Annotated in this window: 100 protein-coding genes and 1 pseudogene (2 of these 101 running past the window's edge); 40 read left to right on the top strand and 61 right to left on the bottom strand. The window is 62.6% G+C overall.

What is annotated here, in order from left to right:
• On the top strand, positions 1 to 3886 hold the 3' portion of the coding sequence (locus EKH80_RS10545) for a glycosyltransferase family 92 protein (RefSeq protein ID WP_126684702.1). It extends 1103 nt beyond the left edge of the window; 3886 of the gene's 4989 nt are visible here — the last part of the coding sequence; its start codon lies off the left edge, out of view; its stop codon occupies positions 3884 to 3886.
• A 63-nt stretch (positions 3887 to 3949) separates the two neighbouring features.
• On the opposite strand, the gene yiaA is transcribed toward EKH80_RS10545, so the two are convergent.
• Entirely contained in the window at positions 3950 to 4345 is a 396-nt protein-coding gene (yiaA, locus tag EKH80_RS10540; protein WP_126684701.1) for an inner membrane protein YiaA, read from the bottom strand.
• A 313-nt stretch (positions 4346 to 4658) separates the two neighbouring features.
• Here yiaA and EKH80_RS10535 point away from each other — a divergent pair, with 313 nt between their 5' ends.
• Positions 4659 to 5825, top strand: coding sequence for an AAA family ATPase (locus tag EKH80_RS10535; RefSeq protein WP_126684700.1), 1167 nt, complete (start codon positions 4659 to 4661; stop codon positions 5823 to 5825).
• A gap of 80 nt (positions 5826 to 5905) precedes the next feature.
• Here EKH80_RS10535 and EKH80_RS10530 read toward each other — a convergent pair whose 3' ends face one another.
• Entirely contained in the window at positions 5906 to 6208 is a 303-nt protein-coding gene (locus EKH80_RS10530) for a YciI family protein (RefSeq protein WP_126684699.1), read from the bottom strand.
• Between the two features lie 30 nt (positions 6209 to 6238).
• The gene (locus tag EKH80_RS10525; RefSeq protein ID WP_126684698.1) at positions 6239 to 7222 is read right to left on the bottom strand and encodes a zinc-binding dehydrogenase; all 984 of its coding nucleotides are present in this window, start codon (positions 7220 to 7222) and stop codon (positions 6239 to 6241) included.
• 96 nt (positions 7223 to 7318) lie between these two features.
• Between EKH80_RS10525 and EKH80_RS10520 the strand changes: the two genes are divergently transcribed.
• A complete protein-coding gene (locus EKH80_RS10520) occupies positions 7319 to 8197 on the top strand; it encodes a LysR family transcriptional regulator (RefSeq protein ID WP_126684697.1) in 879 nt (292 codons plus the stop codon).
• A 47-nt stretch (positions 8198 to 8244) separates the two neighbouring features.
• Here the strand turns inward: EKH80_RS10520 and EKH80_RS10515 are convergent, their stop codons facing one another.
• The 15 genes from EKH80_RS10515 to EKH80_RS10445 all read right to left on the bottom strand — a co-directional run bounded on the left by EKH80_RS10515 (position 8245) and on the right by EKH80_RS10445 (position 23503).
• Positions 8245 to 9936 (bottom strand): multicopper oxidase family protein, encoded by a 1692-nt coding sequence (locus EKH80_RS10515; protein WP_126684696.1) that lies wholly within the window; start codon positions 9934 to 9936, stop codon positions 8245 to 8247.
• A 311-nt stretch (positions 9937 to 10247) separates the two neighbouring features.
• Complete coding sequence (locus EKH80_RS24135; RefSeq protein ID WP_230473602.1) at positions 10248 to 10967, bottom strand: class I SAM-dependent methyltransferase; 720 nt, start codon at positions 10965 to 10967, stop codon at positions 10248 to 10250.
• A gap of 46 nt (positions 10968 to 11013) precedes the next feature.
• Positions 11014 to 11682 (bottom strand): class I SAM-dependent methyltransferase, encoded by a 669-nt coding sequence (locus tag EKH80_RS10505; RefSeq protein WP_126684695.1) that lies wholly within the window; start codon positions 11680 to 11682, stop codon positions 11014 to 11016.
• A gap of 40 nt (positions 11683 to 11722) precedes the next feature.
• Positions 11723 to 12961, bottom strand: coding sequence for a flagellar hook-associated protein FlgL (gene flgL / locus EKH80_RS10500; RefSeq protein WP_126684694.1), 1239 nt, complete (start codon positions 12959 to 12961; stop codon positions 11723 to 11725).
• Positions 12962 to 12975: 14 nt separating this feature from the next.
• On the bottom strand, positions 12976 to 14871 hold the full coding sequence (flgK, locus tag EKH80_RS10495; RefSeq protein WP_126684693.1) for a flagellar hook-associated protein FlgK: 1896 nt from the start codon (positions 14869 to 14871) through the stop codon (positions 12976 to 12978).
• Between the two features lie 208 nt (positions 14872 to 15079).
• Complete coding sequence (gene flgJ / locus EKH80_RS10490) at positions 15080 to 16039, bottom strand: flagellar assembly peptidoglycan hydrolase FlgJ (RefSeq protein ID WP_126684692.1); 960 nt, start codon at positions 16037 to 16039, stop codon at positions 15080 to 15082.
• Complete coding sequence (locus EKH80_RS10485; protein ID WP_230473600.1) at positions 16040 to 17104, bottom strand: flagellar basal body P-ring protein FlgI; 1065 nt, start codon at positions 17102 to 17104, stop codon at positions 16040 to 16042.
• A gap of 221 nt (positions 17105 to 17325) precedes the next feature.
• Positions 17326 to 18012 carry a flagellar basal body L-ring protein FlgH gene (flgH, locus tag EKH80_RS10480; RefSeq protein ID WP_425481139.1) on the bottom strand — a complete coding sequence of 229 codons (687 nt, stop codon included), beginning with the start codon at positions 18010 to 18012 and terminating at the stop codon, positions 17326 to 17328.
• 15 nt (positions 18013 to 18027) lie between these two features.
• Positions 18028 to 18813 carry a flagellar basal-body rod protein FlgG gene (gene flgG / locus EKH80_RS10475; RefSeq protein ID WP_126684690.1) on the bottom strand — a complete coding sequence of 262 codons (786 nt, stop codon included), beginning with the start codon at positions 18811 to 18813 and terminating at the stop codon, positions 18028 to 18030.
• A gap of 20 nt (positions 18814 to 18833) precedes the next feature.
• The gene (flgF, locus tag EKH80_RS10470) at positions 18834 to 19574 is read right to left on the bottom strand and encodes a flagellar basal-body rod protein FlgF (protein ID WP_126684689.1); all 741 of its coding nucleotides are present in this window, start codon (positions 19572 to 19574) and stop codon (positions 18834 to 18836) included.
• A gap of 15 nt (positions 19575 to 19589) precedes the next feature.
• Positions 19590 to 20816 carry a flagellar hook protein FlgE gene (locus tag EKH80_RS10465; RefSeq protein ID WP_126684688.1) on the bottom strand — a complete coding sequence of 409 codons (1227 nt, stop codon included), beginning with the start codon at positions 20814 to 20816 and terminating at the stop codon, positions 19590 to 19592.
• Positions 20817 to 20865: 49 nt separating this feature from the next.
• A complete protein-coding gene (locus EKH80_RS10460) occupies positions 20866 to 21543 on the bottom strand; it encodes a flagellar hook assembly protein FlgD (RefSeq protein ID WP_126684687.1) in 678 nt (225 codons plus the stop codon).
• Positions 21544 to 21545: 2 nt separating this feature from the next.
• Positions 21546 to 21974, bottom strand: coding sequence for a flagellar basal body rod protein FlgC (gene flgC / locus EKH80_RS10455; protein ID WP_126684686.1), 429 nt, complete (start codon positions 21972 to 21974; stop codon positions 21546 to 21548).
• Entirely contained in the window at positions 21974 to 22387 is a 414-nt protein-coding gene (gene flgB / locus EKH80_RS10450; RefSeq protein ID WP_126684685.1) for a flagellar basal body rod protein FlgB, read from the bottom strand. The genes flgC and flgB overlap by 1 nt, the downstream gene beginning before the upstream one ends.
• Before the next feature lie 192 nt (positions 22388 to 22579).
• Positions 22580 to 23503: a chemotaxis protein gene (locus EKH80_RS10445; protein WP_126684684.1), complete on the bottom strand. Its 924-nt coding sequence runs from the start codon at positions 23501 to 23503 to the stop codon at positions 22580 to 22582.
• Between the two features lie 161 nt (positions 23504 to 23664).
• Between EKH80_RS10445 and EKH80_RS10440 the strand changes: the two genes are divergently transcribed.
• The 5 genes from EKH80_RS10440 to EKH80_RS10420 all read left to right on the top strand — a co-directional run bounded on the left by EKH80_RS10440 (position 23665) and on the right by EKH80_RS10420 (position 28001).
• A complete protein-coding gene (locus EKH80_RS10440) occupies positions 23665 to 24975 on the top strand; it encodes a methyl-accepting chemotaxis protein (RefSeq protein ID WP_126684683.1) in 1311 nt (436 codons plus the stop codon).
• The gene (flgA, locus tag EKH80_RS10435) at positions 24972 to 25754 is read left to right on the top strand and encodes a flagellar basal body P-ring formation chaperone FlgA (RefSeq protein WP_126684682.1); all 783 of its coding nucleotides are present in this window, start codon (positions 24972 to 24974) and stop codon (positions 25752 to 25754) included. Before EKH80_RS10440 ends, flgA begins: the two co-directional genes overlap by 4 nt.
• 111 nt (positions 25755 to 25865) lie before the next feature.
• A complete protein-coding gene (gene flgM, locus EKH80_RS10430; RefSeq protein WP_126684681.1) occupies positions 25866 to 26177 on the top strand; it encodes a flagellar biosynthesis anti-sigma factor FlgM in 312 nt (103 codons plus the stop codon).
• Between the two features lie 12 nt (positions 26178 to 26189).
• Positions 26190 to 26636: a flagella synthesis protein FlgN gene (locus tag EKH80_RS10425; protein ID WP_126684680.1), complete on the top strand. Its 447-nt coding sequence runs from the start codon at positions 26190 to 26192 to the stop codon at positions 26634 to 26636.
• A 78-nt stretch (positions 26637 to 26714) separates the two neighbouring features.
• Positions 26715 to 28001 (top strand): EAL and HDOD domain-containing protein, encoded by a 1287-nt coding sequence (locus EKH80_RS10420; protein WP_230473598.1) that lies wholly within the window; start codon positions 26715 to 26717, stop codon positions 27999 to 28001.
• Positions 28002 to 28125: 124 nt separating this feature from the next.
• On the opposite strand, the gene EKH80_RS10415 is transcribed toward EKH80_RS10420, so the two are convergent.
• Together EKH80_RS10415 and EKH80_RS10410 are read right to left on the bottom strand one after the other, a co-directional pair.
• Complete coding sequence (locus EKH80_RS10415) at positions 28126 to 28653, bottom strand: energy transducer TonB family protein (RefSeq protein WP_126684679.1); 528 nt, start codon at positions 28651 to 28653, stop codon at positions 28126 to 28128.
• 6 nt (positions 28654 to 28659) lie between these two features.
• A complete protein-coding gene (locus EKH80_RS10410) occupies positions 28660 to 29946 on the bottom strand; it encodes an acetyl-CoA C-acetyltransferase (protein WP_126684678.1) in 1287 nt (428 codons plus the stop codon).
• A 247-nt stretch (positions 29947 to 30193) separates the two neighbouring features.
• Between EKH80_RS10410 and EKH80_RS10405 the strand changes: the two genes are divergently transcribed.
• Both EKH80_RS10405 and EKH80_RS10400 read left to right on the top strand, forming a co-directional pair.
• The gene (locus EKH80_RS10405) at positions 30194 to 31321 is read left to right on the top strand and encodes a hypothetical protein (protein WP_126684677.1); all 1128 of its coding nucleotides are present in this window, start codon (positions 30194 to 30196) and stop codon (positions 31319 to 31321) included.
• Between the two features lie 148 nt (positions 31322 to 31469).
• On the top strand, positions 31470 to 33944 hold the full coding sequence (locus EKH80_RS10400) for a sensor domain-containing protein (protein WP_126684676.1): 2475 nt from the start codon (positions 31470 to 31472) through the stop codon (positions 33942 to 33944).
• 12 nt (positions 33945 to 33956) lie between these two features.
• On the opposite strand, the gene EKH80_RS10395 is transcribed toward EKH80_RS10400, so the two are convergent.
• From EKH80_RS10395 to EKH80_RS10380, 4 genes are all read right to left on the bottom strand, one after another.
• On the bottom strand, positions 33957 to 34982 hold the full coding sequence (locus EKH80_RS10395; protein ID WP_230473596.1) for an HDOD domain-containing protein: 1026 nt from the start codon (positions 34980 to 34982) through the stop codon (positions 33957 to 33959).
• Positions 34983 to 35141: 159 nt separating this feature from the next.
• A complete protein-coding gene (locus EKH80_RS10390) occupies positions 35142 to 37079 on the bottom strand; it encodes a M61 family metallopeptidase (RefSeq protein WP_329955478.1) in 1938 nt (645 codons plus the stop codon).
• A 268-nt stretch (positions 37080 to 37347) separates the two neighbouring features.
• Positions 37348 to 38889 (bottom strand): amino acid permease, encoded by a 1542-nt coding sequence (locus EKH80_RS10385; RefSeq protein ID WP_126684674.1) that lies wholly within the window; start codon positions 38887 to 38889, stop codon positions 37348 to 37350.
• A gap of 127 nt (positions 38890 to 39016) precedes the next feature.
• Entirely contained in the window at positions 39017 to 39433 is a 417-nt protein-coding gene (locus tag EKH80_RS10380; RefSeq protein WP_126684673.1) for a DoxX family protein, read from the bottom strand.
• A 323-nt stretch (positions 39434 to 39756) separates the two neighbouring features.
• On the opposite strand from EKH80_RS10380, the gene EKH80_RS10375 reads away from it, so the two are divergent.
• On the top strand, positions 39757 to 42273 hold the full coding sequence (locus tag EKH80_RS10375; RefSeq protein WP_126684672.1) for a TonB-dependent receptor: 2517 nt from the start codon (positions 39757 to 39759) through the stop codon (positions 42271 to 42273).
• Between the two features lie 111 nt (positions 42274 to 42384).
• Here EKH80_RS10375 and EKH80_RS10370 read toward each other — a convergent pair whose 3' ends face one another.
• The 3 genes from EKH80_RS10370 to EKH80_RS10360 form a co-directional block, all read right to left on the bottom strand.
• A complete protein-coding gene (locus EKH80_RS10370; protein ID WP_126684671.1) occupies positions 42385 to 43653 on the bottom strand; it encodes a sterol desaturase family protein in 1269 nt (422 codons plus the stop codon).
• Positions 43650 to 44381, bottom strand: a complete 732-nt coding sequence (locus EKH80_RS10365) for a lysoplasmalogenase (protein WP_230473594.1) — start codon at positions 44379 to 44381, stop codon at positions 43650 to 43652. The genes EKH80_RS10370 and EKH80_RS10365 overlap by 4 nt, the downstream gene beginning before the upstream one ends.
• Before the next feature lie 92 nt (positions 44382 to 44473).
• Positions 44474 to 46786 carry a TonB-dependent receptor gene (locus EKH80_RS10360; protein WP_126684670.1) on the bottom strand — a complete coding sequence of 771 codons (2313 nt, stop codon included), beginning with the start codon at positions 46784 to 46786 and terminating at the stop codon, positions 44474 to 44476.
• Between the two features lie 629 nt (positions 46787 to 47415).
• Between EKH80_RS10360 and EKH80_RS10355 the strand changes: the two genes are divergently transcribed.
• Positions 47416 to 48144 carry a type 1 periplasmic-binding domain-containing protein gene (locus tag EKH80_RS10355; protein WP_126684669.1) on the top strand — a complete coding sequence of 243 codons (729 nt, stop codon included), beginning with the start codon at positions 47416 to 47418 and terminating at the stop codon, positions 48142 to 48144.
• 11 nt (positions 48145 to 48155) lie between these two features.
• Positions 48156 to 48740 carry a C39 family peptidase gene (locus EKH80_RS10350; protein ID WP_126684668.1) on the top strand — a complete coding sequence of 195 codons (585 nt, stop codon included), beginning with the start codon at positions 48156 to 48158 and terminating at the stop codon, positions 48738 to 48740.
• 113 nt (positions 48741 to 48853) lie between these two features.
• Here EKH80_RS10350 and EKH80_RS10345 read toward each other — a convergent pair whose 3' ends face one another.
• A complete protein-coding gene (locus EKH80_RS10345) occupies positions 48854 to 49930 on the bottom strand; it encodes a hypothetical protein (RefSeq protein ID WP_196240367.1) in 1077 nt (358 codons plus the stop codon).
• Between the two features lie 364 nt (positions 49931 to 50294).
• On the bottom strand, positions 50295 to 51371 hold the full coding sequence (locus tag EKH80_RS10340; RefSeq protein WP_126684667.1) for a hypothetical protein: 1077 nt from the start codon (positions 51369 to 51371) through the stop codon (positions 50295 to 50297).
• A gap of 421 nt (positions 51372 to 51792) precedes the next feature.
• Here EKH80_RS10340 and EKH80_RS10335 point away from each other — a divergent pair, with 421 nt between their 5' ends.
• Positions 51793 to 52728: a GNAT family N-acetyltransferase gene (locus EKH80_RS10335; protein ID WP_126684666.1), complete on the top strand. Its 936-nt coding sequence runs from the start codon at positions 51793 to 51795 to the stop codon at positions 52726 to 52728.
• Positions 52729 to 52879: 151 nt separating this feature from the next.
• Here the strand turns inward: EKH80_RS10335 and EKH80_RS10330 are convergent, their stop codons facing one another.
• From EKH80_RS10330 to EKH80_RS10320, 3 genes are all read right to left on the bottom strand, one after another.
• The gene (locus EKH80_RS10330) at positions 52880 to 55171 is read right to left on the bottom strand and encodes a beta-N-acetylhexosaminidase (RefSeq protein ID WP_126684665.1); all 2292 of its coding nucleotides are present in this window, start codon (positions 55169 to 55171) and stop codon (positions 52880 to 52882) included.
• Positions 55172 to 55428: 257 nt separating this feature from the next.
• Positions 55429 to 58158 carry a TonB-dependent receptor gene (locus EKH80_RS10325; RefSeq protein WP_126684664.1) on the bottom strand — a complete coding sequence of 910 codons (2730 nt, stop codon included), beginning with the start codon at positions 58156 to 58158 and terminating at the stop codon, positions 55429 to 55431.
• A 136-nt stretch (positions 58159 to 58294) separates the two neighbouring features.
• Complete coding sequence (locus EKH80_RS10320) at positions 58295 to 59326, bottom strand: glucokinase (protein ID WP_126684663.1); 1032 nt, start codon at positions 59324 to 59326, stop codon at positions 58295 to 58297.
• Positions 59327 to 59737: 411 nt separating this feature from the next.
• Between EKH80_RS10320 and EKH80_RS10315 the strand changes: the two genes are divergently transcribed.
• The 4 genes from EKH80_RS10315 (at position 59738) to nagA (ending at position 64496) form a co-directional block, all read left to right on the top strand.
• The gene (locus EKH80_RS10315; RefSeq protein ID WP_126684662.1) at positions 59738 to 61021 is read left to right on the top strand and encodes a sugar MFS transporter; all 1284 of its coding nucleotides are present in this window, start codon (positions 59738 to 59740) and stop codon (positions 61019 to 61021) included.
• Positions 61022 to 61128: 107 nt separating this feature from the next.
• A complete protein-coding gene (locus EKH80_RS10310; RefSeq protein ID WP_126684661.1) occupies positions 61129 to 62154 on the top strand; it encodes a LacI family DNA-binding transcriptional regulator in 1026 nt (341 codons plus the stop codon).
• Positions 62155 to 62268: 114 nt separating this feature from the next.
• Positions 62269 to 63333, top strand: a complete 1065-nt coding sequence (locus tag EKH80_RS10305) for an SIS domain-containing protein (protein WP_126684660.1) — start codon at positions 62269 to 62271, stop codon at positions 63331 to 63333.
• Entirely contained in the window at positions 63333 to 64496 is a 1164-nt protein-coding gene (nagA, locus tag EKH80_RS10300) for an N-acetylglucosamine-6-phosphate deacetylase (RefSeq protein WP_126684659.1), read from the top strand. Before EKH80_RS10305 ends, nagA begins: the two co-directional genes overlap by 1 nt.
• Before the next feature lie 93 nt (positions 64497 to 64589).
• Here the strand turns inward: nagA and EKH80_RS10295 are convergent, their stop codons facing one another.
• A complete protein-coding gene (locus EKH80_RS10295) occupies positions 64590 to 65594 on the bottom strand; it encodes a cupin-like domain-containing protein (RefSeq protein ID WP_126684658.1) in 1005 nt (334 codons plus the stop codon).
• Positions 65595 to 65647: 53 nt separating this feature from the next.
• On the bottom strand, positions 65648 to 67360 hold the full coding sequence (locus EKH80_RS10290; RefSeq protein WP_126684657.1) for an LTA synthase family protein: 1713 nt from the start codon (positions 67358 to 67360) through the stop codon (positions 65648 to 65650).
• Positions 67361 to 67525: 165 nt separating this feature from the next.
• On the opposite strand from EKH80_RS10290, the gene EKH80_RS10285 reads away from it, so the two are divergent.
• Positions 67526 to 69553 (top strand): bifunctional 2',3'-cyclic-nucleotide 2'-phosphodiesterase/3'-nucleotidase, encoded by a 2028-nt coding sequence (locus EKH80_RS10285; RefSeq protein WP_126684656.1) that lies wholly within the window; start codon positions 67526 to 67528, stop codon positions 69551 to 69553.
• Between the two features lie 191 nt (positions 69554 to 69744).
• Here the strand turns inward: EKH80_RS10285 and EKH80_RS10280 are convergent, their stop codons facing one another.
• The 3 genes and pseudogenes from EKH80_RS10280 to EKH80_RS10270 all read right to left on the bottom strand — a co-directional run.
• Positions 69745 to 70653, bottom strand: a complete 909-nt coding sequence (locus EKH80_RS10280) for a hypothetical protein (protein WP_126684655.1) — start codon at positions 70651 to 70653, stop codon at positions 69745 to 69747.
• Between the two features lie 67 nt (positions 70654 to 70720).
• Complete coding sequence (locus tag EKH80_RS10275; protein ID WP_126684654.1) at positions 70721 to 71623, bottom strand: hypothetical protein; 903 nt, start codon at positions 71621 to 71623, stop codon at positions 70721 to 70723.
• A gap of 140 nt (positions 71624 to 71763) precedes the next feature.
• A pseudogene (locus EKH80_RS10270) lies at positions 71764 to 71913 on the bottom strand (IS1595 family transposase); the annotation flags it as partial.
• Between the two features lie 244 nt (positions 71914 to 72157).
• On the opposite strand from EKH80_RS10270, the gene EKH80_RS10265 reads away from it, so the two are divergent.
• The 6 genes from EKH80_RS10265 to thrC all read left to right on the top strand — a co-directional run bounded on the left by EKH80_RS10265 (position 72158) and on the right by thrC (position 77022).
• The gene (locus EKH80_RS10265; protein WP_158628809.1) at positions 72158 to 73054 is read left to right on the top strand and encodes an alpha/beta fold hydrolase; all 897 of its coding nucleotides are present in this window, start codon (positions 72158 to 72160) and stop codon (positions 73052 to 73054) included.
• Positions 73035 to 73241, top strand: a complete 207-nt coding sequence (locus EKH80_RS10260; RefSeq protein ID WP_126684652.1) for a hypothetical protein — start codon at positions 73035 to 73037, stop codon at positions 73239 to 73241. Before EKH80_RS10265 ends, EKH80_RS10260 begins: the two co-directional genes overlap by 20 nt.
• Positions 73242 to 73315: 74 nt before the next feature.
• Positions 73316 to 73471, top strand: a complete 156-nt coding sequence (locus tag EKH80_RS23820; protein WP_158628808.1) for a hypothetical protein — start codon at positions 73316 to 73318, stop codon at positions 73469 to 73471.
• An 88-nt stretch (positions 73472 to 73559) separates the two neighbouring features.
• Complete coding sequence (locus tag EKH80_RS10255; protein WP_126684651.1) at positions 73560 to 74702, top strand: homoserine dehydrogenase family protein; 1143 nt, start codon at positions 73560 to 73562, stop codon at positions 74700 to 74702.
• Positions 74699 to 75688 (top strand): homoserine kinase, encoded by a 990-nt coding sequence (locus tag EKH80_RS10250; protein ID WP_126684650.1) that lies wholly within the window; start codon positions 74699 to 74701, stop codon positions 75686 to 75688. The genes EKH80_RS10255 and EKH80_RS10250 overlap by 4 nt, the downstream gene beginning before the upstream one ends.
• Positions 75685 to 77022 carry a threonine synthase gene (gene thrC, locus EKH80_RS10245; RefSeq protein WP_196240366.1) on the top strand — a complete coding sequence of 446 codons (1338 nt, stop codon included), beginning with the start codon at positions 75685 to 75687 and terminating at the stop codon, positions 77020 to 77022. Before EKH80_RS10250 ends, thrC begins: the two co-directional genes overlap by 4 nt.
• Before the next feature lie 91 nt (positions 77023 to 77113).
• Here thrC and EKH80_RS10240 read toward each other — a convergent pair whose 3' ends face one another.
• From EKH80_RS10240 to phnG, 9 genes are all read right to left on the bottom strand, one after another.
• Positions 77114 to 79117 carry a tetratricopeptide repeat-containing sulfotransferase family protein gene (locus EKH80_RS10240; protein ID WP_126684649.1) on the bottom strand — a complete coding sequence of 668 codons (2004 nt, stop codon included), beginning with the start codon at positions 79115 to 79117 and terminating at the stop codon, positions 77114 to 77116.
• A 73-nt stretch (positions 79118 to 79190) separates the two neighbouring features.
• A complete protein-coding gene (locus EKH80_RS10235) occupies positions 79191 to 81854 on the bottom strand; it encodes a TonB-dependent receptor (RefSeq protein WP_126684648.1) in 2664 nt (887 codons plus the stop codon).
• A 285-nt stretch (positions 81855 to 82139) separates the two neighbouring features.
• Positions 82140 to 83282 (bottom strand): alpha-D-ribose 1-methylphosphonate 5-triphosphate diphosphatase, encoded by a 1143-nt coding sequence (locus EKH80_RS10230; protein WP_126684647.1) that lies wholly within the window; start codon positions 83280 to 83282, stop codon positions 82140 to 82142.
• A 51-nt stretch (positions 83283 to 83333) separates the two neighbouring features.
• Positions 83334 to 84035, bottom strand: a complete 702-nt coding sequence (gene phnL / locus EKH80_RS10225) for a phosphonate C-P lyase system protein PhnL (RefSeq protein ID WP_126684646.1) — start codon at positions 84033 to 84035, stop codon at positions 83334 to 83336.
• Positions 84032 to 84802, bottom strand: coding sequence for a phosphonate C-P lyase system protein PhnK (gene phnK / locus EKH80_RS10220; RefSeq protein WP_126684645.1), 771 nt, complete (start codon positions 84800 to 84802; stop codon positions 84032 to 84034). The genes phnL and phnK overlap by 4 nt, the downstream gene beginning before the upstream one ends.
• Positions 84799 to 85638 carry an alpha-D-ribose 1-methylphosphonate 5-phosphate C-P-lyase PhnJ gene (locus EKH80_RS10215; RefSeq protein WP_126684644.1) on the bottom strand — a complete coding sequence of 280 codons (840 nt, stop codon included), beginning with the start codon at positions 85636 to 85638 and terminating at the stop codon, positions 84799 to 84801. Before EKH80_RS10215 ends, phnK begins: the two co-directional genes overlap by 4 nt.
• Complete coding sequence (locus EKH80_RS10210) at positions 85635 to 86738, bottom strand: carbon-phosphorus lyase complex subunit (protein ID WP_126684643.1); 1104 nt, start codon at positions 86736 to 86738, stop codon at positions 85635 to 85637. Before EKH80_RS10210 ends, EKH80_RS10215 begins: the two co-directional genes overlap by 4 nt.
• Positions 86739 to 87317 carry a phosphonate C-P lyase system protein PhnH gene (gene phnH, locus EKH80_RS10205; protein WP_126684642.1) on the bottom strand — a complete coding sequence of 193 codons (579 nt, stop codon included), beginning with the start codon at positions 87315 to 87317 and terminating at the stop codon, positions 86739 to 86741.
• Positions 87314 to 87760 carry a phosphonate C-P lyase system protein PhnG gene (gene phnG / locus EKH80_RS10200; RefSeq protein WP_126684641.1) on the bottom strand — a complete coding sequence of 149 codons (447 nt, stop codon included), beginning with the start codon at positions 87758 to 87760 and terminating at the stop codon, positions 87314 to 87316. Before phnG ends, phnH begins: the two co-directional genes overlap by 4 nt.
• A 134-nt stretch (positions 87761 to 87894) precedes the next feature.
• On the opposite strand from phnG, the gene phnF reads away from it, so the two are divergent.
• The 3 genes from phnF to phnN are packed head-to-tail and all read left to right on the top strand — an operon-like array spanning position 87895 to position 89824.
• Positions 87895 to 88626, top strand: coding sequence for a phosphonate metabolism transcriptional regulator PhnF (gene phnF / locus EKH80_RS10195; RefSeq protein ID WP_126684640.1), 732 nt, complete (start codon positions 87895 to 87897; stop codon positions 88624 to 88626).
• Positions 88626 to 89282, top strand: coding sequence for a DUF1045 domain-containing protein (locus EKH80_RS10190; protein ID WP_126684639.1), 657 nt, complete (start codon positions 88626 to 88628; stop codon positions 89280 to 89282). The genes phnF and EKH80_RS10190 overlap by 1 nt, the downstream gene beginning before the upstream one ends.
• Positions 89279 to 89824, top strand: coding sequence for a phosphonate metabolism protein/1,5-bisphosphokinase (PRPP-forming) PhnN (phnN, locus tag EKH80_RS10185; protein WP_126684638.1), 546 nt, complete (start codon positions 89279 to 89281; stop codon positions 89822 to 89824). Before EKH80_RS10190 ends, phnN begins: the two co-directional genes overlap by 4 nt.
• 128 nt (positions 89825 to 89952) lie before the next feature.
• On the opposite strand, the gene EKH80_RS10180 is transcribed toward phnN, so the two are convergent.
• The 5 genes from EKH80_RS10180 to EKH80_RS10160 form a co-directional block, all read right to left on the bottom strand.
• Positions 89953 to 91242 carry a DUF5690 family protein gene (locus tag EKH80_RS10180; protein ID WP_230473592.1) on the bottom strand — a complete coding sequence of 430 codons (1290 nt, stop codon included), beginning with the start codon at positions 91240 to 91242 and terminating at the stop codon, positions 89953 to 89955.
• A 223-nt stretch (positions 91243 to 91465) separates the two neighbouring features.
• A complete protein-coding gene (locus tag EKH80_RS10175) occupies positions 91466 to 92530 on the bottom strand; it encodes a LacI family DNA-binding transcriptional regulator (RefSeq protein ID WP_126684637.1) in 1065 nt (354 codons plus the stop codon).
• A 291-nt stretch (positions 92531 to 92821) separates the two neighbouring features.
• Positions 92822 to 93154: an Hpt domain-containing protein gene (locus EKH80_RS23815; RefSeq protein WP_158628807.1), complete on the bottom strand. Its 333-nt coding sequence runs from the start codon at positions 93152 to 93154 to the stop codon at positions 92822 to 92824.
• A gap of 195 nt (positions 93155 to 93349) precedes the next feature.
• Entirely contained in the window at positions 93350 to 94570 is a 1221-nt protein-coding gene (locus EKH80_RS10165; RefSeq protein WP_158628806.1) for a response regulator, read from the bottom strand.
• Positions 94571 to 94699: 129 nt separating this feature from the next.
• The gene (locus tag EKH80_RS10160) at positions 94700 to 95365 is read right to left on the bottom strand and encodes a response regulator (RefSeq protein ID WP_126684634.1); all 666 of its coding nucleotides are present in this window, start codon (positions 95363 to 95365) and stop codon (positions 94700 to 94702) included.
• 215 nt (positions 95366 to 95580) lie between these two features.
• Between EKH80_RS10160 and EKH80_RS23810 the strand changes: the two genes are divergently transcribed.
• Positions 95581 to 95871, top strand: coding sequence for a response regulator (locus EKH80_RS23810; RefSeq protein ID WP_126684633.1), 291 nt, complete (start codon positions 95581 to 95583; stop codon positions 95869 to 95871).
• A gap of 172 nt (positions 95872 to 96043) precedes the next feature.
• Here EKH80_RS23810 and EKH80_RS10150 read toward each other — a convergent pair whose 3' ends face one another.
• Positions 96044 to 96478 (bottom strand): DUF4156 domain-containing protein, encoded by a 435-nt coding sequence (locus EKH80_RS10150; RefSeq protein ID WP_126684632.1) that lies wholly within the window; start codon positions 96476 to 96478, stop codon positions 96044 to 96046.
• 273 nt (positions 96479 to 96751) lie between these two features.
• On the opposite strand from EKH80_RS10150, the gene EKH80_RS10145 reads away from it, so the two are divergent.
• The 9 genes from EKH80_RS10145 to EKH80_RS10110 all read left to right on the top strand — a co-directional run bounded on the left by EKH80_RS10145 (position 96752) and on the right by EKH80_RS10110 (position 102580).
• Positions 96752 to 96958, top strand: coding sequence for a hypothetical protein (locus EKH80_RS10145; RefSeq protein ID WP_126684631.1), 207 nt, complete (start codon positions 96752 to 96754; stop codon positions 96956 to 96958).
• 31 nt (positions 96959 to 96989) lie between these two features.
• Positions 96990 to 97166, top strand: coding sequence for a hypothetical protein (locus EKH80_RS23805; RefSeq protein ID WP_158628804.1), 177 nt, complete (start codon positions 96990 to 96992; stop codon positions 97164 to 97166).
• 38 nt (positions 97167 to 97204) lie between these two features.
• Entirely contained in the window at positions 97205 to 97675 is a 471-nt protein-coding gene (locus tag EKH80_RS10140) for a tRNA (cytidine(34)-2'-O)-methyltransferase (RefSeq protein ID WP_126684630.1), read from the top strand.
• Positions 97676 to 97768: 93 nt separating this feature from the next.
• Positions 97769 to 98419: a ubiquinone biosynthesis accessory factor UbiJ gene (locus tag EKH80_RS10135; protein ID WP_126684759.1), complete on the top strand. Its 651-nt coding sequence runs from the start codon at positions 97769 to 97771 to the stop codon at positions 98417 to 98419.
• Entirely contained in the window at positions 98416 to 100062 is a 1647-nt protein-coding gene (gene ubiB, locus EKH80_RS10130) for a ubiquinone biosynthesis regulatory protein kinase UbiB (protein ID WP_126684629.1), read from the top strand. Before EKH80_RS10135 ends, ubiB begins: the two co-directional genes overlap by 4 nt.
• A gap of 112 nt (positions 100063 to 100174) precedes the next feature.
• On the top strand, positions 100175 to 100903 hold the full coding sequence (locus tag EKH80_RS10125; RefSeq protein WP_126684628.1) for a pseudouridine synthase: 729 nt from the start codon (positions 100175 to 100177) through the stop codon (positions 100901 to 100903).
• Between the two features lie 9 nt (positions 100904 to 100912).
• A complete protein-coding gene (gene arfB, locus EKH80_RS10120) occupies positions 100913 to 101335 on the top strand; it encodes an alternative ribosome rescue aminoacyl-tRNA hydrolase ArfB (protein WP_126684627.1) in 423 nt (140 codons plus the stop codon).
• The gene (locus EKH80_RS10115) at positions 101332 to 101931 is read left to right on the top strand and encodes a 1-acyl-sn-glycerol-3-phosphate acyltransferase (RefSeq protein ID WP_126684626.1); all 600 of its coding nucleotides are present in this window, start codon (positions 101332 to 101334) and stop codon (positions 101929 to 101931) included. Before arfB ends, EKH80_RS10115 begins: the two co-directional genes overlap by 4 nt.
• A gap of 13 nt (positions 101932 to 101944) precedes the next feature.
• Positions 101945 to 102580, top strand: coding sequence for a LysE family translocator (locus tag EKH80_RS10110; protein WP_126684625.1), 636 nt, complete (start codon positions 101945 to 101947; stop codon positions 102578 to 102580).
• Positions 102581 to 102647: 67 nt separating this feature from the next.
• Here the strand turns inward: EKH80_RS10110 and EKH80_RS10105 are convergent, their stop codons facing one another.
• The 3 genes from EKH80_RS10105 to EKH80_RS10095 all read right to left on the bottom strand — a co-directional run bounded on the left by EKH80_RS10105 (position 102648) and on the right by EKH80_RS10095 (position 104802).
• Positions 102648 to 103214 (bottom strand): hypothetical protein, encoded by a 567-nt coding sequence (locus EKH80_RS10105; RefSeq protein WP_126684624.1) that lies wholly within the window; start codon positions 103212 to 103214, stop codon positions 102648 to 102650.
• A 153-nt stretch (positions 103215 to 103367) separates the two neighbouring features.
• Entirely contained in the window at positions 103368 to 103814 is a 447-nt protein-coding gene (locus EKH80_RS10100; RefSeq protein WP_126684623.1) for a nuclear transport factor 2-like protein, read from the bottom strand.
• Between the two features lie 79 nt (positions 103815 to 103893).
• Positions 103894 to 104802 (bottom strand): LysR family transcriptional regulator, encoded by a 909-nt coding sequence (locus tag EKH80_RS10095; RefSeq protein ID WP_230473615.1) that lies wholly within the window; start codon positions 104800 to 104802, stop codon positions 103894 to 103896.
• Positions 104803 to 105076: 274 nt separating this feature from the next.
• Here EKH80_RS10095 and aceB point away from each other — a divergent pair, with 274 nt between their 5' ends.
• Together aceB and aceA are read left to right on the top strand one after the other, a co-directional pair.
• Positions 105077 to 106672 (top strand): malate synthase A, encoded by a 1596-nt coding sequence (aceB, locus tag EKH80_RS10090; RefSeq protein ID WP_126684621.1) that lies wholly within the window; start codon positions 105077 to 105079, stop codon positions 106670 to 106672.
• Positions 106673 to 106702: 30 nt separating this feature from the next.
• A complete protein-coding gene (aceA, locus tag EKH80_RS10085; protein WP_126684620.1) occupies positions 106703 to 107998 on the top strand; it encodes an isocitrate lyase in 1296 nt (431 codons plus the stop codon).
• Between the two features lie 148 nt (positions 107999 to 108146).
• Here the strand turns inward: aceA and EKH80_RS10080 are convergent, their stop codons facing one another.
• The 6 genes from EKH80_RS10080 to EKH80_RS10055 form a co-directional block, all read right to left on the bottom strand.
• A complete protein-coding gene (locus tag EKH80_RS10080) occupies positions 108147 to 110555 on the bottom strand; it encodes a CocE/NonD family hydrolase (protein ID WP_126684619.1) in 2409 nt (802 codons plus the stop codon).
• A 137-nt stretch (positions 110556 to 110692) separates the two neighbouring features.
• Positions 110693 to 111595 carry a LytR/AlgR family response regulator transcription factor gene (locus EKH80_RS24130; RefSeq protein WP_230473590.1) on the bottom strand — a complete coding sequence of 301 codons (903 nt, stop codon included), beginning with the start codon at positions 111593 to 111595 and terminating at the stop codon, positions 110693 to 110695.
• Between the two features lie 304 nt (positions 111596 to 111899).
• A complete protein-coding gene (locus tag EKH80_RS10070; protein ID WP_158628803.1) occupies positions 111900 to 112895 on the bottom strand; it encodes an alpha/beta fold hydrolase in 996 nt (331 codons plus the stop codon).
• A 186-nt stretch (positions 112896 to 113081) separates the two neighbouring features.
• The gene (locus tag EKH80_RS10065) at positions 113082 to 113870 is read right to left on the bottom strand and encodes a LytR/AlgR family response regulator transcription factor (RefSeq protein WP_126684617.1); all 789 of its coding nucleotides are present in this window, start codon (positions 113868 to 113870) and stop codon (positions 113082 to 113084) included.
• On the bottom strand, positions 113867 to 114973 hold the full coding sequence (locus tag EKH80_RS10060; RefSeq protein WP_126684616.1) for a sensor histidine kinase: 1107 nt from the start codon (positions 114971 to 114973) through the stop codon (positions 113867 to 113869). The genes EKH80_RS10065 and EKH80_RS10060 overlap by 4 nt, the downstream gene beginning before the upstream one ends.
• 106 nt (positions 114974 to 115079) lie before the next feature.
• A protein-coding gene (locus EKH80_RS10055; protein WP_126684615.1) for a YifB family Mg chelatase-like AAA ATPase crosses the window boundary here: on the bottom strand, positions 115080 to 115343 show its final stretch. 1254 nt of this gene lie beyond the right edge of the window; 264 of the gene's 1518 nt are visible here — the last part of the coding sequence; the start codon falls outside the window, past its right edge — the gene reads right to left on this strand; its stop codon occupies positions 115080 to 115082.

Genomic DNA, 115343 nt, shown 5'->3' with positions numbered 1-115343 from the left:
CACCCTGGCGTGGGCCGAGCGCGGCTGCAGCGTGGATGCCGTCGAATTTGCGCCGCACTGGGCGAGGGTGGCGGCGGCGCGACTGCGCGACTGTCCGCAAGTGCGCGTGTTTCAGGCCAGCTTGCGCGAGCTGTCGCTGCAACCGGACTACGACATCGTTTCGTTGACACTAGCGGACGACTACGCCGAGGCTTGGCCGCACGGCACCCCCTTGAGCGAAGCACTTGCCATGGCGGCGAGCGCGCTGAAACCGGAGGGCACGCTGATCCTGGCCACGCCCAATCGCCAGGCTTTTCCCGCTCAACACTATCTGCCCACGCGCGTGCAGGTCGATGCCATGCTGCGCGCTACGGGGCTTGCACAGATCGACATCAAGCTCGCGTTTCCCGATGCGCTGCTGCCGGAAGTGTTGATCTCGGCCCACGCGTCACAAGCGACCCCAGCATGGCGCCCAGACGATCTGATCGCACAGCGCCCGCTGCTGCGCGAAGCCGGCAAGGAGGCAACGCAGTGGGAGCTTCACGCTCAAGCGGGCACGCTGGGCGAACATGCGCCGGGATGGCTATGGATCGCCAGTCGCGACGGCGCGCCTTCGCTGCTGCGCACCGATGTCCTCGCGCACAGCTTCACCGACAATCGGGTGCCGGCACTCAACACGATCACCGAATATGTGCGGCGCGGAGGAGCCATCCAGGCCGTGCCGCGCCCCATGCAGCCCGGACTGAGCTGGTACGGGTCCGCATTCGATCCCGTGCACGAACCCTACTTGCTCCCGGCGGGGCGCTCACTGCTGGTATTGCTGCGCAGGGCCATCCACGAGCAGCGCATCGACCTGCTGGCAGGCCTGCTGCGCAAATGGAGCGCGCTGATCTACGCGCAAGCCGACGGCGAGGACAAGATTCCCGGCGAATGGCTGGACGCGCTGCCTGCCCACATCTATCTGCAAGCCGATGGCGAGACCCTCGCCTTCCGAGGCGGCGAATGGCGCGCGCGGCAACCCGTGGAGAAGCAGATTCCAGTCTACATGGGTCTGTGGCAGATCGCCTATGAAGCCGGGCTGGAAGACCTGCTCGGCCTGGCCTCGCCGGCCGAACGCGTTACCTGGTTGTGCAAGCGCTTGCAGATCGATGCCTCGGCGGAATGGATCGGACATGGCCGCAACCTTAATGAAGCCTTTGCGCGCGAAACCCATGAAGACGGTTGCTGGAACCGCACCGACCGCCATCTGAAGATCCTGCCGGAATGGCTGATATCGTTGCCGCCTTCGGATCTCTACAAGCAATGGCAGGAGCAGTTGCAGCTCAGCAATATGGCCGTGGCGCAGGCCATGCACCGTATCGAGAAGCATGGCGCACCACGCATGCAGGTGATCGTGATCGACCACGGCAATGACGTGGAAGCCGTGCAGGCGACCCAGGCCAGCCTGGAAGCCCAGCATTACCCGCATTACCAACTGAGCGTGATCAGCGGCGACGATCCCATGCAACGCCTGCCTGGAGAAATTACTGCCGGCGACGCAGACTGGATCCAGCTGCTGCATGCAGGCGACTTGTTGCATCCTGCCGCCTTGCTGCTGCTGGCCGAGCGCGCGGTGGCGGATCCCTATCTACGCGCCGTCTATTTCGATGAAGACGCCCATAGCCGTGGCACGTTCGAGCACCCGATCTTCAAGCCTGATTTCAATCTCGACCTGCTGCGCAGCTATCCGTATGCCGGCCGCGCGCTTGCCTTCCAGCGCCGGTGCTGCATAGAACTGGGCAATCTCCAGGCGCGCTATGGCGACATGGCACCCTACGACCTTCTGTTCCGCCTGATCGAAACGGACGGACTGCAGTCCATCGGCCATATCGCCGAAGTCATGCACCGTGCCGCACTGCCTTACGGCCAATGGTTGGCGTCGGAGACGGTCAAGGCGCACAGCGCCGAGATCGTCTCCCAACACTTGACGCGCATTCGCGTGCCGCACCGCATGGAAGCCGGCGCCCTGCCCGGTTTCAACCGTGTGGTGTACCAGCACGCGCAGCAGCCGCTGGTGTCGATCATCGTGCCGACCAAGGACCAGTTGCCCCTGCTCAACGGCCTGATCGACAGCCTGCTGTCCAGGACCAGCTACCTCAACTACGAGCTCCTGATCGTCGACAACAACACCTCGGAGCCGGCAGCCTGCGCGTATCTCGACGGGATCGAACGGCTCAACAGTGCGCAGTTGCGCGTACTGCGCTATCCGCATCCGTTCAATTATTCCGCCATCAACAATTTCGCGGCAGCGCAGGCGCGGGGGGAATACCTGATCCTGCTCAACAACGACACCGCCGTACTGCATGCCGAATGGATCGATGCCTTGCTCAATCATGCGCAGCGTCCGGAGGTCGGTATCGTAGGCGCCAAGCTGCATTTTCCCGATGGGCGCATTCAGCACGGTGGTGTGGTGCTGGGCTTGCGCGGCCCTGCTGACCATCCTTTCATCGGCCTGGCGATGGAGGCGGACGGCTACATGCATCGTCTGCGCGTGGATCAGAACTACACCGCGGTGACAGCCGCGTGCCTGATGATCCGCAAGTCCGTCTACGACGAGGTTGGCGGGTTGGACGAGCTGGATTTCAAGGTTTCCTACAACGACGTCGATCTATGCCTGAAAGTGCAACAAGCCGGCTACCTGACCGTGTGGACGCCGTATGCGCGCCTGATGCACGTGGGCAGCGTCAGCCAGACCAAGGTCGACACGACCGCCCAGGAGGCCAAGCAGAAACGCTTCGAGGGCGAACAAGGCGCGATGTACCGAAAGTGGCTGAAGCTGCTTGCGCGCGACCCCGCCTATAGCACCAACCTCAGCGTCGACGGCTCGGGCTTCGAACTGGACCCCATGCGCAGCAAGGCGTGGCAACCCTTCGCCAGCCCGCTCCGGCCGCGCCTGTTCTGTGTCGCCGCCGACGAGCACGGCTGCGGCCACTACCGCATTCGCCAGCCGTTCGCCTCCATGCAGCGCGAAGGCATGATCGAGGGCCTCATCGCCGGCGTCCATCTGACCCCGGTGGCGATGGAACGCTTCCAGCCCACCTCACTGGTGATGCAGCGGCAGATCCACGAACACCAGATCAAGCTACTGGAAAGCTATCGTGACTACTCCAAGGCTTTCAAGGTGTTCGAGCTGGACGACCTGATCCAGCAGATCCCGGTGAAGAGCGCCTTCCACGGCATCATGCCCAAGGATGTGGTCAAGTCGCTGCGACGCGCGCTATCGGCCATGGACCGCTTCGTCGTCTCCACCCCTTCACTCGCGGAAGAATTCAAAGGCTTCCACTCCGACATCCGCGTGGTGCTGAACCACCTGCCGGTGGACTGGTGGGGTGGCCTGCAGGCACAGCGGCGCGTCGGCCGCAAACCGCGCGTCGGCTGGGGCGGCGGCTCCAGCCATCGCGGCGACCTGGAACTGATCGCCGACGTCGTGCGCGACCTGGCCGGCGAAGTGGAATGGGTGTTCTTCGGCATGTGCCCCGACAAGCTGCGCCCTTACGTGCACGAATTCCACACCGGCGTGCCGATCGAGGAATACCCGCGCAAGCTGGCCTCGCTGAACCTGGACCTCGCCCTGGCACCGCTCGAAGAGAACGCGTTCAACGAATGCAAGAGCAACCTGCGCCTGCTCGAATACGGCGCCTGCGGCTTCCCGGTGATCTGCACCGACATCGTCCCCTATCAAGGCGATCTGCCGGTGACACGCGTGAAGAACCGCTACAAGGACTGGGTCAACGCGATCCGCATGCACCTGGACGACCTGGATGCCACGGCGAGGACGGGCGATGCGTTGCACGAGGCAGTGCGCAAGGACTGGATGCTGGAGGGCGAAAAGCTGGTGGCTTGGCGGGATGCATGGTTGCCGAACTGACCGCGCACTTTCGTGCGCGGGGAGCACTTCGTCGGCTGGGATGCCAATCCCAGCCGACGGCATTCATGCGAACTGGCTGTCGCGAGTGTTCTTCTGCACGGCAATGGCAGCAAACAGGCTCAATGCGTAAGCCATGCCATAGAAGCCCTTCTCGCTGGCGGACAGAGTGGCGTTGTAGAGTCCTATCACTAGCAAAGCGATGGCGATCAGCGTCGAGACCCAGGCCAGGCCGTAGTAGATCGCGGTGACGGGAATGCCCTCAAGGCGGTCGCGCACACTCTTTTGCACGGAAATGGCTGCGAACAGCCCGTACATCAGCACCGCAAAGTAGTAGCCCTTTTCATTCAGCTGCATGTCGGCATGCCAAAGCCCGACAAGAAAGGCCACGACCCCGGCCAACAGGGCCACCCAGGACGCGGCAACAAAGGCGAAGGACGGCTTCTGTACGGAACCCTGCATGATTCATCTCCATTGAGTAAAAAGTCGCGGCTGCTCCTGCCGGAATAAAGGGCACGCTGGCTCGCAAGACATCCGATGGCTTGCGCCGTGCGCCCCCGCTTCGCGTTCGCATCGGCCGCGTCATCATAGCGATGTAAGTGCAGAGGGAACAATGCGTAGACTGGGATGATAATCGTAGGCCGGGTTGCCAATCCCAGCATTGGCATACGTGCAAGCCGCGATGCTGGGATTGTCACCCCAGCCTACGCTTGCCCTGACAACCTGCTTCATGTACTCATTCGCGTTCCGGCTGCCTTGCTTGGACGAAAAGCGCATGCTGACAACACTGGCGATAGCCAACTACCGTTCCCTGCGATCGCTCACCCTCCCGCTGGGTCCATTGAACCTGATCACAGGCGCCAACGGCAGCGGCAAGTCGAATCTCTACCGCGCCTTGCGCTTGCTTGCCGAAACTGCACATGGCGGTGTCGTGAACGCGCTGGCGCGAGAGGGCGGATTGTCCTCAACGCTGTGGGCCGGCCCCGAACGCATCTCGCGCCGGATGTTGCAAGGCGAAGTGCCGGTGCAGGGCGGGCCGCGCCAGGAACCGATTGCGCTCAGGCTTGGCTTTGCCGGCGACGACTACGGCTATGCCATCGACCTCGGTCTCCCCGCACCTTCCAATGCGCCTACGGCATTCAGCCTCGACCCGGAAATCAAGCGCGAGGCGATCTGGGCAGGACCTTTCCTGCGTTCATCGAACGCGCTGGTCGACCGGCATGGCGCCCTGGCCAAGGTCAAGGAAGGGCGTGGCTGGCGCGTCGTGGCCAAGCATCTCAACCCGTTCGAAAGCATGTTTACACAACTGGCCGATCCCGAACGCGCACCGGAAGTGCTTTCGATGCGCGAGGCGATACGCGGCTGGCGTTTCTACGACCATTTCCGCTCGGACCGGGACGCACCGGCACGCTTGGCGCAACTGGGCACACGCACCCCAGTACTAAGTCATGATGGCGGAGACCTCGCGGCAGCCTGGCAGACCATCCGCGAGATCGGCGATCGGGAAGCGCTGAACGAGGCCGTCGAAGACGCCTTCCCCGGCGCATCGGTTGAAGTAGAAGTGCGCGACGGCCGCTTCGGCCTGAGCTTCGGTCAGCATGGCTTGTTGCGTCCACTTTCCGCCAGCGAGCTGTCGGATGGAACACTGCGCTACCTACTGTGGATCGCCGCGCTGCACACTCCGCGACCACCGTCCCTGATGGTGCTGAACGAGCCGGAAACCAGCCTGCATCCCGATCTTCTGCCAGCGCTGGCCCGCCTGATCGGGCAGGCTGCTGCGAAGAGCCAGGTGTGGGTGATATCGCATGCTTCACGGCTTATCGCTGCACTCGAAGACCTTCCTTCCTGCAATAGCATCTCGCTCGAAAAGGAGCTGAGCCAGACTCGCATCATTGGGCAACGAGAACTGGATGAACCGGCTTGGTATTGGCCCGAGCGATAAGCGTCCATCGGGCGATGTAGGCTGGGATGACAATCCCAGCTCTCATTACGGGCGACTGATGCTGGGATTGTCATCCCAGCCTACGCAACGTTGAACCATTGCTGCAGGACGGGTTGGCACTGCGCCGCATCGAATTCGACGATGCGGCTGAAGTGCATCTTGTTCGCCTGGACGAAGGGCTCATCCGCCAGCAAGGCGTCCAGTTCCTCGCGTGATGCGGCTCGCGCCACCAGGAAACCGCCGTGCGCCGGCACCTGCGGACCGGAAAACAGGAAATACCCTTGGTCATAGCCCTTCTGCAGAAACGCATGATGAGCGGGCACCAGCTCGGCGAGCTCCTCGAACGGTACGAGATGCCTGCCTTCCAAAAGAAAGTGTTTCATGAGCGAGTTCTCCGTAGGGAATGCAACGTTTCAGCGAACGCGGACGATCATCTTTCCGCCCGCCGTTCCTTCATCCAGCACCCGATGCGCTTGCTGGATTTCTTCCAGGTCGAACGATCGCGCCGGCTTCGCGCGCAACGTGCCCGCCTCGACCAGATCGACGATCCGTTGGAAGGGAATGTCGGTCAGCGGGTATTCCGGCGTGCCATACACAAAAGCGCTGCCGAAGAAGCTGAGATGCCGGCCACTGGGCAAATGCAACAAAGGGTCGAAGGCAGCGATCGGTTCATGGCCGCCCAGAAAGCCTGCCACGCACACTCGTCCACCCCGTTTGGTCAGGCGCAAGGATTCCAGCAGGGTGGCCGTGCCGATCAGATCAAGCACGGCATCGACGCCATGCGGGGCGATGTGCTTCAGCCCATTCTCCAGCTCGCTGCCATCAACCAGCACTTCATCGGCACCGTGATTTCGTGCAGCCGGTGCGCCCTCGGCCGTGCGTACAGTGGCGACAACCTTGGCTTGTGCGTAGCGAGCGAGATCGAGTGCAGCCAATCCCAGCGCGGAGGTGGCGCCACGAATCAGTATCACGTCGCCACGCGTCAGCGACAGGTTATCGAACAGGCAGCTCCATGCTGTTGCGTAGGACTCAGGTATGGCCGCCAGTTGGGCCCAATCGAGCGTGCTGCGAATGGGCACCACATTGGGGGCGGGAACGGCAACGAGCTCGGCGTAACTACCGTTGCGCGTTCGCCCCATGCCTCCCATCAAGGCAAATACACGCTGCGCGGCAAGCAAACCACCATTGGGGTCATGCACCACTTCACCAACGCATTCGATGCCCGAAATGGGCGCAACTTCACCCCATAAGCCGCGCCGGAGATACTGTTCCGCGCGGTTGATACCGAACGCTCTGACGCGAACCAGCACCTCACCCGAACCCGCTACCGGGTCAGGCACCTCTTCGAGCAAAAGCTGCTCCGGTCCGCCGTATTGCTGCCGCACGATCGCCTTCATGCCATGCCTCCTTCTGCTTGGAAGGTTTTAGGCTAGGCTTGGCAGCCTCCGTAAGAAATTTAATATTCAAGCCAATCACTGTAAGGAGATCGGACAATGGTTTTCTCCCTGCACGAGCTGGCCTGCCTCGATGCCGTCATCGCCGAAGGCAGTTTCCAGGCTGCTGCCGAGAAGCTTCATCGCACCCATCCTGCCGTCCATGCCGCGGTGAAGAATCTGGAGCAGCGGCTTGGCGTGGCCCTGCTCGACCGCAGCCAATACCGGGTCGGTCTCACGCCGGCCGGAGAAGCTTTTCGCCGCCAGGCGGCCACAGTGCTGCGAGAGGCTGCTGCGCTGGAAACCCTGGGGCTGCAGCTGAGCCAGGGCGAGGAAACCGACTTGCGCGTGGTAGTTGGCGACCTCACGCCGACGGAAGAAGTACTGCGCAGACTGAAACGCTTCTTCAAGGCTCACCCAAAAACCCGCTTGCACTTGCATTTCGAGGTGATCGGCGGCCCTTGGGAACGTCTGTTGGCGGAGGAAGCCGACCTGATCATTCATCACATCGACAAGAGCGACGCGCGCTTCGAATGGGTCGACCTCGGCACGGTGACCCTGCTGCCGGTGACCGCGCCCGGCTTCCTTGCCGAAGCTGTCACTCGTGATCTGACGCCCGGGCAGATGCGTGCCTACGTGCAGGTGATCATTCGCGACACGGCGCGACAGCCCGGACGCGACTACTTCGTGATCAAGGACGCACCCAGTTGGACAGTAGCCGACCAACACACCAAGCAGGCATTGATCGTGCAGGGCATGGGTTGGGGACACATGCCCTTGCATCTGGTGGAAAAGGAATTGCGTACAGGGAAGCTGATTTCGCTCGAAGGGCGCCATTTCAAGCGCTCGAAACTCGACCTCGTCGCAGCAAGGCTGCGCGGGCGCCCCGTCGGCCCGGTCGCCCGGGCCTTATGGAGCTATCTAGCCGAGGCCAAGTGACTCTCTGTAAACCCGGCAGCAGCACATTCCGAGCCATCTGCCGCCGGCTAGCGCCCCTCGCCAGGCGAACCGCGCGGCACCACACGAATGATATTCATCATGCCCAAATCCTCGTGCTGGAGGATGTGGCAATGAAAGACGAAATCACCCACGTCCGGCCCACGGAAATCCATACGCACTTTGACACTGGGATACGGATGTTGCGGATTGCCGTCCCAGTACGGCACTTGCACCATATCCAGGTATTGGCCGGCGATGCCGGGAGGCTGGGGGGAGCCGTTGATTTCGAAGTTGTCCTGCGATTCGATCAGGAAATGGATCTGGTGAATATGGAACTCGTGGTTTTCCATAGTGCGGTTCTGAATCACCCATTGCTCCACCGTGCCCTGCCTGGCCACGATGTCCGGCGGCAGGCTGGGGTCGAAGACGTGCTTGGGCCGCCCCTCCACCGCCATGAAGAAGGCCGTGGGCTGTATTTCATCGAAATAGACGGTCCGCACCTTCGCCAACGGGGCTTGTGCCAAGCCGGCAAATCGCTGCTGACCGGTGCTCGCCCCGCTAAATGCCGGCAGGCGATCCGCAGCGTCGGCCTCAGCTTGCAATGCGAACGCATCCCCCGTTCGTATCGTTGCCAAGGGACGCGTGGGGTCGTTGTCACCCAAAGGCCCCGTGTCGATATTCTGCGTAACCAGTTGCGCCAACTTCACGCCTTGCGGCGGTGCCTCGACGATGAATTCGGCCCGCGCCGCCGGGGGCAGCAAGATGTGCCCGAGCCCGATCGACTCGCCCGTACGCTTGCCATCCTGCGAATCGATCGGCACGCCGTCTCGCGCCACCAGCTGCATGGTCTGCGCTTTTCCATCCCATAAGTAGCGCAGGTCCAGGATGGTGTCCGCCGAGGCATTGGCAACGCGCCAGAACTGTTTCTCCCCCCCCTGCATCAACAGTACGGCTGGCACGAAGTGCGGCGATTCGGCAGAGGGCGAGGTAATCGGTACGTAATTGAGCGATACGTCCCAGGAAGGGATATCTCCGCCCGGACTGGGCGCGCCTGGCACGAGTTGATCGCGCACCACCAGAACACGCTGGCGCAGTCCAGCCACGACGGGCTGCACGTTTTCGATGCCCTCCACCACGATGGCCCCCGCCGCTCCACCCTGGAGCATGGATTCCGACAAGCCATGGATATGGGTGTGGTACCAGTACAGTCCCGGAGGCTCGTTGGCGGGGATCTTCATGTCGTACCGAAACGTTTGCCCCGAATTGACCATCGTCTTGATCACTTCGTCCTGGTGGCAGGTGGGCGAGATGTTGCCGCCATGGAAGTGAATATTGACCGAGCTGCTGTCCATGATGGCCGCACCGCAGATCGGCCCGCTGATCGCCATGGCACCCGAACCTGCCGGCAGATTGTTGGTCAAGGTGATTAGCAGGTGATCGCCTGGGCGCAGATGCAACGTCGGATTCTGCTTGCCGTCCGGCGTCATGAAGCAATACAGAACGCGCCCCGCTTCGTCCCTTCGGCTCTGATAGGAAAAGCGAACGCGCAATTCGCCGCTGCGGGCGTAAAGCGCCGACTCTCTTTCGACTACGCTGCCTGCCGCGGGACGCGGGCACGGATTTTCCACCGGCGCAACAGGGGCTGGATGATCCAAGGATTGGGCGCTGATGCGACCAACCATCACCAGCACTGAAAGCATGGAGAGCAAACAGCAGCACAACCAACTAAGCGAGCGCATAGCACGACTCCCAATCGTTGGATTTTGGTGTTCTACCCCATGAGAAAAAAACGGAAAGCAGGTAGTTAATATCGCTTATCAGAGCGATCGCATCGCGATGCGCATGCTCCACAAGCGAGCACAATGAGCATGAAACCAGCCCCGCGCAAACGGTTCCCATATGATGAAAGGTGACATTGGCCGCACAGATCCATGCGCTGCCTGCACTACCTAGGAAGCCCCTAGCCATCTAGGCTGCGCTTGAATTCTCCCTGAGTCAATACGCCTTTTTGCCCCCTACGGCAAGGCGTAATTTCAGCATCTGCCTGCCATCAAGTCAGCTTGAACAGTTTCCCCGGCACGTTCTGAAAGCCAGTCGCACTGGCCAGCATCGTGCCGCGCTGGTAGGAGAAATTCTTGTCCGTGGTCGGCTGGAAGAATTCGACGAAGTCGAGGCTGCGCTTGCCGAGCACGAAGCCGCCGATCAGCGGCGGATTGACCGCATACATCATCGGGATCAACGCCATCATGGAGCTGGCCGGCACACCGATCAAATGTTCTTCCAGGTCACCGCTCTGTTGGCTGTGCTGGGGGTAGAACCACAGCGGCGTGCTGATGAAGAGAAAGGAATCGTTGCCCATGCCAGTAAGCAGAGTGCGCAGCAGCCACTTCGCGGTTTCCGCGTTGAGGTGCTCGATCACGTCGAGCAGGCAGATGATGTTGTACTGGGCCAGGCGGTCGGAAGGGATGCTTTGCGCCAGGCCGTGCCAGGCGTTGCGGTAGATCCTGCGTTCGAACAGGGCCTGGTTGGCGAAGGCGCCCTCGAAACCGTCCACGCCGTCGACGGACCAGTGCCGGGTGGCCGGATGGCTTTTGATCAATTCGCCCAAGCCCCCCTTGCCGAAGCCGATGTCGAGCACTTCGACGTCCGCGGCGTTGTCCTGCATGATGTGGAAGATCAGCTCCTTCGGGGACGCCGAATCACCTGCGGGCAGCAGCTGCGTGTGGATGGAATCGATCTGTTGATAGTCTTTGAGAACTTGCCGCAGCATGCCGGGCCTGCCAGGGATAGGGGTCGATGAATGGATGGAAGTCGAATCAGACCGGGATGGCCTTCACTACAAACTGGAACACGTTCGCATCCTGTACGGCCTGCTCCGGATCCCCACCGGCCGCCTGCGCCATGGCGCGGATGTAAGGGGCGAACTGCGCGCCATGGGAATTGTTGAGCATGCGCGTGATGCCGGTGACAATGCCGAAACCCGTTTGCTGGAACATCTCCAGCAGGGTGACGCGGGTAAACCAGCGCAGGTGGGTGCGGTCCAGCAAGCCGGCTGGTTCGTAGCGGAAATCTCCGCAGCTCAAGCGTGCCTGGATGCTCCAGTGCTGCACGTTCGGGACGCAGGCCAGCAGGCAGCCGTCAGCAGGCATGATCTCGCGCAGCTTGGCCAGCAGCTGCCACGGATCACGCAGATGCTCCAGCACATCGGCAAAAACCCAGCAGTCGGCATGAAAGCGATCGCGGAGAAAGTCCTTGTCTTTCGATTCAATGTCGAATGAAAGCACCTCGTCGCAATGGGCGGCCGCCATCTGGGTGTATTCGGGCACGATATCCACGCCCACGTAGTGCGCGTGCGGATTGCGCTTCTTGTACTCGCGGGCGAGCACGCCGGAGCTGCATCCGATCTCTACGACGCGCCGCCGGTCCAGCGGCATCAGATTGAGCACATCCTGGTTGTGAATTTGATTGACAGGTGTCTGTTGCATGATGAGAGAAACTCCGGATGCGTTCGGCCACGCACGAGCGTCAGCGTAGGTAATCGAACAGGCTGGTGCCCTGGATCTTGGCAAACACCTGTTGTGACGCCTGCAGTGCGGTGGATTGCAGCGAAAGATTGCTGATGGCGGTGGCCATGTCGACGTCCTGCACGTCCGACAGCGCGCTCTTATAGGTCAGGTTGAGATCGGAATAGCTGGTGCTTTGATGCTGCAGGGTATCGATGCGGCTGCCCACGGAGACCTGCGCAGTGGAAACGGCGTTCATCGCCTGGTTGAGTGATTCGAGCTGACGGTTCAGCGTGTTGGTGATGGAGGTCGAGCTGCCACCGCTCTGCAAAGCGGTGATCATGTTGTTGAGCGTGGTGAAGACGTCCTGATTGTTGGACGTGTTGTCGGATTGCAGCTTGACCGTGTCGCCAGCCTTCGGCGTGCCGCTCATGTTGATGGCGACGCCGTTGAAGCTGATGCTGCCGCCGTCGGTGTACGTCCCCGCAATGGGATTGCCGCTGCTGTCGGTCACGGGGTTGCCAGCAGCGTCGGTCACGCTGTAACTGCCGTTGGCGCCGAAAGTGATGGTGTCATTTACCGGTCCAGACGCGGTGGCGGCGCTCCATGCAGCAGTATTGGTGACGCTGTTCGAACCCACCACCAGCGTGCCGGTGTTGCTGCTGCTGGCACTTGCAACAAAAGAGCCGTTGCCTGCGGCCAGGTTCATGAAAATATCGCTGCCGGCGTCGCTGCTGGCCACCTGCAATCCGGTGCCGATCGAGGTGAAGGACTGCTGCTCGTTGCCGACATAAGTGACCGCACCACTGCTGCTGTTTGTTACGAACGGCACGGTGGTGGTACTGGTGCCGGCAAACAGCGCCTGGCCGTTCCCGTCGGTGGTGTTGGCAAGCTGCACGAGCTGGTTGCGATACTGCGTGAGCTGCGTGGCCATGTTGCTGAGGTCGGTGGACGACATGGCCCCGTTAATGGCGCCCAGGCCGATGTCATTCACGCTGCTCAGCAAATTGCTGACAGTGGTGAGCGTCGAGGATTCGGTGGACAAGCGCGTATTGGCGGCGTTGATGTTGCTGGCGTATTGCGTGTTCTGGGCAAGAATGTGATTCAGCCCCACGACCTGCGCGGCACCGGTGGGATTGTCCGAAGCCACGTTGATGGCGAGGCCGGTGCTCACCTCGTTTTGGGTCTGCGCCAGCGTGGCCTGCTGGTTCAGCATCGTGCTGAGCTGCTGTTGATACGTCCAGACGGTGGAGATGCGCATCGTGGGTCCTGCCCTTAACGGGACTGAATAGCGGTGATCAGGCTGCTGAAGATCTGTTCGGCGGTGCTGATCACCTGCGCCGAAGCCTGGTAGGCCTGCTGGAATTGCACGAGGTTGGCCGCTTCCTGGTTCAGGTTCACGCCGGCATAGCTTTGCTGCGCGCCCATCGCCTGGTTGTGGATATTGGTCTGCGTGGCGAGATTGGAACTTGCCAGGCTGCCCGCGCTGCCGATCTGCGCCGTAAGATCGGCGTAGCTGGCCACGACGGAAGTCTTGCCGCCGTTGATCACGCCGGTGTTTGCCAGTGCAGCCAGCGACAACGCATTGCTGTTGTCGTTGAGGCCATTGGTATTGGCCGCCACGGTGAACTTGTCGCCACTGGCCGGCGCACCGCTCAGGCTCAGGCTCCAGCCGTCCGCCGTGATCGGCTGGCCGGAGGTGTACGTGCCAGTCGTGGTATTGCCTGCGCCATCCGTGATCGCGTAGTTGCCGCCCGCGCCAAACGTGACAGTGGCGCCGGAAAGCAGGTTGGCATTGGCCGAATTGGTCACGCTCACCGGGCCCGCCTTGCCGGTGCCGGTGTTGCTCGTGCCTGCCGAGGCAGTGAGTGCAGCAGCGGCGGCGATGCCGTTCGGATCGGTCAAGCTCACCGCAAGCGAGGTGGAGGCATTGCGCGTAGGCTGGATTGCATAGCTGTCGCCAATCTGCGCGCTGCCTGCCACGCTCAAAGTAAGCCCATCCGCGGACAGCGTGCCGTTGGCGTTCGCAGTGAGTGCAACGCCCTGGCCACTGCTGGTCGATAGCGTCCAGCCGTTGGTACCCGTGCCTGTACCGGTGTAGCGCAACACGTAGTCCGACGTCGTTATGTGCGAGACGTTGCTCACGGATGCTGTCACCGTGGCACCGCCGCTGGCATTCTTGCTTGACGGCAACACCGCAGGCGCACCGACACTGAAAATCGGCTGGCCCTGTTGGCCATTGAGATTCAGGCCTGCGGCCTGCTGTGCGTTGACACTGGAAGCCAGGGCGATCGCCGACTGACCCAAGGTGTTCTGCGCGGGCTGCAACACATTGTCGCGATAGCTGATCAGCGCACCCAGGTTGCCGCCGCTCAGCTGCGAGGTGACATTGTTGCCGGCGCTGTCGAACGCGTCAGTACTGCCGGGATCGTACTGATTGGCCGCGCTGGACAGCGCATACGACTGCGCGCCGCTCACCAGCGTTCCGCCGGCGGAGGTGTAAACGCTGATCGAACCATCGTTGTTGGTCGAGGCGGAAATACCGGTCAGCCCCGCCAGCTGCTGCACCAGGCCGTCGCGCTGATCGAGCAGGGCGTTCGGATTGCCGGTGGTGCCTGCCTGCAGGATCTGGTTGTTGAGCTTGGCGATCTGCGCAGCCAGACCGTTGATGTTGCCGACCGTGCTGCCAATCTGCTGGTTGACCTGGGTCGATTGCTGGCTGAGCTGCTGGCCGAGCGTGTTGAACACGCTGGTGAGCGAAGACGCGCTACCCAGCGCTGCTTGCCGCACCGAGGAGGAAGTTGGCGAGTTCGCGACGCTGCTGAAGCCGTTGTAGAGGTTGTCCAGCGCGGTCTGCAGATTGCCGCTGCTGCTCAGGAAACCGTTGAGCGAGGTGGTGAGGCCGTTGCTGGTGGTGGCGCCCTGCAGGCTGCTGTTGCTGCTCCACAGCGCCTGGGTCAGGTACTGGCTGTAGGCGCGCTGCACCGCCACCACGTTCACGCCCGAACCCACGGTGTATTGGCTGTTGCCGCCCGAGACGACCTCGGACTGCAGCACGCTTTGCTCGCTGTAGCCGCTGGTGCTGGCATTGGCGATGTTGTTGCTGACCGTGCTCAACGCTACCTGGGCGGCGTTGAGGCCGGAAATGCCGATGTTTAGGATGCCGGACATGGGAGCATTTCCTTAAGTGTAAAAGCCGAATCCCGATGAGTCTTACGCCCCTCCCCCTGCTTGCAGAGCCTGCCCCGGACTTGATCCGGGGGGGAGGTTGGGAGGGGGTTGCACACACTTGCCTCGGCGCAAGCTTGACCAACCCCACCCCAACCCTCCCCTGCAAGCAGGGGAGGGAGTCGATATTGGGAGCAACGGGAAATCTCGTTCATAAATTCGGCACGCCCACTGATTTCTTGAGCGCATCCAGGGCCTGCCGCATGGCGCTGCTGTTGGCGATCGCCGCTACCTTGCCCGCGTATTCCGGATCGGTGGCATAGCCACCGGCGACCAGCGCCCGGGCATAGCCCAGCACGTCGTCGCCGCGGCCGAGCGCGCCGGCATAGCGCGGATCCTTGCCGACCAGCTCGGCGTAATCGGCCAAGGAATCTGCCGTGGACGGGTAGGAGCGGAATTGCGCCTGCTTGCGCACCGCGATGCCGCCTTCGTATTCCACCGTAGGCACGTTCACGCGTGCGCCATCCCAGCCGCCGCCGGCCTTGATGCCGAACAGGTTGAAGCTGCTGCTGCCGTCGGAGTGGGTGGGCATGTGTTGGCCCCAATGGGTTTCCAACGCGGCCTGCGCCAGCACCGTGCGCAGCGACAAGCCAAGTTCCTTGGCCACGATGCTGGCCTGCGGCGCGAGTTCGCGCACGAAGCTTTCCGCATCCTGCGGCAACCAGGCCATCGCCTTGCGCGCGGCAGAGTGCGTGGCGTCGGCCACTTCGAACAGACGTTGCTTCCACCCGTCGGCCAGGCCGGCGGCGTGCGGGCCTGCCGCAGCAGCCTGGTTTGCTTCGCCTTGCGCCTGGCCGTGTCCGCCGAGCTGGTGAATCAGCATTTGGGCGATCCCCAATCCCTTGCCGTGCTGGGAAAGATCCAAGGAGAGCTGCTGGTCATACATGTCCTGCCAGGCGTCAGTGGCCTGGCTTTCGAACAAAGGATCGCCGAAATTCGCTGCGCGCATCGACTTCAGCAACATTTCGGTAAACATCGACTCGAACTGCCTGGCCACCGCCGGCAGTGCGGCATTGCTGTCCGTATCGGCTTGATGACGCAGCGCGCCGAACCCGGAGAGATCGGTCCAGGTGCTCAGGCTTTGCGCAGCGACGCTACCGATGTCGGCCATTTAGATCACCACCAGATCGGCATGCAAGGCGCCCGCCTGCTTGAGCGCCTCAAGGATCGAAATCAGATCCGTCGGGGTGGCACCGACCTGGTTCACCGCGCGCACGATCGAATCGAGGCTTACGCCGGGACCGAACTTGAACATGTGCGCGCCCTGCTGGGTGACCGAGACGGAGCTGTTCGGCACCACCGCGGTCTGCCCATTGCTGAAAGGCCCGGGCTGACTTACCAGCGGCTGCTCGCTGATGGTCACCTGGATCGAGCCGTGCGCCACGGCAGCCGTGCTGACCCGCACATCCGACCCGATCACCACCGTGCCGGTACGCGAGTTGACTATCACGCGTGCTGGCGCGTCGCCGGGGGCGACTTCGAGCGCTTCGATGGCGCCCAGCCAGGCAACTTTCTGGCCCGGGTCGGCCGGACCGCGCACGTCGACCGAACCGCCATCGAGCGCACGCGCCGTGCCGGCACCGTAGAGATGATTGATCGCATCCACGATGTGGTTGACGGTGGCGTAATCGGCCGTATTGAGGTTCAACACGATATCGCCGCCGCTGCTGAAGGAATTCGGCACCACGCGTTCGACCGAGGCGCCATTGGGAATGCGCCCGCTGGCGGAGACATTGATCTGCACGCTCGAACCGCTGCGGCCCGATGCGCTTACGCCACCGACGACGACACTGCCTTGTGCAATAGCGTAGACGTTGCCGTCCGCGCCACGCAGCGGGGACATCAGCAGCTCGCCGCCGCGCAGACTTTTGGCGTTGCCGATCGACGCCACCGTGATGTCGATGGCCTGACCTGGCTTGGCGAAAGGCGGTAGCTCGGCGGTGATGGTCACCGCGGCGACGTCCTTCAGCTGCGGCTGGATGCCGGTGGAAGGAATCGACACGCCGAACTGCTTGAGCATGTTTTCCAGGCTTTGCGTGGTGAACGGCGCCTGGGTGGTCTGGTCACCGGTGCCGTCCAGCCCCACTACCAGGCCATAGCCGACGAGCTGGTTGCTGCGCACGCCGGCCACCTGGACCAGATCACGGATTTTGTCGGCGTGGGCGGCAAACGGCATGGCGAATGCCGCTAACAGCACAACAGGCTTCAATGCGTGATGTCGCCAACTGGCCGAAACTTGTCCCCTCCCCTGCGTGCTGGGGAGGGCTGGGGTGGGGTCGCACGAGCTTGCCGCGATTTGGAATTTGTCTCGAGGCTGCTTCACCCCCCCCCAACCCTCCCCTACTCCACGTAGGGGAGGGAGCTGTCTGAGGCTAGCCATGAGAATTCGCATGCTCATCAGAACGGCATCCACTTGGAGTTGAAGAACTTGGCCAGCCAGCCTTGCGTATTGGCTTCATTCAAGCTGCCGCGGCCGGTATAGGTGATGCGTGCATCGGCCACGCGCGTGGAATCGACGGAATTGTCCTGCCCGATATCCTGGGCGCGCACGATGCCGGAGATGCGGATCAGCTCCTGGCCCTGGTTGATGGTCAGCCACTTCTCGCCTTTCACCAGCAGGTTGCCGTTGGAAAGACGCTGTGCCACCGTTACCGTGAGCTGGCCGGAGAGCTGGTTGCTCTGCGTGCTGCTGCCGGCACCGTCGAAACTGTTGGCGGAGTTGAGCGATGAATTGGCTGTCTGGCCGGCAATGCGCAGCGACTGCCCGAGGATCTGCGGCGCACCGACATTCACCTTGTCGGTCTTGCTGGTGGTGGTTTCGGACTTCTTGCTGGCCTGCATCGCCTCGACCAGGTTGATGGTCAGAATGTCGCCGATGCGGTGCGCGCGCGCATCGTTGAACAACTCCATGTTCTGCATGTCGTGGTAGATCGAGCCATCTGCCGCCGCCGGCGTGGCTTGCTCAACCGGCGCGGTGGCGGCCCATTTCGCGTCTTCCAGCCGCTGGTGCTCCTGGATGGCGCCGCAACCGGCCAGCGCCGCGGCGAGCAGCGAAACGGATGCAATACGTAACAACATCGGCATGGGCATAAATCACCATCAGGTCTTGTTGATTACGAACTGCAACATGTCGTCCACGGCACTGATCGACTTGGAGTTCATTTCGTAGGTACGTTGGGCCTCGATCATGTTCACCATCTCTGCCACCACGCTGGTGTTGGAGGATTCCAGCGAGCCTTGCGCGAGCGTGCCCATGCCGTTGAGGCCGGGCTGCCCGGTCTGGGCCGTGCCGCTGGACTGGGTTTCCAGATAGAGGTTCTGCCCCATCGGCTGCAGGCCGGCGGGATTGACGAAGTTCGCCAGCTGGATCACGCCGATCTGCGTCGGCTTGGTGGAGCCGTTGCTGGTGGCGCTGACGGTGCCATCGGTGCCAATGGTGATGCTGTTGACGTTGGCCGGCAGGGTGATCGACGGCACCAGCGGATAACCGTCGCCCGTGACGATCTGGCCGGTGGAATCCTCGTGCAGCGAGCCATCGCGTGTGTAAGCGACCGTACCATCCGGCAAACTCACCTGAATGAAGCCGTCGCCCTGGATCGCCACATCCAGCGAGTTGCCGGTCTGGGTGATCGCGCCTTGGGTGAACAGTTTTTCGGTGCCGACCACTTTCACGCCGGTACCGAGCAACAGGCCGGTGGGCGATTGCGTCTGCTGGGTGGTCTGGCTGCCGGGCTGGCCTTCGTTCTGGTACATCAGGTCCTGGAACGAGGCACGCGAGGTCTTGAAGCCGGTGGTGCTCGCGTTGGCCAGGTTGTTGGAGATCACGTCCATCTGCGTCTGCTGCGCATCCAGGCCGGTCTTGGCGATCCAGAGGGAAGAGAACATGGGCTGCTCCGTGATAGGCGTTAACTGTTCTGCAGCAACTTGGTGCTGTCGTCCGCGTCGTCTTCGGCGGTCTTGAGCGAACGCACCTGCATTTCGTACTGGCGCGACAGCGAGATCATCTTCACCAGTTCCGTGGAGGGGTTGACGTTGCTGGCTTCCAGCGCACCCGAAGTCAACGTCACCGTGCTGTCGGCATCGGCGGAGCTGCCGTCGTTCATGTGCATCAGGCCATCGGCGCCCTCAGCCATCTGCGTGGGGTCCGGATTGACCAGCTTGATCTGTCCGACTGCGGCGATGGTGCCGGGCCCCTGTCCCTTCGGTACCGTCGAAATGGTGCCGTCCTTGCCGATGGCGATCTGCGCGCTGTCGGGAACAGTGACGGGACCCGCCGCGCCCATCACCGGATTGCCGCGCGCGTCGCTGAGGCTGCCGTCGGCGCCGAGCTGCAGATCGCCCGCACGTGTGTAGGCTTCGCTGCCGTCCGGCGCCTGTACCGCGATCCAGCCCGGGCCGTTCACCGCGACATCAAGCTGACGGCCGGTGTGCTGGATCGATCCCTGCGCCTGGTCCTGTCCCACGCCTTGAGCCACCGCATTGATGCGTGTGTTGGCGCCCGGGCCGAGCACCGGCACGCTTTGAAATGCGCTCAGCTCGCTTTTGAAGCCCACGGTGGATGCGTTGGCCAGGTTGTGGCTCACCGCATCCTGCGCACGCATGGTCTGCGTGGCTCCGGTCATGGCAATGTAGACGAGACGGTCCATGCGCTTTTGACTCGATTACCCGCGGGAGACGGCCTGGAACAGCGACTGCGACAACGAGTTCACCGTGCCGAGCATCTGTGAATTCGCCTGGTAGTCCTGCTGCGCCTGGATCATGTTGACCAGCTGCGCGGTGGTGTCAGAGGTGTTGGAGGTTTCCAACTGGCCCTGCTCGATGTTGCCGAACTGGCCGACGCTGGCCGTCCCCAGCACCGCGGTGCCTGACGATTGCGTCCCCACCCAGCGGTTGTTCGCGATCTGCTGCAAGCCTTGCAAGTTGGCGAAGTTGGCCACCGCGATCTGGCCCAGCTGGCTGGTCTGGTTATTGGAATAGATCGCCGTGACAACGCCGTCAGTGCCGATCGTGACGTTGTCCAGCACGCCGGCTTGGAAGCCGTTCTGGTTGATGGTGCCGGGCGCGTAGGCGGTGCCGAACTGGGTGGTGTTGGTCACGTTCAACGTCATGGTGGCTGGGAAACTGGCACCATTGGTCGGCGGCACCGGCGTAAAGCTGAGATTGCCGTTGGACGGCGTGACCAGCGCGCCGGCCGTGCTGAAGTTCATCGCCGCCGTACCTGCGCTGTTGCCGTCGATGTACAGGTGCGCGTTCCAGCTGTTGTTGGCGCTCTTGACGTAGTAGATCGTTGCCGAGTGCGAACCACCCTGCGAGTCGTACACCGTCAGGGTCGAGGCATTGTTGTAGGTGGTGGAATCGGTCGGATTGAAGGGGGTGTTGGCCGGCACCGCGGCGCCCGCCGGCAGGTTCGAGCTCACCGTGATGGTGCTGGTCGGCGTTGCCGCGCTCTGCGCCGTGTTGAGCTGCAGATTGGTCAGCGTGCTGGTGTTGAAGCCACCCGTTGGGTTCGGCGGATAAACCTGCAGATTGGAACCGTCTGCGGTCACCACGTAGCCGGCGGCGTTCTCATGGAACGCGCCATCGCGCGTGTACTGGTTGCCGGTACCGTTGTTGACGATGAAGAAGCCATTGCCGCTCAGCGCCATGTCGAGGCTGCCGTTGGTGGTTTCGAGGTCGCCCTGTGAAAACTGCTGGGCGACGTCGGTGAGCTCAGCGCCACTGCCCACGGCCACCGAACTGAGATTGAGGCCGGTGACCGCGTAGACTTCGGCAAATTGGGCGGTGGAGCCTTTGAAACCCACCGTGCCCGCATTGGCAATGTTGTTGGAGATGACGTTCAACTGCGACTGGGCCGCATTGATGCCACTGAGCGCCTGATTGAGTGCCATGTTCTTGCTACCCCCTGGATGATGACGATGCCGGCGACAAGCCTGCGCGTCAGTTGATCTGTACCACTTGGCCCAGCGGCACGCCGCCAATGCCAGCTACCTGCAAATACGTTCCAGTGCCGCTGCCGCCATAGCCGACGCCGGTCACTTCGCCGGCCGCGTACGTGGGAAGCGCGCTACGTCCGCCGTTGCTGGCCGAGATCGTGTACGTGCCGCTGGCTACGGCGTTGCCGCTGCTGTCCTTGCCGTTCCATGAGAACTGCGCCAGGCCGGCCTGCTGCGGCCCCAGATCGATGGTGTTGACCACGTTGCCGCTGTTGTCCTTGATACTGACGACCACGTCGCTCGCGGTGCTCACGTTCACCGCGCCGTTTACCGTGCTACCGCTATAGGCAAGCGTGCTGGAAGGCACCAGCACCTGGCGGCCGACCAGGCTTGCCGAGCTGAGCACCTGCGAGGTCTGCAGGTCGCTGCTGAGATTGCTGCTCAAACCGGTGAGGCCGCTCTGGATGTTTTGCAGCGTGCCGAGCTGGGCGAACTGTGCCAGCTCGGCGGCCATCTGCGAGTTGTCCATCGGCTTCGTCGGATCCTGGCTCTTCAGCTGCGTGGTCAGCAGTTGCAGGAAATCCGACTGCGTCATGCTCGTACCGCTCGGCGTGCTGGTTACCGTGCTGCCGGTAAGGCTCAGGCCCGAGACGGAATGACTGAAGGTGCTAATGGCATTCATGCTCAACTGCCCAGGCTGATGGTCTTGAGCATCAACTGCTTGGTGGTGTTCATCACTTCCACGTTGTTCTGGTACGAACGCGACGCGGAAATCATGTTCACCAGCTCGTCGATCGGATTGACGTTGCTGCCATAGACGAAGCCATTCGCATCCGCCATCGGATTGCCCGGCTCGTAATGCGATTCCACCGGTTGCTGGTTTTCGGTCACACCCGCCATGTGCACGCCGACACTGGTGGAATCGGTCGTTGCGGCGGGGCCGCCTTGTTGCTGCAGCAACGGAGCAAACAGCAACTCCTTCGCCTTGTAGGCGGTATCGGGGCTGCTGCTTACGCTGTTGGCGTTGGCCAGGTTGCTGGCGACGGTGTTGAGTCGCAGCGATTCGGCGGCCATGCCGGACCCGGCCGTATCGAAAACCTTCATCAGGGACATCAGTTTTGTCCTCCACCATTGATGGCCAGGCGCAACTGCTGGATCGTGCCGTTGATGAAGCTGAGGCTGGCCTGGTAATGCACCATGTTGCTGGCGAACGCGGACTGCTCGACCTGTGCATCGACGGTATTGCCGTCCATGCTCGGCTGCAGCGGCGCACGGTATTTCAAGGCGTCCAAGGATTGGTTCGTGGCGGCGACCTGACCTGGCGTCGGCGTGCGCGGTTCCAGCATTTTCGAAGCATCGTCCTCGCCGCTCGCTTGCTGCAGTACCTCGCGAAAGTCGACGTCACGCGCCTTGTAGTTGGGCGTATCGGCGTTGGCGATGTTCGACGCGATCACTTCGGAACGGCGCTGCCATACATCCAGCGCCTGGCCGCTCAAGCCGAACACGTTGTCGAGAATGTTGCTCATGCCATGAACCCCCGCGGCGATAGCCGCCTGCGAGGTGTTTGAGCAAGTTGCATGCCACCGTTTGCCGATGCGATGAAAACCGCATGGCACAGCCATTTTCGCGCATGTGCGCGGCGCGCGCGCAAGGCATGCGACGTTATACCGGCGCGCTAAGGACGGATTCCCGACATCAGCGCCGCGGCGAATCCACCGTCAATTTGTTGACGGACCCATCAGTTCCAGCACCGTCATCGCCAGCAGATCGGGCTGGAATTTCGCGATGAAGCGGTCGGCGCCGACTTCGCGCACCAGCGCTTCATTGAATATGCCGCTGAGCGAGCTATGCAGCACCACCTTGAGCGGGCGCAACGCGGGGGTTTCGCGAATCGCGCGCGTCAAGGCATAACCGTCCAGGCGTGGCATTTCGATATCGGAGACCACCAGCGCAACGCTTTCGCCATCGCCTTGCGCCATGTTGGAGAGCAAATCCAGGGCCTCCTGCCCGTCCTGGGCAATCACGCAGTCGATGTGCATTTGCTTGAACAGGTTGATCAGCCGCCCGCGCGCGACGACGGAGTCGTCCACCACCATGATGCGGCACAAACCCGGGTTTCGCTGTCCTGCCTGCTGCAGATGCGGCGAAATCTCTGCCACCGTGTCATCGATGCTGGCGAGCACGTGCTCCACGTCGATCACCGCCATCAGCTGGCCGTCGATACGGCTCACTGCATTGACACGGTTGCCGAAGCCGAGCGCCGCGGACGGCGCTTCCAGCGATTCGCCGCTGCAATGCACGATGCGCTGGAAATCCGCCACCAGGAAACCCTGCATGGAGCGGCTGAACTCGGTGACCACCACGTGCGCACTAGCCAGCTCGACCAGCGGCGGATAGCCCATCGCCAGCCCTAGGTCGATCACCGGGATGGTCTTTCCGCGGTAGTCGAAACTCCCCGCCAGCCATACGTGCATGCCCGGCAGCTTTTCCATCGCCGGCTTGCGCAATACCTCGCGCACCTTGAACACGTTGATGCCGAACAGTTGCCGGTCGCCCAGGCGAAACAGCAGCATCGCCACGCGATTGTGACCGGCCAGCCGGGTGTGGCTTTCCACGCTGTCCAGCAGGGTGGCGGTGCTCATGCAGTTCCTGGATAGCGATGGAGACATGCATCTATCGGCTGGGGGGCAGCCGACTTGAGGCGTCTGCCTATGTAAAAAAAGCTGTGGCACACGCTTTGCTTCCTCAACTTTCGACTTTTCCCGCCGATGTCTGGAAACCCATCAACGGAACGCTTTTGTCTATGAGCCTGATCCGCAGCCAGCCCGTGGCCGTCCTGATCCAAGCCGCACTCGCCGGGAACGAGGCCGAAGTCGCACGGCTCAGCCGCAAGCATCCGGCCGCGGCCAACTTGCTCGCACCGATGTTCGCGCGCCTTGCGCCGCGCGCGCCGGCAGCGGTGGCCCTGCAGTCGCTGGAACAACAGAGCCTGGTATTGACTCATTCGCAGACCGTGCACCGCGAGCAGTCCGCGCTGGAGCAATCGATCGGGGAAAGCCGTGACAGCGTCGGACAGTTGACGGATGGCAGCGCCGGGATGTCGGCCAGCTTGCTGCAGGCCCAGAGCTGCATCGAGCAGGCAACCGGGGCCGGGGAGCAGAGCGCGGCGAATGTGAGCGAGCTCAACGGCCAGCTACGCCTGCTGCGCAGCGCGCTGTCCGCCATGAACCAGAGCCAGAGCCTGCTGACCGAGCAGGTGGCGCAGATCCGCGCGCTCACCACCAGCGTGCAGGACATTGCCCACCAGACCAATCTGGTCGCCCTAAACGCCGCCATCGAAGCAGCACGCGCGGGCGACGCCGGCCGCGGCTTTGCCGTGGTCGCCGACGAAGTGAAACAACTGGCGGAAAAAACCGCCCACGCCACGGCGGAAATCGAAACGGTCACCAGTTCGATCGGCGAATTCTCGCTGCAGATGAACGGCAACGTGCAGCAGAGCCTGCAACGGCTCGAACGCGCTCAGGCTGGCGTCACGGCTACCGAGCGCAGCTTGCAGCAAGGTAGCGAAACATTGCAGGACGCGGGCGGACGCCTGCGTTCGCTGCGCGATAGCCAGGACGCCTCGCAGGTGCGCGCCACTACTCTGAAAGCGACGCTGGGTGCCTTGCAGCGCCGCGCATACGAAACGCGCCGTCACGGCGAGGCATTGGGCCGCGCCGCGGCGCTGGCCCATCGCCTGTGCCTGGGCTGGCTGGAAGGCGAAAGCGGCGGCGACATCGCCAGCCTCAGCCTGACCGTGCGCGAATCGGTGACCGGCTTGCGCCAGAGCATGGAGCTGGCGCTGCAGGAGCCCACGTCGCTGGACCGGCGCTGGTTCGACACCGAGGTACTGAAGCGCAGCATCGACCGGCTTGCCACGCGGCGGGGCAGCCATGCTTCCAGCGCGAGCCTGCAAGAATCCGCCGCGCGTTTGCGCGAGCATGGCGAAACCTTCATGGAATTGCTCGGCAGCGGGAAATTCGAACTGGCGGCGCAGATGTCCAACCAGTTGGAGAGCGAGCGTGAATTGATCAACAGCCAGTTGGCGGCGATCCTGGCGGGCGATGGGGCATGATGCTCATGCGCGCCCAATCGAAGCGCGTAGGCTGGGATGACAATCCCAGCATCAGCCGACCACGAAGAAAGCTGGGATTGCCATCCCAGCCTACACGGGCGGCGTTCGCCGCGACGTTGCTACTGGCATTCGCCAGCATCACCCACGCCGATACCACTGCTGCCGACCTGCGAACCGCCGCCGAACAGGCCGTCCGCGCGCAATATGGTACGGCCGGCAGCCGCGTCGTCATCGTGCCCACCCCGCTCAATCCACGCCTGCACCTGGCCGCCTGTCCGCAGGCGCTGCAAACGCGCCTGCCTGCACGCCAGGGCACGCCCTCGCGCGTGGCCGTAGCGGTGAGCTGCCCCGACGCGAAGGGCTGGACCATACAGGTGCCGGTGCAGATGCAGGTTTTCCGCAACGTATTGGTCACCAACCACCCGCTGGCACGTGGCGACATGCCAGCCGCCGGCGATGTGCGCACCGAGGAGCGCGACGTGGCACGGCTAGGCTATGGCTATATCGAAAGCCTTGACCAGATCCTGGGCCATTCGCTCGGCCGGCCGCTGATCGCCGGCGTGGTGCTGGAACCGGGGGACTTCAACGGCCGCCAGACCGTGCATTCCGGCGAGGAGGTCGAGCTGGTCGCGCAATTGGATGGCATTCAGGTGCGAACCCGGGGCATGGCCCTGGACGGCGGGGACACCGGCGCCCGCCTGAGGGTCCGTAATGACAACTCCGGCCGGATCGTCAACGGCGTAGTGATCGGGGAAGGCCGCGTGCAGGCCCTCCCCTAAGCGGGTACGAATCGACATACTTCAGGCGATCGGCCTTTGAGCTAGCCCTTAAAGTTTTCCGGGAGGATGCCGATACCCCCCGTAAGGCATATCGAGAGAACGCCAAGAACCATGAACACCACAATCTCGTCCAACGGCTTGCCGCAACTCCCGCTTACGACGACCAGCGCGGAAAACGGCGCCGCGCAGGCCACCACGGCTGCGCCCTCCGCCGGTTCCCCGGCCACGCAGGCCAGCGACAGCGTGCAGCTGACCGATTCGGCCCGTGCCCTGCAGCAGGCGAGCAGTGCCCACGCGCCGATCGATACCCAGAAGGTGGAGCAGATCAAACATGCCCTGGCCACCGGCACCTACAAGGTCGACCCGCACGCCATCGCCAGCAAGCTCGTTTCGCTGGAAGGCCAGATCGGCGGCAAGAAGTAAGAAATCGATGCCATGAGCCCGAACCTGCAGGCTGAACTCGGTGCCGCGCTGCGCGCCGTCCTGGATGAAATGGGTGCGACCACCTCGCAGCTCATTGCCGTCCTGGACGAAGAACGCGAAGCGCTCAACGTCGCCGACGCCAAAGCGCTCAACCGCGCCGGCGAAGCCAAGCAGATGCTGATGCGCCGGCTCGAACAGCTTGACGTCGAACGCCTGCACCTTTGCAGTACTTCGGCCGAAGCCGCGCAACAGGTAGAGGCGCGATGGCAGGAATTGCTGAAATCGCTGGCGGTTTGCCGCGACCAGAATCAACACAACGGCGCGCTGGTGGGCCAGCGCCTGACACAGGTACGGCGCGCGCTTGCCGTGCTTACCGGCAATGCCACGCAAGAGCGCACTTACGGACAGAACGGATCGCTGCGGGAGGCGCACCGGTCCGTACAGCTCGCGCAGGCATAGACGAATTTCTCCGATCGTGCTGCCTGCAGGCGACCGGCTCGTAGCACTCGCTTCACCCTCAAGTTTGGTACCCCTGCCATGATGACGAGTACAGTTGAATCGGCGACCAGGCCCTCGAACAACGACGGCAACGTGCTCAGCGACATGCTGCTGCCGGTGGTGCGTAGTCCGATGCTGGACCTCGAGGAAGAGCTGTTCGCCTACGAACTCGTTTTTTACCGACAGGGCGCCGGCACCGATGCCGACACCACGCTGGTGGGCGGCGTGCTCTCCGGCATCACCGACGGCGCGATCACCCGTTTGGTGCGCGGCAACCGCGCATTCATGCGCCTGCCGCGCAAATTGCTACTGGAAGAGACCGACATCCTGGCGCATACGCCGCGCCTGGGCGTGATCATGCATCCGATCCACGTGCGCGATGCGGCAGTACTGCCGCGCCTGCAGCAACTCGCCTTGCGCAAGTGCCCGCTGCTACTGGACCTCGGCGACCTCGATCCCGCCTCCAGCGAACCGCACGGCCCGCTGGAGCCACTGCTGCGACTGGCGAGCTACGTGCGCCTCGATGCCAAGGCGCTTGACGCCGATACGCTGGCCACTCGCAGCCGGCAATTGTTCGAGCGAGGAATCGGCGTGATCGCCGGCAACGTCGACGACCACGCCACTTACGCGCGCTGCAGGGCGCTGCCGTTCCAGGCGATCCAGGGTCGCCATCTGCTGGTACCCCAGCAGATCGAAGTACCCGTACTCACCCCCAGCCGACTGAGCATGCTGCGCCTGATGGGCGCCCTGCAGGACAGCAACGCCGGTCCGGTGGAACTGGGCGAAATCATCCGTGACGACGCGGTGCTCAGCTACAAGTTGCTGGGTTGTGTGAACTCCGCCTACTTCGCATTGCCTCGGCAATTGAAGTCGATCCAGCAGGCGGCGATCTTCTTCGGCGTGGCGCGCCTGCGCAACTGGATCTACACCATGTCGCTGGCCAGCACCGACGATCGCCCGCCGGAGCTACTGCGCACCGCGCTGATCCGCGCGCACATGTGCGAGAAGCTCGCGCAAGGTATGCCGGCCGGGCAACAGGAAATGGCCTTCATGGCAGGGCTCTTGTCATTGCTCGATACGCTGCTGTGCGCGCCGATGGAATTCGTGTTGAGTCATCTGCCGCTGGCGCCGGAGATTCGCGATGCGCTGGTGGAAGAACGCGGTCCATTCGCACCGCTGCTCGAACAGGTCTACGCCTGGGAAGCCGGCGACCTCAGGGGCGCGCAAATGCAGCCGCAGGACATCCGTAAGATGGCCAGCGCGTATTTCGCGGCAACGCAATGGGCGGACCAGGTGTATTCGTTTGCGGAGCAGCGGCCGCATTGAAGCGTAGCCTGGGGCGCAAACCCCGGCATTGCCATGCGCGCAACCCGCTCGCTGCCGGGATTGCCGCCTCAGCTGCTTTCCACGTGACTCTCCGCTGGTGAGATCAGTGCCGCTCGTGCAAGCGTCACTGAGCCTGCGCCAACTCACCCGTGAAGCGCATCGGCAAATCGCCGCTCAAGCCCTGTGGATGATCCGCCGGCACCGCAAAGCGCCAGTGCCGCGCGAGGTCCATGGCGTTCGTATCGAGGATCGCATCGCCGCTGGATTGCGCGACCGTGGCGGCTGTGACCTGTCCTTGTCCGTCGACCGTCAGGTGCAGCACCACGTTGCCCACGGCATGATCTTCCATCCGCGCCGTGGGCAACGATGACATGGGCGTCGCTATCGGCTGCAACGTAGCGGAGTAGCCGACGGGAGCGGCGGGTGTTGCGGCAAGCTCACCCCGTGCCGGGACGTAGCGAGGACGCACTAACGCCATCGTAGCCTTGGCGTGCAGGTGGCCGCGGCGCAACAGATGAATGTTTGCGATGCGCGGCCCCGTCTCCGGTGGGGTGGCACGTCCCGCCGTCTGATCACTCAGCCATTGGGTAGCGGCCGCGCCGATCACCAGCGCAAGCAGACTCAGGGTGGCAGTAATACGTAGACGTGGCATAAGGACTCAAGGACGTTCGAGAATGGCCACTACGCCCATGCCGCCGGCAGTGCAGATGGAAATCAGGCCACGGCCGGAACCTTTCTGTTCGAGCATTTTCGCCAGCGTCGCGACGATACGCGCACCGGTGGCGGCGAACGGATGGCCCACGGCGAGGCTGGAGCCGTTCACGTTGAGCTTGGCCGGATCGATGCTGCCGAACGGCGCGTCAAGGCCCAGCCGGTGCTTGCAGTAATCGGCCGATTCCCAGGCGCGCAGCGTGCACAGCACCTGTGCGGCGAAGGCTTCATGGATTTCGTAGTAATCGAAATCCTGCAGCGTGAGACCGTTGCGCTTGAGCAGGCGCGGCACGGCGATCGTGGGCGCCATCAGCAAGCCTTCGCCATGCACGAAATCCACTGCGGTCACTTCAGCGTCGCGCAAATAGGCCTGGATCTTCAAACCGCGCTTGGCCGCCCACGCTTCGTTGGCGAGCAGCACGGCTGCTGCGCCATCGGACAGGCCGGTGGAATTGCCGGCAGTGAGGGTGCCATGGCCGGAGCCCTTGTCGAAGGCCGGTTTCAAGCCGCCCAGCTTGTCCATACTGGTATCTGGACGCAGGAAGCCGTCGCGCTTCAAGCCGCGGAACGGCACGACCAGGTCGTCAAAGAAGCCGGCCTCATAGGCTGCCGCCAGCTTGCGATGGCTGTCCAGCGCGAGGCGATCCTGCGCATCGCGGCCGATGTGCCATTCGCGCGCCATCTTTTCACAGTGCTCGCCCATCGACATGCCGGTGCGCGGTTCGGCCACGCCGGGAAACGACGGCTTCAACTCGCGAATTGAAAAACCGCGTACCGCGGTTTTCAGCTTGTCCAACGGCGTCTTGGCACGATTGACCGCCAGCAGGCGCTTGCGTAGGCGCTGGCTGAAGACGATCGGTACATCGCTGGTGGTGTCCGAACCCCCGGCAATGCCGGCCTCGATCTGCCCGGCGGCGATCTTGTTGGCAACCAGAATGGCGTTGTCCAGCGAAGTGCCGCAGGCCCGGGCGGTGGTGATGCCCGGCGTGGTCGCGGCCAGGCCGGAGCTGAGCAGGGCCTCGCGGGCCAGGTTCCACTCGGAGGAGTGCTTGATCACCGCCCCCATCGCCACTTCGCCCAGCTCCACGCCGTGCAGCCCGAAGCGTTCGACCAGCGCGCCCAGCACCTTCACCGACATGCCGAAGTTGCCGACGTCCGCATAGGCAGTGTTGTTGCGACAGAACGGGATGCGTACACCGCCGACGACGCCAACGCGCTGCTGCGTGTTTTCCATAGCCTTGAATGGGTCCCAATACATCGATTCAGCAAGGCTAACCCGCTCGGCGTCCTGGCGAAAGCCCGTGCGAGCGTTTGAATCAGCCGGGGTTGGGATTTGGACTGGGATCGGGGAACATGAGGCCTAGGTCCGATTGTGCTTTATGCTTCGCGTCCTTAGATCTACAGCATTTGATTTTTCGGGAAGTCCTTGCGTCGCGCTGGACCTCACGCTGCCCGTTCCCCATTGCCTGCTCCCCGCCCCCATGAATCCCACCATCCCGTTGCACGCCGTCCTCGCCCTGGAACTGTCGCCCGGCGAGCGGCCGCAGCGTCTCAGCCTAAGCCGCGATGAAGCCGCCGAACTGGCCGCACTGGTGGCCGAAGACCTGCACGCATTGCTGCCGGAGGTCGCCCAGGCGCGGCTCAGCCTGGGCGGGGCCGTGTTCGACGCGGTGGAACTGCTGCGGCCCGGATTTCCGGTGTGGGCGACCCTGGACGAGCTGGCGCGCCGAGTGCCGCGCGGCCAGCTCGAAAACGTGGTGGCCTTCGGCCATCACGAAGGCCGCATGCCGGCGCAGCCGCTGGAGCCCGACTCCGCTTATGCCGACGGCCCCATGCGCCTGCTTCCACTGAGCCTGCTTGCACCGGAGGACTTGGCGGAGGCTCTGTCCGAACGCCTGGAGGTCGAGCTGGTCGGCCGCGGCGAGGCCGGAGCGCGCACCGCCGACTGGCTGATGCGCAGCTTCGGCATACAGTTGCAACACGCCCGCTATCTCAGCCGCAACGATCTGCTGGCGCTCACTTGTGTGCAGTATGAACACGTCAATCTGGCCCCGCTGTGGCAATTGCTGGAAGCGGCGATGCTGACGCCGTACCAGCCGGAGACCACGTTGAGCGCGCGTGGTCTGGCGCTGCGCTATGCCGACGGCAAGGTCCGGATGCAATCGCCGGCACGCTGGCTTGCCGCCCAGGGCAGCGAAACGCCGAAGCGCGAGCATGCTTTCGCCGGCGCCGTGTTCGAACTGCGCCAATACGCTGCACTGCTTGAGGCGCATGGCCTGCCGCTGCAGTTGGAAGGCGAACCCCTGCTCGCCGGACCCGGCTGGCTCGCCGAGACCCTGGCCGAGGCCGATCCTGCCTACGGCGCACCGGCCCTGTTCGCGCACGAAGCGGCCGGCCTCGGCGTGGTGGCAGTGACGGTGGCGCAAGCAGGCCCGGCCAGGCGCGCCCAGGTGCTTGCCCATGCCTATCCCGTGCAACCGACAGCTCTCGGCGCCGTGGTGACCATGCTGGCTGACCGCTTTGGCGCAAGCAGCGATCTGCATGCAATGGGCCGTATCCAGCTCGACGAACAAGGCCTGCTGGGCGCACCCGCCGCCGCATTGCATTGATTTGGCGCGCAATACGACCTCCCATCGGCGAGGATCCACTCCAGCCTCCCGGCCTGACAGGAAGGTCCCAAAGCCGAGCCAGCGGGAGGGTGCAATTGGCACTGTGTCCGGCGCATGATGTGCGAACACACGAGCGCATCGGAATCGCATGCCCAAGCTGACGCACCCCGTCGAAGGCGATCCGTCAGATCCGGATCTGCTAGCACACGTCGTGCAGAGCGTGCCTGCGCTCATTACCTATGTCGATACGCGCGAACGCTTCGTGTTCGCCAACGAAGCGCACCGCCGCTGGTTCGGCCTTGATCCGACCCGGATCGTGGGCGAGCCGGTCAGCGAAGTGCTGGATCCGGAAAGCTACCTGCGTATTCGCGCCGCCCTGCTGCAGGCTTTGGGTGGCCATGCCTCCAGCTACGAAGGCCAGCTGTTCGATCGTATGCAGCACCGTTATGTACACGGCAGCTTCACTCCGGATCGCGACGAACAGGGGCATTTGCGCGGCGTGTTCACCGTGTTCACCGATATCACCGAGCGGCATGCGCTGGAAGAGCAATTGCGCGAAAGCGAGCAGCGCTTCTCGCAGGCGTTCCAGCACGCCTCGATCGGCATGGCGCTAATCCTTCCCGACGGCCGCTATCAGCGCGTGAATGCCGCCCTGTGCAACATGCTCGGCTACAGTGAGGCGCAGATGCGCACGATGACCTGGCGCGACGTGACGCATCCGGACGATCTGCCGCTGAGCGAGGCACTGTCCACGCAGATCATCAATGGCCGGCGCGAGGCGTTCCAGACGGAAAAGCGCTACCTCCATCGCGACGGCCATACCGTGTATGTGCTGGTCAGCGTCTCGCAAGTGCGCAGCGACTCCGGACAGCTCAATTACGTGGTAAGCCAGGTCCAGGACATTACCAAGCGCAAGCAGTACGAGGATGCCTTGTTCCGCGAACGCCAGCTGGCGGAGGTCACGCTCAATTCGATCGGCGACGCGGTGATCACCACTGACGTCGCGCTCAACATCACCTCGCTCAACCCCATCGCCGAAGCCATGACCGGCTGGTCCAGCGCCGACGCGAAGGGTTGTCCGCTGGATGATGTCTTCCGCCTGCGCGACATCAACGACCGCCAGCCGCTCGACAACCCGCTACGCCATGCGATGCGGCGCAATGCCAGCGTGGATTTCAGCGGCCGCGCGATCCTGCTCCACCGCAACGGTTTCGAGACGCCGATCGAGACCTCTTCCGCCCTGATCCACGACCACACCGGCAATGTCACCGGCGGGGTGCTGGTCTGCCACGACATCAGCGAAACCCGCACCTTGGCGCTGAAGATGATCCAGCTGGCCCAGCACGACACGCTCACGGGACTGCCCAATCGCAGCCTGTTGTATGCGCGTATCGAACAGGCTACGGCAATGGCGACGCAGCGCCATCGCCAGTGCGCCGTGCTCTATCTGGACCTCGACCACTTTCGTCGCGTCAACGACACGCTTGGCCACGGCGTGGGCGACCAGCTCTTGCAGGCGGTGGCACAGCAGATTCGCAGTGTGCTGCACGATAGCGAGGACATGGCGTTCCGCTACAACGGCGATGAATTCGTGGTGCTGCTGCCGCGCGTGGATGACGCGGACGAGGCCGCCAGCTTCGCGCGCAAGCTGCTGGATGCCTGCGCCCAGGCACAGGTGCCGAATCTGCCGCCCGTGGAGGTCCGCGCCAGCATCGGCATCAGCTTGTTCCCGCGCGACGGGATCGAGCCGGATGCGCTGGTGCGCACCGCCGACGCCGCCATGTACGAAGTAAAAAACCAGGGCCGCGATGGCTACTGCTTCTACGCACCGGAAATGAGCCAGCGTACCGCAGCCAGCCAGCGCATCGAAAACGTGCTCCGCCATGCGCTGGTGCACAACGAACTGTTGCTGCAATACCAGCCCAAGGTGGACGCGAAGCTTGGCCACATCGTCGGTGCCGAAGCGCTGCTGCGCCTGCACGTGAACGGCGAAGAGCTGTTCACGCCGGACCAGTTCATTCCAGTGGCGGAGGATACCGGCCTGATCGTTTCCATCGGCACCTGGGCGCTGCGCGAAGCCTGCCTACAGGCGCGCAGCTGGCAACGCGATGGACATCCGATCGCGATCTCGGTGAACGTTTCGCCCCTGCAGTTCCAGTACGCCGGCTTCTACGAACGGCTCGACGCCATCCTCAACGAGACGGGCCTTGACCCGCGGCTGCTTGAGCTGGAATTGACCGAACGCATCATGATGAGCGGTGGCGACGGTACCATCCGCCTGCTGCGGCGTATCCGCCAACGCGGCGTCAGGCTGTCTCTGGACGATTTCGGCACCGGCTACAACAGCCTTTCCTACCTCAAGCATTTTCCGGTCGATGCGTTGAAGATCGAGCGTGCCTTCGTGCGCGACATCACCCAGGACGCGGAAACCGCGGCGATCACCCGCGCCATCATCGGCATGGCGCGCAGCCTCAACAAGGACGTGATCGCCGAAGGCGTGGAAACCGAGGTGCAAAGCGCATTCCTGCGCGACGCAGGCTGCTCGCATATGCAGGGCTTCTTGTTCGGCGCGCCGATGCCGGCGGAGAAGTTCGAGGAGCGACTCGTGGTGAACGGCGACTGATGACCGTGTGAACTACGCTCGGAACACCCTGCGCAACTCCTGCTGCGCGCGATCCACCAATACCTCCGGCAAGCGATCCGCCCGCACCGATGCAGGCGGCGTCGCCCGATCGATCACGTGATTGTCAGCCAGCATCTGGACCATCGCCAGGTGATCGGCCGCCAGCAGCGCATTGCCCAATTCGGTCACCGGGGCTTTGGCGCGGACATCCAGCCGCTCGCGCAGTGCCACGATCACGTTGGGCGGCAATTCCCAGTGCTTGGCTGCGCGCAAGGTGAGATGGTTCGCCAGATGGGTGTAGCCGATCAGGAAAGAGCGGCTGAAAACGCCGAGCGTGGGCGGCGCCTCCTGGTCCAGCACGCGGATCATCGCACCCACTCCCGCATTGCAGACGATGCCGGCGAGATACGCTTCGAACGGGTCACCCTGTCCGCGGGCGAGATAGGTGCTGGCGTGCGCGCAGCGTTCCGCATGATCCCACAGGCGCTGCCCGGCGGCGTGACCGAGCATGCCCGCGCTGGCCTGCAGGATCGGCTTCATCACGTGCTGGGTCACCATCTGGCGCAGGCCATCATGGCCCAGCAACACGACTGCGTGCTGCAAGCTGGAGATCGTGCGCGCGGTCCGATAATGCGCACTGCGGCTCACCCGCATCACCTCGCCGACCAGTACCGGGTCGCGGCCGATCAGCCGGGCCACCTTGGTGCCGTCGGAGTGCTCGCTTTTGAGCAGGCGCAACAGCTGCGGCAACACCTCCGGCAGGCGCGGCAAGGTGGAGATATCGAAGCGATCGCCGCCGCACAACTCGTCCAGTCGCCGCAACATCACCTGCTCCTGCAGCCGCAGCTGATCCGTTTCGGAACTGGGCATGCCCAGCACCAGGCGGTAGAACCAGTCCTGGATGTCCGCACTGCTCAGCGCCGGGACCGGCTCCTGGGGCGCGCATTCCTCCGGCCACGGCAGCACCACGCCGAAACGAGCCCGCTCTTTCGGTGGCGGTGCTTCGCCTGCAAACAGTCGCTTCCAGAATCCACTCATATCCGGCCTAGCTGGTCCCCATGGGACAGCTTATCGGCAGGGATGGACAGGGCTTGATGGGTGGCCAACACGTAGGCTGGGATGACAATCCCAGCATCGCGGGGCCGCATACATGGCAAGCTGGGATTGTCATCCCAGCCTACAAAGCCGCTTGCCGCGTTATTTGTTGCGCGGCGCCACGATCGCCCCGATCAAATCCTTGCCATCCGCCCGCACCAGGTGCGGGTAGCGCAAGCCTTCGTGGTAATCCACTTTCACGGTGCTGTACACGTCCACGTTCTTCACCAGCAGCTCGATTGGCGCCTGCGAAGTCTTGGCGGCCGTGACCGCATCCTTCAGCGCATCGGTGGAGAAGTCGCGGCCATTGACCGCGACGATGGTCTGGTTCGGCACCAGGCCGGCCTTGAATGCCGGCCCGTTCCACTGCACGTCTCCGATGCGGCCTTTCTGGCTGACGGCCAGGCCGAGCGAATACGCCAGGCTCGCGCCGTGGCGAATACCTTCCCACACCTTCTCCTCGGCGTTGGGCGTGTCATTGAACACCAGCTTCCAGCCGCCACGCTCGATGCCGTGCTCGGGGAGTTCCGTCCCGGTGTAGTCCAGGCGATCGCGCAGGAATTTCGCCCAGTCGAACGGCTGCACCTGGTTGAGCGTGTTGATCACGTCGTCGAAGGCGTATGTCTTGGTGACATAGCTGCCGTTGTCCATGCCATAGAAGGCGTGCGCGAAATCATCCAGCGAACGCTTGCCGTTGCTCAGTTCGCGCAGTTTCGTATCGACATCGAGCCACAGCAGCTGGCCTTCGGGATAGAAATCAGTATCACGGATCCGGTTGATCCAGCTTTCCGAACCGTAATAGGTGAGCGGCGCGGCATCGGCGGTGTCTTGCAGCGGGCGCCACGCACGACCGGTGCGATAGCTCATTTCGCCGGCGATGCTGGCGATCGAATCGCGATACTGTTCCGGCGTCCACAGGCCGGCGCGGGCGGTGAGGATGCCGCACCAGTAATCGGTGAGGCCCTCGTACACCCACAGCAGATCATCCTGCATCGGCTGGTTGAAGTTGGGCGTCCACAGATCCGCCGGACGGCGGAACTTGCCGTTCCAGGAATGCACGAATTCATGCGGCATCAGGCTGGCGGTTACCCGGTGCATGTCCTCGTCGGTGAAGAAATTGGCCGGCAGACGATCGTCGCTGGACTGGTGGTGCTCCAGCCCAAAGTGTCCGGTATGGTCCGACAGGGTGAGCAGGAAGTCGTAATGATCGTAGTGGTGCGCACCGAACAGCAGATTGGTCTGCGTCACCACGTTGCGCTGTTGCTCCAGCTGCTTGTCGGTGAGCTTCACATCCTTCGCTTCATCGCCCACCACGTTCAAGTACACCGGAGCACTGCCCTTGGGGCTAAGGTCGACGCGGTTGAAGTTCGCGCCGGCGATCAGGGGCGAGTCGACGAAGTTGTTGAAGCTCAGCGGCTTGAAGCGAATGGTGTTGCCCGATTGGCTGTCCACGGCCAGGGCGGAGCCGAACTTCCAGCCTTGCGGCAGCTGCACGCTTGGCTGGATCTGGATCTGCCGCGTGTAGTAGCCCGCCGGATAGAACGCGACCTGGTTGAATTCCATGTCCACCAGATCAGGCGAGGTCGAAACGCTGGCGCCGAAATTGCTGCCCTCGCCTTCGCCCGGCGACAGGAACTGGAAGTCGAGATCGAGCTGGCTCGCGTCCTGCGGCACGTCGACATGGATCGCGTACATGTCGCGCAGGTCGCGGCGCCACGGCAGCTGCTTGCCATTGGCGCGAATGATCAAGCCCGATACGTTCGCCACCGGTCCGGACGGCGCGTGCTCACCGGGAATCCACTTCGGATACAACAGCGTGAGCGCTCCCGCCTGCACCGGGACGGTTTCGTGCGCGCGGAAAATGCGCTTGCCGGCATCAGTGAGATCGACGTTGACCGTCAGCATGCCCGAGTAAGGCTGATCGACCGGTGCCGGCACGTTGCCGGAAAACTCCGCTTGTGCGGCGGCGATGGTCGACAAGCAACAAGCTGCCGCGACGGCGGCGGCGATCAGGCTCAAACGCAGGGCTTTGGACTTCACTCGACAACTCCGGCAAGGCGCTGCCCTGGCCCGTGACTGGCAAGGACGCAAGAGCAGCACGATCACCGCCTCGATGGGACGGATTGCCGGCGATGGTAGAGCGAAGACCCTGCGCGACATCCCCTGCCAGAGGTCACGTTGTTGCGCATTTTACGCGTGCGATACCCACGGTTTGCCTAAATCTTCGGTCGGCCATTCCGATCCTCGCCGGAATGGCTAACGAAGTTGATGCCGCAGTGCAGTTATTGGCTGTTGCGGCGCGCTGTACCTACTTCTGCTCCACCCGGCTGTGCCGCATACCGTAGCCGAAGTAGATTAAGCAACCCAGCGCCATCCAGAGGATGAAACGCTCGAAGGTGATCCCCGGCAGGCCGCCGATGCGCTGCCAGCCCACAGCGCCTGGCCACGGCACGCCGAAAATCAGCAGCAGCGAAAACAGTACGCCCAGCGGCGAGACCAGCGCCAGCACCGGCGCGCGGAAGCTGCGCGGCACCTGCGGCTTGCGAATGCGCAGCACCAGCACCGCTGTGCAGATGATGATGAAGGCGCTGAGCGTGCCGATGTTCACCAGTTCGGCCACTTCGCCGATCGGCAGCAAGCCGGCCACCAACGCGGTGAACGCGCCGAGGATCACCGTCGGCCGCGCCGGCGTGCCAAAACGCGGGTGGATATGCGCGAACCAGGTCGGCAACAGGCCGTCGCGCGCCAGCGCAAACCAGATGCGCGCGGCACCCAGCATGAAAGCGAACAGCACGCTGGTAACACCGATCACCGCGGCCACGGCGATCGTCACGCTCAACCAGTGCAGGCCGATCGATTCGAACGCTTGCGATACGGAGGCATCACCACCCAGATGGCTGTAATGCGTGACACCGGTAAGCACCAGCGATACCGCTATGTAGAGCACCATCGCCACCGCCAGCGACAGCAGTACCGCGCGTGGCAGGTCGCGCTGCGGGAATTTCGCTTCCTCCGCCGCCGTGGTCAGCGTGTCGTAGCCGAATACTGCGAAGAACACCACGCTCGCACCCGTCAATACGCCGGCCCAACCGAAATGCGCCACGCCCTGTGCATCGACGATGCGAGCGGGAATGAACGGCTGCCAGTTCACCGCGTGCACATAGAAGGCACCAACCAGCACGACCAGCAGTACGCCAATCACCTTGATCGTCACCACTAACGTGTTGAAACGCGCCCCCCACTCCGTGCGAATCGTCAGCAGCGCCGCCACCAACAGCGATACACCTGCGGCAACCACATTGAAGCGGTGTCCATCGCTTGGCCCGGCGATGGCCTGCGCGCCGTGCGCGCCCAGTAGCTGCTGCAGGTAGTACTCCATGGTCTGCGCACTCATGCTCTGCTGCGCCCATACCGGCAAGTGGATGCCCGCCGAGCCAAGCAGCACCTGGACATAGCCGGACCAGCCGATCGCCACGACCGCCACGACCAGCGCGTACTCCAGCAACAGATCCCAGCCGATGATCCAGGCGACGAATTCGCCGAGCACGGCATAGCCGTAGGTATAGGCGCTGCCGGTAACCGGAATCAGCCCGGCGAACTCGGCGTAGCACAACGCCGCACACGCGCTGCCGATGCCCGCGATGATGAAGCTCAGGGCCACGGCGGGCCCTGCGTTCGCTGCCGCCTGCTGCCCGGCCAGAACGAAGATGCCGACGCCGATGATGCCACCGATGCCGATGGCGGTGAGCTGCCACAAACCCAGCACGCGGCGGAAATCGCCACGCCGTCCTGCTTCGGCCTGCAATTGTTCGACGGACTTGTGGCGCAGCATCCTGCTCAGGACACTCATCGGCGACTCTCCCAGACGAAAGCGCCGATCATAGCGAAAGCGGACGGGCGGTACGGCTGCCGGAAGGGCTATCCGACGACGTTTGTCTTGTTGCGGTGCAACCCCAGAGAGACGCCCGCGACGAGGCCTAACGCTTGTCCATCGAAAACTTGCCCGGCCCGGACAGGCACAGCAGCAGCAATCCGCCGGCGATGCTCAGGTTCTTGTAGAAATGGATCATCGTGTCCAGCCGCAGGCCGCCTGTCAGCACCCAGAACCGGTGGCCGATCAGGGCGGTGATCAAGGTGTACAGGGCAAGCAGCAGGGCCAGTGGCCGCGTGTAGTAGCCGAGCACGATGGCCACCCCCACCACCAGCTCCATGATCAACGCACTGGCTGCGGCAAGCGTGGCAAACGGCAGCCCTACCGATTCCATGTATGAGGTCGTGCCGGAGAAGTTCAGGAATTTGTCCCAGCCGAACAGCACGAACAGAGTGACCAGCAGGATGCGGGCGACCAGTAGCAGAACGTCCCTGTAGCGATCGAACAGCTGTGTGTAGCGCATGATCATTCTCCTGGGAGAACAACATACCCACCTGGCTCGATGGACGGCGCCAGGCCAGGCGGACCCTCTGGCGCTCACTATGGAACAAACGGCCTTATGTTCCAACTCGCCCAGGCACGGTTTTCCCGAATCCCCTCACAGCGCTGCGTAGGCAGCTTACCCAAACACCCGATTCGTATTGATCGCCAAGCTGACGTCCGACACTTGTTGCGGCGCACCTATTCACGCACAGTCACGGCAACTGAACATACTTGTGCGTATCCATGCCGCCGGCGGGGTCCACGGCATGGTCGCGGCAATACATTACTTACGGGGAACAATAAATGCTTATTCGCAAGAGGAGGCTTGCCTCCTGGATCGCTTGTGCGCTTTGGGCTGCGCCGCTTGCAGCCGCAGCCCAGCCCGATACGGCGCAGGACGCCACCGCTCAGGCGTCACAAAGCCCGCAACAAGCTTCCGCGACCCGCTCCAGCAAGCTCGAACAAATCACCGTGACGGCACAGAGCCGTACGCAGGAAATGCAGGACGTGCCGATTGCCATGAGCATCGTCACAAGCAAGCAGATCGACGCTGTAGCAGCGACCGATCTCAGCCGCATGAGCCTGTTCGTACCAGGCCTGGTGGTGGACGACACCGACGCAACGCAGCCGACCTATCGCCTGCGCGGCATCGAAACCGACGACTTCGGCATCGGCACCGACTCGGCCGTGGGCGTTTATATCAACGGCGTCTACCAGACACGCAGCGGCGGCTCGCTGATGGCCTTCAACGACGTCGCCCGCGTCGAGGTATTGAAGGGCCCGCAAGGCACCCTGTTCGGCCGCAATACCGCTGCCGGCGCGATTTCCATCATCACGAACGAGCCGACCAACAAATTCGAGGGTGATGCACGCCTGCGCTTGGGCAACTACGGCAAGCGCTATGGCGACGCACGGATCAACCTGCCCTTGAACAAGGACATGGCACTACGCCTGAGCGTGGTCGACAACCAAAGCAACGGCTGGCTCAAGGATGCCGCCACCGGCCAGCACTATGGCAAGGATGACGAATGGGGCCTGCGCGCGGTCTATCGCTGGGACATCACGCCGGACACGCAGGTGCATCTGAGCTACGACCACGATCGCGTAAGGCAGCCATCACGCATCGACATGGGCCTGGTCCCGGTGTCGTCGGCGAACCTGCAGCAACGCGCGCCCTTCCCCGCCAATCCGGCCACGTTCTACAACCCGTTCCACGCGCCGTTCTACGACAGCGCAACGGATGGCCGAGAGGAGCGCAACTACAACGACGCCACGCTGGCCGTCGACCACAATTTCAGCTGGGGCAGCTTCACCTCGACCACCAACTTCACCAGCTACAGCATGTCGCATATCGACAATGGCACCGGTCTGCAGCAGGTGACCGAATACCTCAATACCGGCGTGATCGGCATGGGCCATACCTGGTACCAGGAGTTCAAGTTCAGCGGCAACAACGACCTGCTCGACTGGGTGGCCGGTGCCAGCTATTACCAGGAGCACGCCGACCAGACGAGCCTGGCGCGCGTCAACACCGATACCTTTGACACGCTCGCCGTCAACACCGGCATCGGCAAGCAGTACACGCCCACCGGCACGATCTTCGGCTATTTCAATTCGGCCCTTGAGTCGTTCGGGCTGCCGTACAACCTGCTCGGTGATCGATGGACGGAAACGATCTACAACACCGGCCGCTTCAGTGCGACCGCAGTCTATGGCGACACCATCTGGCATCTCAACGACAAGCTCAACCTCACGGTGGGCTTGCGCCTGACCCACGATGTAAAGGACTTCAGCTGGTTCACGCCGCCGCGCTCCGCACCGCAACTTGACGCCACGCTGGCGCAGATGCAGGCAGCCGGACTGCTGAACCTGGTGCCGCTGCTAACCGGCGGCAAAGTCACCGCGCAGCAGTTGTTGAACATCCTTACCCAGAACCAGATCTTCAGCACCGCGGTGAATCAGCTGGTGACCAGGCGCGCGAACTGGAACGATGCCAGCCCGCGCTTCGTGCTCGACTACAAGTTCACCCCCGAGGTAATGGGCTACGCCTCGCTGGCCAAAGGCTACAAGGCCGGCGGTTTCGACGGCACCGAGCCGGGTGCGGAATTCGCGCCGGAAAAAGTGTGGAACTTCGAGACCGGCGTCAAGAGCACGTTCCCCGACCAGAACCTGCTGGTGAATGCCTCGGCCTACTACTACCGCTATACTAACCGCCAGACCCTGACGCTGATCCCGTCCAGCCAGGGGCTCAGCGTGCCGGAGTACCAGGTGAGCAACACCAATCAGGCCGCCAAGGGCCTGGACCTGCAAGTGGAATGGGTGCCCATCGGCAACCTGCGACTGGCTTTCAACGGCGGCTACATCGATTCAACCTATCTGCACGCCGATGTGCCGATCGGCCTGAGCGGCGCCGGGCAGATCGAATATGCAAACGTGTCCGGGCAACCTGTGGACGAGCCCAAGGTTTCCTATTCCCTCAGCGGCTCGTACAGCTGGCATGACATCGCCAACGGCAGCATCACGTTGAATGCCAATTACGGGTTCCGTGGCCCCCTGCGCTGCAATGACGCCTCGGTCTTCCAGGGCAAATGCTCATTGCCCACCAACTTCAACCTCAACGCCCCGCAAAAGCGCACCGATTTCAGGATCGACTGGACGGCGAACAGCGGGCGCTGGGGCGTAGGCCTGTTCGTCAACAACGCGTTCAACCAACGCTATGTGATCGGGCTTGGCACGGTATCGCAGTCGGTGCTGGGTACGCCGTATGCCTATATCACGAGGCCTCGCATGTATGGGGCGGAGTTTCGGGTGAAGTTCTAGAGGGCCCGCAGCCTCCGCAATGCCCGGTTTTACCTTGCCGTCATTCCCGCGAAAGCGGGAATGACGGCCATGAGAGAGCACGCCACGTTTTGCTGAAGCGGCGTCGTTAGGCTAACCAAGCACAGGCCGGGTGGAATCCACGTGGCGACGCTCAAAGCTCGCCACCAGCAACAGCGCTATTGCACCCAGCCCAAACACCGTCGCCATCGCGACGGTGATCCGCGCATCCAACTGCGCGACGCCGAACCAATGCCCACCGATGGCTACCAGCAATGCCGTGCCCCCGGTGCGCAGCAGTTCCAGCCACACGCCAACTTGTCGCCCCTCCAGCAAGAAACCCAGCGCCCACAAGCTATACACCAGATACACCGCGTAAGCCGTCGCCGGCGCCCAGGCCAGCTTCGGCGCCACGTCAAGAAAATTCACCCCCAGCAACAGCAGCAACGCGAACTGCACGATGCAATAGATCTTCAGCGCTGGCGAAATCCGCGGGCTGTAGCGTGCATGATGAAGCTCGAACTCAGGCTTGGGAAAACGTGCCGCAACGTCGGCCGGACGCCAACCCGGCGGCTTGATCCACACGCGCAGCTTGTCCAGCCCATGGCGCGCATGCCAGCTGTCCTTGAACATGGCCCCATACACTTCCACGTTCGCCCACAGCGGATTCCAGCTTTGCAGCGGTGCACGCGTGCCATAGACCGGAGGGTCTTCATCGTTCTCTTCGACGAAGGTGCCGAACAGGCGGTCCCAGATGATCAGGATGCCGCCGTAGTTGCGATCGAGGTAGCGATCATTCACCGCGTGATGCGCTCGATGGTTGGAAGGCGCACAGAACACGCGGTCATACCAGCCCAGCCGGCCGATCATCTCGGTGTGCACCCAGAACTGGTACAGCAGGTCGATGAGCGCGACGACCGCGAACACTTCGGTGGGAAACCCAAGCAGCGCCATCGGCAGATAAGCGAGCCAGCCCAGCAGGAAACCGCTGCCCGTCTGGCGGAGCGCCGTGGTCAAGTTGTAGCGTTCGCTCTGGTGATGCACCACATGCGCGGCCCACAACACATTCACTTCATGCCCGAATCGATGCAGCCAGTAGTAAAGCAGGTCATACAGCAGCAAGCCGCTGATCCATACCCACACGCTGTTGGCCGGCAGGGTCCATGGCGCCAGATGGGCCGCGCACCAGGCGTAGATGCCGATCGCGAACAGCTTGGTGAACACGCCGACGATTTGCGACAGCATGCCCAACCCGAGGCTGTTGATCGCATCGTTGCTGTCATAAACGTCGCGGCCACGCCACTTTGCCACCAGCAGTTCCAGGCCGATCAATACGAAGAAGCCCGGTATCGCCCAGGCCATGATGCGTTCCGGAGTAATCATTGCCCACCCCTATCCACGCAACCGCGTTCGACCGAACGGGCCAGCAACCACAGCGCCGCATAATACGTCGCCAGTATATATAGCGCCGCCCATGGTAGCGCGGTGCGAAATCGATCCCACGCAAGCAGGCCGTCGCTGGCCATGAACAGCAAGGCGCCGGCACTGGCGTAGCGAGCGGAGGCAGCCCGGACATCACCCTGCGCTTTCAGCCATACCGCCCTTCCAAGGGCCTGGCCAGCCATGGTGGCCAGTACGCAGATGTACACCAGCACCGGCACCCGCATGGCCGGAGCAATTCCTGGCCACAGCAGCACCGTCATGCCCGCCCCGAACGCCAGACAACCGAGCCAGGGCTGCCAGCGCGCCGCAAACCGCACGTCGCTGCTCAATGCTGCAATGAAGCATGCATGCGCCAGCAGAAAACTGATCAAGCCAGGTACGAACAGATCCTGCGGCAGCATCAGCAGCACATCGCCCAGCAGGCAAAACACTATGGCGAACAACACACGCCGCCGATACGCGATGGATATGGGCTGCCCAGCCTGCCAGGCCTGCATGAAGATCAGCAGCGTGGCGAGCGGCTTGCACACCCAGTGCAACCAATGCCACCCATCTGCGCCGCCGTGCGTGGACAGCGAACCGAGTATCGCTGCGGCCGCTACGACAGCGACAAGCGCGAATCCCCTGTTCGATGCCAATGGCATATGCCTGGAAGACACTGCGGACATGCATCGTTCCTGTGTGATCGTGTCCGCCGATCATAGCCGGGCGCGCCGCCCTTGCGGCGGCGCGCCCGTTTGAAACGCAGGAAGCCCCTGCCTCAGAACTTGGCGTTGATGTTGAAGAAATACTGACGCGGGGCACCAGCCTGCAGCGTCTGGTTGTAGCCGGACGGATCGGATGCCACGTAGCCGTTGGTGCCGGTGGTGGCGAAGTAGTGCTTGTTGGCGAGATTGGTGATGTTGAAGCTGAAGTTCAGGTCCTTCAGGATCGACACCGCACCGACGTCGTAGCTCACGCCCGCATTGAACAGCCAGTACGCCGGCACCGACGAGTCGTTGATGTAGGTGATGTATCGGCGGCCGGTGTACTTGCCGTCGAGATTGAAGGTGAAGCCATTCAGGCTATAGCTCAGCGCACTGGTGAACATCCATACCGGCGTGCCTACCACGTACTTGCCGGAGGTGTCGACCACGCCATTGTTAAGATAGTTGTTCTCGTACTTGGTGTTGGCGTACGACAACGTGTTCAGCCAACGCATGTGCTCCATGGGCTTCCAGATCAAGGCCAGGTCCAGGCCCTTGCTCTTCACCGAACCGACGTTGTTGATGATGGCCGAGCAAGTCTGCACGGCGCTGCACGGACTGACCGAGAGCAGGCGGTTGGTGAAATGCGTGTAGTAGGCGTCAGCCGAGGCTTCAAAGCCGGCGCCCTGCACGCGATAGCCGAATTCGAAGGTCTGCGATTCTTCCGGCTTCAGATGGGATTTGGCGCTGTCGAACGAAGCCTGCGACTGCGAGAACGGCAGGAAGCCGAACGCCGCCATGTTCTTGGTGTAGGACGCATACACGTCCTGGTGCTCGTCGAGTTTGTAGTCCACGCCGGCCTGCGGCAGGAAATTCTCCCTCGCACTCACGCGGCCCGCGGACAGCGCGCTGGGCTCCAGCGACTTGGCGGTGGTGGTGACGTCCAGCGCCTTGCTGCCGAAGTTCACCGTCAGGCGGTCATCCATCAGGTGCAGCGTGTCCTGGATGTAACCCATGCGCGTGGTGGTCTGATAGTTCTGGAAGAAGCCGCGCGCGAACGGTGCCTCGGAATCGTAGAAATTGCTGAGGAAGGTGTACTGGCCGTTCAAGGAGAAGTAATTGCGCTCCTGGTTGGTGTTCGCGTCTTCCACCCAGGCGCCGACTTGAAGGTCGTTGTTGCCAAGGGTGACATCCAGCGAAGCGGTACCGCCGGTGCGATCCAGGCCATAATCGGTGGTACGCATCGCGATCGGCACCGTGGCCGAAGAAGCCACATACGGCGTGGCCCACTGGCCTTCGCCGCGATCGTTGTGATAGTAGGTGCCGAGATTCAGCGTGGCATTGCTGGCCAGGCTGAGCTGGCCGCTCAGACCCACTAGATTGTCGCGACGGATGCCGCCACCGGCGTAATAGTTCACGTCACCCTTGTCGTAGTCGGCCGGCAAGCCGTTCAACGAAGCCGGGTACGCACCCTTGCCCTGGATCGCCCACGCCGTCTGCACTGCAGACGCCCAGTCCGGCTGCCAGTAGTCGTAGTTCCAGCCGAGCACGCGCTGGCTGGTGAGCGACAGATCCTGGTAGTCATATTCCTTGCGCTTGGAGCTGTCGACGAACAGGCTGACGCGATTGCCGTCACCCCATTGATACAAGCTCTTCAGGTTGATCTGGTTGTCGACCTGGTCGCCATAGCCCTTCCACTTGCCGGTATCGGCACGAGCGAACGACACATACATCGAATAGCCGTGGAAGTCGCCGCTGTCCAGGCGCACGAACGTGCGATAGGTGCTGTCCGATGCGAAGGCCTGGCTTACCCGCGCACCCGCCACCCCGTCCGGGTCGGCCGAGTAGAATTGCACCGTGCCGCCCAGGTTGGTGCTCGACGGCGTGCCCAAGGCGCCCGCGCCCTGGGCGATTTCCACCGAACTCAGGTTGTCGCTGGTGATCGCGCGCGTGACCTGCAAGCCATTGGTGACACCGTAACTCATGTTGCCCAGCGGGATGTTGTCGAGCGTGAAACCCAGGCGGCTCTGGTCGAAACCGTGCAGCGTGATCTGCGTCGACCACTCATACGCACCCCACGGGTCGGACGACTGGAAGTTCACGCCCGGCAGCTGGTCCAGCGCCTTGAACGCGCTGCTGCCCGGCGGCAATGCCTTGATATCCACGCTGGACACACTCTGCACCTGGATCGTCTGCCCCGGCGCCACCACGGAAATCGTATCCAGCGACTTGGGCCGGCTCTTCTCCGCGGCGGAAGCATCGGCAGGACCCGCAGCAGCCGGCGTATCGTTGGCATCGTCAGCCGCAAAGGCCGCTGCGCCATGCAATGCCGCCACTACGGCAAGTGCGAGCCCAGACATGCGAATCGAGATCTTACGAACGGACATGCAGAAATATCCTTTGCGCAGCTGACCCTGCAGCGGGTCGCCGCATAAATGTTTTTTGGAATTCGGGACAGGAGGGAACGCCGCCCCTGGACGGCGCAGTGTTAAGTTTTGCTCACATAGATGTATGCGGCATTACAGAAATATGGATGGATTTGGACGTTCGTATTTAAGAGATGTGTCGCGCATGTTTCGTCAGCTCGAAATGCGTAAGCTTCGCGACAACAAAGCAGTGCGGTCAAAAATTCGCCCAACACCAATACGTGCGTACAGCGAATATCCCTACCTGGACGACGGCCATGCAGGCGCAATGCTGTTTGGCTTCCAATGCAGGCACTGACCTCCGTCGCATGCGATGACTCCGCTTGTTGCTTTTGTGCCCACATCGTCCACCCATGCATGGAATGGCGCACAATTGCATTCGATCAGCGCACATAGCGCGATCATTCACACCCGTTGCACGAGCGCGCGAGGACATTGAGCACCGCTTTTGGTACAGGGCACATGTCCTGGGAAGACATGTTGGGGAACAAGTCGTCACTGAACCTGCCAGCGCCAGTTTTTCGCTGGACGGGTCCGTCCTGCCCTTTTCAGCGTCAGGGGATCACTTTCACTGCAACGGGAGCATGCTTATGCGAGCACGTAGCTTCGCTCTGTGGCCCGCCATGATGGCCACGATGTTATGCACCACGCTTACCCAACCCGTTATGTCCGCGCCAGCCGGCAATGACGCGCTCGATGCCATGAATGCAGCCCAAGGCACGGCGCAGCGCCACGCCGCGGAACGGGGGCTGTTCGACCTCGGCAACCGCTTGATGGCCTTGCCGAACCCAGCCACACCCATCTTTGCCGTCAGCGATTATCGGGAGCTGCGCCGCGCTCGCATCGGCGTCGGCTTCGAGGTCAACCTCATCGATCCACAGGCGCTGCTTTCCGGAAATAGCATCGGCGCCAGCACCTATCCCAGCAATGAGTGGCGCTTCGTAGTGACGGTCGACAACCAGGCGGTGGGGCTGGTCACCGTGGCACCTCTGCATGGCCAATGGAAGATGGTGTCGGCCGGGGCCAGCGAAATGGCGCAGGAGATCTCGCACATCGTTTCGCAATACAGCCGGCAAGACCCTGCTGCGCGCCTGCGCTTCCTTCGCAGCCAGCAAAGCGTGGCCGACCTCGTTGAGGTGACATCCGCCGGCAAGAACCCTGCTCCGCGATATGTTCCGCTGCTGAGCGCGCGCATCATGCTGAAGCAATCGGACGTAGCTACCGACACCGTTGCGCCGGCCCTCGCCGAACCTGAGGTCACTGATGAATTGCGCGCCAGCATCCAGCGGGGCCTGGGCGCCCACTCGTTCACTCATTGAAGGAGCCTGCCATGAAAAAGAACTTGGCCCACCTGCTTGCCGGCGCGCTCAATTTCGCGATCCCCCTGTGCGCGAGCGCAGCCGCGTTGCAGCTCAACGTCCCGATCGTGACGCAACAGCACAGCGAATGGTGCTGGGATGCCGATGCCAGCGCGATCCTTCAGTATCGCGGCAGCAATGAGAGTCAGTGCGCCATTGCCAACTGGGTCTACGGCGTCGATTACACCTGCGGAAGCTACTCATTCGATTGGTACGACGACGCCAATTCACCCAACTCGCTGACCGGGTCGACCGGCATCTCAGGCATCCTCTGGAACCTCGGCGGTCGCCATTGGTACTACTACAACCGGGCGATCTCCTACAGCACGGCAGCCAACGCCATCAGCCATGGCAATCCGGTCGTCATACTCTGGGAGTGGCAAGGCGGCGGAGGACACTTCGTGGTGCTCGACGGCTACGACGACAACGGACAGATGCTGTATTTCATGAACCCGTGGCCGGGCGAGGGCGCGGGCTACGGCGATTACGATTGGATCGCCGACGGCACCGGCAACATGGGCACGCACTACTGGTCCGAGTCGCTGATCACTTATTGAGTCGCATGGCTTGAGCCCCTCTCCCTGCGGGACCTGATTAGCCAGGTATCTCAGTTTCATGATGGGTAGTTCCCTCCCCTGCTTGCAGGGGAGGGAACAGATACCCGCCAGGCTTAAAGCGTCAACTCACAGGCGTTGTTCTTGTCCGAATAGGTACTTTGCATCGCAAAGACGCCTGTTTTCATCGTCACGTTCCCCGACGCCCCTTGGCCCGTACTGATCCACGCGCAGACGTCACCGGTTTCGCTACCGCGTTTGGTCACCCAGCCAGTCGACGGAAACTGATCCGTGAGGGTTTCGGCATACTCATGGCCCTCCACGATGGAAAAGCCGTCGGCGACGCCCGCCGTACCCGCATTGACGAAATTCTTCCCGCAACTGGATCCGGCATCGTAGACGTAAGGCATATTGGTGTACGCGATATCCCCAGACGATGACGTCGTGTAGTTGTGCCAGGCACAGAAATTGGCCCCTGCATTGAACCCGTCCGGATTGGTTCCGGTCGGCGACAGGATCACGTATTGCACATAGCGATTGGACGCAGCCGTCGTATTGCCGAAGTGTGCGGCCGCATTGAGCGCCTCCTGCGTCAACTGAGCTGTCGTCGCCTGCTGCGGCGATGGCGCGCTATTGTCGTACCACACACCCGCCAGCACCGTTCCGCCGCCGGGGTACGGGATGAAGTTTGCGCTGCTCGGGCAGGAGGTCGAGCCTTTCACGGCCGCCGGACCGTCGCAATATTGCGTCATCACCGTGGACCAGCCCTCGCCCGTGCCCAGGCCGAGGAACAGGTTTTGCAGGTACGGCGCGGCATTGGCCGGATCGTTGGAGAATGTCACCTGGCCGCCACTGGATCCCTGTGTGCCCCATTGCGAGCCGTAGAACACCAGATACACCTTTTCAGGTCCACTGGTGACGGCAGCATTGACGAAGCCGGAATCCGTCGTACCGCCGCTGTAATACAACGTCTTCGTCGATACCCTGAGCGAGCCGGCAGCCGACTCGTAAGACTGCATCACATGCCAGGTTTCCATGGTGGGGATCACACCATGGCGATAGGCGTGGCCGAAAGCAGGCGAATAGGGATTCTCCTGCAGCGGCGACTGGCCGGCCGCGATCGCAACCCCGGATAGCGCGGCGATCAGCGATGAAAAAGCGATGGTCTTGCCGTACTTCGAAAAAGCGAACATGTCGTTTCCTCGTTTCAAAGGACGAAAGAACCCGCAGCGGCCATGTCGCTGAAGCATGCATCGCCGCACCGGGCGTTCATGACACCAATCGGGACGTACTGCACGACATCCTGCTTTGAAGAAGGCTTCGTCGAACGCATTTGAAAATGAGATGAAGCATCCGGCGTAATTTCATGACGAAGCCATTCACCCCCTCCCAGTGGCGAACTTGCGGAACGTAACGGAAGATTTCGGCAAAGACAACCGTCCGTTACCCGGGAACGCAGACCGAGTACAAACGTTTGAATGACTCGCCAATGCTTAGCTCAGCGCTTCCTTCAACGCATTGTGCATGGCATGGCTGGCGGAGCGATCGATGCACGCGCTAAAGCGTCAACTCACAGGCGCCATTGTTGTTCGAATAGGTGCTTTGCATTGCAAAAACCCCGGTCTTCATCGCCACGTTGCCTGCCGCACCCTGGCCCGAACTGATCCAAGCGCAGACGTCACCGGTTTCACTGCCGCGCTTGGTCACCCAGCCGAAGGAGGGGAATTGATCCGTGATTGTCTCGGCATATTCGTGGCCTTCCACGATCGAAAAGCCGTCGTCGACGCCGCCTACGCCTGCGTTGACGAAATTCTGTCCACAGCTTGCGCCCGCATCGTAAACGTAGGGCATATTGGTATACGCCACATTCCCAGCCGTAGACGTCGTGTAGTCATGCCAGGCGCAGAAATTGGCTCCCGCATTGAACCCGTCGGGATTGGTTCCGGTCGCCGACAGGATCACGTATTGCGCATAGCGGTTGGACGCAGCGGTCGTATTGCCGAAGTGCGCGGCCGCATTGAGCGCTTCTTGCGCCAATTGCGCCACCGTAGCCTGCTGCGGCGATGCCGCGCTATTGTCGTACCACACACCGGCCAACACCGTCCCACCGGCCGGATACGGTACGAAATTCGCGTTTTTGGGGCAGCTAGCCGAGCCCGCCATGGCCGCAGCGCCATCGCAATATTGCGTCATCACCGTGGACCAGCCTTCACCCGTGCCCAGGCCCAGGAACAGATTCTGCAGATAGGGCGCCGCATTCACCGGATCGTTGGAAAACGTCACCCGTCCGCCACTGGAGTGCTGCGTGCCCCACTGCGAGCCGTAGAACACCAGATAGACCTTCTCAGGTCCGCTGGTGACGCCGGCATTGGCGATGCCCGAATCATTCGTACCGCCGCCGTAAAACAGGGTCTTTCTTGTCACTTTGAGGCGATTGGAAGCTGACTCATAGGCCTGCATGACATGCCAGGTCTCCATGGTGGGGATCACCCCATGACGGTATTGGTGGCCGTAGGAAGGCGAATAGGGATTCACCTGTAGCGACGACTGCCCCGCCGCCAGCGCAGCACCGGACAGTGCGGCCACCAGGGATGAAAAAGCGATGACCTTACCGTGCTTCAAAAGAGCGGACATGTCGTTTCCTCGCTTCAAAGGACTAAAGAAACCACCACAGCTACGCCACCCAGGCATGCGCCCCCACGCCGGGCGTTGCTGGTACCCATCCGAGACGTCACCCTGCGTCGAAGATAGCTTCGTCCACCATCCCTGAAAGGGGCATCAAGGATCCGCGAACAATCCATGACGAAGGCGTTCGCCTGGGGATATCGTCGATGGCATGCGCATGGACTGCTTGCCTGCAACGCATGAGGCCAAACCTTCACGACAAAGGTATGGAGAAATGCCCCTAAGCTGGACCTGCTACCTATTGCGCCGTAACATAACGGTTTCGCGTCATGACGACGTTGATCAAGCCAGCGCATCCGGCGAAATTCGCTTCCAAGCGCTGCCTTCTGCAACGGCATTCGCGCTCTTTTGACCTGCAAAGATATCGCACATGGCCAGCGAGACCTTACTGCTTACCCGCTTTGGATCCGGCCTTCGCTCGTTGAACACCCGCCAAATCAGCGCCGAGGAATACGCGCATTGCTACCGTGAGTGGGGCGGCAGCTTTATCGTTCATCCGGAAGTTCTGAATTACTTTGAAGCAACGCATAACGTCAAAGTTCGTTATCGCGGTTATTTCAAGAATGGGCAGTGTGTGGGGGCCGTGCCGGTTTGGGGTGCGTTCGTGGCGGGCGACCACTCGGCCCTGCATGCCCACCAGCTGGATCGCAAGGAAGATTTTGGCTATCCGGTGATCCATCTGCCGATCGACCCGCAATCGAAGTGCCATGTGCTTTACAAGGCGAAATACCTGCTGAGCCTGCAGCAGCCGCAAATCGCCGGCGCGTTGTTCATGAAGCGCAAGCAGATGGCCATCCTCAAGCAATTGCCCGACGAGCTTGAGGCCGGCAAAAAGGAATACCAGATCAAGGAACGCCGATTCAAGCGACAGGGCGGGATCGCGCGCGATATCCAGGCATTCAGTGGCGAAGAAATCGCCGCCATCTACGTCGACCTGTTTCAACAGCGCTGGGATCGACCACCACAGGGCGCCGCAATGCTCGGCCATACGTTTTCGGCGCTGAAGAAATTCCTGTTCGGCAAGATTTTGTGGCTGGACGATCATCCCATCGCCATTCAAATCAATTACCGCGCCGATACTCGCCGTACGATCTGCATTGACTACGTCAACGGCGGAGTGGTGAAGACGCTCAAGAACCTCAGCCCAGGCTCATTGCTTTCCTATATAAACGGCTGTAACGCCTGCGAAGAAAGCCGGCAAACCGGCAAACAGCTCATTTACAGCTACGGCAAGGCCAATACCGAATACAAGGACCAGTGGTGCCATCGCGTAACGCGAGGGCTGACTGGATACTGGCTACCCTAGTTTGCCGACATTGCCACGTAGGCTGGGATGGCAATCCCAGCATCGGGACCGCGCCAAGAAAGCTGGGATTGTCATCCCAGCCTACGCCGATTCGGTGATACGACAGCCGGGAAAGGAGCATTTCATGGCTGCCTCGGCTCTCCTCGTCGGCTCACCGTTTGCTGTTGTCCGAACCGGAAGGAACCAACGATACGCGGTCAAAGGCGTACAGCGGGCCATCCGTCGGCGCAGTGAACAGCAGGCACAACGTGTGCTTGCCCTGTTGTGGCGAAAATACGGCATCGAGACCGAAGTGCCTGGCACCGATCGCTGGATCGGGCAGAAGTGCGGTCGCAACTATCGGTCCGTCGCAACGATCCAGATGGGCGACCAGCTCGCCGTGCGGCGTAGCGTGCGGGCGCGATACCACCAGCCTGGCATCATGCGCGAGTGCGTAGTTGCGCTCCAATCGTGCCACCTCGACATGAATCGAAGCGATGCCGTCCAAGGGAGCGGCCGGATACTGCTGGCAGGCGTCGAAGACATTGATGGCGTATACCGGCGCCATGCTGGTGGCATCCGGCATGGGTTGTACGCGCAGGCGAAAATCGCTGCCGGCACAATTGGCAAGCTCGACACCCGCGCGCGAAAGCAAATGCTCGCGGTCGATCACGCGTGTGCGCATGCCAGCAAGCATGCTGCCGTCGTCGGCATAGACCGACGCCCTGATCGTGGCGGGCCAGGCCAAGGCAAAGGGCTTGCTGTAAAGCGGCGCATGACTATCAGGACTGCTGCCATCGGTCGTGTAATGGATGGCGCCATATCCCGCCTGGTTGGAGAGCGTCACCAAGGCTTTGTCGCTCTTCAACGCGACGTCGGCATCGATCTGAATGACTGGTGCAAACGCGCTGTCGGCGTAGTCGACTTGCTGTGCCGCATAACGCTGGAACTGTGCCGGTAGCCGCGCAAGAAAGCCTTTCCAATCGTGTGTGGCGGCTGGCGACCACACGACCTCGCTCAATGCATCCAGGCGCGGGAAGGCGGCGTGCTCCACATGCCGCATGCTTGGCATGTGCTCGGTCCATGCGTTTGCCTGCGCGCCCAGCACGTGGGCGGCCTGCGTCGCGGTCAGCAGCGAAGGAACGGGATTGAAGCGATAGACGTCTTCCAGGCTGCGCGCCGGGTCGCGTCCGGCCGTTTCATCGGGCAGAAGGCTTTGCAGGCTGTCCAGGTACAAGTCCGGTGCCGGCGACATCACCACGTCGTGCCCCAGCCTGGCTGCCTTGATGGCGCCGTCGGTACCGCGCCAAGACATCACGGTGGCATCGGCCGGCACGCCACCGTCAAGGATTTCATCCCAGCCGATCAGCCGCCGCCCATGTGCGGACAGGTAGCTGCCGACGCGGCCGATGAACCAGCCCTGCAGAGCGTCCTCGTCTTTCAGGTGCAGCGCGCGGATCTTCGCCTGGATGGCCGGCGATGCCTTCCATTGGTCTTTGATCGCTTCGTCGCCCCCCACATGGATGTAATGCGAAGGGAACAGCGCCATCACTTCGTCCAGCACGTCGTCGATGAACTGGAAGCTCGCGTCGTCGACGTTGTAGAGGTAGGGATTCACGCCCCAGTCGGCCGATACCGGCGGGCGCTTGCCAGTGACACCGAGTTCCGGATACGCAGCCACCGCGGCTTGCGCATGCCCAGGCATGTCTATTTCGGGCATCACGGTAATGTGGCGGGCGGCTGCATACGCCACCACGTCACGAATCTGCTCTTGCGTATAGAAGCCGCCGTAGCGCTGCGGCTCGCCATCAAGACCGGCATCGGGCGGGGTGCGCCACGCGCCGATGCTCGTGAGTTCCGGGTGGCGCTTTATTTCGATGCGCCAGCCCTGGTCGTCGGTGAGATGCCAATGCAGCACATTGAGCTTGTGCTGCGCCATCTGGTCAAGCAGCAGCTTCACTTCGTCGGCGGTCTGAAAATGACGGGCGGAATCCAGCATCACGCCACGCCAGGCGAAGCGAGGCCAGTCACTGATGTGCAGCGCTGGAACCTGCTCTTCGCCCTGTCGCGCGTTTGGCGTCAGCAGTTGGTACAACGTGACTGCGCCATGGAACAGGCCGGCATCGTCGCGGGCCTCGATACGAATGCCCGTTGGGCTGACATCGAGGGTATAGCATTCGGCGCGCGCCAGCTTGGGATTGCGCTGAAAGACGATGGCCTGGCCTGTCGTGCCTTCCTTTACGCCAAGATGCAAGCCGCGGGTGCGCGCGACGAGATCGGCGAGATACTGCGCAGAGGCATGCGCTGCAGGGTCATTCGCCGGCACGACGATGGAAGTGCTGCTATCGACCTTGAACGAGCCTTTTGCCTGCTGCAGCTGCGCGGGTAGTGGGATCAGCGATACCGGAGCGGCGTGGACGAGGCCAGCTAAGGCTAGGCAAAGCAGTGAAGCGGCGATTCGCATGCGGTTTCCTGTTGGTCGGGAGTGACGCGGCTCCTTCATGAGGGCCCCTTGCACCACCCCCATGCATCTGACTCGTAGGCTGGGATGAAATCCCAGCTTCGTGCAGACGGCGATGCTGGGATTTCATCCCAGCCTACGTTCCCCCGAGGCAAGTTTGCAACGCCGGGGTAGCGGCGTTGCAAGCAGGTGTCAGCAAGCCTTTTCCCAAAAAAGCGGACCTGGCAAGACATCACCAGGTCCTTGGCGGGGAAGCAAGCCTAGAACTTGAAGCGCAAATTGAAGTAGTACTGGCGGCCGTTCACGTAGAACGCATACGGCTGCTTACCGAAGGTGTTGTTGTCCTGGTAGTAGTAGCGCCACTTCGGGTTGTTGAGGTTCATCGCATCGAAGGTCACCGACATCCAGTCGTTGATCTTGTAGCCGGCCGAGAACGCAAGGTTGCCTACACCGGCCTGGAAGTAGTTCGCACCGTGGCTGACCGTGTCGTAGAACGACGAGCGATAGGTGTAGGCCAGGCGTGCATTGAACAGGTCATTCTCGAAGTACACCGAGGCGTTGAAGGTGTTCTTTGAAGTGCCCTGCAGCGGCGCACCGCCGGATGCGCGGGCGTTGGCGTAGGTGTAGTTCGTCTCCACGCCCCAGTTCTTGCCGATCGGCTGGTCGTAGGTCAGCTCCACACCCTTGACGTTGCCATTGGTGTTGCTCGGCACGGTAACGGTGTAGGTGGCAAACACATCATGACCGGCATTGCCCGAGGCCTGGATGTCCTTGTACACCCGCTGCACATCCGCAAAGTTCACATAGTTGCTCAGCGACATTTCGTACACGCTGCCCGACAGCAGGCCGCGCGGCGCGAAATACCATTCCAGGGCTGCATCGAAGTTGGTGGACACCAACGGCTTCAGGCCTGGGTTGCCGCCTGCACCCGTATGGGTGAGGTCATCCAGCGACACGGAGCCTGCCAGCGCCGAGTAGTCCGGACGGGTCAAGGTCTGCGACGCCGCGAAGCGGGCAATGACGTCATCGGTGAGATCGAACTTCAGGTTCGCGCTGGGTAGCACCTTGTTGTACGAATGGTGGATGGTGTTCCAGTAGTACGGGCCAAATGCAGAGGTGGTGATCGGACCGACCGCCGACGAAGCCGTCGGATCGGGGTTGGTGGTGGCGTCGTTGATCGTTTCGGCGGTGTGGACGTAGCGGAAGCCGAAATTGCCGCCCCAGCGGTCACCGTCGAAATTCGCCTGAGCGTAAAGCGCGGTGTCCTTTTCCTTCACCTTGTAGATGTCGTTCCAGTAGAAGCGCGTCACCGGATTGCGATTGGCGAATTGCGCGTCGATTTGCGCCAGCTGCGCGGGCGTGAAGTACCACACGCTGCCGGGAACGTTCGCGCCGATCTGGCTGCCGAAGTCGCTCGGGTAGTTGGAGTATGCGCCCGGATAGGCCGCCGGATTCTGCCAGGCGCTGGCGAAGTTCGGACCCTGTGCGATGTCATGCAGGCTATCGCGGGTATGGGTGGCATAGCGCCCGCCGAACTGCACCGAGGAGAGCGGACCGTCGAAGTCGAGCTCGCCATCGCCCTTGACCCAGGTTTCCTTGTCGACCATGTGGATGCCCTGCTCGCCGAAGATCCAGCCGAACGAGGGCGCCATGGTGGACTGGTTATTGTTGACCGGGCCTTCGTTCCAGTTGATCGGCGTACCCAGGCCGTTCATCGACCAGCTGCCGGAACCGCCGACGTTTTCGCCCAGTTCGATCACGTCCTGGTGCGGGCTGTCGCCGGAGCCGTGCGTGGTGCCGACTTCGCCCCTGAAGCTGAGCTTGTCGTTGACTTTCCAATCCGCGGTCAGGGTGATGTAGTTGGTCTTGGACTTGGCGCCGGGTCGCGAGATCTGGTCGTATACGCCATAAGCGCCGGTACCGCCTGCAATATTTCCGGCGGTGATCACGTTGCCCTGGGTTTGAACGTTGGTCAGCTGACCGCCACCACCGAGCGCATTGCTGGTCCACAACATGTAGTTGCGGTTGAAGTTGTCGGCCTTCATTTGGGAGTAGAAGCCGTCCAGGTTCAGCGTCAGGTTGTCGGTCGGCTTCCATTCCAGATCGAAAGCGCCGCCTTCGCGCTTGCGCGTCTGCGTGAACAGCGCGTTGCCGATTTCGTTCGGGTAATAGTACGTCTTACCATTCAGCGGGATGGAGTTGTAACCGCCTACCACTTCCTGGCCATCACGTTGCAGGCTGCGCTCTTCATAGAACGCCTGGACGAGCGCACCGAAGGTGTTGTCAGCGCTCTTGTAGTTGAACAGGCCACTGAACTGCGGCTTGACGTTGCCGGGCAGGTCGGCGTACACGCCGCCAACAGAGGCTTCGGCGGTGAACTGCTTGGCGTACTCGAGCGGTTTGCGCGTAATGATGTCCACCGAGCCGGCGCTGCCACCTTCCAGCAGGCTGGCTTCGGAGGTCTTGTGCACTACCACCTGGCTGACGATTTCGGATGGCAGCAGCGAAAAGCTGACGCTACGGCCCACGGTCTGCACCTGGTTGAGCACGAACCAGTCGCCGGTCGCCACGGTGTGACCGTTGATCGTGGTCTGCGTCATGCTGGGATTGGTGCCGCGCAGGCTCACGCGATCCACTTCGTCAAACGCACCTTCGCTGGCGCTGGAGGAACTGATGTTCACGCCCGGCAGGCGCTGCAGAGTATCGGCCACGTTCTTGGCGGGCAGCTTGCCGATGTCCTCGGCGGAAACCACTTCCACGTGGGTGTTGTCCGCGCGCTTGGTATCGAGCGACAGCTCAGCGCTGGAGCGGATGCCGGTGACCGTGATCGTGGACAGCTCCTTGATCTTCTCCTTGTTGGCCTGTTCCGCACTGTTGCGCTGATTGGCCTGGCTGGAGGTCTGGCTGTTGTCTTGTGCATAGAGCGCACCCGACACGCACCAAAGGCCGGCGATGATGCTCGCGGCGAGCAGGGTCTTACGATGTGACATGGCTTCCTCCCCTCAGAGGCGTTTTTTCAGCACGGCAAATGTTCGCGGCATGTCCGTACTGCGGTGGCATATGGGCTTGCGCCCGGTTCGTTTTAAAACCTTCCTCTACCCTCTACATCTGACTCGAGCACGCGCCTCAAGGCGCGTGCTGACCATCCAGATACAAGCCGGCGGCGCCGATCACGCCGAGCTGGCCGTGCTCCATCAGTCGAACAGGTACCTGCTGCAGAAAAGGGCGCATCACGCCCTTGTTGAAGTAGCGCTCCGCAAAGGTGCTCGACAGCAGCAGGCCGCGGATCTGCGGCAGGATGCCGCCGGCGAGGTAAACCCCGCCGCGGGCGCCGTACAGCAGCACGAGATCGCCGACGAAGCTGCCGAGCAGTCCGCAGAACACGTTCAAGGCTTCGACCGCTGCAGCGTCGCTGCGCTCCACCGCGCTGCGCGTCACTTCGGCCGGCAGTTGCAAGCCCGGTTTCGCACCGCGCAGCGCACAGATGGCGTTGTACAAGTTGAGCAGGCCTGGACCGGATAGCGCATGCTCGTAGGACACGTATGCGCGATCGCGTGCGAGCCAGCGCAGAATGTCGATTTCCAGTTCATTGCCAGGTGCCAGCGACACCTGCCCTGCTTCGGTCGCCAACACGGTGGCGTGCGGCTTGCCTGGCAGCAGCACGGCCGAACCCAAACCCGTGCCCGGCCCCATCACCAACACGGGTCCGGGCACCTGCGGCGCGCTGCTCTCGATCACCGGCACAGCATCGGCCTGGGTCATGAACTGGGTGGCGTAAGCGACGGCTTCGAAGTCGTTGATCACCGCAAGACTGGAAATGCCCAGGCTCTCGCGGATGTCGCGAATGGACACCGGCCACGGCAGGTTGTCGTTGACGATGGCGTCGCCCAGCACGTAACCGGCGCTGGCCACCGCGCAATGGTCCACGCGGGTGCCGCCACTGAGCTGCGCGACAAAGTCCTTGAGCACTGCGGTGAGGCTGGGCCATTCGGCGCAGGCATAGCGACGGTATTCCAGCACCGTGACGGGACGGCGGCCGTCGGCGCACGGGCTGACCAGCCCGATGCGCGCATGCGTACCGCCAACATCAGCCGCCAGGAACGCCGGTTGCGGAGCCAACGCCGATTGCGCCTTGCCATGTACGACAGCCTGAACCACGCCCCCTCCTCACGTCTTTGGCCGTGCCTGCCCCACCAAACTTGCGGGACGACCCTCCAGGCACGATTCGTTGACGGAGTCTGGTCATGAATGACAACGCTGTCAACAAGCGGAAACACCAGCCTGGCAGCGAGCCGTGCGGCGGCGCGATACGGCAATCCGCATGGTTTCCAGCGAAAGTTTTCAACTATTTGAAACTTCGTTAATTTCGCCTCGGCACTGTAGGCCGAATGGCCTATGCGGCGAGCTGCTGCGACGCATCACGACCGGCCTCCGGAAGGAGACAAATGACGCACGTTGTCGGCACCAAAAAAGACCGCCGATTGACAACGTTGTGCATTGAGGACAATAAAGGACGTCTTAAGGATGTCGGTTGCCGGCATCGGGTCCAGCCACGGGGAAAGCCGCTACATGTCTTCCACCACATATACCGCCGACGCACGCACGTCGACCTTGTTGCCGATGCTGATCATCGGCGTGCTGTTCTTCATCATGGGATTTTTCACCTGGCTCAACGGGCCGCTGATTTCGTTCGTGAAAGTGGCCTTTACGCTGGACGACATCAACGCCTTCCTGGTGCCCTTTGCGTTTTATGTTTCCTACTTCGTCCTCGCGCTGCCCGCCGGCGCGGTACTCAAGCGCACCGGCATGAAGAAAGGCATGGTGCTGGGGCTGATCATCATGGCCATCGGCGCGGCGGTGTTCGGGCAGTTCGTGCGCATTCGCGTCTATCCCGGTGCGCTGGCCGGCTTGTTCGTGATCGGCGCGGGTTTGTCGCTGCTGCAGACCGCCGCCAATCCCTACATCAGCATTCTTGGCCCGATCGACAGTGCCGCCCAGCGCATTGCGCTGATGGGCATCTGCAACAAGGTGGCCGGTGCGCTGGCGCCGCTGGCCTTCGGCGCGCTGGTGATGACGGGCATCGATACGTTTTTGGGCCAGGTCACCGGCATGGCCGAAGGTACGGCACGCGAAGGCCTGCTCAATGAGTTCGCCGCACGCGTGTTCTGGCCGTACATGAGCCTGGCCGGGCTGCTGGTGCTGCTGGCGGTCTGGATCCTGTTTTCCGCGCTGCCGGAGATCAAACCTTCCGGCGCCAACAGCGAACGCTCGATCGGGCATGGCAAGGGCGGCATTTTCAGCTTCCCGCACCTGTGGCTGGGCGTGCTTTGCCTGTTCCTGTACGTGGGCGTGGAAGTGATGGCCGGCGATGCCATCAACACCTACGGCCAGGGCTTTGGCCTGCCGCTGCAAGTGACTTCGCACTTCACGACCTACACCATGGCGGCCATGCTGGCCGGCTACGTGCTCGGCTCGGCGCTGATCCCACGCGTCATCTCGCAACAGAGCTACCTGGGAGTATCGGCCGTGCTGGGTGTGCTGTTCGCCATCGGCGCATTCGTCACCCACGGTTATGTATCGGTGGCCTTTGTCGCCGCGCTGGGCTTTGCCAATGCCATGATGTGGCCGGCCATCTTCCCGCTGGCGATCAAGGGGCTGGGCAGCCACACCGAACTGGGCTCGGCCGTGCTGATCATGGGCATCGTCGGCGGCGCGCTGCTGCCGCAAGCCTTCGTGCACCTGAAGCAGTACATCGACTTCCAGCTCGCGTTCGTGATTGTCATCGTGCCGTGCTATCTGTACATCCTGTACTACGGGGTGCGCGGCCATAACGTGGGCATGCATGCCGCCTAAGGCAGCTGAAGTGAAGTCAGGTCCTGCACTCTCCCTCTCCACCAAACCCCGACATTCGGCGGGTCATTGGGCTACGATGCCCACCCGACACCCGGGAGGATCTCTCGTTGCACAGCCCCACCATCAAGGACGTCGCCAAGCACGCCGGCGTTTCGTTGAAGACGGTTTCGCGCGTCATCAACCACGAGGCGGCGGTACGGCCCGAAACCCGCGAAAAGGTGGAGCGGGCGATCGAGCAGCTGGGCTATCGCCCGGATCCTTCCGCACGCAGCTTGCGCAGCAGTTCCCACGCGTATGCGATCGGCCTGGTCTACGACAATCCGAACGCGCATTACGTGATCGACATGCAGAACGGGGTGCTGTCGGCCTGCCGCGAGCGCGGCTTCGGCCTGCAGATCTATCCCTGCGACTCGACCGCGCCGGGCCTGGCCGAAGAGCTGGTTTCGCTGGTGCAACGCGCGCGCCTGGCCGGCCTGATCCTGGCGCCGCCGATGTCGGAGCAATCCGCGCTGCTTGCCACGCTGAAGGCGAGCGACGTGGACTTCGTACGCATCATCGCCGCCCGCGAGGACCCCAGGGATGGCATGCCATGCGTATACGTGGACGATCACGATGCGGCGTACGCCATCACCGAACACCTGATCCAGCTAGGCCATACCCGCATCGGCTTCCTGTGGGGCGAGCCGCATCACCGCTCCAGCCCGGAACGTTACCAGGGCTACGCGGATGCCTTGAAGGATTACGGCATCCCGCTCAACCGCAAAATGATCCTGCCCGGCCGCTATGCGTTCGACGACGGCTTCCGGGGCGCACGCAAGCTGCTGGCGCTGAAAGAGCCACCCACTGCTATTTTCGGCTGCAACGACGAGATTGCCGCGGGCGTGCTGGCCGCGGCGCGCTCGGCCGGCCTGGACGTGCCATGGGACCTGTCCATTGCCGGCTTCGAAGACAGCCCGTTTTCCAAGCAGGCCTGGCCGGCCCTGACCACCGCGCGGCAATCGACCAGCGAAATCGGGCGACATGCGGCGCTGCACCTGATCAGCGGCTTGCAGCAGGACACCGAATTGCCCAACGAGGGCTTCATGCCGGAACTGGTGGTGCGCGGATCAACCGCGCCGCCACGGCAGACCTGATTCTCCCGCCCTTCTTCCGTAACTCCCCCACCCATCTGCGACGCGCCTACCCACTGTACGGCGAGCCTGTCCCCTCACTTCAATCCTCTCCCCGGCGGGGAGTGGAAGTGGTGCATGCCGCGTCTTATTCTCCCGGAGCCGCCCGTGAAATCCGCTCGTGACACCCTGATGTACAACGAGGCGCAGGAAAGCGCCGTCGCCATCGAACGACAGCTTACGCAGAACGCGTCGATCCTCAAAGCACTCGGCGAACGCCTGCGCGCAAACCCGCCGCGCTTCATCGTTACCTGTGCGCGCGGCAGCTCCGACCACGCGGCGGCCTACGCGAAATACGTCTTCGAAACGCGGCTCGGGCTGGTCACGGCATCGGCTTCGCCGTCGATTTCCTCCATCTACGACGCCAACCTCAAACTCGACGGCGCATTGTTCGTGGCGATTTCGCAATCCGGCAAAAGCCCCGACCTGTTGCGCAGCGCCGAAGCCGCCAAGCAGGCGGGCGCGTACGTGCTCGCTCTGGTGAACGTGGAAGATTCGCCGCTTGCCGCACTCGCCGATACCGTCATTCCGCTGCGCGCCGGCCCCGAGCGCAGCGTCGCCGCCACCAAAAGCTATCTCGCCACGCTTGCAGCCGTGCTGCAGCTGACCGCGCACTGGTCCAATGACAGCGCGCTGCACGCCGCGGTTGGGCGACTGCCCGATGACCTGCGCCGCGGCTGGGAAGGTGACTGGAATGCGCTGGAACAGGGACTGGTCAATGTACACAACCTGTTCGTGGTCGGGCGCGGGTACGGCTTCGGTGCGGCGCTCGAAACGGCCCTCAAGCTCAAGGAAACCTGCGGCCTGCACGCGGAAGCCTTCAGCGCTGCCGAGGTAAAGCATGGCCCGATGGCGTTGGTGGGCGATGGCTTTCCGGTCCTGTTCCTGGCCCAGGATGACGGCACGCTGGAAAACACCCTCGCCGTCGCCAACGAATTCCGCTCGCGCGGCGCTCGCGTGTGGGTGGCGGCACCTGGCGCACAAGGCGCCGATGCACTGCCGCTGCCCAGCGGCATCGACCCGATCGTGACGCCGCTGCTCGCCGTGCAGAGCTTCTATCGCGCCGCCAGCGCCCTGTCGCTCGCACGCGGCTACGATCCGGATGTGCCGCCGCATCTGCGCAAGGTCACGGAGACCGTCTAATGCCGCCGAATCCGCTTATCGCCCTCGTCAATGGCCGTGTACTCGGCGATCACGGCCCGCGCGAAGGCCTGGCGGTGCTGGTGCGCGGCAAGCGCATCGTCGCCATCGTTGCACACGACGATCCGCGCCTCGCCGATGCGCAGAAACACGATCTGCAGGGTCATCTGCTGTTGCCGGGCTTCATCGACGTACAGGTCAACGGCGGCGGCGGCTTGTTGTTCAACGACGATCCCAGCGTGGAAACCCTGCGAGGCATGGCCGCAGCGCATCGCAAATTCGGCAGCACCGGCATGCTGCCCACGCTGATCACCGACACCGCGGAGAAGATGCGCGCCGCCCTGCAAGCGGTGGACGATGCGATCGAGCAGCGCGTCCCCGGCATTCTCGGCATCCACGTGGAAGGCCCTTTCCTCGCCAACGCGCGCAAGGGCATTCACAACGCCGACCTGTTTCGCCAGCCGGATGACGAAGACGTCGAAGCACTGATCGCCCCACACAAAGGCCCGGTGATGCTGACGCTTGCGCCGGACCAGGTGCCGCTGCCAGTGATCGCGCGGCTCGCTGGCGCCGGTGTCGTGGTGGTGGCCGGCCATACCGCCGCCACCTACGCCACCACGCGCGCCGCGCTCGATGCCGGCGTCTGTGGCTTTACTCATCTGTACAACGCCATGACACCGCTCGCCAGTCGCGATCCGGGCGTGGTGGGCGCAGCGCTGGATGATCCGCACAGCTGGTGTGGCCTGATCGTGGATGGCCATCACGTGCATCCGGCCGCTTTGCGCATCGCTATCGCGGCCAAGGCGCGCGGCAAATGCGTACTGGTTACCGACGCAATGCCACCTGTCGGCAGCGATCATCCCAACTACGTGCTCAACGGCCAGACCATCGTGATGCGCGACGGCATCTGCCAGAACGAAGCAGGCGTGCTGGCTGGCTCCGGCCTGGACATGGCTAGCGCCGTACGCAATGCCGTGCAGACGCTCGGCCTGTCGCTGGCGGAAGCGTCACGAATGGCGAGCAGCTATCCGGCGGCATGGATCGGACTGGACCGCACGCATGGGCGGATGGCGGCCGGGTATCAGGCGGATTTTGCGGTGATGGATGATGCGCTGGTGGTGCAGGAGACGTGGGTGGCGGGCGTGCGTTATGCGGTTACCGCGTAGGCTGGGATGCAAATCCCAGCAGCAAACTCGTCAAGGGATAGCTGGGATTGTCATCCCAGCCTACGCCTCCGACAATTTGATCTAGCTACGAAATTACAGCTGCTTGAGGACGAGCTGCTTGAGCTGCTCCGCCAATTCAGGCGTCAACGGCCCTAAAATGCCGCGCTTGTCCTCTGGAATATGCGCAGCCGGATGCGCGCTGTCGAACAGGTAGTAATCCAGCAGATGCCGCCAGGCCGCTTTTTCCGCTGGCGACAACCCCCTCATGCTCAGCAGCCCGTGCAGCAGGAAGCCGCGGGCCGAATGCGTGGCGGGCACGCCCTGCATGATCGGCTTCCACCAGTAATTCACCAGTGCGTTGAGCCGCTCCAGTGACGCCACGTGATGCCACCATAGCGGCGGAATGTAGATGGCATCGCCCGGCTCCAGCACTGCCTGTTGCGCGTGCTTCAACGCTTCCCTCAGCTTGGGGAAGCGCGGATCGTCGGGGCGGTCCAGCCGCGCCATGCTGATCGCCGCGCCGGTCGGCGCAAAGTCCAACGGGCCGACATAAAGATTCTTTACCTGTTCTGGCGGGAACACCGTGAACTCCCTGCGTCCGCATACGACGCAGGCGATGTTGTAGTACTCGTCAAAGTGCGCAGGCGTCACCACCCGATTGCCGAGCCACAGACGCGGCTGGATGTGTGGCGGCAGGAAGGACACGTCATGCTGTTCCACGAAGCCCGGCAGGCACGCCGAAATCAGCGCGCTCTGGATAGCGAGGCCGGCCGTGCTGTGCTCACGGCTGTACTGGGCCAGTCGCTGCAGCCCCTGCTTAAGAGAAACGCGGTGATGTTCGTAATTGAAGCCGCTGAGATCGGCGTTGTAGCCCACCAGGCCATCCTCGCCCGGCGGGATCAGTAGCGTGTCCACTGGCGTGCCGTTGTCGAGTTCCGACAGGCGGCGCGCAAAGGCCGTGTCCGACTCCCTCGCGAGTTCGACAATCGGCCAGTCGCGAACCAGGCCGCGGATGACCAGGGGACGATCGCAACCGGCAAAGTCATCGATGGTGATCGATGCAGCGGGCCCCTGGAATGCCTCAATGGATGCCATCATGGGTAGGCAGGATAGCTGGGATTGTCATCCCAGCCTACGCTGCCGGTCACGTGTCACTGATACACATGCAGGCGATTGAACACCCAACCGTAATACGACTTCACCAGCGACTTGTCCGCACAATCGGCATACAAACCGTTGCAGCGCTCCCGCAATGACGTCAGCGCGGAGAAATAGGCGCCCGTCGGCAAGCCGGCCGCCTTCACCACCATGCCCGGCAGATGTGCGATGTCCAGCATCGGATAGGTCGGCAACGGCGCGCCGGGCACATTGCTCTTGATCATGTAGTAGGTCAGGTAGTCCTGGTATTGCACCAAGGCCAGCGGCAGGCTGCGCGGCAGCGTGCGCATCAGGTCATCGAACGAGGGCTGGTGGTCACCGAAATGCACCAGCACGGTCGGTTGCTCGCGATCGAGGAATTCGTGCTCCAGCCCCTGCATGGCCACGTCCGAATCGTGCAGGCGTTGCAGATAGGTGTCGAAATTCAGCGCGGTGGCCGGCGGCAAGCCTTGCAGCAGGTTCTGGAACGGCTTGGGCAGGGTCGACATCGGATCGTTGTGCGGGCCGTGCTGGTTGATGGTGAGAATCATCATGAAGACCGGCTGGCCCGGCTTCTTCAGCTTGTCGTAGACGCGCTTGGCGGCCTCGAACATCTGGGCGTCCGTTTCGTCCCAGTCATCCAGGCCCAGCTCGCCGGCGCCATAGAACTGATCCACCCCATAGGCCTTGTAGGCATCGCGTCCGTTGAGAAACTCGCCATGCGTGGGATAGACCGCCACGGTGAGATAGCCGAGCTTTTTCAGCAGCCGCGGCAACGAGTCGTGCACGTGCGGGGCAAGCACGTAAGGCGCGTACATGCCGCCGGGACCGAAGATGTCCTGCGGCATGCCGGTGAGCGCGGCGAATTCGCTGACCCAGGTGCCACCGCCGAAGGTATGCACGCGCAGCACACCCGTGCCGCGCGTACGGGCATCCGGTTTGAACATGTCCAGGCGGCACTCAGGCACGCTGCAGTGGGTGAACGGCGCGGGGTCGAAGGTGCTTTCTTCCAGAACTTGCACGATGTCCGGATAGCGGGCGGGGTCGATGTTCGACGGCACCTCCGTCACCGTGGACTGCCATTGGCGCGCTGCCGTGGCGTCGTCGGAGCCGGCCGGCACATGCACGCTGGAATCGCGCAGATTCACGAAGAAATTGGTGAGGTCCGCATCGTCGGACATCTTTTCCCAGGTACCGCGCGCGTGCACCTGTTCGAACGGCCCGGTGGGCAGCAGGCAGATCCAGAACAGCAGCGCACAAAGCGCGATACCGCCCACGCGCAGCAGGGAGCGCGGCATCTTGCGCAGGTGCTGGAACAGTTGCCGATCGCAATTCCAGGCCAGCCACAGCACGATGGGTACGGCGATACCTACGCAGAGGCCCACACTATAGATGTCGGGATAGCGGCGCAGCGTTTCGAATAAGCTGGAGCGTACGTAATAAACGAAGTCCGCCGGCATCAGCGGAGATTCCAGGTACTGTTCCTTCAGCACCGTAATCGCGCGCAACAGCAGGAACAGACCGCCGCTGAAAACCAGCGCGAACGCCAGCCGCGCGAACACGAACAGCGCCACGCCGAACACGCACAGCATCAGCGTCAATACGAAGCTACGCTGTTCGAGCAGGGGCTCTTGCCAGGCGGTGAACCAAACGCACACGGCGAAGAACGCCCATGCGCAGGCAGCAGTCACGCGGTTTCGCGTAGCGCGAAACGGAATCAACGGCATGGGTGGTTCCCCTGTATCGGCGGCGCCGGCAAGGCGCGTTCTTCTGGTTGTCAAATTTGCGTCATTTTAGTGCCATTCGACAGCCGGGCAGCTGCCAAAAGGCAGGCGCGGACTGTCACCCATATCTGTTAGGTTCATTTATTTGGCGCCCTCGAACTCTCCCCCATGCATCCACGCCCCCGTCTCGCCACCCTTGTCGCTGCCCTGCTCCTGGCCGGCTGCGCCAGCCAACCGCATGGCGAGCAGCCTCGAACCCAGCCGTTGCCGGATGGCCTGCGCGCCGACGTGGCCGTGCTGGAGACGACCGATCTGCACTCCAATGTCCTCAGCTACGACTACTACAAGCAAAAGGCCGACCCGACCCTGGGTTTCGAGCGCACGGTCACCCTGATCCGCAAGGCGCGCGAGCAGTTCACCAACAGCCTGCTGTTCGATGCCGGCGACACCATCCAGGGCAGCGTGCTGGCCGACTACCAGGCCCGGGTACAGAAGCCCGGCTGCGCGGAAGAACTGGCGATCTATAAAGTGATGGATGCCGTAGGCTATGACGGCGGCACCATCGGCAATCACGAATTCAACTATGGCCTGCCCTTTCTCTCGCAGGTCACCGGCACGCCGATGAACGTGGACGGGGGCGCCCCCCAGCACTGCGTCGGACCGCATTACCCGCTGGTGCTGGCCAATGTCGATGGCGCGCGCGACGGCAAGCCGATCTTCCCGCCGTGGACGATCGTGAACCGCAAGATCGCCGCCTTCACGCCGGACGGCAGCCAGCTCAGCGTGCCGCTGAAGATCGCCATCATCGGCTTCGCTCCCCCGCCGATCATGCAGTGGGACAAACAAAACCTCGAAGGCAAGGTCACCGTCACCGGCGTGGTGGAAGCGGCGCAGAAATACCTGCCCGAGATCCAGGCCCAGCATCCGGACCTGGTGATCGCGATCCTGCACGGTGGCATGAATACCTCGCCCTATACCTCCGACATGGAGAACGGCGGCTGGTACCTGGCCGGCGTGCCGGGCATCGATGTGCTGCTGATGGGGCACGAGCACACGGACTTCCCTGGCCCGCGTTTCGAGCACATGCAGGACGTGGACGACGAGCACGGCTTCGTGCGTGGTGTGCCCGCGGTAATGGGCGGTTTCTTCGGCAAGGACCTGGGTGTGATCCGCCTGGCGATGCTGCGCCAACAAGGTCATTGGACCATCGATAAAACCAAGACCTTCAGCCAGGTGCAGCCGATCTGTCCGCCGATGCTGATCGCCGGCAAGCCTACCGTCTCGGCAAGCAACTGCGTGCCGGCCGATCCGCAAATTGCCTTGGTCGTCGGCAAGCTGCAACAGGCGGCCATCGACTATGTGAACACGCCGGTCGGACAAAGCGCGGTACGCATGAGCAGCTATTTCGCCGACGAGGGCGACATGAGCGCGCTGGCGCCGGTGAATGCCGCGCAGATCGATGACGTGCAACATGAACTGTCCACGGCGCACCCGGAACTGGCCCATGTGCCGGTGCTTGCCGCTGCTGCGGCATTCCGCAATGGCTTCGGCGGAGCGGACGATTTCACCGACGTGCAACCCGGTCCGCTCACGCTGCGTAGCGCGGCAGATTTGTATTTCTATCCCAACACGCTGTCGGCGGTAAAAATTGACGGCGCGGCGCTTAAGGCATGGCTGGAGAAATCCGCCGAGCGCTTCAACCGTATCGATCCGAACACGGAAGGCGAACAGCAGCTGATCAACACCAAATACCCCGGCTTCAACTTCGACCAGATCCAGGGCGGCATCAGCTACGCCATCGACGTCTCCAAGCCGGTGGGGCAACGCATTGAAAAGCTGAGCTACCACGGCAGGCCGGTGATGGCGTCGCAGACGTTCGTAGTGGTGACCAACAACTATCGCGCCAGCGGCGGTGGGCATTTTCCAGGCCTGGATGGCAGCAGCATCGTGCTGGCCTCGCCCGATGGCACGCGCGAGATTCTTGCGCAGTGGTTGACGGCGCACCCCACACTTAGCGCCGTCGATCTGCCGCGCACTTCTTGGCATTTCGCTCATCTGAAAACGCGGGGCCCCGTGGTGTTCACTTCAGCCAGCGACAAACAGTCCGTGGCGGAGGCTGATGGGCTGCATAACATCCGGCAGCTACGCGACAATGGCGACGGTACAGCGGTGTACGCCATCGACCTGTCACCCTGAACGAAAGAACCCTGCTCTATCGCCAGCGGCTGGGATGAAAACCCGGTCGCTCTTATGCGTACGCGTTCCTGGGAATTTCATCCTAGCCAACCACTCTGTCGAAGGAATCACGATACCCGGCGAGCCCGCCTCATCAGGAGGCACCTGCAAGCATTTGGCGATGCCCTCTTCAATGGATTCGATCATGGCGCTCACCAGAGCAAAAGCGTTACGGGAACCATGATTCCCTCGTGACGAACATGCCTGCGGTTGAATTCATCCAGGCTGGTCATTTCCGATGGGCAGGCGTTTTCCAACGACCGTTTGCGATCGAAGCGGCCTGACCGGATGGGAGCAGGCCCTTGAGTGTTGCATGGCCCAAAAAGCGTCAAGTTATCTGTCCCGGGAGCCACCGACACGATTCGACCATGGACCGGAAATACCTGCCTTGGCGGGTTGAACGGATATCCTTCAGTCACATGGCTATTCCCAGGCTCGATGAATGGCCCATCTTGTTGATCAATCCGGTCTACCGTACGCACCAACACGTTATTGAGGTAAATACGCGCTCGCTCTATATGAGCACCTTGAATGACCGGATCGATGGGCGCATCGTCCACAGCCAAAGGCATTCCGGCTATCGCCGCATCGTCGCCGACGTCTCTGGCGGCATTTGCAAGAAACCTCAGTATGAGCGACCGCCCAAGATCACCTTGCATGGGAACAACGCCCTTCAGATTGTGCATGGTCTGTCCAAAGTGAAAGACCCTTTCGTCCGGGGCGACTTCAAAGATGATGGCATTCATCGGACCCGACCGTCGCTCGCTCATTTCCGCCCCTTCCAAGGTTGGATACAACAGCAGGAAATAGGGGTGGATGACGGAAGCCGTCAACGCATTGTAGAAATCAAGTGCAATATCGTCGTGAATGCTCCGTGGCTGCGCCACCGGCGCTCCGTGACTGAAGAATAGATGCGCCTGCATTTCGAGACCATCGACGGTCATATCTTCAGGCACCGCTACAGCCATATACCAATGCGACGAAGGACGTGCACAGGACTCCGCCGACAACAAAGACCACGCAAAAACCAGGGCAACCCAAGGGATGAGCTTTCCATTCATAATGAAGACTCGCGACCCGACAGTAATAAGCAAAACCCCTATCGATGCAGGTTTTTTCCTGCTCTCATCAAAGCAAAAGCGTCAGCGGCGCCGTGACTCCTTGGTGACGAGCATGCCTTCGGCTAAATTCATCCAAGGTGATCATTTCTGATTTGCATGTTTCTTGCTGCGAATAACGGTGATCGCGCCCTGTCGATGGGCTCAAGGCACGAGTTAGTGCACGACACTGCCCAAAGAACGTCAGATTATCCGTCCCAGGAGCAACGGTTGAGACCGGCCCACGCACGGGGAATGGAACAGGTGATGCACTGAACTCATAGCCTTGTGCTAAATGGGTATCAGACGGCTCGGAAAATGGCGGATCTTGACTGTTCCTCGTCACTTCGCGCACCACTGCGTCATTAAGATAGATGATCGCCCGTCTTACGTGTGCACCTTGAATCGTTGGGGTGATGGGCGCATCGTCCGACGGCAAAGGCATTCCTGCTATCAATGTGCGAGGGGGGATGTGCCTCAATACAGCAGCAAGGTATCTTAGTATTTTTGACCGTTCAGCGTCCTGATTGGGTATGGCGGATTCCAGATTGTCGATCGTCCGCCTGAGATCGAAGGCCCTTTCGTCCGGAGCCACTTCCATCAGTATGCCATTGAGTGGCGCGTTAAACCTTGCCTCTGATTCCGCCTCCTGGATGGTTGGATACAACGGCGTAAAGTAGCCATGCTCTATGGAATTAGAAAAGTCATTGTAGAAATCAAGCGCAATATTATCGCGAACACTTCGTGGCCGGTTCACTGATATGCCGCTCCTGAAAAGCACGTGCACTACACTTTCGATCTGATCAGCGCTTGCCGCTTGGCCGGCACGCAACGGAACGTACTTGTACCAATATAAAGGGAGCGCATAGGCCGTCATCGGCAACAAAACCCACGCCAAGACTGCGGCGAACCACTCGATCTTTTTGCGATTCATTGGCAGAGCTCCCGCAGCTTACCAAGTGGTTGCATGTCGTCACCATTGGCCATGATTCAATCTCCTATCAGACTGCACCGCTGTGAAAGGCGCCGGCTTCAGAAAAGCTTCAAAGCAGCGTTCCTGATCAGCCTCGAACCTCAGACATGAAAGTTGCTCGCCCTGCGTAGGGCCGGCTCTGGCTGAGGCTTGCAAAGCATCATCGCTCGCGCCAGGCAAGGCAGCATCTGGTGCAAGCAAAACCGACGATTGAATCGATAGGCGGCTTCAGCCAAATGGCGCGATGCCTGCCATCCGATTTTCATATTGATAAACGTACCACGGTGCGGCGGATGGAAGCTTGGGGCAATTTCCCCACGTAGTACCTCGCCTTGGCTGCTTTTCATGTCGGCATTGTCCAACACGAAGCGTCCGGCACAGCATCGGCAACGTGCTGCGCCATGCCGGCAGCCTTATGGCCGCGGTGCAATTCGATTTCCTATTTCTCGTCCAAGGATTGCTATTATCCCCCCCATCCTCCCGGGGAGATGTCCCATGGCGTTGGATAGTCGGCAAAACAGTATTGGCCAGCCAAGCCGCGAGCACCGCTGGCGTCGCCTCCTGGCCAGGATCGGTATCGGCCTTCTCCTGCTGCTCGTACTGACGTGCATCACCGGTGCAACATGGAATGCACTGATGATCCGCCATTACCGCCTGGCGTATCCCGCTCCCGGAAAAACTTATCGGGTCGATGGGCACGCGATGCACATGTATTGCACCGGCACGGGCTCGCCCACCCTGGTACTCGATGCCGGCCTGGGCGATGACTGCACGGTGTGGGCGAAGGTGCAGCCGGAGCTGTCGAAAACCACGCAGGTGTGTTCGTACGATCGTTCCGGCCTGGGTCGCAGTGACACCCTATCGAACGATCACGACGCCAACACGCTAGCGGACCAATTGCATGCGCTGCTCGAACAAGCCGGCATAGCGAAGCCGTTCGTACTGATGGGACATTCGATTGCCGGTGTTTATCTACGCGCCTATGCAACGCGTTATCCGCACGATCTGGCCGGGCTGGTGTTCGTGGACGGCAGCACGCCCGACCAGATGAAACGCCTGCCCAAGGAAGTAATGGGCAGCGTTCCCAACTTCGCGCTGATGAAATGGATGACGGTGCTTGGCGTTGCCCGCGCCACTGGTCAATGTCCGGACATCGAGCCCGGCCTGGAATCCGAACGAGGCTGGATTCTGTCTGACGCTTGCGTCCCCTCGATCGTGGCAGCGGGTATCGGCGAGTTCCGTGATATCGATCGTTCCAGCGACGAGACGCGCCAGAGCGGACCTTTCGGCAGTCTGCCCATCCTGATTTTTTTCCGAGGACCCGGCCGGACCCGCCAGAAAGGACGATCCTCTCCCCTTTCCGCCGGCCGTAATGAAAGCGGTTTCCGATAGCTGGAACGGTATGCAGGAGGATCTCAAGCAGCTTTCCACGCGCAGCCGGCGCATCATTGCCAAGGGCAGCGGGCATTACGTGCAAGTGGATCGGGCCGACCTGGTCATGCGCGAGGTTTCGCTATTCATCCAGCAAATCCGCGACGGCACGGCATCCCCGGACAACGGCACCACCAAGGTGGAATGAAAGCGAATCGGCCTGGATTTGGTTTCGCAAGCAACCGTTGACAGCCGCTGCAGTGCACAAGTAGTGTCGACCCCATGTCGCCCGTATCCACGCCAGCACGCATCGAATTCGCACCGGTCAACACTGGTCGTACGGGCGTTGCGGCGGCAACGATCATCGCCACCACGATTATTACCACCACTACCGGAACCGGAACGACCGGGTCTGGGGTGGTGTCTGTGCGCGAATAGTCTTCACACGCAAACGGTCCCGCCCTCGACGAGGCGGGCCGGCACTTCCGAACCGCCAGCGAGCTAGGGGCCTCTACCGGAGGCCGTCATGGAAAGCTGTGCACCACCCATCGCTGAACATCCGCATCGCCTGCCGTCTTTACAGGCCGCCATGTCACGACGACGAACCCTCGCCGTCGGGCTGATCGGGCCCGGGCGCGTAGGCAGCGTGCTGCTGGCGCAGTTGCGTGCGGCACAAGAACGCCTGCTGCGTGACACCGGGCTTGCGTTGAAGCTGTGCGGCGTGGCCGCCAGCCGCCGCATGTGGCTGGACTGCGATGATCCGGAACTCAACGCCCAGCACGACGCGCAGACCTGGCGCCCCACCGATCTGGAGCAATTCGCTGCGCACGTTCGCGGCGACGAGGGGCGTCACGCGATGCTGGTCGACTGCAGCGCGAACGACATGGTGGCATCGAAGTATTCCTACTGGCTCGCCTCCGGTCTGCACGTTGTGACGCCGAACAAACTGGCGAGCAGTGGCCCACTCTCGCGCTGGCAGGCGATTCGCGCAGCGAGCCAGCACGGCGGCCGCTTCCGCTATGAAGCGACGGTTTGCGCCGGCCTGCCCGTAGTGCAGACGCTGCGTGACCTGCTCGACACCGGCGATCAGCTGCTGTCGGTGGAGGGCATGTTCTCCGGCACGCTCGCCTGGCTGTGTTGCCAGTACGACGGCAAACGCCCGTTCTCAGCGCTGGTGCGTGAAGCGCATGCGCTGGGTTATACGGAGCCCGATCCGCGCGACGATTTGTCCGGCATGGATGTGGCGCGCAAGCTGGTGATACTGGCGCGTGAAGCAGGCTGGCCGATGTCCTTGCATGACGTGGCGGTAGAGAGCCTGGTGCCGGCGGAACTGGCGGAGGTGCCGCTGGAGGAATTCATGGCACGCCTGGAAGAGCTCGACGCGCCGATGGCCGCGCGCCTTGCCGAGGCCCATGCGCACCAGGGCGTACTGCGCCACGTCGCCAGCCTCGACCGCAACGGCCGCGCCCAGGTCGGCCTGCAGGCGCTGCCTTCCCCGCACCCGTTCGCGCATACGCGGCTTACGGATAACATCGTGCAATTCCGTACCCAGCGCTACCGCGACAATCCGCTGCTGGTGCAAGGCCCCGGCGCCGGTCCCGAAGTGACGGCCGCTGGGATCTTCGCCGACCTGCTGCGCATCGCCGAATCGCTACAGGTGCGCGCATGAACGCCCCTTTTGCCGTGAAGCCCTCCATGTCCGTGCAACGCCTGCAAACTGCCTCCGCCACCGCCTTCGCCAGCGTCGGCAACGTGGGCGTTGGTTTCGACATTCTTGGCCACTGCATCGCGGGTGCCGGCGATCGCGTCGATGTGCGGCGCATCGATGCGCCAGTCGTGCGCCTGGCCAGCATAGATGGCTGCGTGGACGTGTTGCCGATGGATGCCGCGCAGAACACGGCCGGGGCCGCCTTGATGGCTTTGCGCAAGGCTCTGGGTTTGCAGCATGGCTTCGAGATTTCGCTGCACAAAGGCATCGCGCTCGGCTCCGGCATGGGCGGCTCGGCCGCTTCGTGCGTGGCGGCGCTGGTGGCGGCGAACGCCTTGCTGGAGCGGCCATTGCCACGCGAATCGCTGTACGGCTTCGCAGTGGAGGGCGAAGCCGTGGCCAGTGGCGGCCGCCATGGCGACAACGTCGGCCCGATGCTGCTGGGTGGCCTGGTGCTGGCAACGCGCGACCGCCTGGTGCGCCTGCCGGTGCCTGCGAGTTGGCATTGCGCGCTGGTGCATCCACACGTAATGCTGGAAACGCGCAAGGCACGAGCTGCCCTGGCCGGCGACTATGCACTGGGGGAATTCGTGGCGCAGTCGGCCAACCTCGCCCTGGTGCTGGCCGGCTGCTTCCGCGGCGAAGCGGATCTGGTGCGTGAGGGACTGAAGGACGTACTGGTGGAGCCGCGCCGCGCTTCGCTGATCCCGAATTTTGCGCGGGTAAAGCAGGCGGCCCTGGATCACCACGCACTGGGCGCCAGTATCTCCGGCGCAGGGCCCAGCGTGTTCGGCTGGTTCGAACATCGCGCGCAAGCCGAGGCCGCGGCCAACGCGATGCGCAGCGCCTTTGCCGAAGCGGGACTGGACAGCGACAGCTTCGTCTCGCCGGTGGACGGACCTGCCGCCACCCTGGTTGCTTCGCTCGACGCCGGTGAACACGCATGAGTGAAGCCTTGCGTTACCACAGCACGCGCGGCGTGGGCCCATCGGTCAGCTTGAGCGAGGCGATCGCTGCAGGGCTTGCTGCGGATGGTGGTTTGTACGTGCCGGATCATTTGCCGACGCTCAGCGTGGAGGATTTCAGGCCGGGCAGCAGCCTGGCCGAAACGGCAGCCACGCTGCTGGCACCCTTCTTCGCTGGCGACGGGCTGGCTGCAGCGCTGCCCGCCCTTTGCGCCGAGGCACTGACTTTTCCCACGCCGTTACGTCCGCTCCCAGAGCATCCGAATACATCCGTACTGGAGCTGTTCCACGGCCCCACGGCGGCCTTCAAGGATGTGGGGGCGCGCTTTCTTGCCGCCTGCCTGCGCCGTATGCGTAGCGACGCAACTACGCCTTTGACCATCCTGGTGGCGACCTCCGGCGACACCGGTGCGGCAGTCGGCGCCGCCTTCCATCGCCAGCCCGGCATTGAAGTGGCGATTCTCTATCCCGATGGCCGCGTTTCGCCGCGCCAGGCCCATCAGCTTGGCTGTTTCGGCGAAAACGTGCAGGCGTTGCGTGTGCAGGGCCGCTTCGACGATTGCCAGCGCATGGTGAAGGCAGCCTTGAACGATGCCGGCCTGCAAGTGCAATCACCCCTGTCATCGGCCAACAGCATCAGCCTAGGCAGACTGCTGCCGCAGATGAGCTATTACGCGCACGCCGCATTGGCGTGGTGGCAAAAACATCGCGTAGCGCTGAACTTTGTCGTGCCCACCGGCAACCTGGGCAATGCGCTGGCGGCCGTCTGGGTGCGCGCGATGGGCTTGCCGCTGGGCGAGATTCGCCTTGCCTGCAACGCCAACGAAACGCTGCCGGATTTCTTTGCCGGCCACGACTACACGCCACGCCAGGCCGTCGCAACCCTGGCGAACGCGATGGACGTGGGCGCACCCAGCAATTTTGAACGCCTGCGCTGGACGTATCCGGATGCCGATGAGCTGCGCCAGAGCTTGCACGCGCAGAGCGTGGATGACCGCACCATCGCTGCTACGATTTCCTCGCATGCACGTGAGCATGGCGAGGTGTTCTGCCCGCATACCGCAACAGCGATGCACGTGCTCGATCGATTGCGCGCTGCCGGTGACAATGCGCCGTGGGCAGTCGTCGCTACGGCCCATCCGGCGAAGTTCGAAAGTGTCGTCGAACCGCTGATTGGCAGGCCGGTGGAGGTGCCGCCTGCGCTGGCCGAGATGCTTCGGCGATCGGCGTCAGCGCAAGCGATGGCGGCGGAAGATCAAGCGCTGCAGAGGTGGCTGTTGGAAAGAGCGGCGCCACACGTGATGTTGCCGTCCTGAGAAAACCCGCACCGCCGTGATCGTAGGCTGGGCTGCTAAACCCAGCATTGCCATGCATGCGCCTGCGCGATGCTGGGATTGTCATCCCAGCCTACGTGCGATAGCGCTCCAGCGCATCACCGAGCTGCTCTTTGAGCGCAGCGAGATAGGGAGCGTACTTGGTCCACTGGTCGACGCCGTCGCGAAAGATGGGGCGGCGCACCTGTTCGGAGCTGGCCGTGCGCACGCTTCGCTCGGTCTTGTGGAACTCAAGGCAGCCCGGCTCGAACGGCAGGCCGCAGAAATCCAGGATGCGGCGCACGTTGCCTTCCAGGTCATCGACTATGTCTTCGTGATAGACGCGCAGGATGCGGCCCGGCAGCACCTCGTCCCAGTGTTGCATCAGGTCGAGATAGGTACGGTAGTAGCGCGCAATGTCTTCGATGCTGTAGGTGAACTCCTGGCCGGTGGCAAACAGTTGCTTGAGATTGCTGAAGCAGCAGGCCATGGGTTCGCGGCGTGCGTCGATGATTTTCGCGTTGGGCAGCAATAAATGGATCAGTCCCAGATGCCGAAAATTGTTCGGCATCTTGTCGATGAAGTAGGGCTTGCCGCTGCGATAGATCCGGGTGTCGCGCAGATACTTTTCACCGAGCCGGCGAAATGCCTCGGGTGGCAGTTGGGTCAAGACGCCCGGATAGCGCGGATCGTCCAGATTGGGATCGCGTCCTTGCAGGTCCAGCACGATGCGCGGGATGTCCGCCAGCTCTTGCGTACCTTCGACCAGCGAGTGCGAGGCGAGGATCTGCTCGATCAGGGTGGAGCCGGCGCGCGGCAAGCCGACGATGAAAATCGGATCGGGACTCGGATCACCCATCCCCACACGGCTTGCCAGGAACTCGCGCGTGCACACTTGGATCTGCTTGCGCGTGTTGGTTTCGATGATCTCGGCCCGGTAGCGGCTTTCCGAACGCTTCAGCGCATTGCCTTGCTCGTAGTAGTGCCACGACTGGGCATAGTCGCCGCGATCTTCCCATGCCTTGCCCAGCGCGAAGCACAGATGGTAGCGGTCGACCAACGGTGTTGCCGGCGAGCCTTCCTCGCTACGCATGCGCGCGATTTCATCGTCCGTAAAACCGTAAGTCTTGAGGTTGGCCAGGCTCCAGTAAGCGTCGCCAAAGCTGGGGCGTGCCGCCGTTGCGGCGCGATAGGCTTCGATCGCCTCAGCCTGCCTGCCTTGCGTCTTCAGCGAGTGGGCGAGCGACAGATGCAGGTCCGCCGCACCAGGCATATCGCGCAGCAGCTCCCGGTATAGCGTGATGGCACGCTCGTGTTCGCCCAGGCCCACACTCGCGCTGGCGTAAAGCGTGCGGTAGTCGAGATGGCTGGGGGCGACGGCGAGCAGCTTTTCGATCTCTTCGCAGGCGCGCTGATACAGGTGCCGCTCGAACAATACGCAGGCATAGTCGTAACGTGCAGCGTGATAGTCCGGGTCGATCTTAAGCACCGCATCGAGCAGGATTTCGGCGTCATCGAGCACATCGCGAACCAGGCCGAGGCGGGCAAGCAGACGCATGGCTTCAATATCGTTGCCGACCCTGAGCAGGTACGGACGAATGATGCTTTCGGCCGGCTCCAGGTCGCCATCCGAGAACAGACTGGTGGCATGGACGACTTCCGGAGCCAGGCGCTTGAGCGTGGCCACGTGCGCCGCTGCCGTTGCGGCGTTGGCGGTTTCGCCAGTCATGCGATACAGACCTTCGAGCATATGCCAGCTCGAAGCCAACGCAGGATTGATGTTGACCGCGCGCAGCAAGGCGTCGACGGCATGCGGCGCATCGCGCATCGCCACGTAACACAGGCCGCGTTCTTCGTGCAGGCGACTGAAATGGGGATGACCCAGTTCCAGCCGCGCGAGTGTCGCCAAGGCGGCCTCGAGCTGTCCAAGGTAGCGCTGGCTTCTGGCGATCAGGTGCAGCACATCGCGATGGTCCGGCGCACCGACCGCCAACGCCTGGGCGGCCTGCAGGGCCTGCGCATGCTGGCCTTGCTGTTGCCATTCGCGTATGCGTTGGAGCCCCTGCTCCACCGATGGGTCGATCGCCGTGGCGTTCATGCGTAAACCTTAAAAAAAGAGGGTGGGCTTGCGCCCACCCCAATTCTACTTCCCTGCTCGCGGAGTAAGCAGGTCAGAACTTGTAGCCGAACTTCACACCCACCACGCGCGGGCGAATGGGCACTTCCGACTTGATGAACTCGGCCGACGAGGTAAACACGCTCGCGTGGCTGTTGCCCAGGTTGGTGCCGTAGAGCGAAACGTTCCAGGCATCCTTGGCAAGGCCGACCGAGGCGTCGAAGGTGGTGTAACCGGCCTGCAGGTAACGCAGTTCCACCGTGGTGATGTCGGTCACGCCCGCGCCGCTCGGATAGGTTGCCGGCTGGTTGTACATCGAGCCGGTGTAGTTGGCGCCGAACTGCCAGAACGCCTTGTAGCCGTCACCGAAGGTCCAGTCGTAACGCAAGCGCATATTGACCTGCGAACGGGGTGAGAAGGCCGGCGTGCTGCCGATGACACCGAACGGATTGGCGAACGACGTCACTGCAGCGGCGGCGCCGGTCTGGATGATGCACTGGTTGTAGTTGGGCGACTTCGGAATGTTGTCGACCAGGCACGGCGAATTGGTCTGCTTGGCGTGGTTGAGCGAACCGGAGCCGATCAGCGACAGGCCGTCGGTGAGGCGCGCATGCCATTGCAGCTCCATGCCGTCCACCTTGTAGTTCGGCCCGTTGACCGCGAAGGTGGTGTTGCCCAGCACCAGCGGGTTGAAGAACTGCATCTGCACGTTGTCCCACCGCATGTCGTACAGCGAGCCGTTGAGCAGCAGGCGGTCATTGAAGAACGTGGTCTTGAAGCCGATCTCGTTGTTGGTCAGCGTATCGGGGGCGTAGCTGATCGGCTTCTGGTACTGCGCCTGGCCATTGAGCTTGGCCACTGCGCCGGTGGTGCGGTTGAAGCCGCCCGGACGGAAGCCCTGCGAGAAGGTGTAGTACACCATCACGTCAGGCGTGATGTGCCATTCCACGTTCGCACGACTTTTGAAGCCATGATAGGTGGTGTGGTAGTTCATCACCGCGTCATTGCCAAGGTAGGTGCCGTTGGGGACGTTCACCTGGTTGCTGGCGGTCCAGAACTCGGTCCCGGTCTGCCATTCGGAGTAATGGTAGTAACGCGTGCCGCCGGTCACGGTCAACACATCCGGAATGATGTCGTAGGACAGCGAACCAAACGCTGCTTCCTGCTTGTAGCCGCGCCGCTCCACCTCGCCGAAGGCCGTGCCGTCGGGAAGCATCACACCGGGTGAGGACATGGCGTTGGCCACGCAGGGCGCGCCGCCGGCTAGGGCGCTGGTGAGGTTCTGCGGCGTACAGGACGGGATCGTCCTGTAGTCGAAGTTCATGTGGTCGTCGATGTTGAAGTTTTCATAGTACAGACCGCCGATGGCGCGCAGGCGATAGTCGTCCGGCGTGCTCAGGCGCAGCTCGTGCGTTTCGTGCGTGCTGGCCACGCGGTCGTTCCAATAGCCCACCGGCGAGTAGCAGATCGGCTTGCCGGCGCTGGACAGGCCGGCCGAAGTGCCGGTGCAGCTGTAATACATGCCACCGGCGCTGCGCGAGTAGTTGGTGTAGTCCTGCTGTTCGCTGATGTGGCGATTGGTGTAGCCGCCGGTGTACACCAGCGAAAGGTCGCCGACCTGGCCGTTCAAGGTCCAGGCGGTGTTGGAGAAGCGGTCCTTGTTCCAGGCCGGCACAAACGCGTTGATCTGGTTGGTGCCTAGCGCCTGGCCATCGGCACCGATCGGATAGATCGAGGACTGGCCTCGTGCATCCAGGTCCTGGTAGCTCTCGGAGATCAGTGCGTTCCAGTTGTCGTTGATCTGGTAGGCGACGCTCAGACGGCCGCCCTGGTAGGTGACCGGGTTCCAGCTGCTCTGCGCCACGGAATAGTTGTTGGCGACCGGGGTACCGCCGGCAGCCACATAAGGCGCCATCGCGCCACCGCCGTCGGTGGGTCGGCGGGTGAACGTGCTGGGCACGTTGTCGATATAGCCGCCCTGGCGCTCGTTGTAGATGACACCGCGCACGGCGAGCTTGCCGGGGATGATCGGCAGGTTGAGCACCACGTGGGCCGAGTTGTTCGACGAGCCGCCTTCGGTCGTACCGATTCCGGCTTCCGCGTTGCCGCTGACCTTGTACAGGTCCGGCTTGTTGGTGATGTAGCGCACCGCGCCCGCTTCGGCGCCACCGCCGAACAGCGTGCCCTGCGGGCCTTCGAGCACCTCGACGCGCTCCATGTCGGCCATGTAGATGTCGAGGTTGCGCGCCGGAAATTGCATCGACTGGTCGTCGAGATAGACCGCGACGTTCGGGAACGGCGCAATCGATGCGCTGGACTGGTTGCCCAGGAAGCCGGTGCTGAGGCCGCGCATGTAGATATTGCCCTGGCCCGGACCGTTGGCGGCGAAGGTCACATTGGGCAGGTATTTGATCAGGTCGTTGAACGACACGATGTTCTGCTGCTGCAAGGTGGTGGCGGTGAACGCCTGCAGCGTGATCGGCACGTCCTGCATGTCCTCGGCCGTGCGCTGCGCGGTAACGGTGACTACGCCGAGCATGGACGCCTGCGACGAATTCGCCTTGTTCGCCGACTTGTCCCCCGCCTTGTCCGGCTGCGCCGGCTGACTGGTCGAGGCCGGCTGGGCGGTCGCCGCCGGTTGGGCCGTGCCATCGGCATAGGACACACGAGTCACCGCGAGCGCGGCCAGCACCGCGCAGGTGATTGGATTGATCTTCAAGATGGTTTCCCCCGAGGGTGTGAAGGCCGGAATCCGCCGGCACAAATGTTGGATACGGCAACTTTGCAGAGGCTAGAGAGCAGCGATGAAACGCTTATGACGTGGTCTAGCCAAGTTGGATGGCTGTCTATGCCTTTTCCCGAGCGAATACGTGCGATGCCTATTTCCGGGCTCGATAGCCCAGCGCGCAGACCGGAGGGCAATCCCCGACATCGCGATGTGCAGGCACGGCAATGCTGGGATTTTCATCCCAGCCTACGTCCAGCAGACATGTGCCTGAAACGATTAGAACGCGCGCTCTCCGCGTACCCACACATTGCGCACGATAGGCAGACGATCCACGGCGCGCATACGCACGACATCCGCGCGCATGCCGGCTTTCAGCGAGCCACGATCGTCAAAGCCCAGCGCCTTCGCGGGATTGCGGCTTACCGTCGCCATCGCCTTGGGCATCGACCAGCCAGCTTGCGTATGCAGCATGAAGGCGCCATGCAGCAAGCTGGCCGGCACATAGTCGGAGGACAACATGTCCAGCCGATCGGTGCGGGCCAGCTCCAGCGCCGCGACGTTGCCGGAGTGCGAACCGCCGCGAACGACGTTGGGCGCCCCCATCACCGTGACCAGGCCGCGCGCATGCGCGGCATCGGCGGCTTCCTGGGTGGTGGGAAATTCCGAGATCGTCACGCCGATGCGGTGCGCATGCTCCACTTGTTGGGTATCCGTGTCGTCATGGCTGGCCAGCACCATGCTGCGGCCGTGCATCATGCCCAGCACGATGCTTTCGTGCCTGGCGCTGTATTGGGCCTGCTGCTCGGTACGACGCCGCACGACGTCGGCAAATTCGTCTTCCGTCCAGCTCATGTGGTTCTTGCTGTAGTACTTGCGGTACTGCGCCAGATCGCGGTACTGGCGCTGGCCCGGCGTGTGGTCCATCAGCGAGATCAGGCGCACGCTGCCATGATCCATCAACGGTTCAAGCGCTTCGATCAGGCGCGGATAGGCCAGCTCGCAGCGCAGGTGAATCCAGTGCTCCGCACGCAAGGCGCCGGTGGCCTGTCCCTCCAGGATGGCATCGTAAGTGCTGCGCAGGGTTTCGATGCGCACGCTTTCCTCTTCCAGGTCGCCTACCGACAGCGCGTCGAAGACCGTGGTAATGCCAGCCGCTGCCACCTGTGCGTCATGCGTCAGTACGGCGGGAATCGATGGCCAGATCACGCCCGCGCGCGGCATCAGGTGCTTTTCCAGATTGTCCGTGTGCAGCTCCACCAGGCCTGGAATGATGTAGTCGCCTTCGCAATCGATCGCGCCGGGAGCCTGGGTCGAGCCGTCTTCGACCAGGCGGATGACGCCTTTGCGGGCGATCAGGGTGCCGTGGATCACGCTGTTGTCCAGCACGATGCGGGCATTGGTCAAAACGAGGTCATTCATGGTCTTCTCAGCACGGGCGGGTGGCAATAGACGGGGTATTGAAACGGCAAATCAGGCGGCTTCAAGCGCTTGCATCGGAAACAGGCGGGTGGCAACGCGATCGCGCATGTCCTCGTCATGGAAAATGCCGAGCACGGCGGAGCCGGCACTGCACGCCTCGGCCAGCAATTCGGCGACGATGGCGCGGTTGTCGGCATCGAGTGATGCCGTGGGTTCGTCCAGCAACAGGATCGGACGCGGCACGATCAAGCCGCGCGCAATGTTCACGCGCTGCTGTTCGCCGCCGGAAAACGTACCCGGCGGAAGTTGCCACAGGCGTTCGGGCACGTTCAGGCGGCTTAGCATGTAAGCAGCGCGGCGGCGCGCCTGCTGGACGTCGACACCATGCGCCACCAGCGGCTCGGCCACGATATCCAGCGCCGGCACGCGCGGGATCACGCGCAGAAACTGGCTCACGTAGCCCAAGGTGTGGCGGCGGACATCCAGGACCTCGTGGGGCGTCGCCTTGGCCAGGTCGAGCCAGCGATCCTGATGGCGCACATGCACCGCACCAAGGCTGGGTCGATAGTTGGCGTAGATCACGCGCAACAAGGTGCTCTTGCCCGCGCCCGACGGACCGGACAGCACCACGCATTCGCCCGCATGTAGCCGCAAGTCGAACCCGCGCAGCACATTCAGGCGCGCTCCCTGCTGCTGGTGCAATTCGAACGACTTGCTGAGATCACGCAGTTCAAGCATCAAGGCGGCGGTCATGTGGTCAGTACCGAGGAAACGAGCAATTGCGTATACGGATGTTGCGGATCGTCGAGGATCTGGTCGGTGAGGCCGGTTTCGACCACGCGGCCGCCTTGCATCACGATCGTGCGCGCGGCCAGCAGGCGCGCCACGGCCAGGTCGTGCGTCACCATCACCGCAGCCAGACCCAGCTCGTTCACCAACCGTCGCAGCAGATCGAGAATGCGCGCCTGCACGGACACATCCAAGCCGGCGGTGGGTTCGTCCATGAACACCAGGCGCGGTTGCGTCACGAGCGTGCGTGCAATCTGCAAACGCTGCTGCATGCCGCCGGAAAAACTGGTGGGCGCATCGTCGATGCGCGTGGGGTCGATCTCCACGCGTTCGAGCCAATGGCGCGCGGTAGCGCGCAATTGGCTGTAGTGGCGCATGCCGAGCGCCATCAAGCGTTCGGCGACGTTGGCGCCCGCACTGACATTCAGGCGCAGGCCGTCGCGGGGGTTCTGGGTGACGAAGCCCCATTCCTCGCGCGCCAGGCGGCGACGGTCCGCTTCGCTCAGCGCGCCAAGTTCGAGCCATTCGCCGTCGCGCTGGCGATAACGCACGCTGCCGGCCGTGGGGGTGAGCTGCGCTGCAACGGCATTGAGCAGCGTCGATTTGCCGGAACCCGATTCGCCGACGATGCACAGCAGCTCACCCGGATGCAGGTCGAAACTCACGTCTTCGCAGCCTACGCGTGGTCCGTAGTGAAGACTCAGATCGCGGACTTGCAGCAGCGCACTCATGCTCGTGCCTCCGGGCGGTGACCGCTGCAGTAGTCGGTGTCGGAGCATACGAACATGCGCGTACCGCTATCGTCCACCACCACTTCGTCCAGGTAGCTGTCGTTCGAGCCGCACAGCGCGCAATGGTGCTCCCAGCTCTGAAGCTCGAACGGATGATCGTCGAAGGCCAGGCTTTCGACGCGCGTATAGGGCGGGATGGCGTAGAGACGTTTCTCGCGTCCGGCACCGAACAGCATCAAGGCCGGCGAGCGATCGAGCTTGGGGTTGTCGAACTTGGGGATCGGCGAGGGCGAGGTGAGGAAACGGCCATCGACCAGTACCGGGTAGTCATAACTGGTGGCGATGCGCCCGTACTGGGCGATGTCTTCGTACAGCTTCACATGCATCAATCCGTAATCGGCCAGGGCGTGTAACGTGCGCGTCTCCGCTTCGCGGGGTTCCAGGGTGCGCAGCGGCTCGGGTTCAGGCACCTGGAAAACCAGGATCTGATCTTCCCTGAGCGATGTTTCAGGAATGCGGTGACGGGTCTGGATCAGCGTGGCGTCGGCGGTGCGTTCCGTGGTTGCAATGCCGGCAACCCGTGAAAAGAAGCGGCGGATATTCACCGCATTGGTGGTGTCGTCCGCCCCTTGGTCGATCACCTTCAGGACGTCGTCAGGTCCGAGCAAGGCGGCGGTGACCTGGATGCCCCCTGTACCCCAGCCGTAGGGCAACGGCATTTCGCGACTGCCGAACGGCACCTGGTAGCCGGGAATCGCCACGGCCTTGAGCAGGGCTCGGCGCAGCATGCGCTTGGTGTCTTCATCGAGGAAGGCGAAGTTGTAGCGCGGAGTCATGCCTGCGCTCCTGTGGTTACGCTCAACGGCTGCTCGTCGGCATCCGCGGTGTGCTGCACGGCCAGCGTACGCAACAGCGAAAGTTCCGCCTGGAAATCCACGTAGTGCGGCAGTTTCAGGTGCTGCACGAAACCGGATGCCTCCACGCTGTCCGAATGCGACAGCACGAATTCCTGGCTTTGCGCCGGCGCCTGGTTCGCTTCGGCCAGTTCATCGCAGCGCAAGGCGCGGTCGACCAAGGCCATCGACATGGCCTTGCGCTCCCCCTCCCCCATGCTCAAGCCGTAGCCTCGCGTGAACTGCGGCGGCGTGCCGTTGCCGCCGTGGAACTGGTTGATCATCTGACACTCGGTCAGCGTGATCGAGCCGATTTCGATCGGGAAGCCCAGCTCGTCCGGACAGATCACGACATCCACCTCGCCCATGCGGATTTCGCCGGCGAAGGGATGGTTTTCCGCATAGCCGCGTTGCGTGGAATAGGCCATGCCGAGCAGGAAGCCTTCATCGCCCCGCGCGAGATTCTGCAGGCGCGTGGCGCGGTTGGCGGGAAACATCAGCGGTTCGCGGGTCAGATCGACCGGTTCCGGATCGCTGCCCGGATCGATGCGCTCGATCAGCGCTTCGGCATCGAGCAGATCCAGCACTCGCGGCATGCTGGCCGGCAGTGCAGTGTCGGCGGGTTGCGTCGTGGGGATCGGCGCGGTGTCGAATTCGAGCAGGCGTTGCGTGTAGTCATACGTGGGACCCAGCACCTGACCACCAGGAATATCCTTGAAGGTGCCCGAGACCCGGCGCCGCACGCGCATGGCTGCGGTATCCAGCGGCCGCGTGTAGCCGAAACGTGGCAAGGTGGTGCGGTACGCACGCAGCAGGAAGATCGCTTCGAGCATGTCGCCCGCCGCCTGGCGGATGGCCAGGGCGGCCAGCTCTTCGTCATACAGCGAGCCTTCCTGCATCACGCGCGCAACCCCGAGGCGAAGCTGTTCGCGAATCTGCGCCAACTCCAGCTCCGGCACAGCCTTGTCACCACGGCGCGCTTCGGCCAGCAACTCCAGCGAACGAGCGATGGCCTGCTCGCCGCCCTTGACGGCTACGTACATTCAATCCTCCAGCAAGCGAGTCGTGCGCGGCATGGCAACGACGTGTTGCGCGGCGACGAAATACAGGTCCACACCCAGCGGCAGCTGCGCGGAAAGCTCCGCGCGCCGGTGCCAGAACTCATCCGGCAGCCCCTCGATAGCAAGCATCTCGGTATCGCGAATGCCGGGGCCGGCAAAGCGCCGGCCGCGATCGGTGCGAAAGCCCTCAACCTGCATGATCAGGCTGGCGGAGCGATCCGGATAGCGCAAATCGCCGCACGCGAAGCTGTCCAGCGCGGGCATCGAAGCGGGGGCATCGATCAAGGCGAAATCCGCCTGCTGCGTCTGCTCGGCCAGACGCAAACCGGCATGGAAGCGCAGATGTCCGGCTACTTCCGCTGCCGGGTGCTGCAGCCAGACCGAAGTCGCGGCATCGCAAAGGGTCAGCAGTATGGCCATCGCTTCCGGCCGGACCGGCGCAGGCGCGGGCGGCAAGACGGGCAGGCGGCGCGGCACCGCCGGTCGGGCCATCGCCTGCAGCAGTTCGCGGAACGTGCGCTGGCTGTCGAATACGGGTTCGGCAAAGGCGGCCAGCATCATTCGCCCCTCACCACGGTAAAGAATTCCACCTTGCTGGCGGCAGCCTTGCGGCTCGCCGCTTCCCGGCGCTCTTCCAGGGCACTGCGCAGCGGTTCAATCACCTGCCGGCGCAGGTGCGCAGCCTGCTCGGGGTCCTGCATCAGCGCATCGGCAAAGGCGGCCAGCTCGGCATGGCGTGCCTGGCTGCCGCGCACCCAGGCATGGCCGATGCGCTCGCCTACCTGGACACTGCAGCGGGTCACGGTAATCTCGCCGAAATTGAACTGCGGACCGGTGCCGCCGATCCGGCCGCGCAACATGTACAGGCCAGTCTGGGCCGGGCGCAGCCAGGCCGTATCGGCGGGCGGCGCAAACGCGTCCATCGCCGCGGCGAGCTCGGCCGGATCGGCCTGCGCCAGCAGCGACATCCATTGCGCACGCGCCAAGTGGGGGGAGGTGTCCATGGGTGTTCCTAGGCTTGTCACAAATATCTAGTTATCTAGACAGGCTGGGGCGCGACAAGGCGCCTTCAGGTGATCATTCCAGCAGGTCAGCGTGCCGCTGCCATGACGGTGATTAGACAGGTTGAGGACGTGGTATGAGCGAAATCGAACGCGGACGTGGGGTGGCGCTGTGGAGCCAGATCAGCGGCATCCTGGCTTCCGACATACTCAAGGGCCAGCTGCGCCAGGGGGAGCAATTGCCCTCGGCGCAGGAGCTGGCCATGCGCTTCAATGTCAACCGCCACACCGTGCGCCGCGCCATCGCGGCCCTGGAGCAGCGCAACCTGGTGCGCACCGAACAGGGCCGTGGCACCTTCGTGCAAGAGCAGACGCTGGATTACGTGATCAGCCGCCGCACGCGTTTTACGCAGAACATGCGCAACCTGAACGTCGACGCCGATATCCGGGTGCTGGAAGACGCGCATGAGCTTCCGCCGCCCCAGGTAGCGCGGGCGCTGGGCCTGGATCGCAACGAATACGTCTACCGGATCGAGACGCTGGACCGCGCCGATGGCCACATCATCGACTACAGCACGTCGTATTTTCCGGCAGCACGCTTTGCCGACCTGCCCGCGCTGTACCGCCGCCTACTGTCGGTCACCCGTACGCTGGCCGAGTTCGGCGTCGCCGACTACGAGCGCAAGCACACCCGCGTCTCCGCCCGGCTTCCGGACGCCATCACGGCGCGCCTGATGCAGCAACCGACAAGCCGCCCCCTGCTCTACGTGGAATCGATCAATGCCGACACGCGCGGAGTGCCCGTGCAGTACGGCATTACGCGGTTTTCGGGCGACTGGGTGCAATTGGTACTGATGGCGGACCATTGATGCGCTATGCCGTGTATTTCTGCCCGGTTGCGGGCAGCGAACTGGATGCCTTCGGGCGGGAATGGCTCTCTACGCGAGAGATTTCAGGGTTGGCGGCGGAACGATTGCATGAATTGATGGGCAACGTGCGCCGCTATGGCTGGCATGCAACGCTGTGCGCACCGTTTGCGCTGAACGAGCAGGGCAGCTACGACGAGCTACGCCGACATGTGGCCGAGATCGCCCAACGTAATCAGGCTTTCGAACTTTCATTGCACCTGCAGCAGCTGGCAGGCTTTCTGGCCTTGCGGCCGTCGGGTAACAAGGCGGATATCAACCAGTTGGCCGAGCAGTGCGCGCGCCGCCTGAACTCACTGCGCGCGCCGACGACCGAAGCAGCATGGCAGCGTAGAGCCGCGAAGCTCGATGCAACCGAACTGGCCTTGTATCAGCAGTTTGGCTACCCCTACGTGTTGGACCGCTATCGGTTCCACATGACCTTGTCCGCGCGGGCCAGCGAGGAGGAAGAACGCGCCTTGCGGGCATGGTTGTCGCCAAGGGTGGCGAACCTCCCGCCGACCTGCATCGATGCATTGACGATTTGCCGCGAGACCGAACCGGGGCAGCCGTTCGAACCGTTCGAGCGATTTGCGCTGGACGCAGGCATCGACGCATGAGCGCGGGCCATCTGTATTACGTGATGGGCCCTTCCGGCGCAGGCAAGGACAGCGTGCTGGCGTGGATACGCGAACATGGCATCGCGCAGGGCGTGGTGTGCGCGCATCGTTACATCACCCGTCCCGCGCACGCAGGTGGCGAAAACCATGTGGCGCTGAGCGAGGCGGAATTCCAGTTGCGCGAGCAGCGCGGATTGTTCGCCCTCACCTGGCAGGCGCATGGGCTGCACTATGGCATTGGCAACGAAGTCGCGCTTTGGCTCGCGCACGGCACCGATGTGCTGGTGAATGGATCGCGTGGTGCCCTGACCAAGGCCTGCTCGCGGTTTCCGGCCTTGCGGCCGGTGCTGATTACCGCCAGTCAGCAGGCGATCGCCAGCCGTCTGGCGGCTCGTGGACGCGAATCGGAACAGGAGATCGCCGCACGGCTTGCCCGGGTGGACGCCTACCCGATTCCCGCCGGCAGCGTGGTGATCCACAACGACGGCAGCATTGCGGATGCCGGTGCAAGCCTGCTGTCGGCGATCCGCTCGGCGCTCTGATCTATTCTACGTGCCCGTCACCGCACTGTATGTGTGCCTGGCCACGTAGGCTGGGATGGCAATCCCAGCTCGCCATGCATGCAACTTCGCGATGCTGGGATTGCCATCCCAGCCTACGCGGCCAGGTATCAGGCCGGCGCGGGCACCGCGACTATTTCCTTCGCGCGGCGCGCCTTTTCGTGGAAATAGAGCGCCGAAGCCAGGGTGATCAGCATGCCGACAGCCGATAGCGCCATGACGGTATCGCCATAGAACGACGCCCACGAAAGATGCATGGCGCCGAACTGCTTGAGCAGGATCACCAGCACGCTGCCCGTGTAGCCGCTGCTGTCGGCAATGTACATGATGAAGCCTACGTTGCCGGTGACCCGGAACGTCGCCAGCATGCGCTCGAAAAAGGTGACGCTGTATGGCACGTAGGCGAGGTAGAGACCGAATCCGGTGAAGCCGATCCAGGCCAGCGGATCGATCATGACATGCCGGTGCAGCCAGGTACTGAGCACCGCAATGGCGAAGCCGCCGAAGATCAGCACGTGATTGATCATCAACGCCTTGAGGTTGTCGCGCACGAACATCGTGAAGCCGGTAATGATCAGCACGGCAATGGCGATCGGCACTTCGGTCTCGGTGAAGACGGAGATGTCGCCGCCATGGCCAAGATCGCTCCAGATCTCCGCCGCAAAGTTGTCGCGGAAATCGCGCATCACAGTTAGCGCAACGTAAGGCACCACGATCATCACGATACCCGGCAGGAAGCGCGCAATAAAGGCGCGACGGCTGCTGGCGTCCATCGGCATGCGCACGCTGCGTGCCGCAATATCGGCGGCGTTGGGGGCCGGCAGGTGCTCCAGGATCCACGTAGCCAGGCACAGCGGCGGCACGAACAGCAGCCCGGTGGCGAACGGCATCCAGAATTCGCTGACGTGGCCGTTGACCATCAGCCACATGCCGACCGATTTCACCACGCCCGATCCCACGATGAAGCTGGCGCACATGCACGCCCCCATCAACTCGGTACCGCGGCGCCCTTCCAGATAACCGAACAGCACACCCCACACCATGCCCAGCGGCAAACCGTTGAGAAAAAGGAACGCGATGTTCCAGGGGGCCGGAACCAGAGCAAAGCCGAGCAGGGCGAGCCACGAAAAGCCGATCAGTCCCGTCATGGTGCGTGCGCGGCGCTGGCGCTGTATTTCCGCGATCCAGGTAATGCCACGCACCTTGCTCAGCATGTAGCCCAGCACCTGCGCGATCACCAGCCAGACCTTGTAGTCGACGCCGGCCAGGTACATGCCGTCGAACGAAGCCGCCGTGAACGGCTTGCGGAAGGCATACATGGATGCATAGGCCATGAAGGCGGCGCCACCGGCCAGCAGATTGATCGCCATGGGATGGCGGATACGCGACAAAGACGACACGAAACCCACCCGACTTGTAGCCCCAAGCTGACGCGCAGGATGACGGGCGCAGGTTACAGCCGCATGGCGGTCCCTAGGCCTATGGGGACAGCCGGTCTAGGGATCATACGAAGCGCTGGGATGGTCATCCCAGCCTACGTGATGATGAAACAGCATGGCGCGCATCTTGCCTTTCACGCTGCCGCGCGGCAGCCGCTGCCCGGAAGTGCTGCAGGTTTCGTCGTTATGTGCGCAATGGTCGCGGCGATTTGCGCAGCTTGCTTGGCGCTACCGTGGCGCCGGCCTTTCCCCCGCAGGATTCACGGATGACGATGTCGCATCCCAGCGTTTCGACTGACGCCGGCGTCTTGTCGGCCGGATTGAGCAAGCCCGCGAGCCGCTCCAGCGCGATGCGGCCGAGATCGGCGATGCGCACCTGCACCGTGCTCAACGGCGGCGTGAGGTAGCGCGAGATCAGGATGTCGTCGAAGCCGGCCAGCGCGATGTCGCCCGGAACGTTGAGGCCTGCTTCCTTGAAAGCACGCAAGCAGCCGATCGCCATCATGTCGTTGGCCGCGAACACGGCTTGTGGGCGCGGTTTCCTGCCCAACAGCTCCTGCCCGGCGCGATAACCCGATTCCTCACTGAAATTACCGTCGAGGACGGTGAGCGGCACGCCTGGCGCGTGCTTGGCCATAGCGGCGCGACAACCTTTCTCGCGCTGCTGCGCGTTAAAGCTGGTCTTGGGACCACTGATGAAGGCGACCTGCTGGTGCCCTGCTTCGACCAGATGCCGCACCATGGCGATCGCACCGGCTCGGTTGTCGATGTTGAGGACCGGGTAGCGCGCGCTTTTGACCGGGCTGTCCAGCAACACCACCGGCAATTTGTCGGGCAGGTTGTGTTCGAGGAAAGCCGCGTCTACGTATTCGGAAAGGATCAGCATCCCGTCCACGCGGCCGCGCATCGCGCACACCGCGGCGGCGGCAGCTTCCGCACCGTCATGCGAACTCGATACCAGCAGATGCAATCCGTGGACCCGCGCAGCCAGGTCGATGCCGCGTATCAGTTCGGAGAAGAACTCGCCATACAAGTCCGGCAACACGGCACCGATGGTATGTGTGCGTCCGGTGATCAAACTGCGCGCCGCATTGTCCGGCACGTAATGCAGGCGCGTAGCGACTTCGCGCACGATCTTTTGCGTTGCGGGCGTGACGCCGCCCAGACCGTTGAGCACGCGAGAAACCGAAGCGACCGAGACCTTTGCCTCGCGCGCCACGTCCTTGATGGTTGCGTTTTTGGTCGTCATCGAAGCGTCCCTCTGCGTGATGGATGGGCACCTATCCTAACTGCGACGAAAATCTAAGCTTTTACATTTTGAACTTGTAAAGGGGCCATAGCGGACTGGTCGCGCTGCGCCGCAAAATTCGAGCAAAAAGATTAAAGCCGATAAATCTTGCTGGTTCGCGTCAGAGAGATGGCTTTGGACAAGCCAGGACGACGCGGCAGTGCAGCATCGAGTCCGCGTGGCTGATGCTCCCTCCGGACCGAAGAGTGTGAAGAAGCTGTCGCCTTGTTGTGATGGGCCCGTGCAGGTCGATCAGCACGACCGAGTACAGTCACAGCCTCTCTTGTAGGTTTCGATGACGGTACGAATAGCATCTTCGAAGCGTCGCAACGTGGCGGCGCACGCCGAGACGCTATGGCGTCGCAAATCGTCTTCGGCTTGTTCGCATAAAGTCGCCGTCTCTCTTTCGCCGAAGACGATCAACGCTCCCTTCAGCGCGTGCAGCTGTCTTTGCAGGCTGTCTTTATCCCGCTTGCGCTGGGCAAGCCGAATGGCTTGCAGGTCCGCTTCGCAGCCACTGATGAAGATTTCGCGGGCTTCCGCGGAGTGGATCAAGGGACGCCGATGGGCGGCAGTTGGAAGCATGACTGAGCAACGACAACGCAACGGCGGAGTGATTCCCGCAGTGTGACTGTGACTGGGCGGACAAAGAATAGGAATAGTTTTAAAAATTTGAAAAGCTTGCAAGGCAGAGGCTGCCCGTGGAGAAGCAGGGGTTGGCATCCCAGCCCGCACTTTGCCAGACACGCAGGGTGATGAAGTGCACACCGCCATTTTTGGCTACGGTCGCCCGCTTGCCGACGGCTCGTCGCGCAAATACCTCGTCTTGAACAGCTCGCTGTTGCTGCGTATGCCCAGCTTGCGGAATGCGGCATGCTTTTGCGCACTGATGGTGGTGACTGCCCTGGAAAATTTGGCCGCGATGGCCGTGACGGACATGCCGTCGAGCAAGCAGCGCAGCACTTCCCGCTCCTGTGGGGAGAGCTTGGAATGACCCAAGCTTTCATCGCCGGCCCCGGGGCCGAATGAAACGGGCGAGCCAGTGGTTTGAGCCAGCTCACGGCAGAGATAGGTGCGACCTGCGGCAATGGTTCGTATGGCCAGGAGCAGATCCGACGGGTCCTGGCTTTTGCCGATGAAGCCATGAGCGCCAGCCCGTATCGCCGAGGCCGCCGTGCCTGAGTGGTGATGGCTCGACATCACCAATATCCGCGTGCGCGGATAGCGCCGCTTCAAGGCCCGGATCAGGCGCAGGCCATCGACATCGGTCGAGCCGAGTGCATAGTCGGAAACGATCACGTCCGCGCTGACCTCCTTCAGCGCCGCAAACAGTTCCCGGCTCGCACGAAAACTCCCCACCACTTCAAGCGAATACTCCTGCTTGAGCAGCAACTCCAGGCCGCGGCGCATTATTTCGTGGTCGTCGAGCAGCATCACACGCAGGCGCGCCGTCTGTACGCGATCCTGGATTTCCATCGCCTGCTCGAACGTACGGATATCCTCGGCGAAGGGATATCGGTACGCTTGGCGAGTAACCGGCGGTGGCAGAAATGGCTCGACCTGCACGGGCGGACGCAGCTGCTCCACCCACAATTGCAGCACGGCTTGCAGCTCCCTGGCACGCGATGGCTTCTTCAGCAGGCCATCCATGCCGCTGTCCATGCATTTTTGCCATTGCGCGGCATTCGCAGTGGCGCATAGGGCGATGATGGGTATCCGCAGCATGCCTTGCTCGGCTTCCCAATGCCGAATGCGCCGCGCGATTTCGTAGCCGTCCATGCCAGGCATATGGCAATTCGTCAGGATCAGCGCAGGCGCACGGAGCGCGATCGCCTGCAATGCGGCAACACCATCATCGATGGCCAATGGAGCCACGCCGAGTGCCTTGAGCCGCTCAACCAGGACGAAGCGGCTCTGTAGGCGGCCGTCCACCACCAGGATGCGAGCAGACGATTGGCCGGGCGCCGCGTGCGCACCGTAGAACGCGGGCGGTTCCCTCACCGCCCAGGCAGACGAAGCGAAGCCTAAGGGAAGCGGACAGTTGCGCACTTGAGTAACCATCCATTTCAGGACATTAGGATGACTTACTACGCGTCCTTCGTCTCGCGGACTGCGACTCGCGCAACCGCATCATCGGTCCAGCTGATGCCAGATCTTGAAGAGCTCATTGTTGGTGCGTATGCCCAATTTGCGAAACGCGGAATTCTTCTGGGCACTGATGGTGGTGACCTGCCTGGAGAATTTGGCGGCGATTTCCGAGATGGACATACCGTCGAGCACACAGCGCAATACTTCTCGTTCCCGTGGAGAAAGCCTGGAAAAGCCCAGCAGTTCATCGGCGGCCTCGACGCCGGACGGTTCAGTCGAACCGATGGCCTGGACCTGCTCGCCGCTGGGATAGACGCGGCCGGCGGCGATGGCCTGGATGGCAAGGACCAATTCCGGCAGGCTCTGGTTTTTGCCGATGAAGCCATCGGCGCCAGCCCGCATTGCCATGGCGACCGTGCCCGCATTGCAATGGGTCGACATCACCAGGATCCGCGCGTGTGGAATGTGCTGCTTCAGGGAACGGATCAGGCGCTGGCCATCGACATCTCCCTTCGCGAGTGCGTAATCGGTAACGATCACGTCGGCGCGGACGTGCTTGTGCCCCGCAAACAGCTCCGCGCTGCTGCGAAAGCTGCCCACCACGTCGATCGAATACTCCAGCTTCAGCAACAGTTCGAGGCCTCGACGCATGACTGGATGGTCATCGAGCAGTATCACGCGCAGGCGCGCTCCCGTTGATTCCGACATTCGCTACTCCTTTCGGCAGCAGCCATACATCTCCTGGTGGCTGCGCTTTCCCAACTGAATAGCCAGGCGGACCGCGATGACTACTGCATGAGATGACAAAGTTAGCAAAGGCTCGGGCACGGGTCGGCATTTCGCGGCTTTTTTCGGATTCCTACTAAGCGCATGCGTGCGGCGCTCACCGATACTTTTGCAAGCTCGCCACTCCGGTTCACGTCATACCCATCATTCGCAATCTCTACCGCTCTCTCGACATCGGCATTCCCCGGAGCAACGCACAAGCCATCTCCATCCTGCTGGTCGAGCAGCATCCAGCCAATCGTCTCGTGTTCGACCAACCGTTGCGCTGCATCGGCTGCCTGGTTACATCCTGCGCGGATGGCACAACGGCACTGCGCTTGTTCGGCGGCAAGAGCCTCGACATGGTGCTGCTGGATGGCGCTCTGCCGGACTGGAGCGGCTATGAAGCGATAATCGATTCGATGCTTGACGCTCTCGTTGTTCACTAGCAGGTAGGCTGGGATGGCAATCCCAGCATTGCCATGCATGCAGCACAAACGATGCTGGGATTGCCATCCCCGCCTACGCGCTGCGGAATCGCAGCTACACTCACGTTCAATTGATGCAAAGCTGTCGCCAGCAGGCGGCTTGATGCCCAAGCCGCCTGGGCAAACGCAGGAATCAACCGCCCTTCGCAGGATAGGTCTGGAATCCGCCACTCTGTTGCGCCGGCGCTTGCGGCGACGGCTGGTTGCCCGAGTTTTGCGCCGGTGACGGCGCCGAGGACGGGCCGACCATGTGATTGCCGCAAGCATAGGCTTCCCACGCCTGGGAGCCCTCGGCCGGCTCGCCCAGCGGCTTGATCGTGTCCGCATGCATGCCTACTGCGCTGTTGCGAGCCTGCACCTGCAGTTCGTCGCGCACCTTGATGTCATTGCGATCGAACGGTCCGACCCGGCTCATCACCGAGACGGTGATCTTGCCCAGGTCGCGGCAGCCGGTGACTTCGCCGCTCCACACCGTGCGGATGTTGTTCGAACCGGGGTCCGGATTGATGCCCCAGGTACATCCGCCAAGCAATACGAGAGGTGCGAGCAGCAGCAGGGTCTTGCGCATGGGTGGCTCCATCAAGGGAAAGAAAACTTGCGTCCGTATGGAATCGTAGCGCGTCGCCGTTGCCTGTCACCTAACGCCGGCTTAGCGCGCCCGGTCCGGCCACCCCCGGACACTGTCCGATCGGGCACAGGCGCTGTCCGCGGACAACCAACGACGCCCACTTTGCCGGCAACAACTCCTTTGATATCAGCGCATTGCATGCGCAGATGGGACTGGCACAGGGATTGCAGAGTCCAGGGTGAGGAAATCACCCAACGATTCGGAGAGACGGACATGAAATTCGAAACAATGATCCTGCGCGGCCTGTTCGTGGCATGCGTGTTGGTCTGCGGCCTGATCCTGACGGCCATGGTCACCAGCAAGACGGCGCCGCTGCGCTTGGCGGCGAACGCTTCGATTGCCTCCCTGCTGACCTCGCCCTCTTCCAGCTGCGTGCTGCCGATCGTCGACGACATGATCTGCGTGCGCGGATCGATCTGAAACCCGCCCCTAGCCTTAAGGAGATCCGGCCATGAACTTTGAAACCTTGCTGCTGCGCGGCTTGTTCGGCACTTGCGCGCTGGTTTGCGGCCTGACGCTGCTGGCGATGGTGACGGCCACGCCTGCCTCGGCCTTGGCGACGCCAGGCCACGCTATCGCAACCACCCAGGTCATCGCGGCGGCGAATCCTGCCGGCAAGGCCGGCTGAGCGGGACACGCCGGCGCCAGCCATCCGATAATGGCGGCATGCTGCATGTCATTCTCTTCCGCCCCGAAATTCCGCCCAACACCGGCAACGTGATCCGGCTATGCGCCAACACTGGCGCGGCCTTGCACCTGATCCGCCCGCTGGGCTTCGAGCTCGATGATGCCCGCCTGCGGCGTGCCGGCCTCGACTATCACGAATACGCGCGGGTCAGCGTGCACGACGATCTCGACGCGTGCCTGGCTGCGCTCGGACACCCTCGTGTTTTCGCGTTTTCCACCCGCGGCCGTAACTGGCACGTCCAGGCCCGCTTTGCCGCAGGGGATGCATTGCTGTTCGGCTGCGAAACGGCAGGCCTACCCGACGCAGTGCTGTCCGCGCTGCCGGCCGAGCAACGCTTGCGGTTGCCGATGCGTGCGGACAGCCGCAGTCTCAATCTCTCCAACAGCGTGGCGGTGGCGGTGTACGAGGCATGGCGGCAGCTGGGTTTTCCGGGCGCGCTGGAGGTCTGAGGAGCCTCTGATCCATTCCTACGTGCCCGGCATGACGTCTACGTAGGAATGGATCAGAGGCTCCTTACCGACCAGGGCGGCTACAATCGCGGCATGACTGCCGCCCCCCCCCCCAACCTGCTCCCCCGGCCATTGCGCAAGCTCGCCGGCCGCGCGCTGGAAAGCGCGCTCAATCATGCGCTGTCGCTCGACCCGGATACGCAAGGCAAACTCGCCGCGCTCGAGAGCCGCAGCGTGCAACTGCAACTGCAGGGCATGGACGTCGCGTTGGCCGTGACCGTCGAAGGCCAGCGCCTGAAGGTTGGCCCTGCTCCCGAGAGTAGCGACCTGCGAGTCGCAGCGACACCCGGTAGCCTGCTGTCGATGCTGTTCCGACGCAACAGCGAAAGCCTCGCCCCGGGCAAGGTGGAAATCGCCGGCGACGCAGAGCTGGCGCGCCGGCTGGAAAAACTCGCCAGCGGCTTCGCGCCCGACTTCGAGGCTGCCTTCACCCGCAGTTTCGGCGACGTGCTTGGCGTGCCGCTGGCCAAAGCCGCGCGGGAGGGTTTCGCCCATGCGCGCGAAACCGCTTCGCACCTCACCCAGGATGGCGCGGCGTGGTTGCGCGACGAGACGCGCATCGCCGTGGCGCCGGGCGAGGTCGAAAGCTACCTGGATGACGTCGATACCCTGCGCGAACGCACCGAACGGCTGGAAGCGCGTCTTGCGCGACTCGAACGCCAGCAGCGGGGAAGCCACTCGTGACGCCGTTGAAGGTGGTTCCCGGCCTGCTGCGCGTCGCCATCGTGCTGTTGCGCTACCGGCTCGACGAGCTGGTGGATGCCACGCACCTGTTCCGCCCGCTCAAGTTCGTGCGCCCCTTGCTGGGCCGGCCGGTCGTCGATGTGCGCCCTCTCTCGCGTGGCGCACGCATTCGCCTGGCGCTGAACGAACTGGGCCCGATCTTCGTCAAAGCTGGCCAGATCCTGTCGACTCGTCGCGACCTGGTCCCCGGCGACATCGCCGACGAACTGGCCTTGCTGCAGGATCAGGTGTCGCCGTTCCCCGGTGACGAGGCGCGCATCATCGTCGAACGCGAATTGAAGCGCCCGATCGACCAGCTCTACGCCAGCTTCGATCCGGTACCGCTGGCTTCCGCTTCGATTTCGCAGGTGCATGCGGCCACGCTGCACGACGGCCGCTCCGTGGTGGTGAAGGTGCTGCGTCCGCGTATCAACGAGCGCATCGCGCGCGACGTCAGCCTGCTGCAGTCGCTGGGTGCAATGGCGCAGCGCTGGCACCCCAATGCCGACAAGATCCGTCCGCTCGACGCCGTGGCCGAAGTCGAGAAAATGCTGGAAAACGAGCTGGACCTGCAGCGCGAAGGCGCCAATGCCAGCCTGCTGCGTCGCAATTTCATCAGCGGCGTGGATCTGTACGTGCCGGAGGTGCACTGGGAACTGACCACCGCCGGCGTACTCACGCTGGAGCGGGTGAACGGCCTTTCCTCCGACGACATCGCGGCCATCGATGCGGCCGGCATCGACCGCAAACGACTGGCCGCCAAGGGCGTGCGCCTGTTCTACGAGCAGGTGTTCCGCGACAATTTCTTCCATGCCGACGCCCACCCCGGCAACATCTGGGTGGATCCCACGCGCAGGGAAGAGCCACGCTTCATCGCACTGGATTTCGGCATCATGGGCTCGCTGCCCGAAGCCGACCAGTACTGGCTGGCGCAGAACTTCGTGGCCCTGTTCGAACGCGACTACGCGCGTATCGCCAAGCTGCACGTGGATGCGGGCTGGATGCCGGCCAGCGTGCGGCTGGATGAACTGGAAGCGGCGGTACGCACGGTTTGCGAACCGTATTTCACGCGCCCGTTGTCGCAGATATCCCTGGCCGAGCTGGTAGTGAAGCTGTTTCAGACCGCGCGCCGCTTCGAGCTCACCCTGCAGCCGCAGCTGATCCTGCTGCAGAAGACGCTGCTGAATATCGAAGGCGTCGGGCGCATGCTCGATCCGGACATCGACATCTGGGCGGTAGCGCATCCGGTGCTCAAGCGCATCCTGCGCGAGCGTTACAGCCCGATCCGTACGCTGCGCGAGATGCGCAAGCGCATTCCGGAGTGGTTTCACAACGCACCGCAATTGCCGGAACTGGTGCGTGATGCCTTGCGCCAGGTTGCCGTGGGCGAACAGCGCCTGCTCGCCGACGCGGATGAATTGAGCCATCAGCGGCATCTCGTGCGTAAGCTGATGCAGATGATGGGCAGCGGCTTGCTGGGTTCCACGCTGATCATCTGCGCCACGGTGATGTGGACGTTCGGGCAACAGCACAGTCCGCTGCTGCCGCTGGGCCTGGGAGTGGGCGGCTTGCTGTCGTTCGTGTACGGGTGGGTAAGGCGGTAGTTGCGAGGCGCTCTGCAGTCCCGGCCGTCATTCCCACTTTCGCGGGAATGGCGGCCGGAGAATACAACTATCAACGCCAGTGCCGGCGCATTGAAGCCAGCAGACCATTGTCATGCTCGACATCCTCTACCAAGACGACGCCCTGATTGCGGTCAACAAACCCGCGGGCCTCGCCGTGCACCGCTCGAAAATGGTGGGCAACGCCGACACGTTCGTGATCGACGTTCTGCGTGAACAGGTCGGCGGCACGCTGTACCTGGCGCATCGCCTCGACCGCGCCACCAGCGGCGTACTGCTGGTCGCCCGCTCCACCGAGATGGCCGCCGCCCTGGGCGAGCAGTTCATGGGCCGCGACGTGCACAAGCAGTATCTGACGGTGGTACGGGGATGGCCTGAACCGCTGGAAGGCGTGGTCGACTACCCCCTGCCGGGCTCACGCGAAACCGGCCCGCGCCGCGAAGCACGCACCAACTATCGCCGCCTGGCCACGGTGGAGGTGCCGATTGCGCTGGGCCGTTATCCGCAGCAGCGCTATGCGCTGGTGCTGGCGGAACCGCAAACCGGCCGGTTCCGTCAAATCCGCAAGCACCTGGCACATATCCATCACCCGGTGATCGGCGACTGCCAGCACGGGCGCAGCGATCACAACCGTCTGTACAAGCAATATTTCAGCTGCCATCGCATGTTGCTGCATGCCTGGCGACTCAGCTTCCGGCATCCGCTCGACGGCCGGCCGATGCTGTTGGAGGCGCCACTCGATGCCAGTTTCCAGGCTTTGCTGGAACGCTTCGGCTGGGTGCTCCCGCCCGGCGAAGCGATAAGCGTCATGCCGACCAGCTAAACTGGCGGCATGTTGCAGTTAAGCCGATCCATCAGCCTGCCGGAATCCGAGCTGGTCGAGCGCTTCATGCGCGCCGACGGCCCTGGCGGCCAGCACGTCAATCGCACCGAAAGCGCGGTGGAACTGCGCTTCGATGTGCTGCACTCCCCTTCCCTGCCGGAAGATGTGCGCTCGCGCCTGCTCGCCCGCCGCGACCGGCGCATGACCGACGAAGGCGTGCTGGTGATCCAGGCGCGCCGCTTCCGCGACCAGGGCCGCAACCGAGAGGATGCGCGCGAACGCCTGGTGGAAATCCTGCGCGCCGCGCTGGTCGCGCCCAAGAAACGCATTGCGACCAAACCCAGCCGAGCCTCCCAGCAGCGCCGCCTGGAAGGCAAGCAGCAGCGCGCCAAAATCAAGCAAGGCCGGTCACGTTCCTGGAGCCACGAGTGAGCGACCCCATCCTGCCGGCGGTGCCGCCGCAAGCCCCCCGGCTCAACAGCCGCTTCTGGCCCTGGCTGATGCGCGCCTTGTTGCGCCTTTCCGGTTGGCGCCTGCTTGGCCAGTTGCCCGACCAACCGAAATTGATTCTGATCGGCGCACCGCATTCGTCCTATTGGGACGGTGTGTGGGGCTTGATGATGAAGATCGGGCTGGGCGTCAACATCAACATCATGATCAAGCGCGAAGTGCTGGAAGGGCCGCTGGGGGTGATCCTGCGACCGATCGGCATGATCGCAATCAATCGCAAGGCCGCTTTGAACGTGGTCGGCCAAATGGTAAAGCGCTTCAACGAACGGGAACGCATGTGGCTGGGCATTACGCCCGAAGGCACGCGCAAGCACGTCATGCACTGGAAATCCGGCTTCCTGCGCATCGCGCACGAGGCAAACGTGCCGATCCAGCCGATCTTCATCGACTATCCCAGCAAGACGTTTACGCTAGGTCCGCTGGTCTGGACCAGCGATGATCCCGACGCGGACATGCTGGCGATACGTGCGCTGTTCCGGCCGTATCGCGGCAAGCACCGCAACACCGAAACAGCGTAAAAAGAGGCACTAAGTGGACTCGTTCGGTATCCAGCATTACGAAGCCTTTCTGCTCGCCAGCATCGCGCTCAACCTCACTCCAGGGCTCGATACGTTTTACATTCTTACCCGTAGCGGTCGCGAGGGGCATACCGTCGGCATGGCGGCAGCGCTGGGTATCAATGCCGGCTGCATCGTCCACACGCTGGCTGCCGTGCTGGGAATCTCTGCAATCCTGATGACTTCGGCGCTCGCCTTCAGCGTGCTGAAGTACCTTGGCGCAGCGTATCTGGCGTGGATCGGCTTGCGCATGCTGCTGTCGAAGGGAAGCACGCGGCAGCCAACGCAAACTCGTGGAAAAGGACTCGGCGCCGCTTTCCGCCAGGGCATGCTGACCAATGTCCTCAACCCCAAGGTGGCGCTGTTCTTTCTGGCCTTCCTGCCGCAGTTCGTCTCCATGCATGCCGCCCATCCACAGCTTGGCCTGTTGCTGCTGGGATTGAGCTTTATCGGCACCGGACTGGCCTGGTCGACCGTGCTGGCTTTGATGGGCGGGCGCATCAACCGGCTGCTGACCACGCGGCCGCGATTCGGGCAAGGGATGGATCGCCTGTGCGGAACGGTGTTGCTGGCGTTTGGCGTGAAGCTCGCGCTGCAGCAGCGCAGCTGATCCGCATTTTCATAGGCCGGGATTTCATCCCAGCCTATGTGGCTCACGACTGTCCTGATAGCCCCGGCTATTTCGCCTCTTCGGCCAACCCAGTCGGTCCGCCCACGGCCTGTTGGTAATTGTGCTGCAGGTACTCTTGGGAAACCGTAGCAATACGCTCGAGCATGCCTACGTCACTTCCCCCTAAGCTGTACGCCCCGCCCATGGCAGCGGCACGCTGAAAGAACTCCGCGTCGGCCACGACCTTTCCGGTCGAGACATCGACCAGTCGCAGCTTCATCACGACCGCCGAACTTCCCGCGAACGCTCCGCCCATGATGCGGGCGCCGGTACTGACGAACTTCAACTGCGTTACCACGGGCTCGATCTGCAAGGTGCGCCCATCGGCGCCCTGGGATTCCCAGCCGGAGATCATCGGCTGCAGCTTGTTTTGCAGATTACCTTGGATTTTCTGCAGCGCCTCGGTGTCTCCCTTCGCATCCCCGGAAGCTGTCAAGGGAAGCAGCTTGAAGTGTTGAAAGTTCGCGAGCCGCTCCGTCGGCGGAGGGTTCTGGCTTACGTCTGGCTTGATGTTGGTCACGCACGCAGTAAGAGCCGTCGTCATACCCAACAGCAGAAGATACCTTTTCATCATGTCCCCTATGGTTTGGATCCATCACAAAGCTTCGCGGACACCGTGAGTGCGGGTCTGCGGGATACAGTCTATCGGCGCGGAGCATGCCGCGTCTCGTCCCGACCCCGATGCTTCATCACGCCTTTGAATCAGGCTACCGGTATCGATCGACCGTCATTGGCAATTTTCTTTTCTTTCGTTGTCGGACAAGCCGATGATGAGCCAGCGGTTGTCGACGTAGCCAAGCGTTATGACGTCTGTGCCGCAATGATCCACGCGGCCGTCGATCGTGAACTTGTAGGGCGCCCAGACCACCACAAGATCATTATCCGATTGCACGATGGGATGATAAATGTGTTCGGCAATAGCGCTGCCGTGATGGGCCGCAACGGCATCTGCCAGGCTATCGATGCTTCTTCGGCGCAACTGGCCCTGATGCATGCTGATGACCTCGACATTCGGCGCAACCACGGCGAGCATGCCAGGCTTGTCCTGTCGCCCAAGCGCATCAAAAAAATCGTGCACCGCCTGCATCGGCCGGGTCAATAGCTCAGCGGCGTGACAGGGGGCCAATGAGCCCAGCATCAGCGCGCTTGCGAAGACGGACTTGCGAAGGTTCATGAAGGACATCCCTCTATGGCTGTACCGGCCATCGTGGCTGCCAACCCGTTGCATCGCCAGTGCAGAAAGGCCATGGACGTCAGCGCTCCGAATGCCCCGACTCGTCGTAATCGCGATGCGTCAGCAGCCCAGGCCGTATCAGGTCGATGAAGGCCTGCGCCTCCTTGCTCAGGAATTTGCCCTTGCGCATCACCACGCCGTAGCTGCGCTGGGGAAAGTACTGGCGCATGTTGCGTACCGCCAGCCGCTGGCGATCCGCATCGGTGATGCAAATGCTCGTGACGATGGAGATGCCCATGCCCATCGCCACGTACTCCTTGATCACTTCCCAACCGCCGACTTCGATGGCGACGTGATAAGGCACCTGCCGTTGCTGGAACACCAGATCCACCATACGGTAGGTGGAAAGGCGCTGGGGCGGCAGGATCAGGCCATACGGCGAGAGATCCTCCAACTGCACGTTCTGTTGTCGCGCCAGCGGGTGGTCCAGCGGCGTGATCAGCAGGGGGTCGTAGTGGTAGACCGGCGCCCACGCGAGGTCATTGGGTACGTCCAGCAGCGAACCCACCGCAAAATCCGCCTCATCCGCCCGCAGTAGTGCCAGGCCATCCTTGCCGGTCACGTTGGCGAGCTGCAATTGCACGCCGGGATAGCGCTCACGGTACAGCCGCACCAGGCCCGGCAGCAGATATTGGATGGTGGAGCTGCCGGCCGCGACGGTCAGCTTGCCCGAGTGCATGCCTTTCACCTTCGCCTGGAACTGGCGATCGAGGTTTTCCCAGCCCTCCACCAGCGGACGGGCCAGTTCGTACAGCGCTTCGCCCGCATCGGTGAGATTGATGCGGCGGCGGCTGCGATGCAGCAGTTCCACCCCCAGCTCCCGCTCCAGCGCCTGCAACTGCAGGCTGACCGAGGGCTGGGACAGATACAGCGCCTCGGCGGCGCGACTGAGCGTACCCAGCTTCACCGTGGCGACGAAAGCGCGCATCTGTTTGAGGCGGTTGCCCTTGTAGTAGTACCGGCCTCCGTCCGCTTGAGGGGCAACAAGCTTGCGCCTTGGCGCGCGCTTCACGCTGCCGGATGGTAGCTTTTTGGTCATGTTCGACCTCCAGGCAGACCCTTTGATAGTATATTTTTCAATATGTTAGTAACTGTATTGCTTTTTTTAATATCTAGGATTGAAACATTTGCTTTGTCAAATCTAACTCTACTGGCCTAGCGTTTCCACCGAACCCGAGCAACCCACGGTGGAGAAGCAAGCCATGGCAGTACCCAGCGAAAAACTCGTCAGCCGGCCGATCGAAATTCATGCAGACACCACCGGTTACGAGGATGTCCTTACCCCCGAGGCCCTGGCCTTCCTGGCCCGCCTGCACCGCTTCGCCGAACCGCGGCGTCGCCAGCTGCTGGAGGCTCGGCGCCAGCGCCAGGTTTGCTACGACGCCGGGGTATTGCCGGATTTCCGGGCCGACACCCAGGCGATCCGCGAGGGCGACTGGACCGTAGCCCCGATTCCCGCCGCCCTCGAGGACCGGCGAGTGGAGATCACCGGCCCGGTCGAACGCAAGATGATCATCAACGCGCTGAACTCGGGCGCGAAAGTGTTCATGGCCGACTTCGAAGACTCCTCCGCCCCCAGCTTCGCCAATCAACTGGATGGCCAGGTCAACCTGCGCGACGCGGTCAACGGCACGCTGGAATATCGCGCGCCCGAGGGCAAGCTCTATCGCGTCGGCCCCCATCCGGCGGTGCTGGTGGTACGCCCGCGCGGCTGGCATCTGCCGGAACGGCATATCACGGTGTACGGCGAACCCATCGCCGGTGCGCTGGTCGACTTCGGTCTGTTCGCCTATCACAACGCCCGCGCACTGCTGGCGCAGGATCGCGGCCCGTACTTCTACCTGCCCAAGCTCGAAGCCATGGAGGAAGCTGCGCTATGGGATGAAGTGATGGCGCTGGCCGAGGACGAGTTGGGCCTGGCCTACGGCAGCATGAAAGCCACCGTGCTGATCGAAACGCTGCCGGCGGTATTCCAGATGCACGAGATCCTGCATGCCCTGCGCGAGCGCGTGGTCGGCCTCAATTGCGGGCGTTGGGACTACATCTTTTCCTACCTGAAGACCTTCCGCCGCCATCGCGACCGGCTGCTGCCGGACCGCGGCCAGGTGGTGATGACGGTGCCGTTCCTGAAGGCGTATTCGGAGCTGCTGATCCAGACCTGCCATCGCCGCGGCGCGTTCGCCATGGGCGGCATGGCAGCACAGATTCCGATCAAGAACGACGAGGACGCCAACGACCAGGCGATGGACAAGGTGCGCGCCGACAAGCTGCGCGAAGTGCAGGCCGGCCACGACGGCACCTGGGTGGCGCATCCGGCGCTGGTACCGGTGGCGATGGAGATCTTCGATCGCCACATGCCCACGCCGAACCAGCTGCAGCTCAAGCGCGACGACGTGAAAGCGGACCGCGACACGCTGATCGCACCTTGCGGCGGCACCATCACCCGCGCCGGCTTCGACAACAACGTGGAAGTGGCGCTGCGCTACACCGCCGCCTGGCTGGAAGGGCTCGGCTGCGTGCCGATCCACAATCTGATGGAGGATGCAGCCACCGCTGAAATTGCCCGCTCGCAGCTGTGGCAGTGGCTGCATCACGGCGACCTGGTATTTACCGACCATGCGCCCATCGATTTGGCGTTGTTCGATCACGCGCTCGCCACACACACCCATCGCCTGCAAGGCAGCACGCTGCCCGGCGCGCGCCGCGCCACCGATGCGGCCCGCCTGCTTGCCGAACTCACGCACGCCGACGAACTCGGCAGCTTCCTCACCCTTCCCGCTTACGAACAGCTCGCCTGATCGCGCGCAAAATATAACGGAGCACGCAGCATGAAAACCCAATTGCCGACCGCCGAACAAATTGCGCTCGACTGGCAAAACAATTCACGCTGGAGCGGCATCCAGCGCAGCTACACCGCCGAAGACGTCGTGCGCTTGCGCGGCACGGTAGCTATCGAACATTCCCTGGCGCGCCGCGGTGCGGAGCGCCTATGGAAATCGTTGCACAAGGAGCCGTTCGTCAATGCGCTGGGCGCGCTGACCGGCAACCAGGCAATGCAGCAGGTGAAAGCCGGCCTGCAAGCGATCTACCTGAGCGGCTGGCAAGTCGCCGCCGACGCCAATGTGGCCGGCGAGATGTATCCCGACCAGTCGCTCTATCCCGCCAACTCGGTACCGCTGGTGGTCAAGCGCATCAACAACACCCTGCTGCGCGCCGATCAGCTGCATCATGCCGAAGGCAAGGACGACATCGACTGGATGGCGCCGATCGTGGCGGATGCGGAAGCCGGCTTCGGCGGCGTGCTCAACGCCTTCGAGCTGATGAAGGCGATGATCGAGGCCGGCGCCGCCGGCGTGCATTTCGAGGATCAGCTCGCCTCGGTGAAAAAGTGCGGTCACATGGGCGGCAAGGTCCTGGTGCCTACCCGCGAAGCGGTGGAGAAATTGAACGCCGCGCGCCTCGCTGCCGACGTGCTCGGCGTGCCGACCCTGCTGGTCGCGCGCACCGATGCGGATGCCGCCGACCTGCTCACCTCCGACATCGACGACAACGACAGACCATTCACCACCGGCGAGCGCACGGTGGAAGGCTTCTTCCGCGTGCGTCCGGGCCTGGAGCAGGCGATCAGCCGCGGCCTCGCCTACGCGCCGTATGCCGATCTGGTTTGGTGCGAGACCAGCAAGCCGAACCTGGAGGAGGCGCGGCAGTTCGCCGAGGCGATCCACTCGAAATTCCCGGGCAAGTTGCTCGCCTATAACTGCTCGCCAAGTTTCAACTGGAAGCGCAACCTGGACGACGCCACCATCGCCAAGTTCCAGCGGGAACTCGGCGCGATGGGCTACAAGTTCCAGTTCATCACCCTCGCCGGCTTCCACAGCCTGAACTACGGCATGTTCGAGCTGGCGCAGGGCTACGCACGCCGGCAGATGAGTGCCTTCGTGGAATTGCAGGAGAAGGAATTCTCAGCGGCAGAACTTGGCTTCAGCGCGGTGAAGCACCAACGCGAAGTGGGCACCGGTTACTTCGATGCGGTGACGCAGGCGATTCAGCAGGGCAATTCGTCGACGGTAGCGCTGAAGGGCTCCACCGAGGAGGCCCAGTTCCATCGCGCATCAGCGGCGTGATCCGCAATGGGGCTGTGCCGGCCATGTTGCGCTATCGGAAGAGGCCGCATTTCGGGCATGCGAGAATAAGACTTCCCGGGATGAAAGTCTGGGTGTGTCCGCTTCCGAAGCGGACACCTCGGGGAACTCCTGCCGAAAGCATGGCGCATCACTTGTCACGTTGTATGGGCAAATCGATGTGGCTGGTGGTCAGCCAGCGAATCACCAGTGGTTTGGCCGCATCGGCGGCGCTTTCATCGCTGACGTCCTTGCCGCTGCCATAGTTGATCTGGCGACCGCTTTCCTTGATGACGCGCAAGACCATGACCAAACGGCTGGCGGGTTGAAGCACGCGGCTCATCGGATGGTTTCCGTTGACGGCCAGGTGTTGTTCGCGGCCAGGAACAAGCAGGTTGCGCCGGGTGGGGTCCGCCGCATAGCTGGCGCGGGTCCAGTAGGGGCTGAGCTGCACGTAACGACCTTGCGGGGTGAGTTCGTACAGATCGATCGCCAAGTCGAAATCCTTCTTGTTGGCCATGAAGTCGAGTCGGCCGGAGAACAGGCCGCTCACCTCAGTGGGCTTTTCGAGGGGCTGACTGACGAAGGACAGGCCGTTGGCGGTGTCGATGGAGGTATCCACCACGCCGCCGCCGACGGGAGCATGGTTGGCGTCGCTTCGATCGGCCAGGTTGACGATGAGCGGGATGCTCGCGGTCTTTCCCGTGGGCGCCGTCTCGCTGAGCACGGTCTTGTTGTTATCGGCAGGGTTGCCGACGAGATAGAAGCGCCGCGTTGTATCGCTCATGGTGGCAAGGGACGGCGCATGCTTCCAGATGTTCGCGCCGGTCACCTCGTAGTTGACCTTGTCCGCAAGCATGGCTGGCTTGGGGGCGCGTTTGAAAACATAGTCGAACCATTGGTAGCGCAGGTCGTACATATCCAGCTGCGCCACGGGATCGATGGACAAGCCGGCGAGCGTGTCGATCAGGTTGCCGCGATCGTCAAGGACCCCGTACTGCACGCTTAGGTGGTGATAGGGGCCCATCACCAGATAGTGCTCGGACGTCGGCGCGTATTTCTCCAATTGTTGGAAATAGTAGATCGCGGCGCCTGGGCCACCGTAGTAGTAACCGGCCATCAGCAACACGGGAATGGTGACGCGCGAGAATTCCGTCTGGTACGGAATCATGGCTTGCCAATAGGCGTCGTAGGACGGGTGGGAGATCCATTCGCTGAACGTGGGGTTGGGTGTTCCGTCAATCTTTTCGAGGTCGCGATACGCGCGGCCACTGGCGTACCAGGCCTGGTCCAGTTTTTGCCAGCGTTGTGTGTCGCCGTAGGTGGCCGTGTCGTTGAATTTCCCGTCGAGCGTGAAGAAGGGCCAGGCGTAGACGAAGTTCCAGAACACGTTGCCTTCCATCGGGACGTCGATACCGGGAGCGACAGGGGTGCTGGGCATGATCGCCTTCAAAGCCTTGGGCATGCGCTTGGCAGCAGCCCACTGCGTGAAGCCGTCGTAACTGCCGCCGTACATGCCCACGCGACCATCGCTCCAGGCTTGCTTGCCGATCCAGTCGATCAGGGCGCTGGCATCGTCCGCATCGTTCCGATACGCGGAAGGCTTGTCCGGGCTGCATACCTTGCCGCGAGTGAAGCCGAGCACGCCGACATAGTTCTTCGCCGCCGAAAGGCGTGCCCTGGCATGGATGACCTGGGGCGAGGCGGCGTAGATGGTGAATTCGAGCAGCGTCGGCAGTGGCGCGGCCTGCTTGGGGCGCATCACGTAGGCGCAGACGCTGCTGCCGTTGGCTTCTTTGACCAGGATGTTGTCCTGCCTGATGTATCGGCGTGCATCGTCTTGCTCGATGTGGGGCGTAGCGAGCCGTGATGCCTGGCCGAAAACCGTGGCGGCCAGATAGTCGCTGGCCAGGCGGATGGCATCGGCCAGATCCAGTTGAGACCGCCCCTTGGCGGCGTCGAGGTCGGCCTGAAACCTCGCGTGGAGTTCCGTCGGGCTGGTTTCGGCGTACGCGCGTGCCACTTCTGCGGCTGGCCAGTCCGCCAGCTTACCGATGTGCTGGCGAAATGCCTCGCCGTACGCTTCCACCTCATCGACGTGGCCCGAAGCCCCTTTGATGCGGGTGTCGGCGTAGATCTCATAGGGCACGGTGACCCATGACGCGCGCGTGGGAATCACCTCCTGATGACGCAGCCGCTCGCGCAGGGCCGCCATGGTTTGCAGTGCCTGGCCGTATTGGCCGGCAACCAGTTCGAGCCGGTAGCGGTGTTCGAGGTTGGCAGGGCTGGGGTCGGCCGGAAGATCGTGAAGCACGCGAGCGGCCAGGTCCGACACGTCCTTCTGCGAAGCGACCGTTTCCGATGCCTGCTGCCCCGTCCATGCATAGGTCTGCGCAAACGACAGCGACGGCGCTGCAAGAGCGAGAGGCCACAGGACTTTGAGCAGCCGATGCGGCCATCGCTTGCGTTCCCGGCAAGCTGCGCGGGTGGGTAGCAGCACCGTGGCGACGCGGGCATTCCCGCTGGCGGTAGACGGCAAGGAACAGGCACGCACGTTCATGGAATGATTCTCCCCCAGATAGTTGCCAGGCCCCGGCTAATGGCCGGGTCCGGTGTCCGATGTCGGGGGAATGATTCCGGGCGGCGAAGAGAATCGGTCAGAAAATCGGCAAATGGACAGCCCGTATCGGCGAACGGTCAAATGACGCGGTCTCGCAGCAACCGGGCTCCCGCTCGGCTGGTCGAAATCGTCTGTCCGGTTTCCATATGCAGAAGCAGTCGGCCACCTCCGGCGGGTTCGGCCCGGGCGATGCGATGGATGTTGACGATCCACGAGCGGTGGACCCGGGCGTACCTGGCCGGGTCCAGCGACTTGGTGAAATCTGTAAGCGTCATGCGCACGAGGTGCTTGCCGGAAAGAGTCCATACCTCGGCATAGTCGTCCGCCCCCCCGATGCTCACCACGGTATCCATGTCGATCGGCCGCAGTTCGTCGCCGATCCGGACGAAGTAACGGGACCGCTCCGAATCGCCCCGGGCTGCCTCGGGCTCCTTCGCAGGTTCCTCCTGGGAACGCTGCGACAGGAGGGCTGCCCGGCCTGGTTCCTGCCGGTGTCCGGCGGAAGGGAGCGATCGATGCGCCTGGATGACCGGCCCGATCGGCACAGGCGCTGGCGCCGCCGTGCTGGAGAGATGGTATTGGGCCTGCAGGTATGACATCGCTGAGATGAGCGCGTACGTCGTCACATTCTCCAGGGTCTGCCAGGCCGCTGCGCTCATCGAAAGCGGTTTCACCAGAAAGCCCGCCAGCGCGGCGCCGTTGAACAAGCCAAGAAGAACGATCAGCAGCCCATAGGAAAGGACGGCGAACGTGGCGCACAGCGGAAGGTGGGCAAGCAATTGCGTGGCAGCGGGCTTCCCGACGAAGTGCTTCTGAATCACGCGACGCACCACGGCCCCGAATATCGCGACGGGAATGGCGTTGGCGGCACCGCCAATCAGGCTGTCGACCGGGCTCAGGTGCATGGCCAGCCTCATCGTCACCGAATAAGCCACGAAGACGCCGACCACCGCCAACAGATCGAAGTACCGCTGCTTCATTCGCTTTCCCGGCGTTGATCCCGAAACCCGGCGTGAAGCGTGCAGGCTAATGGGCGTTGCTTCAAGCCTTGCCGCCCGCTTTGGCGGAAGGCTCGACCCATCGGAACTGCTGACGGGAGCCGCCATGGTCTGGCCATGCTTTGGATCGCTTGGGCGTCCTAGGCCCTGCCTGGATGCAAGGAATCCGCTCGAAAGATCCTTAGCCTGCGCAGTTGGATGGGTTGCCGGTGGCGGCTAAGGATCAATGCCTGCTTCCTGAAGTGGACATTACAGAATGTCTGGTTCTTGGCTTGCCAGGAAAAAGCTATCGCTTGTCGGCTACCGCAGCAGTAGCGTCACTTCTGATCTGCCCAATGAGAGCTGTCGTCTCCCGGATGACGACATCAGGTCGATCGTAATGAATGTAGTGACCGCTCCCTGCCGCGACGACACGACGGCTACGCGGGGAGAGCTTGAGGTATGCCGCCTGTTCGTTGCCGTGAGCAGCGGCATACTGCTGCCAGTCCTTGGTCGTGATGCGCCCTGAGAGAAAAGTGGGTATCGGCCGCGTCGTGTCTTGCGAGAGAATCAGCAGCGGCATGTTTCCGAAAGACTTGATGCCAGCTCCTTCTCTGCGTGAATCGCCCAGTGCGCGGTCCTCACGGACATAGGCGTCCAATTGCGGATAATCACACGCGCTGGCCTTGATCCATCCGGCATAGGCCTCCATCCCCGCGGGGATGGCGTCGCACTGGCCGATTAATCGCGCAACACCCAGCGCCACGGTGGCTTTGATCCATGCGAACTCTGCATCACTGTGACTATCCAATGCCACGCTGAAGGGCGGTTCCGGCAAAGGATTAGGTGTGTAAGCATCTACGAGTACCAGGCCCGCTACGCTCTTGATGTATCTGGATGCGTATACCTGCGCATAAAGTCCGCCCGCCGAGTGCCCCACGAGCACGACGGGTGCGGTGATATCGGCATGCATGAGCAGCGCATGCAATTGATCGGCAATATGAATTGCATCGCGCTCCCCTAGCTGTGCGTCGCTCCAGCCAAAACCCGCACGGTCGTAGGAGCAGGTGCGGGCGACACGTGAAAGTGCCGGCTGTACCTTCCCCCACACGGTGAAATCCTCGCCATGCCCGGCTTCCAGCACGACGGTGGGCGCGCCCATGCCGGTACAGTACAAGTGCATGGCGTGACCACTGACGTAATAGATATGGCCGGGCGGCGGATTGGCTTGGCGATCGTGACGGATGGCGAGAAAGTTCCACGCGGCGCCCGCGATGCCCAATACAACCAGCAAGATGCCCAAGCCGATACTCATCCGACTTACGACACGCCACACGTTACGCCCGTTTGATCGACGCTGCCCCATACGATACCCATGCCCCTGAATGTGATCGCCATGCCCTGATGGGCCTCGTTGACGACTATAGGCAGTGCTTTGGGTCGGGCATCCGAGATCCGCGACGAACCGGTAGATGGATGCGGCGAGCCGTTATCCGCCCGGCTTTTTCATCGAACCATGCCCTTCAAGCGCCAAACGCAGCGCGGCGCCGTACGTCCGGCTGGCGCGCAGCGGCGTGCCGTCGCGCAGACGCAGCATGCAGTCCTTATTGGGCAGCGCGCGGATTTCCGCAATCCTGTCCACGCAGACGAGCGCCGAGCGATGCACGCGGACGAACCTGGAAGGGTCCAGCCGCGCAGCAAGTCGATGCAGTGGTTCCCGCATCAGGTATTCGCGCTCATCCGCGTGCAAAGTCACGTAGTCACCGGCCGCCTCGATCCAGTCCACCTGGTCGGCCGGTACGATGGCCACGCGATGTCCAATACGGACCGCAAAGCGCGTCGCATAGCGAGAACGGCCCGGCAGTGCGTCCAACAATCCATCCATGCGCTCGCCGTGCGACCTTGGCTGTCGACTGGCATGCGCTTGGCGAGCGCGCTCCACGGCCTCCGAAAATCGGTCGTCGTCGATGGGCTTGAGCAGATAGTCGAGCGCATGGACTTCAAACGCCTGCAAGGCGAATCGATCATAAGCGGTGAGGAAGATCGTAAAAGGCCGCTCCAACGGCGAGAGCAAGCGCAAGACTTCCAGGCCGCTCATGCCGGGCATCTGTACGTCCATGAAGACGAGATCTGGCATGTTGGCGGCAAGGGTGGTCAGGGCCGCTTCGCCGTCTTCGGCCTCACCTATCAGTTCGATATCCTGGTGCTTGCTCAGCCTGAGAGCGACGCCACGACGCGCCAACGGTTCATCATCCACGATCAGGACACGCATGGTCATGCGAGCAACGCTCGATCGGAATCGCTTGCCACGCTCATGGGCTTGAAGGGCAATTCGATGAGTACCAGGCAATCGCCGTCATCGGTCACCCGCATGGATAGCCGATGATCGTCCGCATACAGCCGCTGCAATCGTTCACGCACATTGCGCATGCCGATCGATGCCGGCTCCGTCCATCCCGTGGGCAAGTTGGCTGTAGGATGTGCGTTGCCTTCATTGAAAATTCGTATGTTCAGGCGACCATCCGCCACCGTTGCCGCCATATCAACCCTGCCGCCCTGACGCCGACGGGCGATGCCGTGGCGGATAGCGTTTTCCACCAGCGGCTGAAGCAGCAAATAGGGCACGGCAGCCCGCATCGCTTCGGGGCCTATGCGCAGGGATATCGCCAAACGGTCACCAAAGCGGACTTTCTCGATGTCGAGATAGTGCTCCGTGAGGGAAAGCTCATCGGCCAGAGCAACTTCATGCGCTTTATCGTCGTCCAGCGTGGCGCGCAAAAAATCCCCGAGCCGCGCGAGCATGCGCGTGGCATCGTTGGTGCGCCGATCCACTACCAGCGTGGAAATCGCATTTAGCGTATTGAATAGAAAATGCGGATTGAGCTGATAGCGCAAGGCGCGCAACTCCGCTTCTTTGCGCAAGGCGGCCGCTTCAAGGGCGCGACGGGATTCCTGTTGCGTCGCCAGGTAGTAACCGATACCCAAGTCCATGGCGCAGAACACCATCAACAGAAACCAGATGCTCTGCATGCCGGTAAGTACGTAGCTCCACTGGAAAGGCGGCTTGAACTCGCCCACGTGCAAGCCAAACGCGTATCCAAGCATGGTTGCGGCAAAGGCGAGCACCAGCGTTGCCGCGGCAAGCAGCGGAACGCTTTTTTCCAAACCCAGCTGCCGTAGCCACGGCAGCCGAAGTACAACCTTAAGAGGCAGGGCCGCCGAAGAATAGAACAGCAATACAAATGCGTGAAACCACAATTCGCGAGCCGGTGCGCCAATCACCGCCAATGCGCTGATCCCATTGGCGAGGATGCAAGGCCCCCATCCGACAAGCAAGGTCATTGGCAACGAAAGAGGGGTGCTTCTAACCAGGTTGCGCATGCAAACACAGTCTCAAACATTTGCCTCCGGCCAAATGCTAACCTGCAATCAGCTGGCGATGTTCACCTGCGGGGCGAGGGAGCCGATTCGCGCGCGAATTTGCAAGCTACTCGGACAGCAGCGACAGGCGCCGATACTGCAATGCCTCGGCCAGGTGATGCTTGTCCAGCGCGGCGGCGCCGTTGTCCAGATCGGCAATCGTCCTCGCCACACGCAACGTGCGGTGATACGCGCGCGCGGAAAGGCCGAGCTTTTCCAGCGCCGCGTCGAACCATTTACGCTCCGCCGGCCCCAAGGCGCAGTCGCGCTCCAGCTCGCGATTGCTGATCTCCGCGTTCGGCTGGCCAGCCCGCGCCAGGGCATGATTGCG

The organism is Dyella choica (genome assembly GCF_003977665.1).
In the GTDB taxonomy this organism is placed as follows: domain Bacteria; phylum Pseudomonadota; class Gammaproteobacteria; order Xanthomonadales; family Rhodanobacteraceae; genus Dyella_B; species Dyella_B choica.
Note: the sequence above shows the minus strand (reverse complement) of the source record. Positions and strands in the feature narration are given on the sequence as shown.

What these genes read in the sequence shown, in the direction of transcription:
- yiaA (WP_126684701.1), bottom strand. Translation starts at nt 4,345, where the DNA reads ATGCAGGGTTCCGTACAGAAGCCGTCCTTCGCCTTTGTTGCCGCGTCC.
- EKH80_RS10535 (WP_126684700.1), top strand. Translation starts at nt 4,659, where the DNA reads ATGCTGACAACACTGGCGATAGCCAACTACCGTTCCCTGCGATCGCTC.
- EKH80_RS10530 (WP_126684699.1), bottom strand. Translation starts at nt 6,208, where the DNA reads ATGAAACACTTTCTTTTGGAAGGCAGGCATCTCGTACCGTTCGAGGAG.
- EKH80_RS10525 (WP_126684698.1), bottom strand. Translation starts at nt 7,222, where the DNA reads ATGAAGGCGATCGTGCGGCAGCAATACGGCGGACCGGAGCAGCTTTTG.
- EKH80_RS10520 (WP_126684697.1), top strand. Translation starts at nt 7,319, where the DNA reads ATGGTTTTCTCCCTGCACGAGCTGGCCTGCCTCGATGCCGTCATCGCC.
- EKH80_RS10515 (WP_126684696.1), bottom strand. Translation starts at nt 9,936, where the DNA reads ATGCGCTCGCTTAGTTGGTTGTGCTGCTGTTTGCTCTCCATGCTTTCA.
- EKH80_RS24135 (WP_230473602.1), bottom strand. Translation starts at nt 10,967, where the DNA reads ATGCTGCGGCAAGTTCTCAAAGACTATCAACAGATCGATTCCATCCAC.
- EKH80_RS10505 (WP_126684695.1), bottom strand. Translation starts at nt 11,682, where the DNA reads ATGCAACAGACACCTGTCAATCAAATTCACAACCAGGATGTGCTCAAT.
- flgL (WP_126684694.1), bottom strand. Translation starts at nt 12,961, where the DNA reads ATGCGCATCTCCACCGTCTGGACGTATCAACAGCAGCTCAGCACGATG.
- flgK (WP_126684693.1), bottom strand. Translation starts at nt 14,871, where the DNA reads ATGTCCGGCATCCTAAACATCGGCATTTCCGGCCTCAACGCCGCCCAG.
- flgJ (WP_126684692.1), bottom strand. Translation starts at nt 16,039, where the DNA reads ATGGCCGACATCGGTAGCGTCGCTGCGCAAAGCCTGAGCACCTGGACC.
- EKH80_RS10485 (WP_230473600.1), bottom strand. Translation starts at nt 17,104, where the DNA reads ATGCCGTTTGCCGCCCACGCCGACAAAATCCGTGATCTGGTCCAGGTG.
- flgH (WP_425481139.1), bottom strand. Translation starts at nt 18,012, where the DNA reads ATGCCGATGTTGTTACGTATTGCATCCGTTTCGCTGCTCGCCGCGGCG.
- flgG (WP_126684690.1), bottom strand. Translation starts at nt 18,813, where the DNA reads ATGTTCTCTTCCCTCTGGATCGCCAAGACCGGCCTGGATGCGCAGCAG.
- flgF (WP_126684689.1), bottom strand. Translation starts at nt 19,574, where the DNA reads ATGGACCGTCTCGTCTACATTGCCATGACCGGAGCCACGCAGACCATG.
- EKH80_RS10465 (WP_126684688.1), bottom strand. Translation starts at nt 20,816, where the DNA reads ATGGCACTCAATCAGGCGCTCAGTGGCATCAATGCGGCCCAGTCGCAG.
- EKH80_RS10460 (WP_126684687.1), bottom strand. Translation starts at nt 21,543, where the DNA reads ATGAATGCCATTAGCACCTTCAGTCATTCCGTCTCGGGCCTGAGCCTT.
- flgC (WP_126684686.1), bottom strand. Translation starts at nt 21,974, where the DNA reads ATGTCCCTGATGAAGGTTTTCGATACGGCCGGGTCCGGCATGGCCGCC.
- flgB (WP_126684685.1), bottom strand. Translation starts at nt 22,387, where the DNA reads ATGAGCAACATTCTCGACAACGTGTTCGGCTTGAGCGGCCAGGCGCTG.
- EKH80_RS10445 (WP_126684684.1), bottom strand. Translation starts at nt 23,503, where the DNA reads ATGAGCACCGCCACCCTGCTGGACAGCGTGGAAAGCCACACCCGGCTG.
- EKH80_RS10440 (WP_126684683.1), top strand. Translation starts at nt 23,665, where the DNA reads ATGAGCCTGATCCGCAGCCAGCCCGTGGCCGTCCTGATCCAAGCCGCA.
- flgA (WP_126684682.1), top strand. Translation starts at nt 24,972, where the DNA reads ATGATGCTCATGCGCGCCCAATCGAAGCGCGTAGGCTGGGATGACAAT.
- flgM (WP_126684681.1), top strand. Translation starts at nt 25,866, where the DNA reads ATGAACACCACAATCTCGTCCAACGGCTTGCCGCAACTCCCGCTTACG.
- EKH80_RS10425 (WP_126684680.1), top strand. Translation starts at nt 26,190, where the DNA reads ATGAGCCCGAACCTGCAGGCTGAACTCGGTGCCGCGCTGCGCGCCGTC.
- EKH80_RS10420 (WP_230473598.1), top strand. Translation starts at nt 26,715, where the DNA reads ATGATGACGAGTACAGTTGAATCGGCGACCAGGCCCTCGAACAACGAC.
- EKH80_RS10415 (WP_126684679.1), bottom strand. Translation starts at nt 28,653, where the DNA reads ATGCCACGTCTACGTATTACTGCCACCCTGAGTCTGCTTGCGCTGGTG.
- EKH80_RS10410 (WP_126684678.1), bottom strand. Translation starts at nt 29,946, where the DNA reads ATGGAAAACACGCAGCAGCGCGTTGGCGTCGTCGGCGGTGTACGCATC.
- EKH80_RS10405 (WP_126684677.1), top strand. Translation starts at nt 30,194, where the DNA reads ATGAATCCCACCATCCCGTTGCACGCCGTCCTCGCCCTGGAACTGTCG.
- EKH80_RS10400 (WP_126684676.1), top strand. Translation starts at nt 31,470, where the DNA reads ATGCCCAAGCTGACGCACCCCGTCGAAGGCGATCCGTCAGATCCGGAT.
- EKH80_RS10395 (WP_230473596.1), bottom strand. Translation starts at nt 34,982, where the DNA reads ATGAGTGGATTCTGGAAGCGACTGTTTGCAGGCGAAGCACCGCCACCG.
- EKH80_RS10385 (WP_126684674.1), bottom strand. Translation starts at nt 38,889, where the DNA reads ATGAGTGTCCTGAGCAGGATGCTGCGCCACAAGTCCGTCGAACAATTG.
- EKH80_RS10380 (WP_126684673.1), bottom strand. Translation starts at nt 39,433, where the DNA reads ATGCGCTACACACAGCTGTTCGATCGCTACAGGGACGTTCTGCTACTG.
- EKH80_RS10375 (WP_126684672.1), top strand. Translation starts at nt 39,757, where the DNA reads ATGCTTATTCGCAAGAGGAGGCTTGCCTCCTGGATCGCTTGTGCGCTT.
- EKH80_RS10370 (WP_126684671.1), bottom strand. Translation starts at nt 43,653, where the DNA reads ATGATTACTCCGGAACGCATCATGGCCTGGGCGATACCGGGCTTCTTC.
- EKH80_RS10365 (WP_230473594.1), bottom strand. Translation starts at nt 44,381, where the DNA reads ATGTCCGCAGTGTCTTCCAGGCATATGCCATTGGCATCGAACAGGGGA.
- EKH80_RS10360 (WP_126684670.1), bottom strand. Translation starts at nt 46,786, where the DNA reads ATGTCCGTTCGTAAGATCTCGATTCGCATGTCTGGGCTCGCACTTGCC.
- EKH80_RS10355 (WP_126684669.1), top strand. Translation starts at nt 47,416, where the DNA reads ATGCGAGCACGTAGCTTCGCTCTGTGGCCCGCCATGATGGCCACGATG.
- EKH80_RS10350 (WP_126684668.1), top strand. Translation starts at nt 48,156, where the DNA reads ATGAAAAAGAACTTGGCCCACCTGCTTGCCGGCGCGCTCAATTTCGCG.
- EKH80_RS10345 (WP_196240367.1), bottom strand. Translation starts at nt 49,930, where the DNA reads ATGTTCGCTTTTTCGAAGTACGGCAAGACCATCGCTTTTTCATCGCTG.
- EKH80_RS10340 (WP_126684667.1), bottom strand. Translation starts at nt 51,371, where the DNA reads ATGTCCGCTCTTTTGAAGCACGGTAAGGTCATCGCTTTTTCATCCCTG.
- EKH80_RS10335 (WP_126684666.1), top strand. Translation starts at nt 51,793, where the DNA reads ATGGCCAGCGAGACCTTACTGCTTACCCGCTTTGGATCCGGCCTTCGC.
- EKH80_RS10330 (WP_126684665.1), bottom strand. Translation starts at nt 55,171, where the DNA reads ATGCGAATCGCCGCTTCACTGCTTTGCCTAGCCTTAGCTGGCCTCGTC.
- EKH80_RS10325 (WP_126684664.1), bottom strand. Translation starts at nt 58,158, where the DNA reads ATGTCACATCGTAAGACCCTGCTCGCCGCGAGCATCATCGCCGGCCTT.
- EKH80_RS10315 (WP_126684662.1), top strand. Translation starts at nt 59,738, where the DNA reads ATGTCTTCCACCACATATACCGCCGACGCACGCACGTCGACCTTGTTG.
- EKH80_RS10305 (WP_126684660.1), top strand. Translation starts at nt 62,269, where the DNA reads ATGCCGCGTCTTATTCTCCCGGAGCCGCCCGTGAAATCCGCTCGTGAC.
- nagA (WP_126684659.1), top strand. Translation starts at nt 63,333, where the DNA reads ATGCCGCCGAATCCGCTTATCGCCCTCGTCAATGGCCGTGTACTCGGC.
- EKH80_RS10295 (WP_126684658.1), bottom strand. Translation starts at nt 65,594, where the DNA reads ATGATGGCATCCATTGAGGCATTCCAGGGGCCCGCTGCATCGATCACC.
- EKH80_RS10290 (WP_126684657.1), bottom strand. Translation starts at nt 67,360, where the DNA reads ATGCCGTTGATTCCGTTTCGCGCTACGCGAAACCGCGTGACTGCTGCC.
- EKH80_RS10285 (WP_126684656.1), top strand. Translation starts at nt 67,526, where the DNA reads ATGCATCCACGCCCCCGTCTCGCCACCCTTGTCGCTGCCCTGCTCCTG.
- EKH80_RS10280 (WP_126684655.1), bottom strand. Translation starts at nt 70,653, where the DNA reads ATGAATGGAAAGCTCATCCCTTGGGTTGCCCTGGTTTTTGCGTGGTCT.
- EKH80_RS10275 (WP_126684654.1), bottom strand. Translation starts at nt 71,623, where the DNA reads ATGAATCGCAAAAAGATCGAGTGGTTCGCCGCAGTCTTGGCGTGGGTT.
- EKH80_RS10265 (WP_158628809.1), top strand. Translation starts at nt 72,158, where the DNA reads ATGGCGTTGGATAGTCGGCAAAACAGTATTGGCCAGCCAAGCCGCGAG.
- EKH80_RS10260 (WP_126684652.1), top strand. Translation starts at nt 73,035, where the DNA reads ATGAAAGCGGTTTCCGATAGCTGGAACGGTATGCAGGAGGATCTCAAG.
- EKH80_RS23820 (WP_158628808.1), top strand. Translation starts at nt 73,316, where the DNA reads ATGTCGCCCGTATCCACGCCAGCACGCATCGAATTCGCACCGGTCAAC.
- EKH80_RS10255 (WP_126684651.1), top strand. Translation starts at nt 73,560, where the DNA reads ATGGAAAGCTGTGCACCACCCATCGCTGAACATCCGCATCGCCTGCCG.
- EKH80_RS10250 (WP_126684650.1), top strand. Translation starts at nt 74,699, where the DNA reads ATGAACGCCCCTTTTGCCGTGAAGCCCTCCATGTCCGTGCAACGCCTG.
- thrC (WP_196240366.1), top strand. Translation starts at nt 75,685, where the DNA reads ATGAGTGAAGCCTTGCGTTACCACAGCACGCGCGGCGTGGGCCCATCG.
- EKH80_RS10240 (WP_126684649.1), bottom strand. Translation starts at nt 79,117, where the DNA reads ATGAACGCCACGGCGATCGACCCATCGGTGGAGCAGGGGCTCCAACGC.
- EKH80_RS10230 (WP_126684647.1), bottom strand. Translation starts at nt 83,282, where the DNA reads ATGAATGACCTCGTTTTGACCAATGCCCGCATCGTGCTGGACAACAGC.
- phnL (WP_126684646.1), bottom strand. Translation starts at nt 84,035, where the DNA reads ATGACCGCCGCCTTGATGCTTGAACTGCGTGATCTCAGCAAGTCGTTC.
- phnK (WP_126684645.1), bottom strand. Translation starts at nt 84,802, where the DNA reads ATGAGTGCGCTGCTGCAAGTCCGCGATCTGAGTCTTCACTACGGACCA.
- EKH80_RS10215 (WP_126684644.1), bottom strand. Translation starts at nt 85,638, where the DNA reads ATGACTCCGCGCTACAACTTCGCCTTCCTCGATGAAGACACCAAGCGC.
- EKH80_RS10210 (WP_126684643.1), bottom strand. Translation starts at nt 86,738, where the DNA reads ATGTACGTAGCCGTCAAGGGCGGCGAGCAGGCCATCGCTCGTTCGCTG.
- phnH (WP_126684642.1), bottom strand. Translation starts at nt 87,317, where the DNA reads ATGATGCTGGCCGCCTTTGCCGAACCCGTATTCGACAGCCAGCGCACG.
- phnG (WP_126684641.1), bottom strand. Translation starts at nt 87,760, where the DNA reads ATGGACACCTCCCCCCACTTGGCGCGTGCGCAATGGATGTCGCTGCTG.
- phnF (WP_126684640.1), top strand. Translation starts at nt 87,895, where the DNA reads ATGAGCGAAATCGAACGCGGACGTGGGGTGGCGCTGTGGAGCCAGATC.
- EKH80_RS10190 (WP_126684639.1), top strand. Translation starts at nt 88,626, where the DNA reads ATGCGCTATGCCGTGTATTTCTGCCCGGTTGCGGGCAGCGAACTGGAT.
- phnN (WP_126684638.1), top strand. Translation starts at nt 89,279, where the DNA reads ATGAGCGCGGGCCATCTGTATTACGTGATGGGCCCTTCCGGCGCAGGC.
- EKH80_RS10175 (WP_126684637.1), bottom strand. Translation starts at nt 92,530, where the DNA reads ATGACGACCAAAAACGCAACCATCAAGGACGTGGCGCGCGAGGCAAAG.
- EKH80_RS23815 (WP_158628807.1), bottom strand. Translation starts at nt 93,154, where the DNA reads ATGCTTCCAACTGCCGCCCATCGGCGTCCCTTGATCCACTCCGCGGAA.
- EKH80_RS10160 (WP_126684634.1), bottom strand. Translation starts at nt 95,365, where the DNA reads ATGTCGGAATCAACGGGAGCGCGCCTGCGCGTGATACTGCTCGATGAC.
- EKH80_RS10150 (WP_126684632.1), bottom strand. Translation starts at nt 96,478, where the DNA reads ATGCGCAAGACCCTGCTGCTGCTCGCACCTCTCGTATTGCTTGGCGGA.
- EKH80_RS10145 (WP_126684631.1), top strand. Translation starts at nt 96,752, where the DNA reads ATGAAATTCGAAACAATGATCCTGCGCGGCCTGTTCGTGGCATGCGTG.
- EKH80_RS23805 (WP_158628804.1), top strand. Translation starts at nt 96,990, where the DNA reads ATGAACTTTGAAACCTTGCTGCTGCGCGGCTTGTTCGGCACTTGCGCG.
- EKH80_RS10140 (WP_126684630.1), top strand. Translation starts at nt 97,205, where the DNA reads ATGCTGCATGTCATTCTCTTCCGCCCCGAAATTCCGCCCAACACCGGC.
- EKH80_RS10135 (WP_126684759.1), top strand. Translation starts at nt 97,769, where the DNA reads ATGACTGCCGCCCCCCCCCCCAACCTGCTCCCCCGGCCATTGCGCAAG.
- EKH80_RS10125 (WP_126684628.1), top strand. Translation starts at nt 100,175, where the DNA reads ATGCTCGACATCCTCTACCAAGACGACGCCCTGATTGCGGTCAACAAA.
- arfB (WP_126684627.1), top strand. Translation starts at nt 100,913, where the DNA reads ATGTTGCAGTTAAGCCGATCCATCAGCCTGCCGGAATCCGAGCTGGTC.
- EKH80_RS10105 (WP_126684624.1), bottom strand. Translation starts at nt 103,214, where the DNA reads ATGATGAAAAGGTATCTTCTGCTGTTGGGTATGACGACGGCTCTTACT.
- EKH80_RS10100 (WP_126684623.1), bottom strand. Translation starts at nt 103,814, where the DNA reads ATGAACCTTCGCAAGTCCGTCTTCGCAAGCGCGCTGATGCTGGGCTCA.
- EKH80_RS10095 (WP_230473615.1), bottom strand. Translation starts at nt 104,802, where the DNA reads ATGCGCGCTTTCGTCGCCACGGTGAAGCTGGGTACGCTCAGTCGCGCC.
- aceB (WP_126684621.1), top strand. Translation starts at nt 105,077, where the DNA reads ATGGCAGTACCCAGCGAAAAACTCGTCAGCCGGCCGATCGAAATTCAT.
- aceA (WP_126684620.1), top strand. Translation starts at nt 106,703, where the DNA reads ATGAAAACCCAATTGCCGACCGCCGAACAAATTGCGCTCGACTGGCAA.
- EKH80_RS10080 (WP_126684619.1), bottom strand. Translation starts at nt 110,555, where the DNA reads ATGAACGTGCGTGCCTGTTCCTTGCCGTCTACCGCCAGCGGGAATGCC.
- EKH80_RS24130 (WP_230473590.1), bottom strand. Translation starts at nt 111,595, where the DNA reads ATGAAGCAGCGGTACTTCGATCTGTTGGCGGTGGTCGGCGTCTTCGTG.
- EKH80_RS10065 (WP_126684617.1), bottom strand. Translation starts at nt 113,870, where the DNA reads ATGACCATGCGTGTCCTGATCGTGGATGATGAACCGTTGGCGCGTCGT.
- EKH80_RS10060 (WP_126684616.1), bottom strand. Translation starts at nt 114,973, where the DNA reads ATGCGCAACCTGGTTAGAAGCACCCCTCTTTCGTTGCCAATGACCTTG.